The organism is Cystobacter fuscus DSM 2262, from assembly GCF_000335475.2.
Classification (GTDB): Bacteria; Myxococcota; Myxococcia; order Myxococcales; family Myxococcaceae; genus Cystobacter; species Cystobacter fuscus.
The window spans coordinates 1-85,343 of the sequence record NZ_ANAH02000049.1 but is presented as its reverse complement, the minus strand read 5'-3'; the positions used below and the strand labels follow the sequence as shown (position 1 = coordinate 85,343).

57 protein-coding genes are annotated in these 85,343 nt (G+C 68.3%); 34 read left to right on the top strand and 23 right to left on the bottom strand.

Features of this window, described 5'->3' with window-relative positions:
* The first annotated feature begins 473 nt into the window (after positions 1–473).
* The 3 genes from D187_RS55845 to D187_RS55840 all read left to right on the top strand — a co-directional run bounded on the left by D187_RS55845 (position 474) and on the right by D187_RS55840 (position 7,473).
* On the top strand, positions 474–839 hold the full coding sequence (locus tag D187_RS55845) for a hypothetical protein (RefSeq protein WP_002627058.1): 366 nt from the start codon (positions 474–476) through the stop codon (positions 837–839).
* 444 nt (positions 840–1,283) lie between these two features.
* Positions 1,284–7,049, top strand: a complete 5,766-nt coding sequence (locus D187_RS37195; protein WP_155893869.1) for an RHS repeat-associated core domain-containing protein — start codon at positions 1,284–1,286, stop codon at positions 7,047–7,049.
* A 1-nt stretch (position 7,050) separates the two neighbouring features.
* A complete protein-coding gene (locus D187_RS55840; protein ID WP_162159743.1) occupies positions 7,051–7,473 on the top strand; it encodes a hypothetical protein in 423 nt (140 codons plus the stop codon).
* Between the two features lie 107 nt (positions 7,474–7,580).
* On the opposite strand, the gene D187_RS37190 is transcribed toward D187_RS55840, so the two are convergent.
* Positions 7,581–8,057: a 1-acyl-sn-glycerol-3-phosphate acyltransferase gene (locus D187_RS37190; RefSeq protein ID WP_002627060.1), complete on the bottom strand. Its 477-nt coding sequence runs from the start codon at positions 8,055–8,057 to the stop codon at positions 7,581–7,583.
* 1,040 nt (positions 8,058–9,097) lie between these two features.
* On the opposite strand from D187_RS37190, the gene D187_RS58385 reads away from it, so the two are divergent.
* The 3 genes from D187_RS58385 to D187_RS55835 are packed head-to-tail and all read left to right on the top strand — an operon-like array spanning position 9,098 to position 15,196.
* A complete protein-coding gene (locus D187_RS58385) occupies positions 9,098–12,139 on the top strand; it encodes a MopE-related protein (RefSeq protein ID WP_245591922.1) in 3,042 nt (1,013 codons plus the stop codon).
* Positions 12,073–14,730: an RHS repeat-associated core domain-containing protein gene (locus D187_RS58380; protein WP_245591921.1), complete on the top strand. Its 2,658-nt coding sequence runs from the start codon at positions 12,073–12,075 to the stop codon at positions 14,728–14,730. The genes D187_RS58385 and D187_RS58380 overlap by 67 nt, the downstream gene beginning before the upstream one ends.
* Positions 14,731–14,740: 10 nt before the next feature.
* On the top strand, positions 14,741–15,196 hold the full coding sequence (locus D187_RS55835; RefSeq protein ID WP_155893867.1) for a hypothetical protein: 456 nt from the start codon (positions 14,741–14,743) through the stop codon (positions 15,194–15,196).
* Between the two features lie 425 nt (positions 15,197–15,621).
* On the opposite strand, the gene D187_RS37175 is transcribed toward D187_RS55835, so the two are convergent.
* Entirely contained in the window at positions 15,622–17,274 is a 1,653-nt protein-coding gene (locus tag D187_RS37175; RefSeq protein WP_002627065.1) for a lysophospholipid acyltransferase family protein, read from the bottom strand.
* Positions 17,275–17,277: 3 nt separating this feature from the next.
* Positions 17,278–18,240, bottom strand: coding sequence for an SDR family oxidoreductase (locus D187_RS37170; RefSeq protein ID WP_002627066.1), 963 nt, complete (start codon positions 18,238–18,240; stop codon positions 17,278–17,280).
* Between the two features lie 101 nt (positions 18,241–18,341).
* Between D187_RS37170 and mutL the strand changes: the two genes are divergently transcribed.
* From mutL to D187_RS37150, 5 genes are all read left to right on the top strand, one after another.
* Positions 18,342–20,204, top strand: a complete 1,863-nt coding sequence (mutL, locus tag D187_RS37165) for a DNA mismatch repair endonuclease MutL (protein ID WP_002627067.1) — start codon at positions 18,342–18,344, stop codon at positions 20,202–20,204.
* A 66-nt stretch (positions 20,205–20,270) separates the two neighbouring features.
* Positions 20,271–20,426 (top strand): hypothetical protein, encoded by a 156-nt coding sequence (locus D187_RS56860; RefSeq protein ID WP_002627068.1) that lies wholly within the window; start codon positions 20,271–20,273, stop codon positions 20,424–20,426.
* 3 nt (positions 20,427–20,429) lie between these two features.
* Positions 20,430–21,149 carry an outer membrane beta-barrel protein gene (locus D187_RS37160; protein ID WP_002627069.1) on the top strand — a complete coding sequence of 240 codons (720 nt, stop codon included), beginning with the start codon at positions 20,430–20,432 and terminating at the stop codon, positions 21,147–21,149.
* 182 nt (positions 21,150–21,331) lie between these two features.
* Positions 21,332–22,321 (top strand): tetratricopeptide repeat protein, encoded by a 990-nt coding sequence (locus D187_RS37155; protein ID WP_002627070.1) that lies wholly within the window; start codon positions 21,332–21,334, stop codon positions 22,319–22,321.
* A gap of 68 nt (positions 22,322–22,389) precedes the next feature.
* Entirely contained in the window at positions 22,390–22,890 is a 501-nt protein-coding gene (locus tag D187_RS37150; RefSeq protein WP_002627071.1) for a hypothetical protein, read from the top strand.
* Positions 22,891–22,902: 12 nt separating this feature from the next.
* Here the strand turns inward: D187_RS37150 and D187_RS37145 are convergent, their stop codons facing one another.
* On the bottom strand, positions 22,903–23,409 hold the full coding sequence (locus D187_RS37145; RefSeq protein WP_002627072.1) for an FHA domain-containing protein: 507 nt from the start codon (positions 23,407–23,409) through the stop codon (positions 22,903–22,905).
* Between the two features lie 163 nt (positions 23,410–23,572).
* Here D187_RS37145 and greA point away from each other — a divergent pair, with 163 nt between their 5' ends.
* From greA to D187_RS37120, 5 genes are all read left to right on the top strand, one after another.
* Positions 23,573–24,085 carry a transcription elongation factor GreA gene (gene greA, locus D187_RS37140; RefSeq protein WP_002627073.1) on the top strand — a complete coding sequence of 171 codons (513 nt, stop codon included), beginning with the start codon at positions 23,573–23,575 and terminating at the stop codon, positions 24,083–24,085.
* Positions 24,086–24,148: 63 nt separating this feature from the next.
* On the top strand, positions 24,149–26,965 hold the full coding sequence (gene recG, locus D187_RS37135; protein ID WP_002627074.1) for an ATP-dependent DNA helicase RecG: 2,817 nt from the start codon (positions 24,149–24,151) through the stop codon (positions 26,963–26,965).
* Between the two features lie 45 nt (positions 26,966–27,010).
* Entirely contained in the window at positions 27,011–27,856 is an 846-nt protein-coding gene (locus D187_RS37130) for a M24 family metallopeptidase (RefSeq protein ID WP_043433491.1), read from the top strand.
* Positions 27,857–28,440: 584 nt separating this feature from the next.
* The gene (locus D187_RS37125; protein WP_155893866.1) at positions 28,441–29,805 is read left to right on the top strand and encodes a hypothetical protein; all 1,365 of its coding nucleotides are present in this window, start codon (positions 28,441–28,443) and stop codon (positions 29,803–29,805) included.
* The gene (locus D187_RS37120; RefSeq protein WP_002627077.1) at positions 29,802–33,458 is read left to right on the top strand and encodes a hypothetical protein; all 3,657 of its coding nucleotides are present in this window, start codon (positions 29,802–29,804) and stop codon (positions 33,456–33,458) included. Before D187_RS37125 ends, D187_RS37120 begins: the two co-directional genes overlap by 4 nt.
* A 94-nt stretch (positions 33,459–33,552) precedes the next feature.
* On the opposite strand, the gene D187_RS55830 is transcribed toward D187_RS37120, so the two are convergent.
* The gene (locus tag D187_RS55830) at positions 33,553–33,693 is read right to left on the bottom strand and encodes a hypothetical protein (RefSeq protein WP_155893865.1); all 141 of its coding nucleotides are present in this window, start codon (positions 33,691–33,693) and stop codon (positions 33,553–33,555) included.
* 14 nt (positions 33,694–33,707) lie between these two features.
* On the opposite strand from D187_RS55830, the gene D187_RS37115 reads away from it, so the two are divergent.
* The 4 genes from D187_RS37115 (at position 33,708) to D187_RS37100 (ending at position 37,180) form a co-directional block, all read left to right on the top strand.
* Complete coding sequence (locus tag D187_RS37115; protein WP_002627079.1) at positions 33,708–33,950, top strand: hypothetical protein; 243 nt, start codon at positions 33,708–33,710, stop codon at positions 33,948–33,950.
* Between the two features lie 334 nt (positions 33,951–34,284).
* Positions 34,285–36,009: an RCC1 domain-containing protein gene (locus D187_RS50950; protein WP_051256709.1), complete on the top strand. Its 1,725-nt coding sequence runs from the start codon at positions 34,285–34,287 to the stop codon at positions 36,007–36,009.
* Positions 36,010–36,116: 107 nt separating this feature from the next.
* Complete coding sequence (locus D187_RS37105; RefSeq protein WP_002627081.1) at positions 36,117–36,569, top strand: hypothetical protein; 453 nt, start codon at positions 36,117–36,119, stop codon at positions 36,567–36,569.
* A gap of 86 nt (positions 36,570–36,655) precedes the next feature.
* On the top strand, positions 36,656–37,180 hold the full coding sequence (locus D187_RS37100) for a WbuC family cupin fold metalloprotein (RefSeq protein ID WP_002627082.1): 525 nt from the start codon (positions 36,656–36,658) through the stop codon (positions 37,178–37,180).
* Positions 37,181–37,279: 99 nt separating this feature from the next.
* Here the strand turns inward: D187_RS37100 and D187_RS58375 are convergent, their stop codons facing one another.
* From D187_RS58375 to D187_RS37060, 8 genes are all read right to left on the bottom strand, one after another.
* Positions 37,280–38,575, bottom strand: coding sequence for an immunoglobulin domain-containing protein (locus D187_RS58375; protein ID WP_002627083.1), 1,296 nt, complete (start codon positions 38,573–38,575; stop codon positions 37,280–37,282).
* 3 nt (positions 38,576–38,578) lie between these two features.
* Positions 38,579–42,832 carry a M4 family metallopeptidase gene (locus D187_RS37090; RefSeq protein WP_002627084.1) on the bottom strand — a complete coding sequence of 1,418 codons (4,254 nt, stop codon included), beginning with the start codon at positions 42,830–42,832 and terminating at the stop codon, positions 38,579–38,581.
* 358 nt (positions 42,833–43,190) lie between these two features.
* Positions 43,191–45,605 carry a sensor histidine kinase gene (locus D187_RS37085; RefSeq protein WP_002627085.1) on the bottom strand — a complete coding sequence of 805 codons (2,415 nt, stop codon included), beginning with the start codon at positions 45,603–45,605 and terminating at the stop codon, positions 43,191–43,193.
* A 141-nt stretch (positions 45,606–45,746) separates the two neighbouring features.
* Positions 45,747–46,949, bottom strand: a complete 1,203-nt coding sequence (locus D187_RS37080) for an alanyl-tRNA editing protein (RefSeq protein WP_002627086.1) — start codon at positions 46,947–46,949, stop codon at positions 45,747–45,749.
* A 16-nt stretch (positions 46,950–46,965) separates the two neighbouring features.
* Positions 46,966–47,292 (bottom strand): hypothetical protein, encoded by a 327-nt coding sequence (locus tag D187_RS37075; protein ID WP_002627087.1) that lies wholly within the window; start codon positions 47,290–47,292, stop codon positions 46,966–46,968.
* Positions 47,289–48,713, bottom strand: a complete 1,425-nt coding sequence (locus D187_RS37070) for a radical SAM protein (protein ID WP_002627088.1) — start codon at positions 48,711–48,713, stop codon at positions 47,289–47,291. Before D187_RS37070 ends, D187_RS37075 begins: the two co-directional genes overlap by 4 nt.
* Positions 48,714–48,752: 39 nt before the next feature.
* Entirely contained in the window at positions 48,753–49,568 is an 816-nt protein-coding gene (locus D187_RS37065) for a prolipoprotein diacylglyceryl transferase (RefSeq protein ID WP_002627089.1), read from the bottom strand.
* A 34-nt stretch (positions 49,569–49,602) separates the two neighbouring features.
* The gene (locus D187_RS37060; protein ID WP_002627090.1) at positions 49,603–49,965 is read right to left on the bottom strand and encodes an STAUR_1299 family protein; all 363 of its coding nucleotides are present in this window, start codon (positions 49,963–49,965) and stop codon (positions 49,603–49,605) included.
* Between the two features lie 166 nt (positions 49,966–50,131).
* On the opposite strand from D187_RS37060, the gene D187_RS37055 reads away from it, so the two are divergent.
* The 4 genes from D187_RS37055 (at position 50,132) to D187_RS37040 (ending at position 53,721) form a co-directional block, all read left to right on the top strand.
* Positions 50,132–50,773 (top strand): protein-L-isoaspartate(D-aspartate) O-methyltransferase, encoded by a 642-nt coding sequence (locus tag D187_RS37055; protein WP_002627091.1) that lies wholly within the window; start codon positions 50,132–50,134, stop codon positions 50,771–50,773.
* An 80-nt stretch (positions 50,774–50,853) separates the two neighbouring features.
* On the top strand, positions 50,854–51,405 hold the full coding sequence (locus tag D187_RS37050; protein ID WP_245591919.1) for a hypothetical protein: 552 nt from the start codon (positions 50,854–50,856) through the stop codon (positions 51,403–51,405).
* A 6-nt stretch (positions 51,406–51,411) separates the two neighbouring features.
* A complete protein-coding gene (thrC, locus tag D187_RS37045; RefSeq protein ID WP_002627093.1) occupies positions 51,412–52,740 on the top strand; it encodes a threonine synthase in 1,329 nt (442 codons plus the stop codon).
* A 192-nt stretch (positions 52,741–52,932) separates the two neighbouring features.
* Positions 52,933–53,721, top strand: coding sequence for a trypsin-like serine peptidase (locus D187_RS37040; RefSeq protein WP_002627094.1), 789 nt, complete (start codon positions 52,933–52,935; stop codon positions 53,719–53,721).
* An 83-nt stretch (positions 53,722–53,804) separates the two neighbouring features.
* Here D187_RS37040 and D187_RS37035 read toward each other — a convergent pair whose 3' ends face one another.
* Entirely contained in the window at positions 53,805–54,824 is a 1,020-nt protein-coding gene (locus D187_RS37035; protein ID WP_245591918.1) for a methyltransferase, read from the bottom strand.
* 176 nt (positions 54,825–55,000) lie between these two features.
* On the opposite strand from D187_RS37035, the gene D187_RS37030 reads away from it, so the two are divergent.
* The 4 genes from D187_RS37030 to D187_RS37015 all read left to right on the top strand — a co-directional run bounded on the left by D187_RS37030 (position 55,001) and on the right by D187_RS37015 (position 57,946).
* A complete protein-coding gene (locus D187_RS37030; protein WP_043433481.1) occupies positions 55,001–55,339 on the top strand; it encodes a hypothetical protein in 339 nt (112 codons plus the stop codon).
* A 5-nt stretch (positions 55,340–55,344) separates the two neighbouring features.
* The gene (gene tmk / locus D187_RS37025; protein WP_002627097.1) at positions 55,345–56,010 is read left to right on the top strand and encodes a dTMP kinase; all 666 of its coding nucleotides are present in this window, start codon (positions 55,345–55,347) and stop codon (positions 56,008–56,010) included.
* A gap of 13 nt (positions 56,011–56,023) precedes the next feature.
* Complete coding sequence (locus D187_RS37020; RefSeq protein WP_002627098.1) at positions 56,024–56,770, top strand: competence/damage-inducible protein A; 747 nt, start codon at positions 56,024–56,026, stop codon at positions 56,768–56,770.
* Between the two features lie 63 nt (positions 56,771–56,833).
* Positions 56,834–57,946 (top strand): cyclic nucleotide-binding domain-containing protein, encoded by a 1,113-nt coding sequence (locus D187_RS37015; RefSeq protein WP_002627099.1) that lies wholly within the window; start codon positions 56,834–56,836, stop codon positions 57,944–57,946.
* 12 nt (positions 57,947–57,958) lie between these two features.
* Here the strand turns inward: D187_RS37015 and D187_RS37010 are convergent, their stop codons facing one another.
* On the bottom strand, positions 57,959–59,488 hold the full coding sequence (locus D187_RS37010) for an amino acid permease (RefSeq protein ID WP_002627100.1): 1,530 nt from the start codon (positions 59,486–59,488) through the stop codon (positions 57,959–57,961).
* A 188-nt stretch (positions 59,489–59,676) separates the two neighbouring features.
* On the opposite strand from D187_RS37010, the gene asnS reads away from it, so the two are divergent.
* Positions 59,677–61,077: an asparagine--tRNA ligase gene (gene asnS / locus D187_RS37005; RefSeq protein ID WP_002627101.1), complete on the top strand. Its 1,401-nt coding sequence runs from the start codon at positions 59,677–59,679 to the stop codon at positions 61,075–61,077.
* 4 nt (positions 61,078–61,081) lie between these two features.
* Here the strand turns inward: asnS and D187_RS37000 are convergent, their stop codons facing one another.
* From D187_RS37000 to D187_RS36965, 7 genes are all read right to left on the bottom strand, one after another.
* Positions 61,082–62,989: a hypothetical protein gene (locus D187_RS37000; protein WP_155893863.1), complete on the bottom strand. Its 1,908-nt coding sequence runs from the start codon at positions 62,987–62,989 to the stop codon at positions 61,082–61,084.
* 20 nt (positions 62,990–63,009) lie between these two features.
* A complete protein-coding gene (locus D187_RS36995) occupies positions 63,010–63,909 on the bottom strand; it encodes a 1,4-dihydroxy-2-naphthoyl-CoA synthase (protein ID WP_002627103.1) in 900 nt (299 codons plus the stop codon).
* Positions 63,910–63,945: 36 nt separating this feature from the next.
* Positions 63,946–64,443, bottom strand: a complete 498-nt coding sequence (locus tag D187_RS36990; RefSeq protein ID WP_002627104.1) for a hypothetical protein — start codon at positions 64,441–64,443, stop codon at positions 63,946–63,948.
* Positions 64,440–65,504, bottom strand: a complete 1,065-nt coding sequence (locus tag D187_RS36985) for a radical SAM family protein (RefSeq protein WP_002627105.1) — start codon at positions 65,502–65,504, stop codon at positions 64,440–64,442. Before D187_RS36985 ends, D187_RS36990 begins: the two co-directional genes overlap by 4 nt.
* A 992-nt stretch (positions 65,505–66,496) precedes the next feature.
* The gene (locus D187_RS36975) at positions 66,497–69,319 is read right to left on the bottom strand and encodes a TonB-dependent receptor (protein WP_002627107.1); all 2,823 of its coding nucleotides are present in this window, start codon (positions 69,317–69,319) and stop codon (positions 66,497–66,499) included.
* A 24-nt stretch (positions 69,320–69,343) separates the two neighbouring features.
* Positions 69,344–70,390, bottom strand: a complete 1,047-nt coding sequence (locus D187_RS36970) for a hypothetical protein (RefSeq protein WP_155893862.1) — start codon at positions 70,388–70,390, stop codon at positions 69,344–69,346.
* A 368-nt stretch (positions 70,391–70,758) separates the two neighbouring features.
* Complete coding sequence (locus D187_RS36965; protein WP_002627109.1) at positions 70,759–75,828, bottom strand: tetratricopeptide repeat protein; 5,070 nt, start codon at positions 75,826–75,828, stop codon at positions 70,759–70,761.
* 285 nt (positions 75,829–76,113) lie between these two features.
* On the opposite strand from D187_RS36965, the gene D187_RS36960 reads away from it, so the two are divergent.
* The 3 genes from D187_RS36960 to D187_RS36950 all read left to right on the top strand — a co-directional run bounded on the left by D187_RS36960 (position 76,114) and on the right by D187_RS36950 (position 82,825).
* Positions 76,114–76,674: a hypothetical protein gene (locus tag D187_RS36960; RefSeq protein ID WP_002627110.1), complete on the top strand. Its 561-nt coding sequence runs from the start codon at positions 76,114–76,116 to the stop codon at positions 76,672–76,674.
* The gene (locus tag D187_RS58370) at positions 76,664–77,350 is read left to right on the top strand and encodes a hypothetical protein (RefSeq protein WP_002627111.1); all 687 of its coding nucleotides are present in this window, start codon (positions 76,664–76,666) and stop codon (positions 77,348–77,350) included. Before D187_RS36960 ends, D187_RS58370 begins: the two co-directional genes overlap by 11 nt.
* Positions 77,351–77,548: 198 nt before the next feature.
* A complete protein-coding gene (locus D187_RS36950) occupies positions 77,549–82,825 on the top strand; it encodes a trifunctional serine/threonine-protein kinase/ATP-binding protein/sensor histidine kinase (RefSeq protein WP_002627112.1) in 5,277 nt (1,758 codons plus the stop codon).
* A gap of 30 nt (positions 82,826–82,855) precedes the next feature.
* On the opposite strand, the gene D187_RS36945 is transcribed toward D187_RS36950, so the two are convergent.
* Positions 82,856–83,848, bottom strand: a complete 993-nt coding sequence (locus D187_RS36945) for a saccharopine dehydrogenase family protein (RefSeq protein WP_043433480.1) — start codon at positions 83,846–83,848, stop codon at positions 82,856–82,858.
* Between the two features lie 139 nt (positions 83,849–83,987).
* On the opposite strand from D187_RS36945, the gene D187_RS36940 reads away from it, so the two are divergent.
* Positions 83,988–84,560: a TetR/AcrR family transcriptional regulator gene (locus D187_RS36940; protein ID WP_043433478.1), complete on the top strand. Its 573-nt coding sequence runs from the start codon at positions 83,988–83,990 to the stop codon at positions 84,558–84,560.
* Between the two features lie 449 nt (positions 84,561–85,009).
* Positions 85,010–85,343 (top strand): nuclear transport factor 2 family protein (locus tag D187_RS36930; protein ID WP_043433469.1); only part of this gene is annotated, 334 nt, incomplete at its 3' end.

Genomic DNA, 85,343 nt, shown 5'->3' with positions numbered 1-85,343 from the left:
GGTCTTGCGCATCGCGCGCTTCTACCACCCAATCGGTGGGTCCTTCGCGTTTTTCATTTATGACGGGTATTTCGTGGAGGGTTGAGTGTTCACCCATCAGTCTCTCACCAAGGGAGGAGAAGAGGCGCCTACCTCGAGAAGACGGAGCGGCGCTCCTTGAGGAGGGCCTGCAACAGGCCCTGGATGGACTCGCTCCCACGATGCCGGGCAGTGGGCCGTGACGCCCGCATGACGGCCGGAACGGCGCCTCTCCACGAGGGCGGTCACGCTGCCGTCACCGCGGTGTGGCACCTCCAAGGACTCAATCTCGAGGAAAGAGCCACCCGCCCTGGATTCAATCGAAGTTTCTCGTCCCTGGCGTGAACCACTTCACAGCGTTTGGATGAAGGCCGAGGTAGAGCACAGTGGCCGGAGACGCCAAAAGGCGCTGGTTGCTCGCTGGGTCAGGACTGTTTTCCTAGAAAGAAACAAGCATGAAGTGGATGGTTGTCGTGTTGGGGCTCGCCGCTGGGGTGTGGTCGGGTTGCGGAAAGACAGAGAACGAGCCCCGGACCGTGGTGGAGCTGCAGCCGCTGACGGAGCCTCGTCCGTTGCGGGCCGAGAAGGCGACGAAGCAACTCGGGGAAGATTGCAGGGAAAATGGCGCCAGCGCGTGTCTTTCTGGCCTCTGCCTGCATGTGAAGCCCGGACGTCACGAAGGCTACGTGTGCAGCCAGCCCTGCCAGGGAGACGCGGAATGTCCCACCTCCTGGCGCTGTGCCCAGGTGTACCCGACGCCCAAGGGGCGGCTGTGCGTTCCTTCGTCCAATGAGTCGGGTGCCTCCTCCACGACGCACTGAGTGTGCCTCACGTGGCATGCGCGTGCCGTCCTCGGGTGCTCCTCTTTCTCACCATTTTGATGTGGTTTTCATCCCATGAAAAATACGTGGTATCAGACGTTGTTGGGTAGATTCGGATGGGCTCGGTTGTCAGAAGGGCATCTCGCCGCCGTGGCCGGGCTTTTCTTCCTGTTGGGCTCCCCCGCTTGGGGGTTCGAGGTGTTCGAGCTGGTTCCGCCCGCCAACCCGTCTGGGTACAATTTCTACAGGGTTTGGGGCTGTGGGTGTTCTGGGCAGACCAGTTCCGGTGAGTCCCAGTGCCCAGGCTTCGGCTACTCCAATAACTACGGCCCTCCACAATCGTGGATCAAGTTGAACGCTTTGGAGTTGGACGAATGTCCGAAGAGCGACCAGTGGCAATGCAATAGCAACGCGGACTGCTCTTCAGGCGTGGGGGCGTGTGCCGTGGGGACCTGCGGTGTCAATACCGCGGTGGATATGATCTCGTCCGGGGGAAACGCCCAGCCCAGCGGGCCGATCGTGATGTGCCACTACTCGAAGCCCACGCCCGAGATGTGTGATGGCATCGACAACGATTGCAATGGCCTCACGGACGATGGCTGTTCAGCAGGACCAGGAGGCGGCGGTCCGGATGGAGGCGTGGACCTGGATGGAGGAAGTCCAGAGCCAGATGGGGGGAATGGCTCTCCGGGGAATGAAATCTGTCATGATGAGGTAGACAACAACCACAATGGTGAAGTCGATGAGGATTGTCCGCCGGGTGAGCTCGACGGAGGGGGCCCGCCGGACTGCGTGGGGCAGTGCTGCGAGCTGTCCGTCGCGGACCCGGTCAACATCGCCACGGGGACCAGCTCGGAGGTCATCGAGGATCTGCGCATCACGGACGGGCTCACCACGCTGACGTTCGAGCGGGTGTTCAGCTCCCGGGCGGATGAGTGGATCTACGATGCGCCGCTGGTGGGAGTGCCCAAGCCCTTTGGAGCCAGCCCCGTCCAGCCCCAGTCGGTGGAGTGGTGGCACAACTGGCTGAGCGTGGTGGTGGAGCACCAGCACCACTGGAGCGTGCGGACGCGCCAGGGAGGACTGTTGCGCTTCCTGCCGTGCACCGGAGGAGTGCCGTGCGAGGCCAGGCCCGTGGAGGGCAACGCTTCCCGCTCGGAGCGGTTGACGCGGACGGCCACTGGGTACGAATTGCGTCACGCCGACGGGACACGGTCCATCTACGACGCCCGCTTCGTGGCGAGCACGGGAAGCCGCAACCGCTACTTCCTGTCCCGGTGGCTCTCGCCGACGGGCAAGGCGCTGGCGAATCTGTCCTATGCCGTCCCGGACGACGCGACGGGGTGTCCGCAGGGGGCTTCCGGCACCCAGGCGGGAGTGCCCTATCTGTCTTCGGTGAGGACGGAAGCAGGAGGCTCCCTCGTGTTCAATTACCAGGCACTCACCGGGTCTGGAGGGGAGACGGAGTGCGTCATTTCCTCCGTCGAGCGGGGCCTGGCGTTGCCGACGGGGGCAATGAACAGGGAAGATGTCGTCTATTACTCCTATGTCTCCGAGGGTGGAGCCCAACGGCCTGGGCGGCTCGCACATGCCAGCTACGAAGCCAGGGGCAGCAGTGAGCGTTATGCGTATTCCTGGGGAGCGTTTGGAATCAGCCGGTTGGGAGCGCAGCTCGTGCGGCACCAGTATGGAGCGGATGGCCGCGTGGCGTCCGCGACGGGTGAGGGGTATGGCGCGGCGATTGCGTGGGAGCCGACCACGGGAAGCTGCGAGCCTGGCTCCAATTGCTGTGGGCGCACGCCGCTGGTGCGGCAGGTGACGGACAGCTTCACGGGCCGGGGCGATGGGAGCGAAGGCACGGCCGGCCTGCTGAGCGCCTATGCGACGCTGTCCAACCATGGACAGGAGAGCCAGCCGCGCCTGTACCAGACGACGGAGTCCTGCGCGGTGAGCGGGGCGTGCAGCCCGGGCTCGGTGCGCTCGGAGTGGACGTGCTCGACGCCTGGAAATCCGGGCCGGGAAATCGCGCGCAAGGACAAGCGCGGCAACTGGGAAGTGTACGGCTACGCCTTGTCGGCGGAGGCCAACCCGCGGCTCGAGCGCACCCATGTCAAGCAGGGCGCCTCGAGCATGACGGGAGCGGATGCGCTGGAGGAGACGCGCTCCAGCTATACCTACATCAATGGGGTGCAGTTGCTCCAGGCGGAGGAGCAGGCCAGCGTCCTGGGGGGACCCACGGACAGCCGGCGCACCTACCATGTGTACGACACCACCACGGCACGGAAGAAGGCGGTCATCCAGTCTGGACTCACACGAGAGCGTGCCAGCAATGGCGCCTGGACGACGCTGCGCCGCTTCGTGGGCACCTTCTACTTCACCACCTATGACCATTCGGGCACGGTGATGGAGGATGCATTGGGCCGGGTGCGCGAGGTGCATGGCCCCTGCTTCGTGAGCAATGAGTCCGCCACGGATTGTCCGAGCACCACCGCCTACCCCGTGACGAAGTATGACTACAACGTGGACTGGGGCATCTACACCCGCAATCTTCTGGGCAAGGTGCAGAGCTACCCGGCGGGGGGCCCGCTGATGGCTGGCGCAGCGGAATTGACGACGTCGTATGACTACTCCTACGGTGTGTACAATGGATGGAAGAAGGTGACGACGACGGAGCCCAATGGCCGAGTCATTGACAGGCAGGAGCAGTCTGGCCGGGTGATGTGGGAGGAGGAGCAGGAGTCCAACGTCACCTGGAAGACGGAATACTCCTACCTGGACGACAAGCTGGCGGGCATCAAGCGGCCGGAAGGCGACTACGACGTTTTCTGCTACCGCACGGGGACGACGGCGGAGGGGGGCTGTACGGGAGCGCTGTCCAAGAAGTTGCAGTGGACGGCGCGCGCCGGGTTGCCGAGTGGCGCCGGGTGGACGGAGAAGGTGGTGTACTCGTACTGGCCCGACGAGACGCTGAAGGAGGAGCGCTACCTGACGCGGACGGGCACCACGGTGCAGACGCGGCGGGTGATGAAGTACGCGGCGGATGCGCACCGGCGGCCCACGTGGAGCAAGGTGGGGGAGGGCGCGGGGAGCTACACCGCGGCGAAGTCCTTCGATGGGGCGGACAACCTCACGGGGGTCGGGCAGGCCTTCAACAACCCGCCCGCGTGGTGTGGCGGCGTGAAGACGGGCCAGGGCCCGCTGGCGGACGGCACGCCGCTGTCGCAGTTGTGCTCCTCGCTGGCGTACGATCGGGCCAACCGCCTGGTGCAGGTGGATGAGTACCCGGCGGACGGCGTCTCCCAGCGCACGCTCTTCGCCCATGACGCACAAGGCAACGTGTCGGGAGTGAAGGTGGGCTGCGCGCTCACGGAGACGTTCGCCAACTGTGCCCAGCCCGCGACGACGTATACCCATGACGACTTCGGCCGGGTGGTGGAGGTGTCGCTGCCGCACGCGGACGGACCGGTGCGTTACGCCTATGACGCACGGGGCAACCAAGTGGTGAAGGAGACGGCGGCCATGCGCCAGGCGGGGGAGTATGTCGCCTCCTCGTACGACATGCTGTCGCGTCTGCTCTCCTCCCAGCGGGTGTACACCGGAGGAAGTGAGGCGCTCTACTTGCTCGCCTATGACTCGGCGGGTGACGCCCTGCCCGCCGGGTGCCCGCTGGTGGCGAACGCGCGAACCGAGGGCCGGCTGCGCTACCGCAAGGACTCCTTCGGAAGGACCTGGTTCTCGTATGACCGGTCTGGCCGCGTCCTGCAGGAGATCCGCGTCCGCAGCGGAGAGTCGACGTGCGGTGCCGTCGCGAACGCCAATCCGCATACCTTCTATTCCTATACACTCAACGGCAACCTCCAGTCGGTGACGTACCCGAACGGGAGGACGGTGACGTATGTGTACGGGACGGGAGGAAACACCAACCGGGTGAGCGCGGTGGACGTGACGCTGTACGACGGCACGGCCTGGACGACCCAGCGACTACTGAGTAATGTGACGTGGGAGCCCTACGGTGGATTGAGAGGGTACACGTTGAAGCACCCCACGACCTCCCAGACGAGCACCGTGGAGTACGCCCTGGGGGACAACAGCTCGGTGCCGCCCGCGGGCTGCTCCACCAGCTCGCCCTCCGCGACGAACTCGGACCTGACAGGACGGTTGCGTGGCCTGCGCGTGTCCTCGGGCAGCGTGGCGATGGGCGCGGGCACGGGGGACGTCTACCAGCGGACGTACACGTGGAAGGCGGACCAGGTGGTGCGCACGGATACGTGTCTGCTGGGGCAGAATTCGACGCCGATGCAGGAGACGTACGCGTATGACAGGACGCTGCGCCTGACGGGAGTGGGCCGCACGGCGGGCAACTTCAGCGCGACGGGAGGGGCGTTCGACGCGCGCACCTACGGGTATGACAGGCGGGGCAACCGCACGGCCATGACGAGCGACGCGGCCCCCTACTTCCTGAAGTACGCAACGGACAGCGTGGCGCACAAGGACAGGCTGGTGGGGTGGGGCTCGAGCGCGGCCAACAGCCTGCTGGGGTACACGCTGGCGTACGACGCCGAGGGGCGCGTCACGCGCAAGGCGGACCTGGGCGAGAACACCACCCTGGCGTTTGAGTACGGGCAGTCGGTGGGTGTGGCCACGGAGAGCGTCTTCCGGGCGGTGGAGGTGAATGGCGCTTTCTACAACTACTACTATGATGCGCTGGGACGCCGCAGGCAGAAGAGCTACCCGGGAGGGACGAGCGACGAGTTCTTCTACACGGGGGCCAACCAGCTGCTGGTGGACCGGGGAAGCAGCGACGTGGTGACGCCCGTGGCGCACTACACGCAGGAGGATTACGTGTGGCTGGGCGGGCGGCCCGTGGCGCTGGTGCGAGGGAAGCTGAGCACCACGTGGACGCGGCTGGCGGACACGTCGGCGGATTGCGCGCGCAACGGGGAAGCGGCGACGTGTGGGGTGTACTTCCCGGTGACGGACCACCTGGGCAAGCCCGTGTTGATGTTGGATGGGAGTGGGAAGGTGGCGGGAGCGGTGGACTATGAGCCGTTCGGCCAGATCAACCGGGTGGCGCTGCGCGCGGAGACAGAGCACCCGCTCTACGCGTGGGTGGGGAACAACAACGTCACCCTGTCGGAAATGAATCAGCCCACGACGGCGTCCATGTCGGTGCGGATGCGAGTGCTCTTCCATCTGCTGGACACACAAGGAGTGGGCCATGTGGATGTGAAGGACGCCAACACGGGTGCCGACCTCATTGGTGGGTTGGAGGCGTCCGGCCAGGGCGCCTTCTGGTCCGGCTGGGTGCAGCCGTCGGCGGGACGCGCGCGGGTGGACTTCAATTACGAGGCCTGCCACACGGACTGCTCGGGTATCCGGTGCCAGGAAGTCTGCGGCCACATGCATGCCTACAGCGCCCTGGCGAAGACCCTGGCCTCCAACCCCAGTACTCCGGAGCATGGAGAGCCCACCACGGCCAAGGGTGTCGTGGTGGAGGGGTATGAGTACCAGCGCTACCAGACGGGAGCCCAACCCTTCTGGACGCCGCTGCGCTACCCCGGCCAGTACCACGACGCGGAGACGGACCTCTTCGAGAACTGGAACCGCTACTACGATCCGAGCATTGGCAGGTACTTGCAGCCGGAGCCGTTGCTTGCCCGCTGGAACACCACGGTTCGAAGGGCTCTAACCCTGGGGCGGTTGTTTCCTGCTTATTCTTATGCGCTCAGTAATCCCATTGGATTCATAGATGGCGATGGACTCTCCCCTGGCCAACGCTTTTACGGGCCTAACGCGAGAGATGAAGCGGCCATTGATGCATTGCTGTTTATTCATCCCTCTGCCGAGCTTCATGGGTTGAAGTATGGAGGTAAGATTTGTCAGGACAAAGAAGGCGCTGTCTTCGCAACAGATCTTGCATGCAGCTCACCTGAAAATCCCACCCTGATAGATTACAGTCAAGTCAATTGTCCTGCTGGGTCGAAGGTATTGGGGACGTATCACACCCATTGGTTGGATGCTGATGAGGGGAAGCGTTTCCCTCCCTTCAGTCTGACAGATTTGGATACTGCCAATAGTAATAAGTGGATTTCCTGGCTGTCACGGGCGGATGGGAAGGAAGTGTGGCGTTGGTATCCGTTTCCGATCGGCATCAATGAGCAGATATACCCAGTTCCTGCTGCGCGCCCCTGGTGGAAATGGTGGAAATGACATGAGAGAAATATATTGCTCTTTGCTTTTCGTGGGGATCCTGGCTGCGGCAGACGTGTCGCCCGAAAGCGAGAAATCCATTGCTCGCGTTTCGCTGGTGGGTTTGATTGCCAGCCCTGGCGCCTACGACGAAAAGAAGGTGTCAGTTATTGGATATATCTCGACTGGGTATGAGGACGAAATTCTGTATATTCATCGAGAGGATTACGAAAACAGCATTCCCTCCAATGGAGTCAGATTGGTCATACCCGAGCAGATGCGCGGCCAGTTGAAGTCAGGCCGCTATGTAGAAGTGCACGGAGTGTTTCGCATGTACACAGCTGGAGATACTTCCAATGGGATGGCTGGTCGAATCACTTCAATCACCAAAATCGAGCCTTGGTTTCTTGCTGCACAGGAACATCAAGGCAGAGGTTGTTGGTAGCCAAGGTGTCTGCTGATTGATTTTTCAGAAGTTTGCCCATGGGGGCGCAGCGTATGGGTTTCCTCCATGGGCCTTCTTTCTCAGTGGCAGAGCCAATGTAGCGTTCTTCAACCACCAAAGACGGAGCGGCGCTCCTTGAGGAGGGCCTGCAACATGCCCTGGATGGACTCGCGGGTGCGCTCGGTGAGCCGCTGCACCTGGGACAGGTCCTCGGCGGCCTCGGGGGGCAGCTCGCCCATGCCGATGGGCTCGCCAAAGCGCAGCATCCAGCGCGCCGGCAGGGGCGGCAGCGTCACCGGCAGGTAGTCCAGGCCCAGGAAGCCCGCCGGCAGCTTGCCCAACAGCGGCACCGTCTCCTCGGCCCCCACAATCGCCACCGGGACGATGGGCGCGCCCGTGCGCAGCGCCAGCTTCACGAAGCCTCCCCGGCCAAAGCGCTTGAGCTGGTAGCGCTGGGCGAAGGGCTTGCCCATGCCCTGGCTGCCCTCGGGGAAGACGATGACCGGGCGCAATTCGTCCAACAGCCGCAGCGCGTTCTCCGGGCAGGCGCGCACCGCCCCCAGCCGGTTCATCAGCGTGCCCATCCATCATCGGCGCGCTCGTGAACGCCATGGCCAGAGTCTCTGTGCCGAGACTGCCGTCCTGCTCCACGCTCACCCGCTGGGTCGGGAACGCGATGGGGTGTGGTGGCGGAACAGTCGGGGACAGCGGGGGTGAGCAGGTTGGCGTGAGACGTGCTTGTCCGTGGACCTCGAGTGACTTGGGGTGGTCGCTGCAAAGGCGGATGGACCTCGAAGGTCGCTTGGTTCCCGAGCGAGGTTTGGCGTGAAGGACCGTGCCTGTTCTGAAGGTGGAAGAGAGTTTTGTCCATGAGATGGATTGTTGTCGCATTGGGATTTACCACTGTGTTTGGGGGCGGCTGTGGGAGAACAGAGAACGAGCCCCAGTTCGTCGTGAACCGGGAACCGCTGACGGAGCCTCGTGCGCTGCGGGCAGGGACGGCGACGAAGCTGATAGGCGAGGACTGCGGGGAGAATGGGTCCAGCGCATGTCTGTCCGGCATCTGTCTCCACGTGAAGCCCGGCCGCCACCAGGGATACGTGTGCAGCCAGTCCTGCCAGGGCCACGGAGATTGTCCCGAGGGCTGGAGCTGCTCTCAGCTCTACCCATCACTCGAGGGGAGATTGTGCGTTCCACCTTCAACGAGGGCTGATGACACCTCGGCGCTGTGAGTCCCTGTTTTGTTTTTTTTGAGTGCTTGTTTATGAAAAATAGAGATTTCCCTTGGTTCGATGGACTCCTTTTGTTGTCTGGAGTGTCCAGGTCGTCTGTCACTTGTTTGGCCGCGCTATTCTGTCTGTTGGTCATGACGCCCGCCCGCGCCAATGATTTTGGCTATCATGAAACGCGGCCCAACCCCGATGGAAACAGTGCCTCCATCATTACCTGGTTTTGTGATTGTCCCGGCGAGTCGGTGGGAAAAGCACAGTGTATTCGTGCCTATAATGAGGAGGCGGGCAACGTGCCTCCCGAGGATCGAAAGGATTATGTGTTCCTTGGGAACACTGGCTTCAATACCTGTGCGAAGGGTCCTCGGTGGGAGTGCGGCAGCGACTTGGACTGCGTGAAGCCAGGAGCTTTGGGCCAGGGGAAGTGTGTCATCAATCCGGATGCTCAACTGACGGAGACGACGAGTGGAAATGAGTTCTTCGATCCCATCGTGATGTGCAGTTACCCGGTGCCGGAGTCCGAGGTGTGCGATGGCAAGGACAATGATCTCGATGGGCAGACGGATGAAGACGGGTTCGGTGGGACGGTCTGCCTGCAGGACGGTGGGACCACGACGAGTCCGGACGCGGGCGGTGACGGCGGTGTATCCTGTGGGTCGGAAATCTGCGCGGATGGCCAGGACAACGATTGCGATGGTGCGGTGGACGAGGACTGTGTGCCCGGAGAACTCGATGGTGGAGGGCCGGTGGGAAGCAATCGGTGCCTCTACAGATACGATCCCGTCAATCTCGCCTCGGGGTCCAGCTTCGAGCAAGTAGCGGACCTGAGTGTCGAGGATGGCCTCACCACCTTGACCTTCGAGCGGACGTTCAGTTCCCGGGGCGATGAGTGGATATACGATGCCCCCCTGTTGGGAGTGCCCAAGCCCTTTGGCGGAAGCCCCAACAATCCCGAGTCCGTGGAATGGTGGCACAACTGGCTGAGCGTCGTGGTGGAACACCAGTACCACTGGAGTGTCCGTACGCCGGATGGAGGCTTGTTGCGTTTCCTCCCGTGCTCGGGCTCGACTTGCGAGGCAGTGCCCGCGGAAGGAAACCAGTCCCGTCCAGAGCGCTTGAAGCGGACGCCCACGGGTTATGAGCTGCGCCAGTCGGATGGAACGCTGCTGGTCTATGAATCCCTTTTCCTGGCACCGCGAGAGGGGAGGCGCCGCTATTTCTTGTCCCGGGTGGTTTCCGGGGCGGGAATCGACCTGGCGCAGCTGAACTACGCCCAGCCCAACCTGAATGATTGCGCGAAGGGCGCGCCGGGAAGCAGTCCAGGTGTACCCTATCTCTCCAGCGTGCAGAGCCCCGCGGGAGCGAGTCTGCGCTTCGAGTACCGTGCGCTTGCGCGTTCCACGGGGGGCGTGGACTGTGTCATCGATCGGGTGCGCACTCTTGCCTACCAGGATAAACCGAAGGATACGGTGGTGTACGCCTACACCACACACGGGGGAATCGAGCGACCAGGGCGTATCGCACAGGCGGAAAAACGCGCGCGCCTGGAGCGCTATCTCTACGCGGAGGGAGAGTTTCAGCGCTCGGAGGCGGGAGTGCTGCTGGTGCGGCATACGTACGGGTCGGATGGGCGTGTGGACTCGGCGACAGGAGGAGGCCATGGCGCCTCGCTTTCCTGGGAGCCCACGGCGGGGGTATGCCAACCGGGTTCCAATTGCTGTGGCCGGACGCCCCAGGTGCGCCAGGCGGTGGATTCCTACGCGGGACGGGGTGACGGCGATGAGGGGGCCGCCGGCCTGTTGAGCACCTATGCGACGCTCTCCAACCATGGCCAGGAGAATGCGCCGCGCATGTACCAGACCCAGGATGCGTGCTCGGTGAGTGGTGCCTGCAGCCCGGGCTCGGTCCGCTCGGAGTGGACCTGCTCGTCGCCCGGAAATCCCGGCAAGGAAATCGCGCGCAAGGACAAGCGGGACAACTGGCAGGTGTTTGGCTATTCCTTGTCACCCGAAGCCTCTCCACGATTGGAACTCGCCAGTGTCAAGCGGGGTGCCTCGGATATGCTCGGGACGGGGGCCCTGGAGGAAACACGGTACACCTATACCTACGCCAACGGCCAGCAACTGCCGCAAGTGGAGGAGGAGGCCAGTGTCCTGGGAGGGGCCGCGGATCGCAAGCGCACGCTTCACGTCTATGCCCCCGGAACGGACCGCGAGAAGGCCCTCATTCGCTCTGGTTGGACGCGGGTCCGCGGCAGCAACGGCACCTGGACGACCGAACGCCGTTTCGTGGGCACCTTCTTTTTCACTACCTTCAATGGAACCGAGGAGGATCCATTTGGCCGGGTGAGGGAGGTTCATGGTCCATGCTGGGTGAGCAGTGAGTCCGCCACGGATTGTCCCACGACGGCGCCCTATCCCGTGACGCACTACGTGTATTTCGAGCCGAACGCCACTAGCGCGCATGCCAACCGGTTGTCCCAGGAGAGCGTCTACCCCGCCGGAGGCCCGGTGAGTCCGAATTCGGTCAGTCTGATGACCGGGTACCTTTATGATTTCAATTCCAACTGGAGCCGAATCGAGACCGTCATCGACGTTAATGGGCGGGCCACCACGAACTATTACAATGAAGACCGGCTCGTGATGACGGAGGAGGGCGCCTATCAGGCGTATCGGTCGAAACTCATCACCTACGGCTATCAGAGCGACAAGTACTTGAACTACATCAGCCATCCCGAGGGAGACTTCGATGTCTTCTGCTACCGCACCGGTACCTCGCCGGACGGGCGCTGCGCCAGTGGTGCGATGTCGGACAAACTCCAATGGGTGGCGCGAGCCCGTGGGGCGGATGGGACGGGTTGGACGGAGAAGACCGTCTACGCCTACTGGCCGGATGGGACGTTGAAGGAGGAGCGATTCCTGAGCCAGACGGGGACCGGGACGCAGACGAGGCGGGTGATGAAGTACGCGGCGGATGCGCACAAGCGGCCGACGTGGAGCAAGTGGGGACAAGGGGCGGGGAGCTTCAGCGCGGCGAAGTCCTTCGACGGCGCGGACAACCTGACGGGAGTGGGGCACGCCTTCAACAATCCGCCCGCGTGGTGTGGCGGGGTGGAGACGGGAATGGGGTCGCTGGAGAACGGCACTCCGTTGTCTCAGTTGTGCTCCTCGCTGGCCTATGACCGGGCCAACAGGCTGGTACAGGTGGACGAGTTCCCGGAGGACGGCGTCTCCCAGCGCACGCTCTTCACCTATGACGTGCAGGGCAACGTGTCCGGAGTGAAGGTGGGTTGCCAGTCCACGGACACGTTCGCGACCTGCGCTCAGCCCGCGTCACGTACACGCATGACGATTTCGGCCAGGTGGTGGAGATGTCCCTGCCGCACGCCGATGGGCCGGTGCGCTACGCTTATGATGCCCAGGGTAACCAGGTGGTGAAGGAGACGGCCGCGATGCGTCAGGCCGGCGAGTATGTTTTGTCGACCTACGACATGCTCTCGCGCCTGGTTTCCGTCCAGCGAGTGCATGCCACGGGAAGCGAGCTGCTCTATCGTCTGGGTTACGATGCCCAGGGAACGCCTCCCTCGAGTTGTCCGGCGGTGGAATACACCAAGGGCCGGCTTCGCTACCGCGAGGACTCTTTCGGCACCACCTGGTTCTCGTATGATTTGTGGGGCAACCTGCTGGGGGAGATTCGCGTGAGGGCGGGGGCCACGACGTGTGGCACCGAAGTCAATGCGAACCCGCACACCCGCTACACCTACACGCTCAACGGCAACCTCCAGTCGGTGACGTACCCGAACAGGCGGACGGTGACGTATGTGTACGGGACGGGAGGTAACACCAACCGGGTAAGCGCGGTGGACGTGACGCTGTACGACGGGACGGCGTGGACCACACGGCGGCTGTTGAGCAACGTCACGTGGGAGCCGTATGGAGGGCTGCGGGGCTACACGTTGAACCCGCCTGGAGCGAATGGCTCCATGACGGTGGAGTACGGACTGGGGGATGACGGCTCGGTGCCGCCCGCGGGCTGCTCCACCAGTTTCCCCTCCGCGGCGAATTCGGACCTGACGGGGCGGCTGCGCAGCCTGCGAGTGTCTTCGGGCAGCGTGGCCATGGGGGCGGGCACGGGAGACATCTACCAGCGGACATACACGTGGAAGGCGGACCAGGTGGTGCGCACGGACACGTGCCTGCTGGGGCAGAATGCGACGCCGATGCAGGAGACGTACGCTTACGACAGGACGCTGCGTCTGACGGGCGCGGGCCGGACGGCGGGTAATTTCAGCGCGACGGGTGGGGCGTTTGGCTCGCGAGCCTATACGTATGACGGACGCGGCAACCGCACGGCCATGACGAGCGACGGAGCCGCCTTCTCGCTGAACTACGCGACAGACAGCGGGCACAAGGACCGGCTGGTGGGGTGGGGTTCGAGTGCGGCCAACAGCCAGTTGGGGTACACGCTGGCGTACGACGCCGAGGGACGCGTCACGCGCAAGGCGGACCTTGGAGAGAACACCACCCTGGCGTTTGAGTACGGGCAGTCGGTGGGGGTGGCCACGGAGAGCGTCTTCCGGGCGGTGGAGGTGAATGGGGCCTTCTACAACTACTACTACGACGGGCTGGGACGCCGGAGGCAGAAGAGTTACCCGGGAGGAACGAGCGACGAGTTCTTCTACATGGGAGCCAACCAGCTGCTGGTGGACCGGGGAAGCAGCGACGTGGTGACGCCGGTGGCGCACTACACGCAGGACGACTATGTGTGGTTGGGCGGGCGACCGGTAGTGCTGGTTCGGGGCAAGCTGAGCAACACGTGGGCGCGGTTGGCGGACACGTCGACGGACTGTGCTCGCAACGGGGAGGCGGCGGCCTGCGGAGTTTACTTCCCGGTGACGGATCACCTGGGCAAGCCCGTGCTGATGTTGGATGGCAGCGGTCATGTGGCGGGAACGGTGGATTACGAGCCGTTCGGCCACGTCAACCGGGTGGGACTGGTGGCGGAGACGGCGCATCCGCTCGACAACAACAGTGCCTCCAGCCAGACGCTGGGGATCATGGAACAGCCCACGGGGGGCTCGCCGCTGGCGAACCACGCGACATCCGTGAGGATGCGGGCTATGTTCCACCAGGTGGACCTGACGGCGGGCCAGGTGGAGGTGGTGGATGCGGACCTGGGAACGGTATTGGCGTCCGTGTCGGGGACAGGCCGAGGGCGGACCTGGTCGGACTGGGTGACCCCTTCCACTGGGCGTGCGAGCGTGAGGCTGGTTTGGCCCGGTGGGCTGGCGAATACGACGTCCCAGGGCATAGTGCTCGAGGGTTACGAATACCAGCGCTACCAGAGGGGGGCTCAACCCTTCTGGATGCCCATGCGCTTTCCTGGTCAGTACCACGACGCGGAGACGGACCTCTTCGAGAACTGGAACCGTTACTACGACCCAAGCATCGGGCGGTACTTGCAGCCCGAACCGATGCTGCAAGAACCGGCAGTTGTGAAGGCCATGGTGTTGGGTGGTCACTCAATGCCTTCATATGCGTATGCCGCCAATAATCCCTTCTATTTTTCGGATCCAAGCGGGGCTCTTCCTATTGATGGCGCGAGCACGGACAGATTCCTGGATGCCGAGATTCAGATCGCGCAGGCGTGCCAAGCCGGAGATCAATCGAGCTGTCATTTCATGACAGGGCAAATGGCCGCCGTAACATTTGCGGCTGCGTGGTACTCAGCTCCTCTCGCTTCATCAGAAGTGGTTGGGCCCCTGGTTACCCCGTTGGTGGATAAAGTCTCCCCTTGGGTGGACAAGGCGCGAAATGCTTGTGAGAAGTACTCTGAGGAATTGTCTAATAATTGGTTCCGATTCGATAGGACAGGCGAGTGGAAGGATCGTGGTCAGTGGAAGAGCGGGCCTCACTTCCACTTCGATCCCTATTTTAAAAGCAAGGAGTTGATGAGATGGCATCTGCCATATCAGGTGAAGCAGTGGTTTTATAACGCCCGGTCTATTAATGATCGAAGGGCCAAGTGAAGGGTGGAACATGGATCGTGTAGAATTCGAAGAGTGGAGTGTTGCTCCTGAGTCTCCTTGTCCGGGTTGGGAGCTCGTCGAGGAATTCATGCGAAGCGCATTGGGTTCTGGGGGGATCGAGAAGATTGTCATTTTTGAGCGGGTATCCTCGTCACGGTATGAACTCACGTACACAAATGACTGTGCTGGTAGTCAGGGCTCGGCACTTGTGTCTATTGTACGTGATGCGCTTCGGCGGAGCATGCTCCTCGGTTTTGTGATTCGCGACTCGGGCGAGTTGACGCCTCTTCTCAAGAGCTACCGGAGAGAACATCGGGGAGAGCTTCGGATGCAAGACGTGATGCGGGAACTGGGGGCCGAAGTATCAGGTCTGGAGACTGTTCTCACGGTTGATAGACAACTTGTGTTGGTTGGGCATGACGGTGAACCGGTGTTTACGCTGTCCTTGGATTCAAGTGCTGAGTGATCGGAGGGAGGGCTGAGGTTTGCCGGATTGGCTCGAATCATGTGTTGGTGCCAATCCGTGTTCATGGCGTACCGCTCCATCTCCATCGTGAGTTGGACGGCACGCGGCTTCGACTTGATCAGCACCGACACCCGTCAGTCTGCTCGTAGAGGAAGTCCACCATAAGAGGAACTCATGAATCGCCGGCTCTCCATTGCACCCGCCTTGGTCCTGCTCCTGGTGCTCGTGCTCGCTATCCCGTACTGCGGGCGCTGGTGGCGAGTCGACCGGTGTCTCGACGCGGGAGGCAGGTGGAACGACGAGCAGGAAGTCTGCGAGTACCCACTGGGTAGTGGTCCGTAGCGCGTTCCCGCATCGGACGACGATGCTCACCAGCAGCTGCCCTGATCCCTCGGAGCGGCTGCTGGTGGCGGACTTCAAACCCTTCACCCCGAGAAGACGGAGCGGCGCTCCTTGAGCAGGGCCTGCAACATGCCCTGGATGGACTCGCGGGTGCGCTCGGTGAGCCGCTGCACCTGGGACAGGTCCTCGGCGGCTTCGGGGGGCAGCTCGCCCATGCCGATGGGCTCGCCAAAGCGCAGCATCCAGCGCGCCGGCAGGGGCGGCAGCGTCACCGGCAGGTAGTCCAGACCCAGGAAGCCCGCCGGCAGCTTGCCCAACAGCGGCACCGTCTCCTCGGCCCCCACAATCGCCACCGGGACGATGGGCGCGCCCGTGCGCAGCGCCAGCTTCACGAAGCCTCCCCGGCCAAAGCGCTTGAGCTGGTAGCGCTGGGCGAAGGGCTTGCCCATGCCCTGGCTGCCCTCGGGGAAGACGATGACCGGGCGCAATTCGTCCAACAGCCGCAGCGCGTTCTCCGGGCAGGCGCGCACCGCCCCCAGCCGGTTCATCAGCGTGCCCATCATCGGCGCGTGGAACACCTGGTCCTCCGCCAGCCAGCGCGCCTCCTGCAAGTCGGGCCGCTCGCGCGAGAGCGCCTGCTGCAACATGGGCCCGTCGAAGGGCAGCGCCCCCGAGTGGTTGGCCACCAGCAGCACCGGCCCCGCCGGCACGTGGCTCGCCCCCTGTACCGACACCCGCCAGTAGTGCTCGTAGAGGAAGTCCACCACCGGCTGCAGCACCCCTCCGAGCGCCGCGTCCTTGCCGTACTCGTCGACTACCGTGCTGCCCCCGAGCCCCAGGCTCGTGAGCGCCGCGCCCACCATGCCCCGCGCCGACACCACCGTCCGGCTCAACCGCTCGCTCGCCAGCGTCTGGAAGGCGATCTCCTTCGCCAGCGACAGCAGCCCCGACATCCGCGCCCGCATCCGCGGCGGCTCGGCTCCCGGCGAGGCCGCCGTGAAGAACAGATCCGACGGGCCCACGAGCGTCTTGGGCTCGTCGAGCACCGGCTCGGCTTCGAGCACCGGCTCCACTTCGGGCGTGGCCACGCTGCTCTCGGGCGGCGCCTGCTCGGTCTCGAAGCCCGGCACGTCCACGGGTCCCTCGGGCACCGGCTCGCTCAGCACTTCCTCGATGCCCCGCCGCGTCTCCTCCAGCCCCGCGTGCGCCGCCTCCTGCTCCAACAGGGCCGACTCGGCCGCGAGCACCTCGGCCTCTTGCGTCCTGGGGTGAAGCCGCTCCACCCGCCCGGGCATCGGTGCCTCGGGGGCGGTGTGGACCACGGGGGCCGCTGGGACCGAGGGCGTGGCGGGCTCCACCACGAGGCCCATCTCGGCCGCCGTGGCGGGACTCACCCCGGTCGGAGGCGTCGTCTCCAGGGCCGGGGACGCCGTGGGCGTCGGTCCGGAGAGGACGGCCGTGGCGGGCGCGCGCGTCTTCCCGGAGGGCTTGCCCTTGGTGGTCGCGGCCTTCTTCTTCGGAGCGGCGGCCTTCGGTGCCTCTGGGGCCTGGGGCTCCGCCGGGCGCGCGGGCTTCTCTTTCGCCCCGGCGGCCTTCTTCTTCGCCACGTTCGCCGGGGCCGGCTTGCTCGCCGCCTCGGCGGGGGCCGCGGGCTTCACGGACTCGGCCGGGGCGGACTTCGCGCGGGCCTTGGAGGACTCGGAGGCGCGCGGCGGGGTGGCTCGTGACCTGGCCATGGCTCAGCTCCTTCGTATCGCCGCCACGGCATCCCGGGCGTGGAACATGGGAATGAAGCCGAGCTCTTCCTCGGCGCGCTCGCCGTTGGCCACCCACCCGTAGTGCATGTAGTCCAGCAGCGAGGAGGGGAAGCCGGGCCCCCCGAGTGACGTCATCGTCTGGAGGGTGGCGCGGAAGAGCGGGCCGGGCAGGGGCAGGGGCGTGGCGCCCGCCTGGCGGATGAGCCCGGAGAGCGGCAGCACCCCGCGGCCGACGATGTTGAACTCGCCCTCGGCGTTCGCGCTCAGCGCCTGGTACAGCGCGCGCGCGGCGTCCTCCTCGTGCAGCGCCTGCCAGAGCGGATCGTACCCGAGCAGCGTGGGCACCACGCGGTGGGCGAGCATGCGGGTGGCGGGGTTGTCCATGTTCGGGCCGAACATGGGCGCGAAGCGCAGGACGATGACGCGCGTCTCCGGGTGGCGCTCGCGAAAGACGCGCACCTGCTTCTCCACCTCGACCTTGTCGTTGATGAAGCGGCTGCCGGGGCAACCCGTGAGCGGCGTCTCCTCGGAGAGCAGGGCGGGGTGGCTGGCGCGCGCGCCGTAGAGCGCGGTGAGCGAGGGGACGATGAGCCGGGGCACGTGCGCGCGGCCCACCGCGCTCAGCACGTTCATCGTGCCGATGACCTCGAGCTCGTGCGCGAGCGAGCCATCGCGCACCGGCCCGTAGAGGAAGGCCAGGTGGTAGAAGACGTCCACGGGGTGCTCGGCGAGCGCGTCGGACAGCTCGCTCTCGGCGTCGTGGCGCGTGAGATCCACGCGGTGGTAGTCGACCTTGGAGCCCTCGGGCTTGGCCACGTCCAGCACGAGGATGCTCTCCACGTCCGCATCCTGCTCCAGCCGGGGCAGCAGCAGCCGGCCCAGGTCGCCCGCCGCGCCCGTCACCGCGACGCGCAGGCCGCCCTTGCTCGCTTGAGTTGCTTCCATACGGGAGGGGGCGTGATAGCGCACCTGGGGGCCGCTTGTCAGCCGCGTTGCGTCCGCTTTACTGGCCAACGTGCCGGGTCCCGTACAGGATATGACCTCCCATGGCACGTGTCGCCCGCCTCAGTGATGTCCTCATCAACAAGATCGCCGCCGGTGAGGTGGTGGAACGTCCCGCGTCCGTCGTGAAGGAGCTGGTGGAGAATTCCATCGACGCGGGCTCGCGCACGGTGCGCGTGGCGCTGGAGCGCGGAGGGCTCGGGCGCATCACCATCTCTGACGACGGGCAGGGGATGAGCGCCGAGGACGCGCGGCTGAGCCTCGAGCGCCACGCCACGAGCAAGTTGCGGGAACTGGACGACCTGTTCACGCTGAGCACCAAGGGCTTCCGGGGCGAGGCGCTGCCGGCCATCGCCTCGGTGTCACGCTTCACCCTGCACACGGCCGAGCGCGAGTCCTACGTGGGCACGCGCATCACCGTGGAGGGCGGGGGCGAGCCGCTGGTGGAGGAGGCGCCGCCGCGCGTGGGCACGGTCATCTCGGTGGAGGACCTGTTCTACAACACGCCCGCGCGGCGCAAGTTCATGCGGCGCGAGTCCACGGAGCTGCAGCACGCGGAGGAGGCCGTCATCCGGCTGGCGCTCGCGCACCCGGACGTGTCCTTCTTCGTGGAGCACGGGGGCCAGGCGCTCTTCACCAGCCCCGCGAGCCCCACGGACGCGCGCGAGCGCATCGCCGCGGCGCTGGGGCCCGGGGTGCACCCGCACCTGGTGGCGGTGGAGGAGCGGCGGCTGGGGGTGAACGTCACCGGCTACATCGCCTCGCCCGAGTACACGCTGCCCAACGCGCGCGGCATCTACACCTTCGTCAACCGTCGCTACATCCGGGACCGGGGCCTCAACAGCGCCATCCAGCGCGCCTTCCAGGAGTTCCTCGCCGCCGGGCGCCAGCCGGTGGTGGTGCTCTTCATCGACATGGATCCGCGCGCGGTGGACGTGAACGTGCACCCGCAGAAGCTCGAGGTGCGCTTCGCGGACGCCAAGGGGGTGGGGGACGCGGTGAACGCCGCCATCTCCCGGGCGCTGCGGGCCGCGCCGTGGCTGGGTCCGCCGACGGGGGAGGGCGGCGCGATGGAGCCGCCCCGGCAGGCCGCGCACTACGCCATGGCCGTGGAGCGCTTCCTCACCCGCGCGCAGGAGGCCACCTGGGGCGCGCCCCTGCCCGTTCCCGGCACCCAGGACGCGGACGCCCCCGCGCCGCCCCAGGCCAACGGCTCCCTCTTCGCGCCCTCGGCGCCCAGCCCGCTCTTGCCCGGCCGGGCGCCCGCCTTCGGCCAGGCCCAGCCCCTGCTCAACGAGGCCCCGCCGCCGGGCTACTTCGGCGCGCTGCGGCCCATGGGGGTGCTCGGCGAGCGCTTCCACGTGTGCGAGGGGTCCGGGGGCACGCTGGTGGTGCTGGACGCGCACGCCGCGCTGGAGCGCGCCCGGCTGATGGCCTTCCACAAGGCGCTTCAGCGCGCGGAGCCGCCGGTGCCCACGCTCTTCGGCGCCACGGTGGAGCTCGCGGTGCCGGTGGCCCGCACGTTGGTGGAGGGGCAGGAGGCGCTCGCCCGGCTGGGGTTGGAGGTGGAGCCCTTTGGCGGCACGACGCTGGCGCTCAAGGCGGTGCCACCCGCGCTGGTGGGGGCCGACGCGCGCGCCCTCCTGGAGGCCCTGGCGCGCGCGCTGCCGCCCCCGGGCTCGGCGCTGGACGCGGTGGCGCTCGCCGAGCCCCTGCGCGTGCTCGCCTGTCACGCCGCGCGCCACGCCGAGGGCCAGCTCTCCGAGGGCAAGCTCCGGGCGCTCCTGGGGGAGCTGGACGCGGCGGACTTCCACCCGCCCTGCATCCACGGCACGGTGGTGGTGCTCGAGGTGCCACTCTTGGAGCTGGAGCGGCGCGCGCTGCGGCCTCCGGGGACGAAAAGTTGACGCTCCGGGCGCCGTTGCTACGGTGCGCCACCACCCTGTAGCACCCGGGTGCGAGGAGAGGGACGGATGCTCGGTGTCATCACCTTGAGGGACGTGCTGGCCCACGTGGGCCTCATCCGGCGCGAGTTCGGCTCGCGGTGCGTGGTGTGGTGCCTGTTCGCCGCGCTCTCGCGCCGCCGGACCACGTTCCTCGAGATCGCGCTGCGGCTGAAGGACGCCTGAGCGATGCGTGGCTTCGTGCTTCTCGCGCTGCTGCTCGCCGCCGCCACGGCCTCCGCCCAGGAGGAATCCGAGGAGCTGGTGCCCCTCAACGGGGTGGGCCGCATCACCGTCCAGGGTGGGTTGCGCTTGTCGAGCAACACCACGTTCTTCGACAGCTTCTACGCGCTGCCGGGCTTCGAGTGCTCCGCGGGGTGCTCGCGCGAGACTCCGGCGGGCCCCTTCGCCACGGCCACCTTCGGCTACTCCGTCACGGACTTCATCGAGGTGGGCATCGACCTGTTCTACACCCACCAGCAACTGCGGCTGACCAACGCCGCCACCCACACCAACATCACCTACGGCGCCCTGCTGGGCCTGCGCTTCCAGGGGCTGCTGGAGATCCTCACGCCCCAGGGCGTCGTCCCCTTCATCGGCCTGGAGACGGGACCCTCGTTGGCCTACTCCCTGGTGGAGGGGGTGGGGCGCAGGGAGTCCATCGTCCAACCCTGGGTGGGCACCGTGGGGGCGACGGTGCGTTTGTCCGCCCACTGGGCCCTCACGGCCGAGTACCGGCTGGCGTTCGCCCGTGGGCAGAGCCCCTACCAGAACAAGCCTCCGCCCTCGGGGGTGGGAGACGGCCCCTACAAGAATCTGGCTTCCTACAACGCGGGTGGTAACTGGTTCGCCCTGGGGGTGACGTACCTGCTGGCGCCGGATCCGGTCCGGACCTTCAGCATGCCTTGAGCGGGGGCCAGCCCCCCTGGCCGCTTGGTTTTTTTCATCCGGTCCCCGGAAATTCCTCGGGGGCCAAGGCCTGTTCCCGGGCCGACAGATATAACGGGGTGCCGCGAGAGCGCCGCCCGAGGGAGCCCTTCACGATGCGCGCAGAGGCCGAGAGCACTTCCGGGCCCAACAGGAACTTGTCCATGGCTGCCGAGATGAAGTCCGAGTACGACTCCAAGGAATTGAGTGAGATCCGCAAGGAGGTCATCGAGTCCCGCAACCTGGTGATCAAGACGGACAACCTGCTCAAGAACCTTCACGCGGAAGTGAAGGCGATTGGCAAGCGTCACGAGGATCTCCAGAAGCGGCAGTGGATTTCTTCCGGCGTGGCGTACGTGCTCTTCGCGGCGTTGTGCGTGGGCGGCGCGACGATGGTGATGTCCTCGCGCTCCTCCAACGCGACGGCCGAGCGTGAGCGGCTGGAGAAGACGGTGACCGAGCTGACGGCGCAGCTGGACAAGCAGCGCGCGGAGCAGACCGCGGTGCAGGCCTCCCAGCGCGCGGCCAACGAGGTCTTCCGGTTGATGACCAACCTGCCCGGGGACGAGCGGCTCAAGGGCGTGGACGAGCTGGTGAAGCTGGACACCTCGCGCCTGACGGCCCTGGAGCGCGCGGCGCTCAACAACCAGGCGGCCTTGCTGCGGCGTGAGATTGGCGACGCGGCGTTCGAGCGGGGCAAGACGGCCTTCCGCCGCAACGAGATGAAGGCGACCATCGACGAGATCTCGCGCTTCGTGGCGATGAACCCGCCCCAGGAGCAGCTCCTGGACGCGTCCTTCTTCCTGGGCGTGGCCTACAACAACGAGCGCAAGCACGAGCAGGCGGTGCCGCTGCTGGCGCGCTTCGTCGCGGGCGACAAGCGCTCCAAGACGCGCGACTACGCCATGCTGCTGCTCGCGCAGTCGTACCAGGAGATCAACGATCTGGACAAGGCGATGGCCACCGTGCAGGAGGCCCTGGCCACCTATCCGGCCAGTGAGTTCGCCCCCCAGATGCGCAGCCGGCAGAGCTCCATCCGCCGGCAGCGGGCCGGTGGTGCCGAGGCGGCCGCGGCCGCGGCTCCGACTCCCGCCGCCGCCAAGCCCCTGGTGCCCGTGACGCTGCCCACCCCGGCTCCCGCCCCGGCGCAGTGAACAGCCGCGGGGCTCGCGCGTTCTCCGCCGTTGCCACGAGGGGCTCCCGGTCGTAAGACGGGGGCCCCGTGACCACGCCCGACCCCCGCTACCGTCCCTTCCGCGCCGCCGCCTACGGTCTCTACATCGTCCTGGTGGTGGCGTTCTGTCTGGGGGTCATCATCAGCGTGTCGCGCTCGGTGGCGGCGATGAACCCCTCGCGCTTCGTGTCCGACGAGCCGGTGCTCACCTACCGCGAGTGTCTCGACGCGGCGGACGCGCTGTGGTCCGAGCTGGAGTCCGCGCGCGAGAAGCTCGTGCGCGCCTCGCCGGCCCAGACGGTGGACGCCCAGTGGATGAGCTTCCGCACCGGATGGCTGCGGCGGCTGCGCGAGCGGGAGTCGCGCTGCGCGCTCGACTCGCGCACCAACGCGGACCTCAAGCGGGTGTACGGGCGCCTGGAGGACGTGCTCGATCGCTACACCATCCACGCCGTGCAGTACGCGGGCGAGGTGGGGGGCTCGGTGGACGCGCTCCGGGGCGCCTTCTCCACCGCGCGCAAGAACCCCGCCGCGGGCACCCTGCCCTGAGCGGGCGCGCTTTCAGCGCCGCGTCGCCCGGAGCCGGGCGTGCAGCGTGTCCGTCATCAGGAACCAGAACTGCACGTTGCCAAAGCTCAGGATGTCCCCATCCTTGAGCGTCGCCTCGCGCGTGCCCAGCGAGTTGGCGTTGAGGAAGGTGCCGTTGGTGGAGCCCTGGTCCTTCACCGTGCAGCGCGCCGGGCTCTCCGTCCACCGCAGCTCCGCGTGGCGCTTGGACACGGACGGATCATCCACGAACACGTCGCAGTCGGGCAGCCGCCCCACGCTCAGCGACTCCACGCGCGCCAGCGGCGGCAGCGTGGTGATGAGCAGATCCTCGAACTCGAAGAGCAGCGAGAGCATGCCCCGCTCGATGTCTCCCGAGGAGGCCACGCGCGTGGGTTCGAGCACCGCGCTGGAGGGGCGGCCCGGCGCTCGCTGGATGAGCACGAAGGGACCGAGTTGACGGCGGAAGGCCCCGGAGGGCAGGGAGGCGCCGAGCGCGCGCAATTCCTGGATGGACAGCACGGTGTGTCAGCATGCCAGAAGATGTGTGGGGGGGCTCGCGGGTTTCGTTGACCGGGATGGCGCCCGTCTCCTACACTTTCGCCCCTCGGTCGAGGCCCCCCGTCCACGGGATGGGGCGGGTCTCGGCCTTCACCTTGAATGGACGTGGGAAGGAGCGGTGTCGATGACCGGCAGCGGGAACATTCCGATGACCCCGTCAGGTCTGCGGAAGCTGAAGGCGGAACTGAAGCACCTTCAGTCCGTTGAGCGCGGAAAAATCTCCCGGGAGATTGAAGTGGCGCGCGCGCACGGAGACCTGCGCGAGAACGCCGAGTACCACGCGGCCAAGGAGAAGCAGTCCCACATCGAGGGCCGCATCCTGGACCTCAATGACTGGATTGCCCGGGCCGAGGTGATCGATCCGGCCAAGCTCGGCGGGGACAAGGTCGTCTTCGGCGCCACGGTGGACTTGCTGGACGTGGAGTCCGACAAGACGGTGTCCTACCGCCTGGTGGGCGAGCTGGAGGCGGATCTGAAGAAGCGGTGGATCGCCGTGACGTCGCCGGTGGCGCGCGCGCTGATCGGCAAGAAGGAGGGCGACGTCGCCACCGTGCAGAGCCCTGGGGGCGTGCGCGAGTACGAGGTCCAGGCCATCCGCTTCGAGGATCCCGAGGACGAGCCGCTGCCGGAGTCCTGAGACGGCGGCCGTGAGCAGTCGAACAGGGGAGCGCGCGCGAGCCCGCTCCCCTGTCTCGTTTGGATGGGCGGCGAGCAGGGCGCGGTTTACACTGAACATTTGGACAAGACCGTGAACCATCCGCTCGCCAGCCTCGTTGGACCCATGCGGTACGCCTGCCGGAGTGATTTCGCCCACCTGTCCACGGTGAAGAACCTGCGCGTCCTCCTGGAGAGCGCGCTCGCGGGAGCCACCGGGGTGGACGCGGAGGCGCTCCGGCACCTGCGCGCCGCGCTGCCCCACGTCGACCATCCCACCCCCGAGCGGCGCAAGGACGCCCTGCGCGGCGTGGTGGCGGGCCTGCGCTTGAGTGGCGTCCCCCTTCCCGAGGATCTCGCCCAGGTGGCGGCCGTTCCGGTGGCAGCAGGCGAGGGGCCCGGCAAGCCGAAGGCGGGGCTCGTGCCCGCCTGGAAGGCCACGGAGCCCCTGCGCGGCGCCCCAGCGTCCGGGAGCACGCCGCCTCCTCGGCCCTCCGAGCCTGGGCGTCCCCCGGCGGCGCGGCCCGCTCCGGCGGTGGCTGCTTCCCCGGGGACCCGGCCTCCCTCCGCCACGCGGCCACCCTCCGCGGCGAGGCCTCCCATGGTGGCCCGTCCGCCCGTGGCCCCTCCGCCTGCCAAGGAGAGCGCGCCCTTGCTCCCCGCCGAGGACAAGGCGCCCGCCCGGCGCAAGAAGAAGCGGGTGGCCAAGGGGCAGGAGGAGTCGCGCGCCGAGGCGAAGCTGTTGTCCATCGCCCCGCGCTCGGGGCCGCTGGCCATTCCCCTCAAGACGATGGGCAAGAAGCTCGGCCCCCGGCTGCTGGCGGCGCTCAACAAGAAGGGCCTGCGGCGCGTGGGGGACATCCTCTTCCTGCTGCCGCGCTGCTACGAGGACCGGCGCAAGCTGCAGACCATCTCCGAGCTGATGCCGGGAGAGCGCGGCGTGACGGTGGGCGTGGTGAAGATGGCGGACTTCGTGCCGAGCCGCACCGGCGGCAAGCGCATGTTCCGCGCCGTGGTGGCGGACCGCACGGGGAGCATCGCCGCCACGTACTTCAACGCCGGCCCCTGGCTCCAGCAGCGCTTCCCCGTGGGCAAGCGCCTGGTGCTCTCGGGCGAGGTGCGTGCCTCCCTGTCCGGCCGGGAGATCTCCCACCCGGAGATCGAGCCCGCGGAGGACCTCGAGGTGTCCTCGGTGCACTTCAACCGCATCGTCCCGGTGTACCCGGGTTTCGAGCGGGGCGATCAACGCTCGTTCCGCGAGCTGGCCTCGGTGGTGAGCGAGTCCTATGCGAGCCATCTCGAGGAGCCGCTGCCGAACCCCCTGCGCGAGAAGCTGGAGCTGATGACGCTGCCCGAGGCGCTGCGGGCCATCCACTTCCCGGCGGGCAGCGCGGATCCGGAGATGCTGGACAAGCACCTGAGCCCGGCGCACCGACGGCTGGCGTTCGACGAGCTGTTCTTCCTGCAGCTGGGCATGGGGCTCAAGCGCCAGGGCAAGAAGACGGAGAAGGGCATCGTCTTCGACGTGTCGGCCTCGCGTCTGGAGCAGGCGCGCGCGGCGCTGCCCTTCGAGCTCACCGGGGCGCAGAAACGCGTCATCGAGGAGATCGCCCGGGACATGGGCCACGACGAGCCGATGAACCGGCTGGTGCAGGGCGACGTGGGCTCGGGCAAGACGGCGGTGGCGGTGGTGTCCGCGCTCGTGGCGCTGCGCGACGGCTACCAGGTGGCGGTGATGGCGCCCACGGAGATCCTCGCCGAGCAGCACGAGCGCACCTTCCACAAGCTGCTCGAGCCGCTGGGCTTCAAGGTGGGCCTGGTGAGCGCGTCGGGCACGGCGAAGAAGAAGCGCGAGGTGCGCGAGGCCGTGGCGCGCGGGGAGATCCACCTGGCGGTGGGCACGCATGCCCTCATCCAGGAGGGCATCGCCTTCGACAAGCTCGGCTTCGTGGTGATCGACGAGCAGCACCGTTTCGGCGTGCTCCAGCGCCACATGCTCATGAGCAAGGGCGTGTTCCCGGACGTGCTGGTGATGACGGCCACGCCCATTCCCCGCACGCTGGCCATGACGCTGTATGGGGACCTGGACGTCTCCGTCATCGACGAGCTGCCCCCGGGCCGCACGCCGGTGAAGACGCGCGTCTTCAATGACAAACAGCGCGCGCGCGTCTACGAGGCCGTGGCGGCCGAGGTGGCCAAGGGCCATCAGGCCTACGTCGTGTATCCGCTCGTGGAGGAGTCGGAGAAGCTGGACCTGGAGGACGCCACGCGGGGAGTGGACAAGCTGCGGCAGGTCTTCCCGGGCGTGGAGGTGGGGCTGCTCCACGGGCGCATGAAGCCCGAGGAGAAGGACGCGGTGATGGACGCCTTCCGGGCGGGACAGATCCAGATCCTCGTGTGCACCACGGTGGTGGAGGTGGGCGTGGACGTGCCCAACGCGTCGGTGATGGCCATCGAGTCCGCCGAGCGCTTCGGCCTGTCCCAGCTCCACCAGTTGCGTGGCCGCGTGGGCCGTGGCGCGGCGGAGAGCTACTGCTTCCTCGTGGCCAACCTGGCGCGCTCCTCGCTGGAGTCCTCGGAGCGGCTGGGCGTCATGGAGCACAGCAGCGACGGCTTCGTCATCGCGGAGAAGGACCTGGAGATCCGCGGCCCGGGAGAGTTTTTGGGCACGCGCCAGAGCGGTCTGCCCGAACTCGCCGTGGCCAACCTCGCCCGGGATGGGGATCTGCTCTCGATCGCGCAGCAGGAGGCACGCGCCATCCTCGCCCGGGATCCCCAGCTCCGGGCTCCCGAGCACCAGGGTCTGGTCAAGGCACTCGAGGAGCGCTGGGAGGGCCGGCTCGCCCTGGCCCGCGTGGGCTAGGAACGACGGACCAGCTCCTCGCCCCCCGCGCTACTCTCTCCCGCCATGGCACTTGGCCCCACGATTGGACGGCTGTTCTCGCACGTCGACTACTGGCCCGGCTGGAGCCGCCTCACGCCACCGCTGGCGCGCGTTCCCATGCCGGAAGAGCTCAGGGGGTTCGCCGCGGCCCAGCGTCTGGCCACCCGCTGCGCCCAGGAGACGGAGAAGCAGCTGCGCACCGGCATCACCGAGCGCGAGCTGGCGGCCTGGATGCGCGACTGGCTCGCGTCCCACGGCGTCGAGCACTACTTCCATCGCCCCTTCGTGTGGTTCGGTCCGCGCACGCGCTTCCGGCACTTCACGACACGGCTCGACCTGCGTGCCACGGAACAGACGCTGGCCGAGAACGACGTCTACATCTTCGACTTCGCGCCCGTCCTCGATGGCTACGCCTGCGATTTCAGCTACGCGGGCCAGTGGGGCACCGTCCCCGGCTACGTGGAGGCACGTGCGGTCCTGGATCGGCTCTACCGCGACATCCCTGGGTGGGTGGCCGCCTCGGGACACCGCGCGGATCGCCTCTGGCAGCGCGTGCATCAAGAGCTCACGGCCCATTCGCTCTCGGGCATTCACGAGACCTCCTCGTATTCGTTTCTCGGCCACCGGGTCCACCACGTGGCCGCCAGTCCGCTCGCGCGAGCCCTGGCCCATCGCGGCGCCCAGACCCTGCTCGAATTCTTCGCCCGAGGCGCCTCTGGCCAGGTCCTGACGCGACACCATCAGGGCGATATGACCGGCCTGTGGGCCGTCGAGCCGCACCTGGCCTTCGGCGACCACGCCGTCAAGTTCGAGGAGCTCCTGCTGGTCACCCCCACGGGTGCCACCTGGCTGCGCGACGCCGCGGTCTGAGGGCCTCGCGGGGGGGGGTGGACTCAATCCAAGACACATCCGTGGGAGGACCCGACGGTCCTCACGCCGACTTCTGGGCCGGGCTGTAGGGCAGCTCCAAGGTGAAGGGCGCCTTCTTGACCCACTCGAGAGGCTGCGCAGGTGGGCCGCGTTCTCCTGGGAGCCCAGCCGGCTGACCGCGAGGCCGGGCTGCCCGGTGGCGCTCAGGATGTTGCACGAGGGGCCAGGATTTCCCGCTGGGACGCAGCCGCGTTCCGTGAGGACGCAGCCACGTCGGGACATGCACGCCCAGTGGGGGTTCTCGAGTGTCCAGTCCCTCGGGACTGCTCGAAATCGGGCGATTGGTACATGCCTTGCTGAGTCGCGTTTCCCGTCATGGAAACGGATCGACTCGCATGAACCCCCTCGAAGAGAAACACGCGCTCGTCTCAGGAAGCGCCAGCCCCTTGGGCGGCGTGGACCTGGTCTTGAGCATCCGGGAAGACTGCCTGAATAGAGCAATGGGTTACTTGCAGGCCCGGGGAAAGCTTCCGGCGTCCTGGACAGCGAAGAGCGAAGGTCCAGGTGGGGCCTCGGTCCTGGACGTGAAGCTCCTCGCCCCTTGGGTGCGGCTCTGCCCCGGGTGGACGCCCCAGAAGGGCACCCGGGTGGATGTCTCGCTCAAGTTGGGCTCCGGGACGTTCACCTATCCTGGGGAGCAGAAGCCGGTGGAGGTGGTGGTGAAGGACTGGGTGGTGACGTTCACCTCCCAGCTCGCCATCTCGGATCTCGCCCAGCGTATCCAGAAGGCCGGCGGCCAGGTGCCACCCGAGCTGAAGGCACAGCTCGAGGTGCTGGGCGAGCGCTACCTGGACTATCGCTGTCTGTACCTGGATCTGGAGAACGTCAATCTCCTCGATGAGGAGTCGGTGCTCATCTCCGGCCCTCGGCTGCCAAAGGAGGCGCAGGCGGCGATGCGCGAGCACCTGCGCCGGTGGATCGAGCTGCGCCGCGACAACCTCGACGCAACGCTCCTCTGCGTGATGCCGGCCAGGCCCAAGCCGGGGCTGGAGCCCACCGTTCACCCCACCGGCGTCACCTTCGCCACCCACGAGCAGCCCATCCCTCAGCGGCGCGAGCCGGTGCGTGTGCTCAGCTGGCTCATGACGACCCAGGGCCGGCCGGTCCCCACCCATGACGTGCCAGCGCCCTTCCAGAAGCCCTGGCCGGTGGGCTCTCAAGTGGATGGCGTTCTCGTCCTCGGGCGCGAGGCCGCGCTCAATGCCTTCCTCAACCAGCTCAAGCCGGCATTCTCCATCAGGACGGACGCACAGCTCTCCCACACCGGCGAGTCCCTGGTCTTCGCGTGCACCCCCACCGTGACGGCGAGTTCGCTCGAGGGACACCCCATCTTCGGCGGGAAGTACACGCTCTGCCTGCGCCAGGATCGCCGCTCCTTCGATTTCTCCTGGACGAAGGTGGCAAGCCTGCGCGTGTCGCAGGACATCGGCGGCAAGGAGCCCTACGTGCTCACCTGCGAGGTGCGCAGTGACTACACGGGCGTGGTCCGCTTCGAGACGCCCCCGCAGAACGCCAGATCCTGGCGCGCGGTGGCCGACAAGCGGACGTTCCAGATCTCGGGCACCAACTGGAACGGTCAACCCTTCGATCCGCGGCATATCGACGAGAAGGGTTGGATCGAGATGCTGTTGTCGCTGCGTTATCTGCCCAAGCTGGCGGAGAAGATCGCCGCCACCCGCGCGCAGATTGAGAATCTGGCCCGGTTCATGGCCGACAGCATGGAGACGTCGAGCGTGACGTCCTTCGCGCCGTTCGAGTTCGTTCCGCCCGGCAACGCCAACTTCTCTTTCAGCAATCTCCGGTTCGACGACCAGCTCAACCTGCTGGTCGAGGTGATGTTCGACTACACGGTCGAGAGACCGTCCAATCTGGAAGGACAGCGGTCATGAGAGGAAACCTGAACAGTGGAACCACCTTCCGTTTGTCGAGGCTCGCGCGGAGCAACGACTCGGGGGGCGCCTTCGAAGTCGACGTCTGCTCCCAGCTCACCAAGGCCTTCGAGAGCGGGATGGTGGTGGACCTCACCAAGCGCATGATGCTGGTGCCGGACCTGGACGGAGAGCCGACGCTCTTCTCCATCGGGACGAGCGGTCAGCTCCATGCCACCCGGCGCGATGCGAAGTCGCGCAGCGGCTGGCTGCGCCAGGACGTGGTGCCGAAACAGGCGCTCGCGGCCGCCAACGGACCCGTGACGGTGGACGCCTTCGCGGTCAAGTGGCACGCCGAGGGCCGCGCCGCCGTCCTCGCCCTGCGTCCGGCGGCGCTCAATGGGGGCGCGCCGCTCCTCTACTGGACGCCGAACCTGGAGGGGGATGGCTCGGACTCGCAGTGGTTCGCCGTGGAGCCACCCACGGCGCAACCCGTGCACTTCCTGGAGCTGGGCAACGGGCACGAGGACGGTCCGGAGCTCTTCGTGGCGAGTTCGGCGAAGGGCTCGCTGGGCCAGATGCACCGGATGCTGCTCTCCACGCGCGAGAAGCCGCGGGTGCTGCCCTTCCGTGTGCCGCACGATTGGTCGCGCGTGCTCGACTGCAAGCTGGGCACGAGCGACATCGGTGACGGAGCCTATGTGCTCTACGAGCACGGCCAGGGGACGGGTCTGGCGTTCGTCTCCTTCATCGACGAGGAGGGGGAGGTGCCCCTCACCCGGGTCATCCCCACGGGCACCGTGCCCGCGTGCCTGGCGGTGGGCACCGAGGACACGGGGCTGAGCAGCCTCTTCATCGGCTCCGACCAGGGCGTGCACCTGCTCTCCGCGCAGGAGCAGGGGGAGGCGGCCAACCAGGCCTGGTTCGCCACCCAGGGGGGGCCGCGTGGCACCCAGGTGATGCGCGCCGGAGCCACCATCACCCACCTGGTGACGGCCCAGGACGAGCAGGGTCTGCCCGCCCTCTATGCTCGCACCAGCGAGAAGGAGCTGTGGCACACCGCGCACGATGGCAAGGCGTGGAACGGCCTCACCGTGGTGCGGCGGGGGGTGGAGGCCATCGCGGCGGCCCGCGAGCGCGGCCCGCTCGTGCAGCACTTCTTCGCCGCCGCCGAGGACGCGCGCGACCACGGCTACTTCTGGCAGAGCGAGTCCACCCTCTGGCAACAGGACCGCGTCACCTTGCCGGACGATGGCACGTGCCACGAGACGCACCGCTACCTCACTCGTGTGGCGCTCCGCCATCCGGATGGCTCGCCCGTCGAGTCGCGCGACGTGCGGGTGTCCGCCGAGGATGGCGCGCAGCTCGACATCAACGGGCACGTCCGCTTCCTCCGGCCCGGCGAAGAGGTGAGCCTGAAGACGGATGCCAAGGGGGTGCTCTCCCTGAGTGTGCGTGTCAACGGGGTCTCCACCCCGCGCGTGACCCTCGCCATCGACGGGACGGCCCAGAAGCTCACCTTGGATCCCACCGCGCACGTCACGCGGAAGCTGGCGCAGGCGGACGCCGCCACGCTCCAGGGGCTCAAGGACCGCGACGGCCAGCCGCTGCTCAAGGGACGCTTCGCCTCCCAGGAAGGCGCCCAGCACGCCGCCTCGCTCCTGCGGACACTGGGACAGCATGCGGATGCGCTGGCCTTCCGGGGGCTCGCCACCAACCAGCAGGTTCAACCGCTGGCGGAACATGGCATCTACCTGACGACTCCCGGGCGGCGGCACGTGGCTCCCGGGCGCCTGCGCGCCATGCACGCCCAGCGGCAGGCGCTCGCCCTCGATCTCACGGGGGGCACGGTGCGGATGCTTCACGGGCAGGAGGCCATCGACGCCACGCACCGCCGCCAGGCCGCCAACGGTCCCCTCCATTTCCTCAGTGACTGGTTCGGCAACCTCATCCAGTCCATCAAGGAGAGCTTCCTCGGCAAGGTGGTCTGGGCGTTCATCGAGCCGTTCGCCGAGGGTCTCAAGGTCCTCATCGAGACGGTGGACGGGGTGGTGAACCTCCTCGTGAAGACCGCGAAGCACGCGCTGCACGCACTCGATGCGGTGATGAAATCCGTGCTCGGGTTCAGCATCGAGGACGTGGTGCATTGGCTGGGCGCCGTCTTCGATCCCACCGCCATCCGCGAGGTCTACGACGCGCTGGAGAAGCACACCCGCCAGACGCTCCAGCAGATGCGCGAGGGCCTCGGAAAAGCCAAGGGCGAGGTGGACACGTTCTTCGGCGGGCTCCGGGACAAGTGGCGGGAGCTGGAGAAGCTCTCGGACGAACAGCGGGGGATAGGCCTGCAGTCCATGAAGGACAAGGCGCATCAGCAGGAGCGTGAGCACGCGAACTCGCCAGCGGCCACGTTGACAAGGAACCCGGTGATGACCTGGGGCACCTCCCAACTGCTTCCGGGGGACTCGACGGATGCGCTCGCCATCTTCAAGCCCGCCCTGGAGTTGATGGATGGGGTGTTCCGCACGCTCCAGCGCGTCGCGGAGGAGAGCCTGGTTCCGCTCGGCAAGGAGTGGAAGGACACCGTGGAGCACGCCATCGGGCGCCTGAAGCAGGCGGCCCAGGAGGGGAAGCTGACCCTCGGCTACGTCATTGATGTGCTCGGCGGAGGGCTGGTGGAGCTGGTGCTGTCCGGTGGCCAGGCGATCGCGGACGCCCTGCTGGTGGTGCTGGATGAGTTGCTCGCCACCATGCAGCGGGTGCTGCTCGAGACCCGCTTCGCGGTTCCCCTGCTGTGTCCGCTCTTCGAGAAGGTGCTGATGCCTGGCAGGAAGTTCACCCTTGGCACCGCCTTCCTGATCGGTCCCGCGGTGGCCGTATCGGTGCTCGGTCGCGCATTGACGGGCAAGACGCCGCTGGTGGACGAGCCGGCGCATGCGCTGGCGAATGCGGACGAGGCGAGTGACAACTTCCGGCTCCATTTCGGCTTCTGGGGGGCGGGGGTCGCCGGCTTCATCCTCACGGGACTCACCGACCTGTCGAACGTCATCCGCTCGCGCTACAGCGTACTCGCGGACCCGGCCCAGTTGCCGACGACGCTCGAGGCGGGCATGCAACTCTTCGAGTTGCTGGGCCGGACGCTCACCGCCCTCTTCGCGTTCCCCCTGAATACCTACTTCGCGCCACCTTCCGAGGGACCCCCCCTTGAGCGGATCGGCAATTGGTTGATGTGGGGCTTCTCCGTGGCGGACCTGCTGTTCGATGCCGCCGTCGTGTCCTTCAAGGCACTGACGGGCCGCAAGGAGATCTCCGCGGTCATCACCGGCGTCAAGGTGGTCCTCCAACTCGTGGTGAACACGGTTGGCCTCTTCGGGTTGCTCATCTACCGGGCCGCGATAGGGGGACATCCCTATCTGATGGGCTCGCTCGCCGCCGAGAACGCCATCGCCTTGCTCGGTCAGGTCCTGATCGACTTCGGAACCGAACTGCCCGTGGAGCCAGGCTCGGCGGAGGAGATCGCGGCGCAGACCGCGAACAAGGCGGGATTGATCACGATCGGAGGCGTGGTGCTCGGTGGCTCTCGGTTCTTCACCGGGATCCGCCTGCTGGTCTGCGGCGCCATCTACGTGTCCGACTTCGAGGAGTACAAGCGGACGTTCTACTGGACCTATTGGTGAGCTTGGGACGTAGGTGAAGGTGCCCGGACGCGAGGGCGCGGTGTAGACGCCCTGACTGGTGATGCAGCCCCCCGTGTCGCAGGACGTGGAGGGCCTACTCGCTCGCGGTGACGGTGGCGTAGGCCGCGGTACGGACGGCGGCACGTGGGTGCTGGCGCAACGCGCGCAGGTGTCGCGCTGCGCTCTCGTGCCAGCTCAGCCGTTGCCCGGCGGCGGAGACGAGTACCACGGCCACCAGCGGCAACCCAGATGGAGCGCGGCACTCTCGGACCTCGGTGCCGCGTCGCGGCCTGGGCGACCAGCCCCTCGGCTTCGGCCTTCATCCTCGAGAGGGGCCCCATCCCACCTGGACGCCGCTCCGATGCCTGCTCCTCGCCCCAGGGCACGCGACTGCCCAAGATGAGGCTCGGCCAGCAGGAGGACGGCCCGGTGCCGGCGCGCGTCAGGCGCGCGGGGCGCGTGGACAACGTGCTCGTCGAGCGCGAGGAGTGAGACATGGCGGCCTGGGCAGAGCTCTTCCGTTTCAGCGTGCCGGTAGTGACGCTCGGGCCGTGGCCTCCGGGCGCGCGCTGGGAACAGCCCGCGGCCTTCTGCCGTTATAAGGGGAACTGGGAGCCGCCGGCTCCATCCACCTCTCTGGAGCTTCGACGTGCACACGTCTCCAACCCTCACTTCGTTCAGCATTCGCCGTCTCCAGTCGCTCGAGAAGACCTGGTGGCGCGTTTGTGTATAGACGTTTGAATTTCGAATCGCTCCCTTCGTCGGTTCCGGCGCTCACGGTGAAAACGGTTTGTTCCGTTTGTGCGCCATTCAAGGCAGAGGGAAGATGCGTTCGAGTTCGAAGGGAAGTCGGAAGTGGAAGTGGGCCGGGCTGCTGGGCGGTATCCTCCAGGTGGCCTGTGGCGCGCCGGAGTCCATGAGTCAGGGAGCGGGGGAGCCACCCGGCTCCCTGGGCGTCTCCCAGGCGCCTGTCCACGCGATGCTGGATTCCACGCTCAAGACCGTCAGGTGCCACGACCTGGCCCCGGAATGTGATTCGGGCCCGGAGTTGTGGGGGCGCGGGACAGTCGCCGTCGAGCATTACGCACCCAGCACCCTGGGCGGAACGTGCGTGGATGGAAACCAGGGCACCTACTCGGACGGCGAGTGGGTGGACCGGGTGCGGATCTCCTCCCAGGACCAGAAGCCGTTGACCCAGGGCCGGACGGCGAACATCGAGGTGACGGTCTCGCTGCCCCGGATTGCGCAGAACAACTTCCTGGACCTCTACTCCACCACGAACGTGACCCAGCCCTCGTGGACCCTGATCACCTCGCTGCCGGTGACGGGGACTGGCTGGGAGCAGATCCTCACGGCTTCCTACACCGTCCCCACGGGCTCCGGGGTGCAGGCCATCCGCGCGGCGCTGCGCCGGGGCGGAGTCGCGAGTCCCTGCACCACCGGGCCCTACGATGATCGCGATGATCTGGTCTTCATGGCGGCCGCGCCCTACGTGAGCGGCGCGAAGGCCACCAGTGTCGCGGCGGGCTTCGACTATTCACTCGCCCTGCGCGCGGACGGGACGCTCTGGGGCTGGGGCGACAACTACTACTCTCAGTTGGGAGATGCGGTCGGGCAGTTCGGCAGCACCCTTCCCGTGCAGGGTCCGCTTCTGCCCGGCGTCAAGTCCGTCCATGCGATAAACGGGACGTCCCTGGCGCTGCGCACGGATGGGACCGTGTGGACGTGGGGGAGCAGTGACTATGGTCTCCAGGGCAACGGAGGCACCACCCCCAGCAAGACGCCCGCCCAGGTGCCTGGCTTGACGGGCGTGACGGCGCTGGCCATGGGCATCCATCACGTCCTCGCGCTCAAGAGCGACGGCACGGTGTGGGCCTGGGGCGAGAACGGCGACCGTCAGCTCGGCGATGGCACGGGCGTCAGCCGGACCCTCCCCGTGCAGGTGGCGGGCCTCACCCAGGTGACCGCCGTCGCCGCGGGACGGTCGCACTCCCTGGCGCTCAAGAGCGACGGCACGGTGTGGGTCTGGGGTACCAATGTGATGGGGTGCCTCGGAGATGACTCGATCGACTCGAGTCCCGTCCCCAGGAAGCTTCCGGGCCTGTCGGGCGTGACGTCCATTGCCGCGGGCCATGCCTTCTCCCTGGCGATTCGCGGCACCCGGGAGCTGTGGGGCTGGGGAGTTGGACCCCTGGGGGACACCACCAGCTATTACAGGACGCCCACGCGGACCTATCAGTGGGCGTCGGGGTCCATCTCCCTCTTCGCGGGCCCGAGCCATGCGGTGGCGTTGGATCGCACCCAGGGCAAGGCCTGGACCTGGGGTGACCTGTCCTCCCATGCGACCTGCCAGAGCGCGGAGGTGAACTACGGCAGGGTCCCGGCCGCGCTCGGCCTGACGGGCGTGGCGGGGGTGAGCATCGGCGACAGGTATGCCCACGCCTTCCTCACGGATGGCACCGTCTGGGGTTGGGGCGGCGGTCCCCGGCAGAGGGGCAATGACCAGGTGACCTCGGGCGAATGCGCCCCCGCGAAGGTCCTGTTGCCGTAGTCCGGCCAGCCGCGAGGGGGCCTCGTGGACCCGCGGTCACCCCCACGGGCGCCACCTGGCTGCGCGACGCCGCCGTCTGACATGTGTCAGACAGTTAGGATGGGGGGATGCTCATGATTCGCGCCGCGTTCCGCTGCAGTGTCTTGTGGATGCTGTCCTCCGGTTGTGCCAGCTCGTCCGCCACGATGCGCCAGGGAGAGGGGGGCGTGGAGGCGGGTGCTCCCGTGATCGAAGCCGTTGCGCGGACACCCGCCGCCCCAGGGGAGACGCCGGCGCCTTCGGGCTATGGCTACACGCCGGAGGATCCCATCAAGGTCGGCGGAGGGCCCTCGGGCGAGCATGAGTTCCTGAGGTACCTGCGTGGTCCCGAGGGGCAGCCGCTGAGCTTCGAGCGGCTCGGCAGTTGCTGCGGCTTCAAGGATTCCTCCCTGCCTTTTGGCGGCGGCCTGCTCGACATGTACGAGGTGACGTACGAGGGCCTGGAGAAGCCGGTGACGCTCTACCTCGACATGTACCGCCGCCAGGAGCCGCGCGCGCCCACCGGCTTTCGCCTCGACTGAGCCGGGCAGAGCTCCCGCGGGGCACTGGAGCTGGCTCGCCCGCGCGTCCTGGACGCTCGCCATGCTCCTGTGCTCCGCTCGGAGTCATGAGTTCTTCCTATCGACGTGCCCTGGATGCGCCCGCGGGTGAGCTGGTGGTCCTCACTCGCTCCCTGGTCGAGGACGTCACCGAGTCCTCCCGGACGAGCCCCCGGCGACGCATCATCCTCCCCTTGCACAAGCAGGAGGATGAGCCGCTGCACCGGATGTTCAATGTCATCCAGCCAGACAGCTACGTGCGGCCGCACCGGCACCTGGAGCCACCGAAGGCCGAGGCCTGGGTGGTGCTGCGCGGCGCGCTGGCCTTCTTCACCTTCGAGGAGGATGGCCGCGTGCGCGATTGTCTGTCATTGGAGGCCGGGGGCGAGCGGTTCGGGGTGGACCTGGCCGCGGGCATCTTCCACGGGCTCGTGGCCCTCGCGCCGGACACGGTGCTCTTCGAGGTGAAGAACGGGCCCTATGCACCCGCCAACGACAAGACCTTCGCTCCCTGGGCGCCCGAGGAGGGCACTGCCGAGGCCGCGAGCTACCTGGCCCGGCTGCGCGAGGAGTACCAGCGGCGCTACCCGTAGCAGGCCCTTCGTGCCACCGGGGCTCACGTGGGCCGGAAACGACGACGGCGGCCCTCCCGGGTGGGGAGGACCGCCGTCGCGACAGCCGGGTGCCCGGGACTACTCGGTGGCGAGCACGCCCACGGCGACGTCGATGTCGCGCAAGTCACCCGTCGCCGTCAGGGCCTGGGCCTTGACGACGGACAGGGGGATGCGCGTGCCGGCGGGCAGCGAGGGATCGAGCTTCACGTCCACCGCCACCGACACCAGCGCGCCGGTGTACTGGGTGGCCGGGCCGCTCGTGCCCTTCTGGAACACGCCCACCCGCAGCGTGCCGTCCTTGGCGGCGCCCTTGAGCAGCCGCGGCTCGTCACCGAGCGAGAACAACCCGTTGGTGACGTACTCGGTGTCCGACGAGGACACCCGGGCCCAGTCCGCCCGGGCCGCGTCCACGGAGAGCGTCAGGGCCACGCCGCGGCCGGACTGGCGCGTGGGGCCGAGCAGATCCAGCACGAGGTGGTTGCCCGAGGAGGCGCTCGTGTTCTTCACCAGCCGCCAGCCGTCCGTGCCCGGAGGGTTGGTGTAGCCACCGGCCTGGGCGGCCGGCACGGTGACGGTGGCGGTGCCCTTCTTCGTGGGGTCCGCCACGCTCGTGGCCACCACGGTGAAGGTGCCCGGACGCGAGGGCGCGGTGTAGACGCCCGTGCTGGTGATGGTGCCGCCCGCGTCGCCCTCCACGCTCCAGGACACCGCCTGGGTGGTGTGGCCCTTGACGGTCGCGGTGAACGTCGTGGTGCCGCCCGGTGCGCTCGTCGCCGTTCCGGGAGACACCTCGACGATGATCGCGCTCACCGTCACCCGGGCCTCGGCCTTCTTCGTGGGATCCGCCACGCTGGTGGCCACCACGGTGAAGGTGCCGCCCTGCGCGGGCGCGGTGTAGACGCCCGTGCGGGTGATGGTGCCGCCCGCGTCGCCCTCCTGGATGGACCAGGTGACCGAGGTGTCCGGGGCCCCCGTCACCTCGGCGGTGAAGGTGACACTGCCGCCGGTGAGCACCGTGGCGGACGTCGGCGTGAGGGTGACGTGGATGACCGGGGCGACGGTGACCTCGGCCGTGTCCTTCTTCGTGGTGTCCAGCGCGTTGGTGGCCACCACCGTGTAGGTGCCGGCCTGGGCGGGCGCGGTGTAGACGCCCGTGCTGGTGATGGTGCCCGAGGACTCGCCCTCCACGCTCCAGAGGATCCTCGGCTCCTGGGTGCCCTCGACGGAGGCGGTGAAGGTCGTGGACTCCCCGGCCTTCACGGTGATGCTCTTGGGCGAGACGGTCACGGGCCCCGTGCCGGGCGTGGGCTTGTCACCGCACGCGGCGAGCGCTCCGAGCAGCAGCGGAACAATGAGCCTGGTCAACGTTTTCATGGGTTAGCGTCCGAACTGGCTGAGGAAGAGGGTGACGTCGGAGTCGTCCACGGAGCCACTCGCATCGAGGTCCGCGGTCGTCGTGGAGGAAGCGCGGGTGCCCCAGCTCTGGGCGAGGCGTGCCAGGTCCTCACCGTCCACGACACGATCCCCGTTGAGATCCGCGGTGTAGACGCGCACGTCCACCCGGGCGCTCGAGCGGGCGTCCTGCTTGTGGGTGATGAGCACGTGGCAGAGGCCGGGCGCGGCCGGCGCCGTGTAGACGCCCGTCGAGGAGACGGTTCCGCAGATGCGGCCCTCCTGCACGTTCCAGAGCAGCAGCGGGTTCGCTCCCTGGGTCAGCAGGGAGCTCAGGTCGTACGTGCCGTCCACTGGCACGAAGAGCCGCGTGGAGGACAGCAGCGGGCCGGCGCGCGTGAAGGGAGCCGTGGCCGAGGCGGAGTTGCCGTAGGCATCCAAGGCCACCGCCTTGAGGGTGTGCTCGCCGGGCGCCAGGGGCAGGGTGCTGAAGGGCAGCCGGTACGGCGCCTCCTGGACGCGGCCCTGGAAGACGCCATCCACGTAGAACTCCACGACCGTGACACCCGTGTCGTCGGTGGCGGAGGCCGTGAACACCGTCGTCTCGTGCTCGCCCTCCACGGCCGCGCTGACGGTCGGGGGCGTCGTGTCGTTCACCACGTTCACGGTGAAGGGCACCTTGACCGACGTCCCGTTGCCCGCCCGATCCGTGGCCTTGGCCATGAACTCGTGCTGCCCGTTGGTGAGCGCGGACGTGTCGAACGGACTCGTGTACTCGCCGTTGGGGTCGGTGAAGGTGGCCACCGGGGTGCCATCCACGAAGAACTCGAGCTTCGCCGTCCACGTGTTGTCGCTCACGTTGGCGGAGAGCTGGACCCGCGTACCGGAGTCGCCACGCACGCGCGCGTCGAGCGAGGGGGCCTGGATGTCTGGAGTGCTCGACACCTCCAGGTAGACGTCATCGAGCACGAAATACGTGTAGCCGTTGATCGGATCCTCGGGGGGCTCCTCCAGGTTGGACTCGAAGAAGAGCTGGATCGTCTGCCCCTTGAACTCGCTCAAGTCATAACGGTGCTCGGCGTAGTAGGGGGTGCCGTCCAGGTTCGAGATGACCTCCAGCGTCTTCAAGTCGTTGCCGTTGACGTCGCGGACCTTCGCGGTGAACGTGTGATGGGCCACGTTGTCGGAGAAGGCGGTGCTCTCCACCCACAGCCAGAAGCTGTAGACGGCCGACTCGGTGTCCGCGGGGAGGGTGACGGTCTGCCTCAGGGTCGACGTGTTGGGGCCATCGTCGTGGCCGAACAGGACGAGGTTCCATCCTGAATACGCCAGGAGGAAGTTCTCGAGGACGCCGTTGCTCTCGGGGTACGGCGTCTCGAGGGTCCACCCTTCGGCATGATTCTTATCGGGGTCATAGAGTTCGAAGTCGGGGTTCTGCACCACCTGCCCGCGGGCGCGCTCGACGTAGAACGGATAGTGATCGGACGTGCTCGTGTTGCCCGCCGCGTCCGTGGTCTTGACCACGAGCGCGTGGAGGCCATCTCCCAGCGCGCCGGCGCTCAGGGTCTTCGCGAACGTCGTGGACACGGAGCCCTGCGACGCGCCATCCACGAACAGCTCGACGGCATTGACGAAGCCGTTGTCCCACACGTGTCCCAGCAAGGCCACCCGGCCGCTCTCCGGGTCGGTCGCGACGCCGGCCCTCACGAACGGCGTCTCGGTGTCGGGGCGGGTGAGGACCCGCAGCGCGAGGTCATCGAGCTGGAACAGGCTGGCGAAACCATCGTCGTTCTCGGTGCCCACGAAGTGCAACTGCACCGTCTGGCCCGCGAACCGGGTCAGATCGAGACTCACCTGCACCCAGCCGAGCGTCGAGTCGACGTTGGACCAGCTCGCGGGCTGCTCGAGCAGGTTGCCCTGGGTGTCACGCACCTGCACCGCCAGGGTGTCCTGGGCCTGGGTGCCGAGGTCATCGGTGAGGACGGTGAGATAGAAGGTCAACGCGGCCGTCTGGGTATCGGCGGGGAGGGTGACCTGCTGGGAGATGCGGTCCACGGCGCTCGAGCCGTAGCCGTTGAAGACGGCGTAGCCATAGCCCGTATGGGCCCGGGTGGAGGAATAGACGATGATGGGATAGTCGCTGTCCGCCGGCTCCTGGACCCAGTCCTCTCCGCCCTTCTCGAAGCCAGGATCGTGCAGGAGCTGCGAGAAGCTCTGGGTCACGGTGAAGCCGATGGGAGCCGAAGCGCCCGCGTTGCCGGCCAGATCGATGGCCCTGGCCACCACCTGGTGCGTGCCAGGGTCCACCTGGGTGGTGTCGAGCCTGAGCGCGAAGGGCTGCGTGTCGTCGCTGCTCGTGAGGACGCCGTCGACATAGAACTCCACGCGCGTCACGCCGATGTTGTCCGCGGCCACCGCGTTGAAGCGCAGCATGGGCGCGCTGCCCGCCAGGCTCAGGGTCGCCGTGGGCGGCGTGAGATCGTCATAGGTGCTCGCGCTGTAGCCCACGTTGATGGCGGCGAAGGCGTTCTGCACGGCGCGATACTCCTGGGAGCCGCTGCCGTGGAGATCCGCCGCCGCCCGGAGCGAGGCCGTGCGGGCCGCCACGTAGTTGCTGGCGGGGGTCAGGTAGGCGGTGATGGCGCGGTACCAGATGGCCGCCGCCTTGTCGTTGCCGATGCCCGTCATGCCGTCGGGCAGGTACCGGCTCGAGTAGTCATTCGGCGTCGCCGCCGATTGCGCGCCCTGGGACAGGAAGAAGAAGGCGCGGTTCATCGGGCCACTGCTGTAGTGGACGTCGATGGCGTCGAGGCCAGGAGACCAGGCGTCCTCGCTGGCGCCGTCCAGGCTCGGCTTGTACATATAACGCAACGGGGAGTCGCTGAGCTGCTCGCCGATGGTCCAGTCGCCGCCCGTGTCACCAATGGTGTCGCCCTGGCCGCCGCGGACCCAGAACTCCGTCATGGTGCCGAAGATGTCGGAGTTGGCCTCGTTCAGTCCGCCGGGCTCCCCCGAGTAGATGAGCGCGGCGGTCTGGGACATGACGCCGTGGCTCAGCTCGTGGCCCGCGACGTCGAGCGACACCACGGACTTGAAGCCATACGGTTCCGGATAGGTGCCGTCGCCGTAGTTCATGCAGAAGCAGTCGCCGTCCCAGAAGGCATTGTCCATGCCCGCGCCGACGTGCACGTAGTTGAAGGTCGGCGTGCCCGCGTTGTCGATGCCGAAGCGGTTGTGGATCTTCTGGTAGTAGTCCCACGTGGCCTGCAGGCCAAAGTGCGCGTCCACGGCCGCCGTCTGGCCGTTCTCGCTCAGGGTGTCGGCGCTCGGATCGAAGTTCTGCCCGTCACCCCAGAGGTTGTCCTTGTCCTGGTACAGCACGGGTGACGGCTTCTCGCCGTTGTAGATGTCGGCGTGATTGACGTCGTACGTGCGCAGGCCCTCGCCATAGGTGCGCGTCGTGTCACGCAGCTCGTAGCTGCCGTCCGCTTTCTGGAAGACGTCGAGCTTCACGTCGCCGCTGTATTGCGAGCGGCCCGTTCCCACCGCGGACGCCGTCTGCAGCGAGTTCCACCGCTTGAGGACCCTACCCGTGCGGGCATCGAGCAGGAAGTCCGTCTGCTTGACACCGTCCTGGGTGTTGTCCAGCACGGTGTGCACGTGCCAGGCGAGGCGGTAGCCCACCACCTCCTCCTGGATGTCCTCCGCGTTGAGCCGCAGGCGGCGCTTGCCGACCGGAGGACCCACGCGCTTCACCTCGGGATAGATGACGAGCTGGGTGCCAGGCTGCTTCGTGGGCAGACCGAGCGGGCGCACCTCGAGCAGGGCCAGGGCCGCCGCGCTCGCCGCGTCCACCACGGGACGCGTGCTCACGCGGATATGCGGGCGCACGCCTTCCTTCGTCACCGTCAGGCCGCGGCCGGAGGGATCCAGGTGGGTGATGGCCACGGCGCCCCATACCGGAATGCCCTCGTGCAACTGCTGGAAGCGGGTATGCGTGAGGCCGAAGCTGTCCGTCTGGACGCTCGACATGCGGAACTCATCCCGCCCGCTCAGACCGAGCTGTCCGCTCTGGGCCTTCAACAGCGAGAGCGACTCCGCCGCGCGCGAGGGTTCACGGGCGCGCAACTGGAGCAGGGTGGTTGGGGAGACGGAGGCGAGTCTTCCGCCCGCCGCCAGGGAAGGCCCCGCCACCAACGAGGCGAGGAGCAGGGGCCAGCGAGGCCACGGCATGGACATGGGTTTCACTCCACCGGACTACGTGACTGCATCGAGGAGAGGGCCGGCGGGTGCCCATCCGTGAGCACCTGGACCGGAGCTGCGTGGAACGCCACGAAGCGAAGCGTCCACCCGAGTCCAGTCGGGACGGGAACTCCTGGACCTTCCGCGTTCACGGCGGAGGCCGATGATACACAGATGAAGCGTTGAAAAGAAGCCGCCCCTCCCCTCGGGCAGGAGAAATCCAACACGGATGCCCGGAGGGGATTTTGAATTAACAACTTCTGGGAAAAGAATGTCAGACATCCGCGCGAGTCTGGAATTCCTGGCGCGACGTGACATCAAGGGGGGGTGTATGTGGTGAGCACGCTGACTGGACTCAATCCACCTTGAGTGGGCGAGCGGGCAGCCTGACGGTGAAGCAGGCGCCCTGGCCCTCGCCCTCGCTGTGGGCCTGGACGGTGCCGCCCTGCAACTCCACCAGGTGGCGCACGATGGACAACCCCAGGCCCAGCCCGCCGTAGCGGCGGGTGGTGCTGCCGTCGGCCTGCTGGAAGCGCTCGAAGAGGTGGGGGAGGAAGGTGGGGGAGATGCCCTGGCCGGAGTCGCGCACCTCCAGCTCCACGAAGGACTCCACGCGCCGCAGCCGCACCGTCACCCGGCCTCCGGGCGGGGTGAACTTGATGGCGTTGGTGAACAGGTTCCACGCCACCTGTTGCAGCCGCTGGGCATCTCCCCGCACGAGGCCCACGTCCGGCTCCAGCAGGGGCTCCAGGTGGATGTCGCGCGCGGCCGCGGCTGGACGCACCACGTCGAGCACCGCCTCCACCACGGCGCCCGGGTCCACCGGCTGCAACTCCAGGCGCATCCGTCCGGCGACGATGCGGGAGATGTCCAGCAGATCATCCACGATCTGCGCCTGGGCGCGCGCACTGCGCTCCACCGTCTCCAGGGCGCGCTCCTGTTTGTCCGGCGGCAGCGGCGTGGTGCGCAGGATGTTCGTCCACCCGAGGATGGCGGTGAGCGGCGTGCGCAACTCGTGGCTGACGGTGGCGAGGAACTCGTCCTTGGCGCGGTTGGCCTCCTCGGCCCGGTCGCGCGCCTGGCGCGCCAGCTCGAAGAGGCGCACGTGCTCCAGGATGGTGGCGGCCCGATGCGCGAGCTCCCCGGCGAGCTGGAGATCGTCGGCGTCGTAGGGCCGGTAGCTCTCGCCCGCCGCGAGCACCAGCACGCCCCGGTGCCGCCCCTTGACGGTGATGGGCACGGCCATGCCCCGCAGGCCCACGAAGGCCCGCAGCAGCTCCCGCCGGGCCTCGTCCGGCTCCGCGGCGAGCGCCTGCTCGGTGAGCGCGGGGAAGGACTCCGCCCGCCCGTGGGGCCACGGCCCCTGCATCATCGGCGCATGGACGCTCGGGCCCGCATGGCGCAGCCGCAGGGCGCGCCGCGGATCCACGTCGCTGAAGGCCACGCGCTCTCCGGGGCCGGTTCGAGGGCCCTCACCCGGGCCCGCTTCGTCGTGAAGGAAGACGCCACACCACTCGGCGAGCCGGGGCACCAGACAGTGGGTGAGGTGCTCCATGGCCGGGCGCAGCTCCCACGTGGAGGCCAGCGCGGTGCTCGCCTCGGTGAGCAGCTCGAGCGCCTGGCGCGCGCGGCGCTGCGCGGTGATGTCGGTGATGGAGCCCACCCACTCGCGCACCGAGCCGTCCAGCTCCAGCACGGGCACGCCGCGCGACACCACCGGCGTGTAGGTGCCATCGGCGCGGCGCAGCCGGTACTCCGCCTCGAACAGGCCCCGCGTGGCGAAGGCGCGCTGCCACGCCGCCGTGGCCCGGTCCCGGTCCTCGGGATGGATGGCGTCCCACCACCCGGAGCCATTGCGCCACCTGTCGTAGTCCTGCCCCGTGAAGGCGCTCCAGGTGGGGAAGTCCTCGCGGAAGTGGCCCGTGGCGTCCGTCGTCCACAGCAGGGTGGAGGTGGCCATCACGAGCGAGCGGAAGCGCACCTCGCTCAGGCTCAACTCCTCGGCCAGCCGCTCCGCCCGCCAGCGCGCGCGCACCAACTCCGTCACGTCGAAGGCGAACACCGTCACGCCCTCCACGCACCCGGCCAGGTCGCGCAGCGGCTGGCAGGTGAGGTGGAAGAGACGCTCCTCCCAGGGGCCCTCGTCGCTCTGCACCGGCAGTGGCACCTGCTCCAGCACGAGCGCGATGCCGGTGCGGTACACGCGATCCAACACCTCCAACAGGCTCTGGCCCTGGGGCTCGCGCAGGGCCTCGCGCGCCGTCTGTCCCAGCACCTCCCGTCCCCCCTGGAGCTTGCGGTGGCGCGCGTTGGAGAGCACGAAGACGTGCTCGGGCCCGCGCGTCACGAAGGCCACCGCGGGGGCGCTCGCCACGAGCGCGTGCAGGCTCGCGTACTCCGCCTCCACCTGGTTGAGCGGGGTCACGTCGCGCAGCAAGACGAGCACCCCCTCCGGGGAGGAGGACACCCGCGCCTGCACCCAGGCGCCCAGGGGGGCGAAGTACTCCTCCACCGTGGAGGGCAGGCCCTGTGTGAGCGCGCGCTGGCAGGCCCGGCCGAACTCCGTGCCCTCCAGCCGCGGCAGCCATGACCACAAGGGGTGCCCGAGCAACTCGGCGCGAGCGCGGCCGAGGATGCGCTCGGCGCTGGCGTTGAGGTACAGGGCGCGCCCTTCGGTGTCGAGCGCGAGCACTCCATCCGTGGCGGCCTCGAGGAGGTGCTCGATCCGGGGGGACGGCGTGACACCGTGTGACTCCGTGAGGAGGTCCATGCGCGCGAGGGTGACAGGTCGGCGGCTCCGCGGCGTGCTGCCCTTTCGGGCCAGCGCCAGGAAGTGAACGGGGCCCGCCGGATTCTAGGGCCCCGTTAACACCCGCGTCGGGCGGCCCACACCGGGCGTGTGACGCGGTGCCTACGCGAGTAACGTCGCCACCAGGGTGGGCCAGTCGGTGTGCGCTGGCAGACGTCCCTCGGCATGTTCGGGCCGGCCCCCTCCACGTCCCCCCGCGGCCTCGGCGGCGCGCTTGAGGAAGGCACCACAACCGAAGGAGGCGCCGCTGCCCCGGGTGATGAGCACGGACAGGCCCTCGGGGGTCCGGTTGGCGAGCAGCACCACGGCGTCGGGACGCTGGGTGAGCCGCGCGGCCACGGACCGCAGCTCCTCGGGTGAGGCCCCCTCGAGCACCGCCACCACGCGCGCGTCGGCGGAGCGCTCCAGTTGCGCGGCGAGTCCCGCGGCGGTGTGCTCGGCGAGCTTCGCGCGCGCCGCGCCCAGGGCCTCGCGCACGTCCGTCAAATCCCGGCGCAGCCGCTCCACGGAGCCGGACACGTCGAGCGGGCCACAGGACAAGCTCCGGCCGAGCGCGCGCAGGGCGGCGGCCTCCTGCCACAGCTCGCTCCGGGCCCGGCCGCCCGCGGAGAAGAGGACGCGGCCCTTGCCCTTGTAGCGCTCCACGCCCAGCACGCGCACCATCCCCACCTGCCCCGAGCGCGTGCAGTGCGTGCCCCCGCAGGGCGACGCGTCGAAGCCCTGGATGTGGATGACGCGGATGTTGTCCGTCACCTTGGGGGCGCGGCGCAGGGGCAGGGCGGCGAGCTCCTCGGGCGTGGGGAAGAAGGCGCGGATGGGCACGTCCTCGTCGATGAGGGCGTTGACCCGGGCCTCGGCCTCGGCGACGCGCCGCTCGTCGAGCACCTCCAGGTCCACGTCGATGGTGCACACCGTTTCCCCCAGCCGCGCGGACACGGTGTGCGCCCCGGCCACCTCCACCAGCGCGCTGGAGAGCATGTGCTGGCCGGTGTGCAGCGCCATGTGGATGCGGCGGCGCGCGCGGTCGATGTCGCCGGACACCTCGGCGCCGGGGGCGGGGAGCGAGGCGCCCTCGGGCAGCTCCAGCAGGTGATGGACGACGCCCGCGTCATCCACCTGCACGTCGCGCACGGCATGGCCCCCGAGCACTCCCCGGTCGGCCATCTGGCCGCCGGCCTCGGGGTAGAAGGCGGTGCGATCGAGCACCACGGAGGGCGCGCCGCTCCACGTGCCATGGGCGAGCACGCGCCCGGTGAAGTGGGAGAGGAAGGGGTCGGCGAAGTAGAGGCGTTCGGTGGGCGTCATGCGAGGAGAAACCTTCTCAATGCAACTTGCTTCCACTCAAGAGGATGCCGCCGCAGATGGCGATCGGCGCCAGACAGAACAGGCCATAGAAGAGTGGCAGGGCGATGAGGAGGCCCTTGCGCTTGTCTTGCTTCTCGACGGGGTCGTCCCCCTGCACGGCCATCAAGTAACCCAGCCCGGGCGCGACGAACAGGCCGAGCATCAGTGGGATCATCGACCGGAAGTTGCTGTCCACCACGTAGTACAGGCCCCAGAAGGCCGCATCGATGAGGATGTAGTAGCCGACGCCGAGCAGCGTCCACAGCACGATCTGGCCGGGGTTGGACTCTCCTTGGGAGCTCATGCCAGGCCCGCCGCGGTGAGGGCCTCGCGCAGGGGCGCCAGCCGCGTGCGCTCCAAGTCATCCCGGTAGAAGAGGTTGTAGGTGTCGAAGGGGATGATGCGCCCGTCCGGATGGGCGATGTGCACGCAGCTCTTCTTGACGCTGCGCAGGTCGAAGGCCTGGGCATCGATGAATTGCATGATGAGGACCCGGAAGACGTTGCGGTAGGTGAGCTCCCCGGGCACCTGGACCTGGGGCAGACAGCACAGCAGATCCGACAGGCTGCGCGAGGAGGACTGGGGGGAGTGGTTGGTGGAGAAGAGCTGGAAGAGCCGCTTCTGCAGGTCCGTGTCCTTCTCGTAGACGATGGTGTTGCGGCCGCCCTCCACCAGCAGCTCCGGGGGCACGAAGCGGGTGAGCGGCACCACCTGGCCCTCGTGCTTGAGGGCGTAGCCCATGCACAGGCTGTCCGGATGGCAGGGCACGGGGATGAGATCCTCCGGCGAGAACAGCCGCGTCTGCTCGAGGATGCGCCGCCGCACCTCCGTCAGGGTCAGACGGTCCCTCGCGGGATCATACCCCTCGAGCCGACCGGCCTCCTGCACGGGTTGGAAGGTGACGCCGCGCACGCAGGGCTGCTGGACCGCGAAGTCGAGGATGCGGCCGATCTCCCCGTCGTTGAGCCCCTTCTTCAGCGTCACCACCAGCGTGGTGCTCACGTCCAGCGCGTTGAGGCGCTCGAGCGCCTGTTGCCGCACCGAGCGCAGATCCGCGCCGCGCAGGGCCATGAGTGGCTCGCGCTCGAGGGAGTCGAACTGGAGGTAGACCTCCAATCCCTTGCGGTAGGTGGCCAGCTTCTCGGCGAAGGCCTCGTCCTTGGCGATGCGGATGCCGTTGGTGTTCACCATCAGGTGGCGGATGGGCCGGGCCCGCGCCTCCTCGAGGATGCGGAAGAAGTCCGGGTGCAGGGTGGGCTCGCCGCCGCTGAGCTGCACCACGTCCGGCTCGCCCTCGTTGGCCACCACGGCGTCCAACATGGACACCACCTTCTCGAAGGAGCGGTGGGTCTGCCGCTCCGGACCACTCTCGGCGTAGCAGATGGGGCAGCGCAGGTTGCAGTGGTCCGTCAGCTCCACCAGCGTCAGGCAGCTGTGTTGCTCGTGGTCCGGACACAGGCCGCAGTCGTACGGGCACCCGTAGCGGATGGGCGTGTTGTAGCGCAGCGGCTGCTCGGGGGGCTTGATGAAGATCTCCCGGGAGCGCTTGTAGTAGTCCACGTCGTCCGCCAGCAGCACCCGCTCGAAGCCATGGCGCGGGCAGCGCTTCTGCAGCAGCACCTTGCCGTCGGCGAAGAGGATCTTCCCCTCGACGCGCTGGTAGCAGGTGGAGCAGATGGAGATCGCCGTATCGTAGAAGAGGTAGGGGCGGACGCGGTCGGTCATGGGGTGGCACCAGCCTAATGGAAAACAGCGGGACTCACGTCATCGCGCGTCGGTCTGGACCGGAAGCCCGGAGCGGCGTAGCCACAACCGGGGCAGATCCCGCGCGTAGTAGAGCAGGCCCGCCACGCAGACCCATTGGATGCCGCTCAGGCCCAGCAGGGGACGGGGGTCCGGCTTGAGCAGATCCACCCCGAGGCGGAAGGTCAGGTCCAACACCATGAAGCGGCGGAACAGGTCGCCCTGGCGCAGCTCGCGCTCGCGCAGCACGAGGCTCAGCGCCGCCACGAACACCATGAAGGCGGCCTCGTAGAGCTGGGTGGGGTGGCGGCGCACGCCATCCCCGAAGTCCACGCCCCAGGGCAGCGAGGTGGCCACGCCATAGGTGTGGTCCTCCAGCCCGGTGAAGAAACAGCCCAGGCGGCCCACGAAGATGCCCAGGCACAGCGGCAGCACGAAGAGATCTCCCGTGCTGCGCTGCTCGCCGATCAGCTTCTTGGCCAGCTCGACGCCCAGGAGTCCTCCGAGCAGACCGCCCACGAGCGACTTGCCGGTGAGCAGGCTCGCGGTGGAGACCTGTCCCTCGAGCCACAGGGGCCACTCGTCCAGCAGGTGCACCAGCCGCGAGCCCAGGCCCGCGCCGAGCGCCGCGCCGGCGATGACGCCCAGCCGGGTCGAGGATTGCAGCGGATCCGCCCACCGCCGCTTCAACACGAAGTAGAGCCGCGCGCCGAGGAAGTACGCGAGCGTCTCGAAGAAGAAGTGCGGGTGCACCTGCCAGGGGCCGAGGGAGATGTAGAGGGGAAAGGTCATGAGCGAGGCGCGGCCCGGCAGCCTACCGCAAGCCCTGGCTGGCATGAGGGACAACGTCGTGGCTTCGGGGTCCGGCTGCTCAGCGCGGCCCGTAACGCTTGCGCAGCTCCTCGAAGGACAGCCCGCTCCATTCGGACAGGAGCGCCACGGCGTCCCGGGCATGGATGAAGTGGAGCGTGTCTCCGGAGAAGACGGAGAGGAACACGCCGCCGCAGTGGGGGAGCTTCGCGCCCCGCGACTCGAGGTAGTCCACGAGCCGCGGCAGCAGGTAGTCGAGCAGCCAGGGGCGGACATTCCCGTCTGGCAGGAGGATCTCGTAGCTGGTGGCGTACGAGGACTCGCCGCCCACCTCCTCCCGGATGCGGTCGATGGCCTGGTTGGCCAGATTGGCCGGAGCGCGGTCGAAGGCGAGGCGCAGCAGGACAGTGGTGTCGGCATCCATGGTGAGGCCTCCTGGCGAGGAAGGGATTCCCACCATGTCCGTGGCGGAAGAACAAGGGCTCCTGCATCGAGGGGGAGCCGACAGGGGAGGAGGGGAAGCGTCGCCTGGAGCACGAGGGACGGAACATCGGCCTCGCTCTGCCGGTGCCTGTGATTAGGCTCCTCTCATGAGTGACAGGGAACTCGCGGAGTTTCTGGGGCGGCAGGGCATCACCGATGCGCGGGTGCTGGAGGCGATCCGGAGCCTGCGCCGGGCGGATTTCGTCCCCGAGGAGCTTCAGGACCTGGCGGGACAGGACAGCCCCCTGCCCATCGGCCATGGGCAGACCATCAGTCAGCCCTTCATCGTGGCGTACATGACGCAGGCGCTGGCGCTCGAGCCCGGGGAGCGGGTGTTGGAGATTGGCACCGGCTCGGGCTACCAGGCGGCGGTGCTCTCGCGGCTGGGCGTGGAGGTCTACACGGTGGAGGTCCTGCCCGAGCTCGCCTGGCCGGCGCGCGAGCGGCTGGAGCGGCTGGGGTTGGGAAACATCCACTTCCGGGTTGGCGACGGGACGGCGGGCTGGCCGGAGGAGGCTCCCTTCGATGCCATCCTGGGCACCGCGGCCCCCGAGCGTCTGCCTCCCGCGCTCTATGAGCAGCTGCGCCCGGGAGGCCGCCTGCTCCTACCGGTGGGCGCGCGCACCGGCCATCAGGAGCTCATCCGCGTGACGAAGCCGCTCGAGGGGGGTGCTCCCCAGGTGGAGGCGCTGCTGGCGGTGCGCTTCGTTCCGATGACGAGCTCGCTCCCGGAGACCCTTCCCCACTGAGCGGGAGAGCGCTTCGTGGGGGTGCCATTGCGCCGGGTGGAGCGGGACCGCTAACCTCCGGGTCCATGATCATCTGCCCCATGTGTGAGCACCAGCAGGCTCAGGGCATCGAGTGCGAAGTGTGTGGGAAGAAGCTCGCCGTGGCCGCGCCGATCGCGGTGGCGGTGGGCACGCTTCCGGAGCTGGAGGGCACGCAGCTCGCGGGTGGCCGGGCGCCCGTGGCCGTGGCGGTGCTCGCGGAGCTGGAGCTGACGCGCCAGGCGCCCGTGCAGGCGGGGGCCGTCCAGCCGGTGGCCGAGCTGGACACGGGGCGCGCCGTCGCGGCGGGCAACGTCGTGGTGTCGCCCATTCAAGACATGGACACGGGCCGCGCGGTCTCGGATGGACTGAGGACGGCGCTGCCCACCGGGCCCATCGTCTGCCGCTACTGCCGCACGCCGCAGGCCAGCGGCCTCATCTGCGAGCGCTGTGGCATGCGTCTGCCCAAGCTGCGCCAGGCGGCCCCCGCGCCCTCGGCCGGGTCGGAGCTGGTGGCGGCGGGCGAGTGGACGAAGTGCACGAAGTGCCACACCCATACCCGCGCGGGCCGGGCCTGCGTGTCGTGCGGAACCCCTGTTCCCGCGGCGGAGTGAGCATCCATGAGCACGTCTGATTTCCAGGCCTCGTATGCGTGCAGCGAGGGGTGCGGCTATCGCGCCTCCCTGCTCGAGGTCGTCTACCGCTGCCCGAAGTGCGACGGCCTGCTGGAGGTGGCGCACGACGTGGAGGCGCTGCGCTCGGTGCCCGCGGAGGAGTGGAAGCGGCGCTTCGCGCAGCGCTTCGGGTCCTCGCGGCTGCCGTACGCCTCGGGCGTGTGGGGCAAGCACGAGTGGGTGTATCCCCAGCTTCCCGCGGGGGACATCGTCTCGCTCGGAGAGGGCAGGGTGCCGCTCAAGCCGCTGCCGCGCATGGCGGCGGAGCTGGGGCTGGCGAGCCTGGACTTGAAGGAGTGCGGCGTGTCGCCCACGGGCAGCTTCAAGGACTGGGGCATGACGGTCCTGGTGTCCGCGGTGAAGCACATGCGCGCCCGGGGCGTGCCCATCCGCGCGGTGGCGTGCGCGTCCACGGGAGACACCTCGGCGGCGCTGTCCGCCTACTGCGCGGCGGCGGGCATCCCCTCGGTCGTGTTCCTGCCCAGGAACAAGGTGTCCCTGTCCCAGCTCGTGCAGCCGGTGGCCAACGGGGCGCGGGTGCTGTCGCTCGACACGGACTTCGACGGCTGCATGAAGCTGGTGCAGCAGGTGACGCGCGACGCGGGCCTGTACCTGGCCAACTCCATGAACTCGCTGCGCATCGAGGGCCAGAAGGTGGTGGCCATCGAGTTGTGCCAGGACCTGGACTGGGAGCCGCCGGACTGGGTGGTGATTCCGGGCGGCAACCTGGGCAACGCGAGCGCCCTGGGCAAGGGCTTCGAGTTGATGCTCTCGCTGGGTCTCATCTCCAAGCGGCCGAGGATCGCCGTGGCCCAGGCCCAGCGCGCCAACCCCCTGGTGCGCTCCTTCCGGGGAGGCTTCGCGGAGCTGGTGCCCATGCAGGCCGAGCGCACGCTCGCCTCGGCCATCCAGATTGGCAACCCCGTGTCCTTCCGGCGCGCGGTGCGCATCCTCAAGGCCTTCAACGGCGTGGTGGAGGAGGCGACCGAGTCCGAGCTGGCCAACGCCGCGGCCCGGGCGGACCGCGAGGGCACCTTCACCTGTCCGCACACGGGCGTGGCGCTCGGCGCGCTGGAGAAGCTCGTGGCGCAGGGAGTCATCGCCCGGGGCTCGCGCGTGGCCGTGGTGTCCACGGCGCATGGCTTGAAGTTCCCGGACTTCAAGGTGGGCTACCACCAGGGCTCCCTGGCGGATGTGGCCAGCCGGTTCTCCAACCCGCCCATCGATCTGCCCGCGAACCTGGAGGCCGTCCGCGGCGCCCTGTCCGATTTGTAGGAAGGCCCCAAGCGGGGGCGGTGTCCCCACCCGGGAAGGCCTCGTTGGCTCTTCCCGGTGGTGGAGTCATGCGAAAAATAAGTTTCGCCTATGTTTCCCTTTATAACTGGTGTACACACGGTTCCCGGTGAATCCAGTTCTAGCGCGTCTGCGGTCCGGAGGCGCGCATCACGTCACACATCGGGAGAACACATGTTCAAGCGTCGGTACCTCGGTCTCGCGGCGGTGGGTCTGTTGACGGCGTGCGGTGCTCAGCCGGAAGTGGATGAGAGCCTTTCCACGGACACGCTGGCCTCCAGCAAGTCCACGGTCATCGTGGGCAGCGTGGATTGGAAGAGCACCACGTCGCTGACCGGGACGCAGGCCACCCGGGCCAACGCGGTGGGATATCTGTCCATCCCCGCGGTGGGCTCGCGCTGCACGGCGTGGCTGGTGGCGGATGACGTGATCATCACCAACAACCACTGCATCGGCAGCGCCTCCCAGGCCGCGGGCGCCAAGGCGTCCTTCAACTATATCGACGGCGTCGCCTCCGGCTCGCGCATCTATTACGACTGCTCCACCTTCATCAAGACGTGGAGCAACCTGGACATGACGGCGCTGCGCTGCGCGGCGCTCAATGGCCAGAAGCCGGGCGCGGTGTACGGCAAGCTGACCGTCTCCAGCACCAACGCGGCCACCAACGCCAGCATCTACGTCATCCACCAGAACTGCGATTACAACACCACGTCCGGCTGCGCCCCGACGAAGAAGTTCTCGCCGGGCACCGTCCTGAACGCCAACTACAGCTCCACGGACGCGTCGTACAACGCGGACACGCTGGGTGGCTCCTCGGGCTCGCCGGTGCTCTCCACCTCGACCAACCAGGTCATCGCGCTGCACCACTACGGCTTCGGTGGTGACTCGTCCGGCCGCGGCACGCACAACAGCGGCGTGCGCGCCACGCTCATCAAGTCGGCGCTGGCCGAGATCGGTCTGTGATGGACGGCGGCGCGAGCCGCTGAGGTGAAGGGGAGGCGCCCGGGGTGGAGTCATCCACCGCTCCGCGGCGCCTCTTCGTGCGTCTAGGTTCCGGGCACCAGCCCATACAGCGTGGTGATTTCACGCGAGCGCGCCGCGTGGAGCGGATCGCTCCGGTCCTTCGCCTTGGAGTGGCGCGCCGGGGTGGATCGCTTCCACTTCACGCGCAGCCCCCGCCGAGAGAACTGCTCGTCGAGCCATTCCGGGGCGCGCAGGCCCAGCAGCACCGCGAGATCCGAGAGCACCAGCAGCCCCTCGCCTCCGGGGTTCAGGTGCTCGGCCAGCCCGTCGAGGAAGCCCAGGAGGAAGCGGTTGTCCTCGTCGAACACCGCCCGGTCCACCCGGTTCTTCGGGGGCTCGGGAATCCACGGGGGGTTGCTCACGACGAGGTCCGCCTTGCCGGGCGGAAACAGGTCCCCCTCGAGCACCTCGAAGCGCTTGGACAGGCCGAGCCGCTCGGCGTTCTCCCGGGCGCACGCCACGGCGCGTGAATCGCAATCGGTCGCGGTCACCGAGGCCGCGCCGCGCTGCAGCAGCAGGAAGGACAGCACCCCGGTGCCCGTGCCCACGTCGAACACCCGCTTGCCCTTCACGTCGGTGACGGACAGGAACAGCTCCACGTAGTCGGTGCGCGTGGGCAGGTAGACGCCGTAGTGGGGATGCAGCCGGCCCGCCAGCCCCGGCACCTCCAGCCCCTTGCGCCGCCACTCCGCGGCTCCGAGCATGCCTAGCAGCGTCTTGAGGGACACGTGCGTCGTGTCGGCGTCGGGCTCGCCCCACACCTGGCGGCACGCCTCGGCGACGTCGGGCGCGCGTTTGACCTGGAGCCGATAGTCGCGGTCGAGCGCCACCACGATGCGCGACAGGGTCTCGTGTTCGAGCTGCCGCGCCCGGCGCTCGGCGCGGAAGGCGTCCAGGGGAGAGCGGGCCTGGGGTGGGTCGGGAAGGCGGCGGGCCATGGCGCCCACGAGCTGCTTCGCGTTGTGGAAGTCCCCCGTGTACAGCAGGTATTCGCCTCGCCGCACCCGCCGCAAGGCCGTGTCCGCGGTGAGGCGATCATCCACGGGAGAGAGCCGCGACGGGGCGGGTTCGTCGCTTTCTGAACGCCAACGCGTGGAATCCATCCCGGGTCCCTATCCCGGCTCCGGGCACTCATGCAACGCCAGGGTGGGGGCTTGTGGGACTCCCGGAGCGCGAGCTTCTCGACGCGCCCCCCGGGTTCCGCTAGGTTCGCCGCCCCGTGAGCGCAGATACGCAGACCCTTCGTGAGCAGTTCGAACGCCTCCAGGAGGCCTTGTCCACCCGCCAGAGCACCGAGCTCTTCGCCCACGCCGGGCTCGCCTTCATCGCGGCGATCATCCTCGGCGGCGCGACGGGCAAGCTCTTCTGGGACTCGGCCCGCGCCCCGTATGTGGCGTGGCTCGGCCTGCTCGCGACGGTGGGCCTGCTCGTCTATGGGCTGTTGCGGCTGAGCAAGGCGCGCACGGTGCTGGCCGACGAGCTGGCGCGCTACGCGACGATGATGGAGCTGCGCCGCCAGTTGCGCCTGGATGATCCCTCGGCGCTGTTGCCCCGGTGAGCCCCGTGTCCGACGCTCGCCGACGCGGCCTGCTCATCGTCCTGGAAGGACTCGACGGCGCGGGCACCACCACCCAGGTGGAGCGGCTGGCCGCGGCCCTCAAGGCCGAGGGTCATTCCGTCCTCACCACGCGCGAGCCCTCGGATGGGCCGGTGGGGGTGCTCATCCGTCAGGCCCTCACGGGTCGGGTGGTGCTCCCCGGCGGCGCGGGGCCCCTGGCGCCCGAAACGCTCGCGTTGCTCTACGCGGCGGACCGGACGGATCACCTGCGCGCCCGGGTGCTGCCCGCGTTGGAGGCGGGGCAGGTGGTGCTCAGTGACAGGTCCGTGCTCTCGTCGCTCGCCTACCAGGGCGCGTCACTGCCCATGGAGTGGGTGGAGGCCATCAACTCGCACGCCATCCCCGCGGACCTGACGCTCTTCGTGCAGGTGTCCATCGAGGTGGCGGCGCGGCGCCGGGCGGCACGCGGCGGGCCGGAGGAGCTCTTCGACGCGGAGGAGAAGCAGCGCCGCATCTCCCAGCAGTACGAGGCCGCCATCGCCCTGCGGGGCGCGCGCGAGCACGTGGTGCGCATCGACGGGGATGCCTCCGTGGAGGCGGTGACCGCGGCGTGCCTGGCGCGCGTGCGGGAACTGCTCGCGCGCGAGCCCGGGCGGGCGCCGGTACGCTAGAGTGCCCCCCCTCATGGCTTCCTCGGGCGCTGCGGCGATCATCATCGGCAACGAAGTCCTCACGGCGAAGGTGGTGGACGCCAATGGTCCCCACCTCATCCAGCGGTTGCGCGAGGTGGGCGTTGCCCTGCGCTCGCTGGAGATCGTCCCCGACGAAGTGGACGCCATCGTGGACGCGGTGGCCCGGGCCCGCCTGAGGGCGAAGTACGTCTTCACCAGCGGTGGCATCGGCCCCACACACGACGACGTGACGGTGCGTGCGGTGGCGCTGGCCATGGGCCGTCAGGTGGTGCGGCTGCCCGAGATGGTGGAACTCATCAGCCAGATGAGCCGGGAGCGGGGTCAGGAGCAGGTGCTGCCCGAGACGCTGCGGCTGGCGGATGCCCCCGAGGGCGCGGTGCTCCTCGCGCATCCGGGCCTCGGGTTCCCGGTGCTCATGGTGGAGGACGTGTTCCTCCTGCCCGGTGTGCCGCAGCTCTTCCGCTCGCAGCTCGAGGCGGTGCTCTCGCGGCTCAGTGGTTCGCCCGTGTACCTGCGCGTGTTGTACCTGGGCGTGGGCGAGAGCGCGGTGGCGGGCGTGTTGGATCGTGTGGCATTGGACATGCCCCATGTGTCCATCGGCTCGTACCCGATGTTCGATCCTTCACTGGACTATCAGGTGAAGGTGACGGTGGAGAGCGGGGAGCGTGACTCGGTGGAGGAGGCCCTCGCCCGGCTCCAGGAGGGTCTTCCCACGGGCTCGGTTCTGCGCACCGGGTAGTCGCCACGGGGGGTCAGGCATGGTAGCTGGAGTTCGAACGGACCGTCGTCCGAGGAGAACCCCATGTCCGAACCACTCGACCCGCCGTCCTCTGGGCCGGATGAGGCCCTCTCGGACTATGCCGTGCTGGCGCGGCGCTGGGTCCAGCAGGGCTGGCTGATGCGCGCCATCGCCCTGTGCAAGATCATCCTCCGGCTCGAACCGGATCACACGCCGACGCGCCGGCTGCTGTCGGAACTCGATGCCCGGCGCCTGGATCCCTTCGCCATCCCCGCGGGCCCCGCCGTGCCGATGCCCTCCAACCTGGAGCGCGAGCTGCCCGTGGGCGCCTCCGAGCGCAAGCCCGCCTCCGCCTCGCTGCTGGCCCGGCTCGGCCGGTGGGAGTTCCAGACGGTGCTCGAGTCCCTGGAGCTGAGGGACTTCCATGCCGGGGAGCTGCTCGTGGAGGAGGGCACCGCGGGGGACTCGTTGTTCGCCATCGTGGAGGGGAGCGTGGAGGTGCTGCGCACGCTGAAGTCGGGCCGGCGGCGCACCGTGGCCCTGCTGGGCGAGGGGGACTTCTTCGGGGAGATGTCGCTCTTGTCCCACGTGCCGCGCGTCGCGAGCGTCAGGGCCTTCGAGCGCACGGCCGTCCTGGAGCTCAAGCGCGAGCGCCTGGAGCGGATCGCCCAGCGCCATCCGTCCGTGGAGGAGGTGCTGCGCGGCTACCAGCGCGAGCGCCTGCTCGACAACGTGCTGCGCGCCAACTCCCTCTTCCGGCTGCTGTCGAGCGCGCAGCTGGAGGCCCTGTCCCACGAATTCCAGCTCCGGGCCATGCCCGCGGGCTCGATCCTGTTGCAGCAGGGGCAGCCCGTGGACTCGCTGTACCTGCTGCTCCAGGGCCAGTGCCAGGCGGTGCACCAGCACCCGGAGCACGGCGAGCAGGTGCTGCGCACGCTGGAGGAGGGGGACATGTTCGGGGAGATCGCCCTGCTGCTCGGCTTTTCCGCCACCGCCACCGTCCGCGCGAACACGCCCTGCATGCTGCTGCGGCTGGATCATGCCATCTGCGAGCAGCACCTGCTCGAGCAGCCCGAGGTGCGCGATGCGCTCTCGCGCCTGGGCACGGAGCGCCTGCTGCACACCGCCAGCTTCTTGTGGGATCCTCTGTCGGCCACGCCCGTGCGGCGCTCCTGAGCGGCCTGGCCGCTACGCCGCGTCCGGCGGCTTCGTCGGGCCCGGGCCCTCCAGTTCCACGGGGGCACGGCCATGGCGGAGCACGGAGTAGCGGTAGCCATAGACGAAGTAGATGACGAGCCCGATGGCGAGCCAGATGCCGAAGCGCTCCCAGGCGTGCACGGGCAGGCCCTTCATCACGAACAGGCAGGCGGCGGCGCCCCCGAGCGACACCGGCCACACGAAGGGCACCTTGAAGGGCCGGTGCCGCGAGGGATCCTTCAGGCGCAGCATGGGCACGCCCAGGCACACCATCAGGAAGGCGGACAGGGTGCCGATGTTCGTCAAGTCATAGGTGGCGGCGTCATCGGCCACCAGCGCGCCGAGTGCCACCAACACGCCGGTGATGATCGTGGTGATGTGGGGGGTGCGGTACTTGGGGTGCACCCGGGCGGCCCAGGGGGGCAGCAGCCCGTCGCGCGCCATGGCGTAGAAGATGCGCGGCTGGCCATACTGGAAGACGAGGATCACCGCGGACATGGACACCACGGCGCCCAGGGAGATGAGCCAGCTGAACTTCGTCAGTCCCGCCACCTGGAAGGCATGGGCCAGGGGATCCGCGGCCCGGAGCTGCAGGTAGGGGATGAGGCCCGTGGCCACGGCTCCGACGATGACGTAGATGACCGTGCATACGCCCAGGCCCAGGAGGATGCCGCGGGGCATGGTGCGCTGGGGATCCTTCGTCTCCTCGGCCGCCGTGGAGATGGCGTCGAAGCCGATGTAGGCGAAGAAGACGATGGCCGCCGCCTGATGGATGCCGGTGAAGCCATTGGGCGCGAAGGGCGTGTAGTGGGCCGGGTTGATGTGCGCCGCGCCCACGCCCACGAAGATGGCGAGCACCACCAGTTTCACCACCACCATGGCGTTGTTGACCCGGGTGCTCTCCTTCACTCCGATGACCAGCAGCCAGGTGATGAGCAGGATGATGAGGAAGGCGGGCAGGTTCACCAGCACCGGAAGGCCGAACGCCCGGGGCGCGGTGTCCAACAGGGCCCGGATGGCGGGATCCGAGCTCGCGTGCACGTTGAAGTAGCCGTGGGTCAGCCAGCCGGGAATCTGCACCCAGGGGGAGATGAGCGAGTTGAAGTAGCCCGCCCAGGCGATCGCCACCGCCACGTTGCCCACCGCGTACTCGAGGATCAGATCCCACCCGATGATCCACGCGATGATCTCCCCCAGGGTCGCGTAGGAGTAGGCGTAGGCGCTGCCGGCCTGGGGAATCATCGACGCGAGCTCCGCGTAGCACAGCGCCGCGAGGGCACACACCACGCCGAGCAGCAGGAAGGAGACGGTGAGCGCGGGTCCGGCGCCATGGCGGATGACCTCTCCATCCGGCATCACCTCGCCCGCCGCCGCGGTGCCGAGCGTGGAGAAGATGCCCGCGCCGATGACCGCCCCGATGGAGAGCATGACGAGATCGCCCGTGCCGAGCACGCGCCTGAGGCCTCCGGAAGGCGCCTCGGAGGGGTCGGCGATCTGCTTGCGCTGGAAGAGAGAACGCATGGGAGGGGGGCGATTAGCACGATCTCCCCCATCGGGTCTCGCCGCGCGGCGGGGGGTGGGGCCTGTTCGGGCCCCGGCAGGCGTTCGTTCTCCGGCGGGGGCCATTCATGGGGCTTGTCCTCGGGCCAGCGGACGGCTAACTCCGCGTTCTCCAGAGGGACAGGGTTTCACGAGGAAGGAAGGCCGTCATGCAGGTGGTCAGTGTGAAGAAGGCGCTGGATGGCTCGGTGGCGCCGGACACGAAGGTCGAGGTGCGGGGCTGGGTGCGTACCCGCCGGGACTCGAAGGCGGGCATCAGCTTCGTCAACGTGAGTGACGGCTCCACCTTCGATCCCATCCAGGTGGTGGCGCCCAACTCGCTGTCCAACTACGAGGCGGACGTGCTGCGGCTCACCGCGGGCTGCTCCGTCGTCTGCCGCGGCACGCTCGTGAAGAGCCAGGGCAAGGGCCAGTCCTTCGAGGTGCAGGCCGACGAGGTGCGGGTGCTCGGCTTCGTGGACGATCCGGACACCTATCCCATCCAGCCCAAGCAGCACTCGCTGGAGTTCCTCCGGGAAGTGGCCCACCTGCGTCCGCGCACCAACACGTTCGGCGCCATCACCCGCGTGCGCCACACCGCGGCCCAGGCCATCCACCGCTTCTTCCACGAGGAGGGCTTCTTCTGGGTGAACACCCCCATCATCACCGCGAGCGACGCCGAGGGCGCCGGACAGATGTTCCGCGTGTCCACGCTCGACGCGGTGAATCCTCCGCGCACGGACACGGGGAAGATCGACTGGAGCAAGGACTTCTTCGGCAAGGAGGCCTACCTCACCGTCTCCGGCCAGCTCAACGTGGAGGCGTACTGCCTGGCGCTGTCCAAGGTGTACACGTTCGGCCCCACGTTCCGCGCGGAGAACTCCAACACCACCCGGCACCTGGCCGAGTTCTGGATGATCGAGCCGGAGATCGCCTTCGCGGACCTCAACGACGACGCGAACCTGGCCGAGCGCTTCCTCAAGTATGTCTTCCAGGCGGTGCTCACCGAGTGCGCCCCGGACATGAAGTTCTTCGAGGAGCGCCAGCAGAAGGGCGTCACCGAGCGCCTGGAGAAGTTCATCCAGTCGAGCTTCGAGCGCATCGACTACACGGATGCGATCGAGATCCTCAAGAAGGCCAAGAAGAAGTTCGAGTACGCGCCCGAGTGGGGCAATGACTTGCAGACCGAGCACGAGCGCTACCTCGCCGAGGAGCACGTGGGCCGGCCCGTGGTGGTGATGAACTACCCGGAGCAGATCAAGGCCTTCTACATGCGCATGAACGACGACGGGAAGACCGTGGCGGCCATGGACGTGCTGGCCCCGGGCATCGGGGAAATCATCGGCGGCAGCCAGCGCGAGGAGCGCCTGGACCGGCTCGACGAGCGCATGAAGAAGTTCGGCCTGCACCCCGAGGGCTACCAGTGGTTCCGCGATCTGCGGCGCTACGGCTCGGTGCCGCACGCGGGCTTCGGGCTCGGGTTCGAGCGGCTCATCGTCTACATGTGCGGCCTGCAGAACATCCGCGACGCCATTCCCTACCCGCGCGTGCCGGGCTGGGCGCAGTTCTGAGCCTTCAGCGCGGCATGCGGTAGAGCACGATGCCCGAGCGCGGTGCGTGGAAGAGGTACCGCGCGCCGCGCTCCGCTCTCAGGGCGTACTCCGCCGCGGAGCCGCCCTCCACCCCCACCCAGCGGGGCTTCAGCGCGTCGATGCGCGCGAGGTAGCTGGCCACGCTCTGGTTGCTCGGCACGTACTCCACGCGGGTGCGGTAGTCCCGGGTGAAGAACTCCCCGAGGAACACCACCGACTGGTCGTACACCATCACGTCGCCCGCCTGGAATTCGCGCTCCTTGCGCTCACTCCACTCGGTGGGCCACAGCCAGTCCATCACCTGCCACGTGGCTCGCTGCTCCGGACTCGAGCGCAGCAGGACGCCGAAGTGCCTCGGGAAGAGGAAGTAGTCGCGCTCGAGCACCTGGACACTCGCGCCCCGCCAGAAGGTGACGGCGGTGAGCGCGAGGAAGACGAGCGACAGGCCCAGCCGGGGCCCCAGGTGCCGCAGTCGCCCCTGGAGCGCGCCCAGCGCCACCAGCCCCGCGGTGGCCACGCCCATCACGAACCTCGGCCACCAGGCCGACTGCACCATCAGCGACGCCAGCCCGAGCACGAGGATGGGCAGGTGCGTCTTCCAGTTCCCCGGGCGGAGCAGCCCGACGACGAGCCACACGAGACACGGCACCAGGAGCCAGGAGAACAGCGGACCAAAGCCCCCCGTGCGCACGTCCGGCCAGTACACGGGCTGCTCCACGTACCAGCTGCGCAAGAGCTGCATGAGCGCTCCCGGCGAGCCGAAGAAGAGCGGGCTCTCTCCCGGACGCGAGCCGTAGAAGACGGCCGGATCGAACAGGCCGGGCAGCTCGGTGCCCAGCAGCGGCAGCTTCACCTTGAAGGCCCACAGCGGGTTGCCCGTCTTCCACAGGTTCTGGAAGTACTTGAACGAGCCCACCGCCATCAGCGCGAGCACCGAGAGAACCAGGTCCCCGGCGCGCCGCCACCGCTCGCCCCGGGCGTGCCACAGCTCCAGCCCGCCCCGCACGGCCACCCACGGCCCGAGCAGCAGCAGGTGGAATGCGCCCGTCATCTTCGTGCCCGCGTACAGCCCGAGCGCCAGCAGGCTCATCCACCGATCCCGGGGCGTGGGCCGCTCGCGCAGGAAGAACACCGCCGCGCTCAGGAAGGCGCCGCACGCCAGGTCCACGTGCGTGCTCCACATCTGCAGGAACATGGGGGGCAAGAGCATCCACGCCGCGCCCACTCCCGCCGCGAAGGCCGGCCGCGCGCCCACCTCCCGTGCCCACGCCGCCGTCACCGCCGCGCCCAGCACCGCGAAGGGCAGTTGCGAGCTGTCATCCAGCCGGTTGTCCAGGGGGAAGATGCAGTTCCACGCCGCCAACAGCTCGATGTTCTTCGGGTGGCTCTGCGTCCAGGGCACCGAGGTGTCGATCCAATCCAACGAGCCCATTTGAATGGCATACGCGGTGATGGGCACGTGGTACCAGACGGGATCCCACATCCAGGACCTGTAGAGCCACACCAGCAACCCCGCGAAGAGCAGCACCCCCAGGGCGACCCCCGTGGTGAGCACGGCGGGCTCGCGCTCGCGCACGGCCTCGCGCAGCAGTCGGAAGGGGGCGCCCAGGTCCGAGCGCGCGAGGGCCCACGCCCGCTCATGCCCCAGGTGCCGCGAGGCCAGGGCCGCCGCGATCGCGAACCCCACGGGCGCCAGCGCTCCGAGCCACACGGGCCGCAGCGCTCCCGCGAGCCCCAGCGCCTGCATGGGCACGAGGAGCAGCGCGGGAGCCACGAGCAGGGTGGCGATGAGCCGGTGCGGGACACCGCGATCCGGGTAGAGCGCCGCCGCCACCCAGAAGGCCGCGCCCAGGCACATCGCCGTTTCCACCACCCAGACCAGCCACCCCACGAGAGCCCCCACGCCAGTCGTCAGTAATGCCAGGGAAAGCGCTTGTAGTCCTGGTCGCGCTTCTCCAGGAAGGCGTCGCGGCCCTCCTGGGCCTCCTCGGTGCCGTAGGCGAGCCGCGTGGCCTCGCCCGCGAAGAGCTGCTGCCCCACGAGGCCGTCATCCGGCAGGTTGAAGCCATACTTGAGCATGCGCATCGCCGTGGGGCTCTTGGAGTTGATGAGGGCCGCCCACTCCAGCGCCACCTCCTCGAGCTGCGCGTGGGGCACCGACGCGTTCACCATGCCCATGGCGGCGGCCTGATCCGCCGTGTAGTTGAGCCCGAGGAAGAAGATCTCCCGCGCCTTCTTCTGGCCCACCTGCCGCGCGAGCAGCGCCGAGCCGTAGCCGCTGTCGAAGCTCGCCACGTCCGGGTCCGTCTGCTTGAAGATGGCGTGCTCGCGGCTGGCGAGCGTCAAGTCACACACCACGTGCAGGCTGTGCCCGCCGCCCACCGCCCAGCCGGGCACCACGGCGATGACCACCTTGGGCATGAAGCGGATGAGCCGCTGCACCTCGAGGATGTGCAGCCGGCCGAGCCGGCCCGGATCCGGCTTGCCCGCCTGATCGCCCTCGTACTTGTAGCCGTCCTTGCCGCGGATGCGCTGATCTCCGCCCGAGCAGAACGCCCAGCCGCCGTCCTTGGGCGAGGGGCCATTGCCCGTGATCAGCACGCAGCCCACGTCGGTGCTCGTGCGCGCGTGCTCGAGCGCCGTGTACAGCTCGTCCACCGTCTTGGGCCGGAAGGCGTTGCGCACCTCGGGGCGATTGAAGGCGATGCGCACCGTGCCCTGATCCACGGCGCGGTGGTAGGTGATGTCCTCGAACTTGAAGCCGTCGACCTCGCGCCAACGCGCGGGGTTGAAGAGGGCGGAAACGGTCATGGGCGTGTTACTCCTGGCCAGAGGTCGCGGCGGACCCTACCGCCCCCGGTGCTCGCGCCGCCAGTGTTCCACCCGCGCCACCTGTTCGAGATCCCTCGGGGTGCCCCGCTCCCGCTTGAGCGCGAGCAGGGTGTCCAGGTCCATCACCGGCAGGCCGTGGCTCCTCCGCGCTCCGGACACCAGGGTGCCAGTCTCCAGGGTGTCGTGTTCGTAGGTGCCATCGAGCACCAGGGGGCCCTTCCTCGCCCGGACATAGTACTTCCCACGGAGGGTCTCGAGCTCGAGCGGCACCCCCAGGGGCTCGTTCCACACGGCCAGGGACCAGCCGTCCTCCACGAGGAGCGCCGCCCACCGCTGGAGGTTGTCGGCGGAGGGCTCGAGGAGGAGATCGCAGTCCGGGACGGGCTCGCCCCCGAGCGCGTCCATGAGCAGGCGCAGCGCGAAGGAGCCGGTGAGGGCGAAGCGCACCCCGTGCGACTGGAGCCGGTGGAGCAGCTCCAGGTAGGCGACGTGCTCGGAGGGCGGGGCGCTCATGCGGTGCGCAGCAGCACCTCGCGCTCCGGATCCCAGTCCGCGCAGAGGTTGCCATTGGCGTGGAAGACGAACTTGTGGATGACGCCCGAGTGATGCCGGGCCTTCATGTCCTGGTAGTCCGAGGCCTCGAACGTCACCGAGCACTGGCCGCGCCAGCGCAGGCGCGCGTTCCAGTAGTAGTAGCCCCGCGTGACGTCCACCGGCTCGAAGTCCGAGCCGGGCCCGTCCGGCAGCAGCGGCTCGAGCAGGGACTCGATGGGCACCCGGTCGCGCTCGATGGTGCGCCAGGTGGTGTTGGGCTGGTAGAGCCCATGCAGCCGGGAGAACTCGCGGAACACCACGTCCGTCACGCCCAGCCGCTCCACCGCCCAGCGCAGGTAGTCCACCACGTCCGTGGGCGTGGCCACGCCCGTGCGCTGCACGATGCACACGAGCCGCACGGGCACATGGCCGCGCGTCGCGTGCACCGCCGCCTCGAACACCTCCTGCCGCGCCACGGGCTGGCCCGGGCGGAAGCGCATGATGCCGTCGTTGCGTGGGGCCTCGGGGTGGTGCCGGGAGATCTCCACGCGCGTCAGGCCGTAGCGCGCCAGTCGGGGCAGCAACACTCCGCCCGACGTCTCCGCGCACAGCCCGGCCGCGTTGGAATAGAGGACCTTCTCCTCCACGTGACCCGCGGGGTGGCGCTCGTGGGCCTCCAGCACGTCGAGCACCCCCAGCAACCACTCCGGCGCATCCGTGGACTCGAGCCCGGACAGGGAGATGCCCAGGGGCAGACCCTGGAGCGCGGCGAGCGCCCGGGCGAGCCCCTCCTGGTAGCGAGGGCCCGGCCGCAGGGACGCCGAGAGCCGCCCGGAGCCGTGGGGCCGCAGCGTCTCCGAGCAGAAGACACAGCGGGCCGAGCACGGCTGGGCCGACGCGAAGGGGGTGAACGTCACCGGGAGCGCCACCGGCCAGCTCCGCCCCTCGAGGATGTGCGCCCGGAGTTGCTCGGGGGGCGGCACCTTGTGGCGCATGGGCAGCGCGGCGAGGGCGGGCGGGAGGACGGCGGGAAGGGGCATGGGGAGCGCCCGACTCTATAACGTGACACGCCCCCCTCCGGATGTTCTCGGAGGAGGGCGTCTGTCGACCAGGCGGGGCCCCGGAGTCCTGCTCCGGCGCCCCACGGGTGGACCCGACCAGTACTGGTAGCGCAGGGCGAACTGCACGCGCGGCGGTTGCTGGCGGGAGGTCGCGCGGCCGAAGTTGTTGACCGCGCCCACGGTGGTTGGGCGAGCCCGGCGTGGTGCCCACGGGCAAGCGCAGGATGGTGCCGCTGATGCTGGGGCGCATTGTCGCTTTTCGAGAATCGAGAAAACCACTCGTGATTCCACCCACCTCATTCCCTTGGAATATCCAGACGTCGGTGCAGAACCATTGCACCAATGTCTAACTACCAAAGACAAGTCATGAGAGGCGCAGCTGGGTTGGGGCATCCGTCACGGTGGATGATAAAAGAATAGCAACCGTCCACGAAGAGACTGCCCGCGTTGCTCTGTGTTCTAAAACTTGTCTTGCGCTACATGATCCGGACGATGTGCCAAAGTGTCCGGTAGGCGTGCCCGCCCGAGCACCCTCGAATACGCATGTTCGCCATGCGTTTCCGCATGCACCTGGCCTGACCCGATGGCATCCGAGCACTTGAGTTCCGCCGCCCGCTTGTCAAGCCCTCCACGCCCCGCGTGATAAGCCCTGGGAGAATTCGACATGGCGTGCGACGCGCTGGCTGGAACCAGGCCCGCGGCGAGTGCCTGACTCCAAGCTGCCACGCGACGCGTTCCCGCTCCTGGCCTCGATGCCAACATCGAGTCACCAGGAGCACCACCGGCCAGAGCCTGCCCTCGAGGGCGTGCGCCCGGAGTTGCTCGGGGGGCGGCACCTCGCGGCGCACGGGCATGCGGAGCGCCCGACTCCATAACGCGACACGCCCCCCTCCGGATGTTCTCGGAGGGGGGCGTCTGTCGACCAGGCGGGGTCCCGGAGTCCTGCTCCGGCGCCCCGCGGGTGGAACCGACTAGTACTGGTAGCGCAGGGCGAGCTGCACGCGCAGCGGCTGCTGACGGGCGGACGCCAGGCCGAAGTTGCTCGTCGCGCCCACGTTCTCCGTCGTCACGAGGCCGGTGGGGGCCCCGAGGTTGAACACGTTGAACACGTCCGCGATGAGCGCGAACTTCTGGCCGGTCAGCTCCGAGAAGTCATAGCTGATACGCGCGTTGGCGGTGATGGTGTCCGGCAGGCGGAACTCGGCGATCTGCGTGGGATCGTTGGGAGTGCCCGGCGTGGTGCCCACGGGCGAGCGCAGGACGTAGCCGCTGATGTTCGGGTTGGCCGTGTTGTAGCGCTTGGCCCGCGTCGCGCCCGAGGCATAGCTGAAGCTGGGTCCGATGCTCAGGCCCTTCCAGGTGTACGAGCCCAGCAGCTTGATCTGGTGCCGCGTGTCGCCCAGCGAGTAGCCCGTGTAGAACTGCGACTGACGCGGGTTGTCGTACTGGCCGATGCCCGTGCTCAGCTGGCCCATGGACTCGTTGCCCGGACCGTAGCGGAAGGACAGCGTGTAGGCCGCGTAGAACTCCAGCTCCGGCGTCGGACGGCCATCCAGGATGAGGTCCACGCTCTGGTACTTGATCCAGTTCGAGTCCGGACGGGTGAACAGGTACACCGGCGTGGCCACGCCGTTCTTGTAGCCGATGACGCGCGTGCCCGAGGGATCCCAGATCTGGTTGGTCTCCACCGCGTCCCAGATGTTGGCCAGATTCTTGTAGGTGTACTCGACCGACAGACCGGTGTTCTTGCCGATCTGCCGACGCAGGCTCAACAGGATTTCATCCGAGTGCGGCGGGGTGTGGTTCTTGCGGTCCACCTCGGTGGCACCGGGGCCACCCTCCGACGAGCTGTAGTCGAAGGTCCCCGTGGCCGGATCGTAGGCGTAGTAGTCGGTCTTCGCGGAGGGGCTGGCGTTGGCGGCGGCGAGCAGCGACAGGGTCTCGTTGGAGCGACCGTAGAAGGCCGAGAAGATGGTCTTCGAGTCACGCGTCAGATCGAGCACCGCGCCCAGGCGGGGACCGAAGCCGGCGAGCTGTCCGGCCACGCGGCCCGCGGCGTCGCGGGTGTAGCCGTAGTCGAAGCGCAGACCCGGCATGATGGTGACCCAGTCCACCGGCTTCCAGCGATCCTGGACGTAGAGGCCGGCGCCCAGGCCGCGCTCGACGGTGTTGTAGGCGGGAGTCTCGGCGTAGTAGTTGCAGCCGTCGGTCTGGCCGATCTCGGGAAGGCACAGACCGGCCTGGCCGGGACCGCCGCCCGCGTCGGTGTACGTCCGTCCGCCGGGCACCTCGAAGCTGAAGTTGCGCTGGATGAAGCGGCCCTGGAAACCCGCCTGCGCCTCGTGGCGCTGACCGAACAGGGTCGTGCGGTGGGCCACGGACAGGTCCGTGCTCAGCGTGTAGCGCGCGTCCGAGGTGATGTCGGAGTCGTTGAACCAGACCGTGCCGTCATCGTCGTTGGTGTGCTGCGGACGATTGGGGTCGTACGAGAGCGTGGGGTCGTTGTAGCTGTTGCGGATGGCGGCCAGGTCGAAGGTGCCGAAGACGCCCTGGGGTCCGGAGCGGATGGTGTTCGTCTGGGCGCCGACCATGGCCTTGTAGGTCGTCTCCGCCGTGGGGAAGTACTCCCACGTGAGGTTGCCGAGCCATCCACCCTGTGACTGGAAGCGGGCGGCGAACGGCGTCACCGAGTTGGCGAGGGATCCGCTGAAGTCGGCGAAGGGAATGCTGGCCGGGTCCGTCAGGGCGGACAGGGTGACACGGCTGCGCGAGCCCGGGGCCCACGTCAGCTTGCCGCGCACGTAGTGCCCGATGAACTCGCGGTTGGGCGCCTGGAGGTTGAGTGGCGGGCCCGCGGGCGAGGAGGCCTGGTTGTTGGAGTACTGGTAGGACAACGCGTACCAGAGCTTCTCCTTGAGGATGGGGCCGCTGATGTTGACGTTGCCCTGGTAGCTCTGGGTGGGGGGACGAACCGTGGTGTTGAAGGGCTTGTAGCCCTCGTACAGGTTCGAGCCGAACTGCGGCGGCACCGACAGCAGGTAGTGGTTGGCGTAGAACGAGGCGTCCGCGTGGAACTCATCCGAGCCCTGGGCCGAGATGACGTTGATGACGCCGCCCATCGAGTTGTACTGCGCCTCCATGCCTCCGGTGATGATGGAGAAGGAGGAGATGGAGTCGAAGTTGATGTTCGACGAGAACGTGTTCGTCACCGGATCGGTGATGTCCATTCCATCGATCAGGTAGCGGTTCATGATGGCGTTGGCACCCCGGATGTCCGGGTTGCTGCCGCCGCTCACACCGGCTACCTGCTGGGCCACGGCCTGGTAGCTGCGGCCGGAGGCGAGCTTGGACTGGCCCGTCGCGGAGAGCACCGCGCCGGACTGGGTGGACTCGGGACGCGTGCCGGGAGACTCGTACTCGACGACGATGTTCTCCTCCATGTCCGACTCGACGTTCCACGTCACGTTCAACGGGCTCGTCTCACCCTGGCGCACCACGAGCTTGCGGGTGATGGGCTTGATGCCCTCCAGCTCGAACTGGACGGTGTACTCGCCGGGAGGCAGGTCGGTGGCGAGGAAGTAGCCGTCCGGGGCGGTGGCGATGACCTTGGAGCCGCCGATGAGCGCGGGCGAGGTGAGGGTGACCTTGGCACCCGGCAGGGGCGCCTGGGTCCCCGACTCACGCAGCCGGCCGTCGATACGGCCGGTGATGACGTCCGCGCCGAACGCCGCGCCGGAGCCCCCGAGGGACAGCGCGAGCGCGAGATGCAACCACTTGATGTTCCTGGATTTCATGTGCGTTGGTCTTCCGGGCTCGTGCTATTGGAGCTGCAGGCAATAGAAAGAGGGGACAGAGGTCGCGCGCTGGGCGGTGGCGCCGAACTGGGCCTCGATGTCCGCGGCGCTCGTGGGCAGTTGCTCCGGGGTGAGCGGGCCGCCGGCGTCATAGGTCCACACCTCGCAAATGGGCGAGTAGCCCGCTTCGCCCCGCCGGGCCGCGAGCACGTCGAAGCCCTGGCCGACCGCCACCGTCTTGTCGGTGCCGCCCACCGTCACCGGGGAGCGGGGGATGTACAGGCGCTGGGGCACCATGTTGCCGCCCTGGGTGGGAATCACTCCACCGTCGAGGTAGGCCAGGAGGTACTGGTTGTACCAGCCCCACTTCTGCAGGCCGACGCCGGTGTCCGGAGTCTCCCCATCGGCGTGGTAGACGGCCGCGCCCGGCTCGATGATGGCGTGGGCCAGCAGGGTGCCGTCGGAGACACCCACCTGCTTGCCCGTGGCGGGCGCGGGCTCGGTGAGCGTCACTTCCACCTCGGAGCCCGCGCGCTTGACCAGGGCGGCCTCGCTCTTGATGTCCTGGCAACCCTCGCCCTTGGACGTCACCGGCACGCGCGCGACGATGGGCACATAGGACCAGGAGACGGCGGTGCCCGGGGTGTACGTGGCGCTCGGCAGCCGGGTGAAGATGACGCCCTGCTGGGAGTAGTCGACCGGGTCACGGACCGCATCGAAGGAGTAGCCCTCGGGAGCCTGGCAGCCGGAGTCGAACACGTAGGCGATGGCCTTGGGCGCGGCGGTGGAACTCGCCACCGCCAGGGGATTGGTGGCGGTGCGCTGCGTGGAAGAGAAGGAGAAGCGGAAGTACTCAATCTCCGCGCCCCCCGCGAGGGCGCTCGTGGCGGTGAAACTGCCGGAGCCCGCGCGTTGGCGATTGGCACCCGCGCCGAGGTACTCGGGCGGGAAGGTTTGCGCATCCACCGGACCGGCGTTGAACTCATCACCCGTCCACCGCTCATAGGGATTGCAACCGCTCAGCCCCATCAGGGCGAGCGAGAGCGGGACCACCATCCGCTGCACTCTCATCAACAGCCTCCCGTCACGAAGGGTCGGCGTGAGCGCGCACACACGACGGCCCTGCTCCGTCCCTTCGCGAGCTATCTCAACTGGCGTTGCTTGGTTTTCCGGATCACCCCTCCGGTGATCCGGTGGACCGCGAGGTCCTTGGAGTTCACTCCCGAGTAAACGGGAGTGCGACACTGGATTGATACAGGAGCGTTATCCCACTTGTAAAGGTGGATGGCCGACAAAAACCGACGGAACCCCTTGCGGGCCGGAAGTCCCGTTCCTGGACGCCTCCGCGCGACAGGCGTGGTCGAGGATTTCGCTCGGGCCGTAAGGAGCGGGGGCGCGCGGAGCGAAGGCGCGCCCCGCCTCGACCCCTCCGGGTCAGCTCACGGCAGGGACAGGCCGAGCCGCTGGCGCAGGCGCAGGAAGTCGTCGCCGAGCACGTAGGAGAGCAGTTGCTGCAGATCGGCGCGCTCGCGCAGCGCCTGGAGCAGCGGCTCGGTGTGGTCCAGGCGCGAGTTGGCGAAGTTCGGATCCTCCTTGAGCACGAGCGAGAGGCCCACCGATACATCTCCGCACAGGAGCGCGCCCGCGCGGTCCGCCGACAGCGCGAGGCCCTCGAGCATGGGCGGCAGCTCCACCTTGGACTGGGGACCCAGCTCCAGCGCGGCCGGCTCCAGCGCCTTGAGCGCCTTGCGCGAGTAGGCGCGGCGGTACTGCTTCACCAGCTCCTCGTTGTTGCGCCCCAGCGCCGTGAACTGGGGCGCGAAGATGCGCACCGAGTTGCCGAACAGATCCAGGGTCTCGCCGCGCGACAGCTTGGAGAGCACCGCCGTCTTGTTGAAGAGGCCCATCACCGTGCGGCCGATGAGGAACTTCTGCTCGCGGGCGTTGAAGCGGCGCACCACGTCCTGGCCCACGCACACCGCGAGCGGCTCTCCGGTCTCCAGGGCGAGCAGTCCGCGGCGCGACTGGTACACCTCGAACTCCTCCACGCCGAACACCTGCGCCACGGCGCGCACGGCCTTGAACACGGCGTGCTCCGGCTTGAGCTTGTCGTCCTTGCGGTTGACGCCCAGCAGCTCGAACTGCGGCGGGTGCAGCTTGCCGAGCTGATCTCCCACGGCCCGGAGCACCTCGAGCAGGGGCCCCCGCGCGGACGGGTGGGTGAGCGCCGTGTCGAGATCCGTCACGCTCAGCCGCTCCTGCGTCTCCAGGGGCAGGCGATTGCGCATCTCCGTGTAGAAGATGGCCTCCGCCTCGTTCGTCGCCCGCAGGAAGTGCAGCACCGACGCGGCGCAGAAGGCCTTGTCGTTCTGCTTGAGGCCCTCCCACAGCCGGAAGAGCGCGTGCAGGCTCTCCACGCGCGTGGGCTCCAGGCGCAAGAGTTGCCGGTGCTCCTCGATGGCGAGCTGCGCCGACGCCGCGTCGCGCATGTACAGGTTGGCGAGGGCCGCGCGCGCCGCGACGTTGCCCGGCTCGGCCTCCACGATCTGCCGGTAGAGCGTCACCGCGCGCGCGGGCTCGCTCAGGGGGCCCGCGCTCAGATCGGCCACCTTCAGCCGCAGGGTGACCGCGCGCTTGCTGTCCCCCGCGCCCTGGGCCTGCGCGGACTGGGTCTCCAGCATCTGCGACAGCTCCGGCAGCTTGCCGGCGCGCTCGTACAGCGTCGCCAGCCGGTCCACGAGCGTCATGTCCCCCGGGCTCAGGTCCAATGCCTGGCGGTAGAGCGCGGAGGCCGTGGCGAGATCCCCCAGCCCCTGCTCGTGCACCTGCGCGAGCGTCACCGTGTGGCGCGCGCGGTCGGCCACCGGCAGCTCCAGCTCCAACAGCCGCCGCAGGCAATCCATCGCCCCCGTCCAGTTGCGCACCTGGAGGAAGAGCGTCGACAGGCGCTCGAGCACCTCGACGTTGTGCGGCAGGGCCTCGCGCGCGGCGTGCAGGTGCACGGCGGCATGGCTCGGCTCGGCCAGGTGATCCTGGTACAGCGCGCCCAGCGTGAGGTGCATCCTCGCCACGAGCGCGGGATCTCCTCCGAGCTCGACGCGCTGGGTGAGCGTGGCGGCGGCCTCGCCGTAGCGGCGGTGCTCCAGCAGCAGGTGCGCGCGCAGCTCCAGGGCCTCCGGGAGCGTGGGCCGCAGGGACAGGGTGCGCTCGAGCAGCTCCAGGGCACGTGCCTGGTCTCCCACGCCCGTCAGGTACGTCTTCGCCGCGTGGAGCAGGGCGTCGGCGGCCGCGTCCGTGTCGCCCTGGGCCAGCCGTGCCTCGGCGCGCCGCTGCTGCATCAGCGCCAGATCTCCCGCGCCGCCCCGCGCCGCCAGCAGCTCCTCCAGACCGGCGGTGGCCGTCGCGTCCAGGGGATCGCGCTCCAGCGCCTTGCGGTACAGGGAGATGGCGCCGTCCGCGTCCTGGAGGGCCCCCGCGGCGAGCCGGGCCGCGGAGATGAAGGACTCGATGGCGCCGCGGGGATCTCGGCTGGCGTTCGCCTCGCTCTCCAACAACACCCGGGCGGAGGCCGCGTCGCCCCGGCGGGCCAGCACGCGCCGCAGGCCCTGCAGCGCGGGCAGACACTGCGGCTGCAACTGCAACACCGCGCGGTAGGCCTGCTCGGCGCGCAGCGAGTTGTTCAGCTTGCCCTCGTCCAGGTCCGCGCAGCGCAGCATCAACTGCACGCGCTCCAGCTCGTCCGTCACCACCTGGAGCCGGCGCAGGTACAGCTCGGACAGGCCGGCCGCGTCACCCGCCTGGCGCAGGGCGCGCTCGAGGCCGAAGGTGAGCCGCACGTCGCGGGGATTGGCCGCCACCGCCTGCCGCAGCGCCTCGAGGTCCACCCCCTTGTCCAGGTCCGCCGCGGCGTTCACCCGCAGCGCGAGCCCCAGCCGCGCGTCCTTCACCAGCTCGGCCAGGCGCAGGCGCAGCTCGCCGCGGCGCGCCCGGTCTGCCGCGCGGATGCGCTCGAGCGTCTTGAGGGCCGACAGGTGGCCGGGCTCCAGCGCGAGCACCGCCTCGCAGCACTGGGCCGCGCGCGCCGGCTCCTGGAAGTGATCCAGGTAGAGCCGCGCGAGCTTCATGTACGCGGACACCTTGGCGCCCGCCGTCTGCCCCATCTGCGTCTCGCGATCCAAGAGCGCCACCAGCTCCTTCACGTCCTCGTCCGCGAGGAACAGCCGCTCCAGGGCCCGCAGGGTGGCGGTGTGGCCCGGAGCCAGGCGCAGCACTTCCTGGAACACCTCGATGGCCATGTCCGGCCGCTTGAGCTGATCCTCCCAGATGGTGGCCGCGTGGTAGAGCGCGTTGGCGCGCTCCATGGGATCCGTGCGGTTGGCCGCCTCCGAGCGCAGCACCTCGATGAGGCTCTCCCACGCGCCCTTGGCCTTGTAGAGCCGCGCGAGCGCGCGCAGCGCCGGGAAGTGGCTGGGGGCCAGCGTGAGCACCTCCTGGTAGGAGGCGACGGCCTGGCTCTCGTCCTTGAGGCGGTGCTCGTACAGCTCGCCAATCTTGTGGATGAGCGCCGCGGCCGCGTCCGGGTTGGTGGAGAACTCCGCCTCGGTGCGGTACATGCGGATGAGCTGCTCCCACTTGCCCTCCTGCGAGTACAGCCGCCCGAGCGCCTTGAGCGCCGGCAGGTACGAGGGCATCAGCGTGAGCACGCGCTCATAGGCGGCGATGGCGCCGGGGCGATCCTTCAGGTGCTCGTCGAGGATCTCCGCGTTGCGGTGGTAGAGCGCGAGCACCTGCTTGGTGTCTCCCACCAGCGACGCCTCCAGCTCCTGGTTGCGCAACAGCTCCGGGAAGTTCCCCGCGCGCTCCAGCAGCCGCGACAGGTTGCGCACGCTCTGCAGGTGATCCGGCGCCAGGTCGAGGATGCGCCGCATGCACTCGATGGCGTGCGCCAGATCATTGAGCCGCTCCTCGTGGATGATCGCCACTTTGTTGAGCGTGTCGATGATCTGCTCGCGGTCCTGCGTCTGCAGCAGATCCTGCTCGTACATGGCCACGAGATCGGCGAAGCGGCCCTGGCGCTCGTAGAGGCCGATGAGGGCCTTCTGGGCGGGGAAGTAGCCCGGCTGGACCTGGAGGCAGGCGGTGTAGCGTTGGATGGCCTCCTCCTGCCGGTTGAGCCGCTCCTCCATCACCTCGGCCGCCTTGTACATGCGCGCGGCCTTCTCGCGGGGCTCCTGGGTGGCGGCGGCCTCGGCGTCGAAGACGGAGACGAGCCCCTCCCAGTTGCGGGTGCGGAAGTAGAGCTTGCCCAGGCCCGCGAGCGCCGCGGCATGGCCGGGGATGCGCGCGAGGATGGCTTGGTAGCGGGCGATGGCGTCCGCGTCGCGCTTGAGGTCCTCCTCGTACAGCGCCGCCAGACGCAGGTTGATGGCCACCAGCTCGCTCTCGTCGCCGATGCAGCCCACCCACGCGAGCAGCACGTCCGCCAGCTCCTCGAAGCGGTGGCGCGTCTCGTAGATGTTGGCCAGCGCCGAGAGGATGAGCGACTCGTTGGGGCTCACGCGCCGCGCGTCGAGCAGCGCCGCGAGCGCCTCCTCCTTGCGCCCCAGCCGCTCGTACATCTTGCACAACTGCAGCCAGGCGGGCGCGCCCTGGGGCCCGAGCACCTCGGCCTCGGCGGTGAGCACCTCGAGCAGCTCCTCGGCGCGGCCCTCGCGCACGGCCACGCGCTTGAGGGCGTTGAGCAGCAGGGGATCCGCGCTGTCCAGCCGGAAGGCCTCGCGGAAGCACGCGGCGGCTTCCGCGGTGCGCTTGAGGCGCTCGTCGAGCACCAGGCCCGCGGCGGTGAGGTAGTGGGCGCGCAGCGCGGGCGTCTCCAGCGCGATGGCCAGCAGCCGGTACACCGCCACGAGCGCGGAATGATCATTGCGCGCGGCGTAGAGCGCCTCGAGCTGGGTGAGCAGCGCGGGATCCCGCGGCTCGAGCTCCAGGCACTGGGCGAAGGCGGCACTGGCCTCCTCCACGCGCCCCAGCCGCTCCTCGAGCAGACTGCCCTTCTCGAAGAAGAGGGCGGCGCGCTCGGCGGGCTCCTCGGTGGCGTTGAGCTCCGCCTCGAGCAACTGCACGGCCATCTGCCAGTTGCCCACGTCGGCGAAGAGGCGGCGCGCGGCGCGGATGTTGGAGAGGAAGCGCGGAGCGATCCGGTAGGCCTGGTTGTAGGCCATGGCCGCGTTGCGGGGATTCTTGAGCGGGTCCTCCCAGAGCCGGCCCATCTCATGGAAGAGCAGGGCGGCCTGGGGCTCGGTGCCGAGCGCCCGCGCCTCGCGCTCCAGGCTGGCGATGCGCTCGCGGGCGTCCTGCTCGGGGCTGGAGGCGGCGGGCGGCAGTGCGCCCAGGTGGGAAGCGAGGGCCTCGGAGACGGCGGGGCGGGAGGGGGCCTGCACGGTGGGGAGCACGGATGCACCCGTGGTGCTCCAGGTGGGCGACCTCGGCAGTTCGTTGCGCTCGCTCATGGGAAAGCCCTCTCCGACAGGCAAGACGCGTGGCCGATGGGCCACGGGCCGGCGGGGGTCGTACCATGTGCTCGCCAGCCCCCTCAAGTTCCCGACTTTCTTGGGATTTCACTCCACGTCTGATTGCTCGCCGGGGGGCCTGGCACGGCGCGCGTGGCCGTTCTCTCGTGCGGCACGCTGGACGGGAGCGCCGGGTGCGACGCCCGGGACAACGTCGCCTGCCGGGGTAATCTCCGCGCCCCCCTCAAGTTGGAAGTGCCGGATATTTCTTGCAGGAGAAGGCCCATGCTCTCGAGCTTGCTACTGGTGGTGTTGACGCAGGTGGCCTGTACGCCCGGCGAGATGTCAGCGGTGTGCAGTTGCAAGCAAGGCATGGTGAGTGCCTGTGTGACCCTCGCGGGGGACGACGCGCGCAAGGCCGCCCAGGTGTTGGACGAGGTGCATGAACTCCTGGAGCAGGCCACCTGGATGGAGGGAAAGGGCGACGAGAGCACGAAGCAGCAGCTCCAGGCGGCGGCGGAGTCCTTGTCCCAATCGCTGGGCTCTTCCGAGCCGCCCCATTGCAAGGGCCAGAACCACCACCTCATCTCCCGGCCCATTGCCAAGGGATTGGAGGACCACCCCACGCTCAAGGGGCTCTACCAACCTCGGGACCCACGCTTCGTTTCTCGGGCCAAGGACGAGCAATCCCACTGTGGCTACCAGGACTGGCACCGCAAGGTCGATGAAGAGGTTGTCGCGTGGCTCAAGGAGCACCCCAAGGCAACACCCAAGGAGTTCATGACCCGGTTACGTGAGATTTACAGCCGTCCAGATATGAGAGCGAGGTTCCCCCTTGGCTTCTGAATCCTCGCTCTCCCCGCGCTTCTTCGTCCTGGAAAAAGGAGTCCTTTCTTCCCATTACGATGTTGGTCTTGAAAAGGCCGAGCCTGTCAACCGGGCGGACGCGCCGCGTTGCCCGCAGTGCGGCGACATCATCGGATTGCTCACCTGGCTTCCCCCCTATCGGGTCAAGCTGGAACTGTATGGGGAGGAACTCGGGGACTTCATTGATGGTGTGGGGTACGAATTGCTTGTCTCCGAACGCTTCGTGGAGGCCTTCCGCGCCGAGGGGCTCACCGGACTGGAGGGCTTCCATCCCGTGGATGTGGTTCGGGTGCGCCGCATGACGAAGAAGAAGCGCGAGCCGCTCACCGTGCCTTCCTACTTCGTCGTCTGGCCCTGCTTCGGCCGGGCGGCGGTGGACCTGGTGCTCAACCGTGTGCGTGTCTCCTCGCCCCCCACCTGCACCGAGTGCCGTGCGACGGGCATCGACGCCACCCACGGCTTCGTCCTGGAGCCGGGCACCTGGGCCGGAGAGGACATCTTCCGCCCTCGTGGCATGCAGGGGAAGGTGGTCGTCTCCGAGCGGTTCAAGCACTTCGTCGAGCGGCACCGGCTGACGAACATGCGGCTCACGCCCACCGAGGAGTTCGTGCGCGATCCTTCCAACCTCGGACCCGCGCCCCTGCCCACGACGTGAGCCGGACAAAAGTGACCCGAGGTCCGGAGTCGGCGAGGGAGCAGCCCGTCGATGGCGCGCGGCCCCTGTGTGGGGGGAGTTCCCTTGGGGTGAAGACCGTGCGTCCCCCCGTCATCAAGGGTAAGGAAGGCGCTGGGGAGGTGCGTCACCGACCGCCTCGAACCCCCTGAGGTAGGATCCCGTCTCATCCATCCCGGCATGCTGACCATTCCAGGCTACACCCTTCGAGGGGCTTTCAGGTCCACGAGCACCAACCGGCTCTTCCACGCGGTGAGTGATGCCGATGGCACGTCCCTCGTCCTCAAGACGCCCCTGACTTCGGGGCCGGACCCGCAGGCGCTCGAGCGCTACCGGCGTGAGTTCGACATCCTCCAGCGGCTGCGCGACGTGCGCGGCGTCTCGCGTGCACTGGGCTGCGAGGTGCTCCAGGAGCGTCCGGTGCTCCTCTTCGAGGCGGTGGAGGGCGAGCCCCTGTCCACGCTCGTCGGCCGCCCCTTCGAGGTGCTCCGGGCCCTGGAGCTGGCCCTCTCCCTGGTGTCCACCCTGGCGGAGGTCCACCGCCATGGCGTCATCCACAAGGACATCAAGCCCGCCAACATCGTCGTCACGTCGTCCGGGGACGCCCGCCTCGTCGACTTCGGCGCCGCCACCTTCCAGCTCGTCGAGCACGTGGAGGCCGCTCCCGCCACGCTCATCGAGGGCACCCTGGCGTACATGTCTCCGGAGCAGACCGGGCGCATGAACCGCGCGGTGGATCACCGCTCCGATTTCTACTCCCTGGGCGTCACCCTCTATGAAGTACTCACCGGCAGCCGCCCCTTCCAGGCGCGTGACGCGCTCGAGTGGTTCCATGCCCACATGGCCCAGGCACCCCAGCCCCCGCGGGAGCGCGTGCCGGACCTGCCTCCCGTGCTGTCCGCCATCGTCCTCAAGCTCATGGCCAAGGTCGCCGAGGAGCGCTACCAGAGCGCCGAGGGGCTCGCGGCGGACCTCGCGCGGTGCAGGGACTCGCTCCTGCGCGGCGTGCACGAGGACTTCCCCCTGGGCGAGCACGATCACCCCACGCACTTCCAGCTCCCCCAGCGCCTCTACGGGCGCGGCTCCGAGGCCGCCGCCCTGCTCCAGGGGTTCGAGCGCGTGGCCCAGAGCGGACGTCCCGAGCTGTTCCTCGTCCGGGGCTACTCCGGCATCGGCAAGTCCGCCGTGGTGCACGAGCTGCACCGGCCCGTGGTGCGCCAGCGCGGCTTCTTCCTCAGCGGCAAGTTCGATCAGCTCCAGCGCGACATCCCCTACATCACCCTGGCCCAGGCCATCCGCGGCCTGACGCAACAGCTCCTCGCGAGCACCGACGAGGAGCTCGCACGCTGGAGCGCGCGGCTCAACGAGGCCTGGGAGGGCCAGGGCCAGGTGCTCGTGGACGTGGTGCCCCAGCTCGAGCTCGTCGCCGGCAAGCAGCCCTCCGTCGGCGAGCTGCCTCCCGCCGAGGCCCGGCACCGCTTCCAGCTCGTCCTGCGCAAGTTCCTCGGCGTGTTCGCCACGCCCGAGCACCCCCTCGTCCTCTTCCTGGATGACCTCCAGTGGGCGGACCTGGCCAGCCTCCAGCTCCTCCATCAACTGCTCACCCACCCGGAGACGCCTCCGGTGCTGCTCATCGGCGCCTACCGCGACAACGAGGTGGACGCCTCGCACCTGGTGGCGCAGACGGTGGACGGGCTGCGCGCGGCCGGGGCGCGGATGACCGAGCTGCACCTCGAGCCGTTGACGCTCGAGGAGGTGCGGCGCTTCGTCGCGGACGCGCTGCCGGGCGCGGGGGACGAGGTGCTCGAGTCGCTGCCGGTGCTGGCGCTCGAGAAGACCGGCGGCAACCCCTTCTTCCTGCAGCAGTTCCTGCTGACGCTCCACCAGGACGGGCTCCTCGTCCGTCTGCCCAAGGGCCCGTGGCGCTGGGACGCCGCCGCCAGCCGCGCCCGGGGCTACTCCGACAACGTCGTCGACTTCATGGCCGGCAAGCTGCGCCAGCTTCCCCTGGGCACGCAGCACCTGCTGCGGCTCGCCGCCTGCGTGGGCAACGCCTTCTCCCTGGAGCTGCTCCGCCTCATCTCCCACATGGAGGAGTCCTCCGAGGTGTCACGGGGCCTGGCGCCCGCGCTCCAGGAGGGCATGCTGATGCGGACCGGGCCGGGCGAGCAGTTCCGCTTCCTTCATGATCGCATCCAGCAGGCGGCCCAGGCCCTCATCCCCGAGCCCCAGCGCAAGGCCGTGCACCTGCGCATCGGCCGCCTGCTGCTCGAGCGCCTGCCGCCCGAGACGGTCCAGGATCAGCTCTTCGACATCGTGAGCCACCTGAACGCCGGGATGGAGCTGATCGACGATCCGACGGAGCGCCTGCGCCTGGCGCGGCTCAACGCCAAGGCGGGTCGCAACGCCAAGGCCACCACCGCGTTCCGCTCGGCCGCGGCCTACCTCGCCACGGCCTACCGGTTGATTCCGGGAGACCCCTGGGAGGCGGATCCCGCGCTGGCCTTCCGCATCCAGCTCGATCGGGCCACCTGTGAGTTCATGAGCGGCAAGGCCGCCGAGGCACGCCACCTGGTGGAGGAACTGCTGCCCCGGGCCCGGACGCGCACGGACACCGCGGCGGTCTACCGCCTGAAGAGCAGCATCCATGTGGCCGCCAGTGAGATCTCCGCGGCCCTCGTCTGTCTGGTGGAGTGCCTCACCCAGATGGGCTACCCCATGTCCGCGACCCCCTCGTGGGACGAGGTCCTGGCGGCCAACGAGGAGGTCTGGGCGCTGCTGGGAGAGCGCTCCATCGAGAGCCTGATCGAGCTGCCTCGCATGACGGACCCGGACATCGAGGCGGCGATGAGCGTGCTGGGCGCCATGTTCGCGCCCGCGTACTTCACCAACACGAAGCTGCTCATCGTCAACCTGTGCCGGATGGTCTGCCTGAGCATCCGCCACGGGCTCAATGGTTCGGCCGCGCAAGGCTATGGCTGGTACGGCCTGGTGCTGGGCTCCATCTTCAAGCGCTACCAGGAGGGCCATGCCTTCGGCCAGCTCGCCGGGGCCATCGTCGAGCGGCATGAGCTCTCCACCTTTCGCGGCAAGATGTTCTACATCCAGGGCACCCTCAGCGACTGGACCGAGCCCCTCGGCAACTCCCTGGAGCTCATGCGCAGGGGCTTCCATCACGCGCTCCAGGCGAGTGATCTGCTGATCGCCAGCTACTGCTGCAACCACATCGTCGCGGTGCGGCGCATGCTGGGGCACCACCTGGAAGAGGTGGACCAGGAGTCGGTCATCCGCCTGGCCTTCGTGCGCAAGGCGAGCTTCCCGGACGTGCAATCCGTCGTGCATCACGTACAGCGCTTCGTGCGGCAGCTGCGCGGCGTGTCCACGTTCGGCTCGCTGACGGGGGAGGACTTCGACGAGGCCACCTTCGAGGCCGGGCTGACGCCCGCGCGCATGAGCACCATGCGCTGCTGGTACTGGAGCTTCAAGATGCAGGCGCGCTTCCTCGCGGGCGCCTGGGCCGAGGCGCTCGAGGCGGGCAACCGGGCCGCCGAGCTGGCCTGGGCGTCCTTCTGTCAGATCCAGCTCCTCGACTTCCACCTCTTCCATGCCCTGAGCCTGGCGGCCTGCCACGCGAAGATGACTCCGGAGCAGCGGTCGTCGGCGAAGCAGACCCTGCAGCAGCACCATCAACAGCTCGCCGAGTGGGCCGCCCATCAGCCCTCGACGTTCCGGGGCCCGGAGCGGATGGTCTTCGCGGAGATGGCCCGTCTCGAGGATCGGGAGGGCGAGGCCCTGCGTGCCTACGAGGAGGCGCACGAATCCGCGCGCGCGCACGGTTTCATCCAGCATGTCGCCCTGGCGTGCGAGCTCGCCGCCCGCTTCTGGTACGAGCGGAAGCTGAAGACGCTCGGGGACTCCTACGCGCGCCAGGCCCGGGACGCCTGGGCGGGTTGGGGCGCGCATGGCAAGGTCCAGCACCTGGAGGCCCAGTGGCCGCACCTGGCCGCCTCGCCGATGGCCTCCGAGCGCGCCGAGGAGACGAACTCCACGAAGATCGACGCGCTCACCCTGGTCAAGGCCCAGCAGGCCGTCTCGGGGGAGATCGTCCTCGAGCGCCTGGCGGCCACGGTGTTGCGCGCGGCCATCGAGAACGCCGGAGCCCAGCGCGGCGCCCTGTTGCTGCCGCATGGCGACAAGCTCTCGGTGGTCTCCGTGGTGGGTCCGTCCCCCGAGGACACCACCGGAGCGGACGAGTCCCGGCTGCCCTGGAGCCTCATCGCGTATACCCGGCGCACCCGCGAGCACGTGCTCATCGGGGATGTCTCGCAGCCCCATCCCTTCTCGGCGGATCCCTGGCTCGAGCGCGGTGGGGCCCGCTCGGTGCTGTGTCTGCCCTTGTTGCGCCAGGAGGCGTTCCGCGGCGTGCTGTATCTGGAGAACGGGCTGGCCACCAATGCCTTCACGCCCTCGCGGCTGGCGCTGCTCGGGCACCTGGCCTCCCAGGCCGCCATCTCCATCGAGAACGCCCGGCTCTACGCCGAGGTCCAGCGGGCGGAGGCCGCGCTGCGCGCCGCCAATGACGAGCTGGAGAAGCGCGTGGAGGAGCGCACGCACGAGCTGAAGCAGGCCCAGGCGCGGCTGGTGGGCGCCGCGCGCGCGGTGGGCATGGCGGAGGTGGCCGCCAACGTGCTGCACAACGTGGGCAACGTGCTCACCAGCGCCGTCGTCAACCTGCAGAGCATGACCGAGACGGTGAATGTCTCGCGCATGGGCCGGCTCAAGCAGATCTCCACCCTGCTCGAGGAGCACCAGGGGGACCTGGCGGACTTCCTCACCCGGGATCCGCGCGGCCTGCAGCTTCCGGCCTATTTCTCCGCGCTGGGGGACGAGCTGCTGCGCGAGCAGCGCAGGCTCCAGGACAGCATGGGCGCCATGAGCAAGCACCTGGATCACATCCGGGTCATCGTCCAGGTGCAGCAGTCCTACTCCCACGGCACCCTGCTCACCGAGGAGTGTGAGCTGTCCCAGCTCGTCGACGACGCGCTGAGCATCCAGTTGCCTTCGCTGCAGCACCACGGGGTGTCCGTCACCCAGGAGCTCGTCAGGCTTCCCCGGGTGCGGTTGGACAAACACAAGGTGTTGCAGATCCTCGTCAACCTCATCAGCAACGCGAAGAACGCCATGGACGGCCTGCCCGAGGGGCGACGGCACCTGCGCGTGCGGCTCTGGGCCCAGGACGACAGGGCCTGCATCCAGGTGGTGGACACCGGCATGGGCTTCACGCCGGAGATCCGCGAGCGGCTCTTCGCTCAGGGCTTCACCACGCGGGAAGGGGGGCACGGCCTGGGCCTGCATTCCAGTGCCCTGGCGGCGAAGCTGTTGGGGGGCCGGCTCACCCTGGAGAGCGAGGGGCCCGGCCTGGGCGCCACGGCCACGCTGGAACTGCCCCTGGGGTGAGGATGGGTTTGGAGGGCGACAGGCTCGCGTTCAAGCATCGCCGACGACTTGAACGCCGAATTGTTTGAACCGTGCGAGCGCCTCGTCAGGAGCCACGAGCGTTTCAGGGAGATGCAGTCCGCCACTGGCGGCGGGCCGACCGTCCAACCCCAGGACGCGCTCGATGGCGACCAACACCCCCAGGGCCGTGAGATGCGCATTGCCAGAGGGGCCGGACACCACCGTCCGACGACTGGCCCGCTTCCCGTCCCTCAGGAGCCCCTCGATGTCGATGTAGAGATCATGGGAGGCCTGGCGTCCGGCGCGAGTGCCGAGGGACTCGCCTTGCAGGAAGTCGAAGCGGACGTTCGCCGCGCCGGTGATCGCCGCGAGGCTCGGCACGTCGGGTACGGACATCGGAACACCCTGGACGACGCTCTCATCCGAGAGACGAACAGGTCTCGCGTGCCGCGTAGCGTCAACCCAGGCCCAGTTCCCGGCTTCACGTAGCAGCGCCCGGCCGACGAAGTGCTCGACATCGCCAGCGGTCATCGGGCCAATCGGATCACGAGCGTCGAAGAGCCCCGCCACCTGGATGGAGTCGACACGGCTGAACACCTCGGCTGCCTTGCTCGCAACGAGGGTCAGCACGCCCGCCTGCCAGTGGCCTAACAAAACGATGGGGCGTTTGGGGGGCGTTCTCAATGCCGTGAACGTGACGGGTGCAATGTCCTCGGCCAGCTTCGTGATGCCAATGTGGGCGATGCCCTGCGCGAGAGCGGCGTGGATGAGACTGTCGCCCGGGTCCTGCAGGGCCGCGACGATGAGGTCGATGGGCCCCACCTCGCGCAGTCCCCGCGCGGAATCCGCCACATCGAGATGGGCCGTCCTGGCACCGCCCAACTCCTGGGCGAGCGCCGCTCCCTTCTCGGGCGTCCGCCCCGCGAGGATGAGTTCGACGTCCTTGCTGACCTTCCTGACGTGCCGCGCGATGGCGCTGCCCACGATCCCGTAACCGCCTGCGATGAGAATGCGTGACTTCATGACGACCCCCTGTCATCCGCTACTTACCAAAAGTAGGTTACCAGTAGTAATATGGGGGGGTATCCGGGTCAAGCGAACCTCTTCGATGACGCGGGAAGCCAGCAAACGAGAGGAGCATTCATTGGCCACAGCGAAACGAATGGCGAAGGAGCAGCGGAGGCGCCAACTCCTGGAGACCGCGTCCGAGATCGTCCGGACCGAGGGAACCGAAGCGCTGACGCTCGGCTACCTGGCCGAGCGAGCCGGCGTGACCAAGCCGATCGCCTATGAGCATTTCGGCACACGAGCCGGACTGCTCATCGCCCTGTATCGAGACTATGACGAGCGACAGACCCTGGCGATGCGCGCCGCCCTGGAGGCCAAGGGACGGACGCTCGAGGACGTCGCGGGGATTGTCAGCGCCGCCTACATCGATTGCGTCCTGACTGCCGGACCCGAGTTCGGAGCCATCTCCGCGGCCCTCTCGGCCACTGAAGAAATGGAGGACTTCCGGCAATCCTTGCGAGACTCCTATGTCGCCGAGTATCGCAAGGCGTTCGCGCGCTTCGTGAAGCTTCCCCGCCAGGAGGGCGAAGTGCTGATGGAGGGCATCCTCGGCGCCTCGGAGGCCCTGGCGCAAGCCGCCGCCTCGGGGCGGACGTCGCGAGAGCAGGCCATCGCCGCGCTCTCGCGCATCATGCTCGGGGCGCTCAGCGCCCCGGACCGGCCGTGACTCCTCTCTGTCAGCGGGTGGGCCGCCATCGCCACGACCTGGACCTCGTTCGACGCGAGGGACAAGGGCTGGAGCTGAGCTTGCTGACAGCATCGACCGCCGGCGTGTCGAGGCGGTGTCAGCACGACCAGCTTGGCGCGCTGATGATGAGGGTTGGGCTGAAGGCCGACAAATCCACGCTCGACGAGCAGGTCGACGACGCGCTGCACCGCCTGGCGGGTAAGGCCCATGTCGCGGGCTATGTGCCGCGCCCGGAGTCGCTGAGGTGGGCCGCGGTGCCGCCGACGTCGAGCGCCACGCCCAGCAAGCTGTCGGCGACGCCCTCGAGCATCAGGTGAACGAACATCTGGCAAGAGTAGACCGAACATTGTCAATGACGCCACTGGTGGGGGAGCGCCCGTCGCTGCGATGTTCAAGCCACTCCACCCGAAGAACGTTGGAAGGCGAAAATGAGCAACAAAGAACTCGTCATCGCGGCAATGACCGGGCTGTTCGTCGACAGGGACCTGACGGTCCTCGAAAAGTATTGGGACCCTGGATACGTCCAGCACAACCCGCGCATGCCGAACGGGACGGACTTCTTCCGCAAGATGATCCCGAGCCTGAAGGCCGACTTCCGCTACGAACCCGGCCTCGTCCTCGAAGACGGCGAGTTCGTGATGATCCACGGTCGCTATGTCGGTTGGGGCGACAAGACCATGATCGGCGTCGACATCTTCAAGGTCGTGAACGGGCGCTTCGTGGAGCATTGGGACGTGATCCAAGAGGAGATCGTCGCCGAGA

Bases quoted from the DNA above. Each gene is read 5' to 3' on its own strand.
- recG (WP_002627074.1), top strand. From the start codon at position 24,149: ATGGGCGGCGAGCAGGGCGCGGTTTACACTGAACATTTGGACAAGACC.
- D187_RS37020 (WP_002627098.1), top strand. From the start codon at position 56,024: ATGGCTTCCTCGGGCGCTGCGGCGATCATCATCGGCAACGAAGTCCTC.
- D187_RS37170 (WP_002627066.1), bottom strand. From the start codon at position 18,240: ATGGAAGCAACTCAAGCGAGCAAGGGCGGCCTGCGCGTCGCGGTGACG.
- mutL (WP_002627067.1), top strand. From the start codon at position 18,342: ATGGCACGTGTCGCCCGCCTCAGTGATGTCCTCATCAACAAGATCGCC.
- D187_RS36985 (WP_002627105.1), bottom strand. From the start codon at position 65,504: ATGCCCCTTCCCGCCGTCCTCCCGCCCGCCCTCGCCGCGCTGCCCATG.
- D187_RS36940 (WP_043433478.1), top strand. From the start codon at position 83,988: ATGGCGAAGGAGCAGCGGAGGCGCCAACTCCTGGAGACCGCGTCCGAG.
- D187_RS37050 (WP_245591919.1), top strand. From the start codon at position 50,854: ATGTGTGAGCACCAGCAGGCTCAGGGCATCGAGTGCGAAGTGTGTGGG.
- D187_RS36960 (WP_002627110.1), top strand. From the start codon at position 76,114: ATGCTCTCGAGCTTGCTACTGGTGGTGTTGACGCAGGTGGCCTGTACG.
- D187_RS37080 (WP_002627086.1), bottom strand. From the start codon at position 46,949: ATGACGCCCACCGAACGCCTCTACTTCGCCGACCCCTTCCTCTCCCAC.
- D187_RS37070 (WP_002627088.1), bottom strand. From the start codon at position 48,713: ATGACCGACCGCGTCCGCCCCTACCTCTTCTACGATACGGCGATCTCC.
- D187_RS56860 (WP_002627068.1), top strand. From the start codon at position 20,271: ATGCTCGGTGTCATCACCTTGAGGGACGTGCTGGCCCACGTGGGCCTC.
- D187_RS58380 (WP_245591921.1), top strand. From the start codon at position 12,073: ATGTCCCTGCCGCACGCCGATGGGCCGGTGCGCTACGCTTATGATGCC.
- D187_RS37105 (WP_002627081.1), top strand. From the start codon at position 36,117: ATGCTCATGATTCGCGCCGCGTTCCGCTGCAGTGTCTTGTGGATGCTG.
- D187_RS37075 (WP_002627087.1), bottom strand. From the start codon at position 47,292: ATGAGCTCCCAAGGAGAGTCCAACCCCGGCCAGATCGTGCTGTGGACG.
- D187_RS37010 (WP_002627100.1), bottom strand. From the start codon at position 59,488: ATGCGTTCTCTCTTCCAGCGCAAGCAGATCGCCGACCCCTCCGAGGCG.
- D187_RS58375 (WP_002627083.1), bottom strand. From the start codon at position 38,575: ATGAAAACGTTGACCAGGCTCATTGTTCCGCTGCTGCTCGGAGCGCTC.
- D187_RS37160 (WP_002627069.1), top strand. From the start codon at position 20,430: ATGCGTGGCTTCGTGCTTCTCGCGCTGCTGCTCGCCGCCGCCACGGCC.
- thrC (WP_002627093.1), top strand. From the start codon at position 51,412: ATGAGCACGTCTGATTTCCAGGCCTCGTATGCGTGCAGCGAGGGGTGC.
- D187_RS37040 (WP_002627094.1), top strand. From the start codon at position 52,933: ATGTTCAAGCGTCGGTACCTCGGTCTCGCGGCGGTGGGTCTGTTGACG.
- D187_RS36950 (WP_002627112.1), top strand. From the start codon at position 77,549: ATGCTGACCATTCCAGGCTACACCCTTCGAGGGGCTTTCAGGTCCACG.
- D187_RS36945 (WP_043433480.1), bottom strand. From the start codon at position 83,848: ATGAAGTCACGCATTCTCATCGCAGGCGGTTACGGGATCGTGGGCAGC.
- D187_RS55840 (WP_162159743.1), top strand. From the start codon at position 7,051: ATGAGAGAAATATATTGCTCTTTGCTTTTCGTGGGGATCCTGGCTGCG.
- D187_RS37120 (WP_002627077.1), top strand. From the start codon at position 29,802: ATGAGAGGAAACCTGAACAGTGGAACCACCTTCCGTTTGTCGAGGCTC.
- D187_RS37085 (WP_002627085.1), bottom strand. From the start codon at position 45,605: ATGGACCTCCTCACGGAGTCACACGGTGTCACGCCGTCCCCCCGGATC.
- D187_RS37130 (WP_043433491.1), top strand. From the start codon at position 27,011: ATGGCACTTGGCCCCACGATTGGACGGCTGTTCTCGCACGTCGACTAC.
- D187_RS36995 (WP_002627103.1), bottom strand. From the start codon at position 63,909: ATGACCGTTTCCGCCCTCTTCAACCCCGCGCGTTGGCGCGAGGTCGAC.
- greA (WP_002627073.1), top strand. From the start codon at position 23,573: ATGACCGGCAGCGGGAACATTCCGATGACCCCGTCAGGTCTGCGGAAG.
- D187_RS37175 (WP_002627065.1), bottom strand. From the start codon at position 17,274: ATGGCCAGGTCACGAGCCACCCCGCCGCGCGCCTCCGAGTCCTCCAAG.
- D187_RS37155 (WP_002627070.1), top strand. From the start codon at position 21,332: ATGGCTGCCGAGATGAAGTCCGAGTACGACTCCAAGGAATTGAGTGAG.
- D187_RS37060 (WP_002627090.1), bottom strand. From the start codon at position 49,965: ATGGATGCCGACACCACTGTCCTGCTGCGCCTCGCCTTCGACCGCGCT.
- D187_RS37055 (WP_002627091.1), top strand. From the start codon at position 50,132: ATGAGTGACAGGGAACTCGCGGAGTTTCTGGGGCGGCAGGGCATCACC.
- D187_RS37100 (WP_002627082.1), top strand. From the start codon at position 36,656: ATGAGTTCTTCCTATCGACGTGCCCTGGATGCGCCCGCGGGTGAGCTG.
- D187_RS37065 (WP_002627089.1), bottom strand. From the start codon at position 49,568: ATGCCAGCCAGGGCTTGCGGTAGGCTGCCGGGCCGCGCCTCGCTCATG.
- D187_RS37090 (WP_002627084.1), bottom strand. From the start codon at position 42,832: ATGTCCATGCCGTGGCCTCGCTGGCCCCTGCTCCTCGCCTCGTTGGTG.
- D187_RS55835 (WP_155893867.1), top strand. From the start codon at position 14,741: ATGGATCGTGTAGAATTCGAAGAGTGGAGTGTTGCTCCTGAGTCTCCT.
- D187_RS36970 (WP_155893862.1), bottom strand. From the start codon at position 70,390: ATGAGAGTGCAGCGGATGGTGGTCCCGCTCTCGCTCGCCCTGATGGGG.
- D187_RS36975 (WP_002627107.1), bottom strand. From the start codon at position 69,319: ATGAAATCCAGGAACATCAAGTGGTTGCATCTCGCGCTCGCGCTGTCC.
- asnS (WP_002627101.1), top strand. From the start codon at position 59,677: ATGCAGGTGGTCAGTGTGAAGAAGGCGCTGGATGGCTCGGTGGCGCCG.
- D187_RS37115 (WP_002627079.1), top strand. From the start codon at position 33,708: ATGGAGCGCGGCACTCTCGGACCTCGGTGCCGCGTCGCGGCCTGGGCG.
- D187_RS36965 (WP_002627109.1), bottom strand. From the start codon at position 75,828: ATGAGCGAGCGCAACGAACTGCCGAGGTCGCCCACCTGGAGCACCACG.
- D187_RS37015 (WP_002627099.1), top strand. From the start codon at position 56,834: ATGTCCGAACCACTCGACCCGCCGTCCTCTGGGCCGGATGAGGCCCTC.
- D187_RS37190 (WP_002627060.1), bottom strand. From the start codon at position 8,057: ATGGGCACGCTGATGAACCGGCTGGGGGCGGTGCGCGCCTGCCCGGAG.
- D187_RS50950 (WP_051256709.1), top strand. From the start codon at position 34,285: ATGCGTTCGAGTTCGAAGGGAAGTCGGAAGTGGAAGTGGGCCGGGCTG.
- D187_RS36990 (WP_002627104.1), bottom strand. From the start codon at position 64,443: ATGAGCGCCCCGCCCTCCGAGCACGTCGCCTACCTGGAGCTGCTCCAC.
- D187_RS55845 (WP_002627058.1), top strand. From the start codon at position 474: ATGAAGTGGATGGTTGTCGTGTTGGGGCTCGCCGCTGGGGTGTGGTCG.